Origin of the sequence: Kluyvera sp. STS39-E (assembly GCF_040932435.1) — a bacterium.
Taxonomy (GTDB): domain Bacteria; phylum Pseudomonadota; class Gammaproteobacteria; order Enterobacterales; family Enterobacteriaceae; genus Kluyvera.
On sequence record NZ_JBFQGA010000014.1, the window covers coordinates 1 to 91,264 of the forward strand.

The window sequence follows — 91,264 nt, forward strand, 5'->3', positions numbered from 1 at the left end:
GCGCGGTGGTCCCACCTGACCCCATGCCGAACTCAGAAGTGAAACGCCGTAGCGCCGATGGTAGTGTGGGGTCTCCCCATGCGAGAGTAGGGAACTGCCAGGCATCAAATTGCAGTAAACCGGGATGAAAATCCGGGTAGTGACAAAGAAATTCGGTGGAGCGGTAGTTCAGTCGGTTAGAATACCTGCCTGTCACGCAGGGGGTCGCGGGTTCGAGTCCCGTCCGTTCCGCCACTTATTCAAAATTAAGCCTGCTAAATTAGCAGGCTTAATGATAAGAAAAATTAAGCAGTATTTAGGGGCGTAGCTCAGTTGGTAGAGCACCGGTCTCCAAAACCGGGTGTCGCGAGTTCGAGTCTCTCCGCCCCTGCCATATATAATCCTTTGCTTCGGCAAAGGATTTTTTTTTGCCTAAAATCCGACGCCGACTTAAAGACCATGGTTTTCTCTAGGCCTGATAAGCGCAGCGCCATCAGGTACGCTCGGTGCAGATTGCCGGATGGCGGCTTTGCCTTATCCGGCCTACATATCTACTGGCCTTGGGCCATCGAACCCTTCTATTATTCGAAAACGTCACTTTTCAATATATCGCGGATCTGCGCCTGTTTGTCGCTATTTTGCAGCCAAATAGCGTATAAAGGGCGTAAAATCGTTGATCCGTCAGCGACTTGGTAGAGTCCACCTTGCTCTTGCGCCCAAGCTGTTGGCAACCAGGTACAGCCTTTTAACGGCAGAAGCTGACGACAGGCTAAACCGGCCGAACTGGTGGTTAAAAGCGGGATGTCATCACCCGAGATAAGCCCAGTCTCATGCTGCTGAAAATCAGCGCCCCATTCCAGACGAAGATAATTGAGCTCAGATTTAACCGCCATGGGCGCTGCACAGTATAGATCGAGAGAGAAATTCCCGAGCAGTTGGCTGCTGAACTCATCCATTTTTGGCGTTTCTGTGGTGATCAGCAGGTCGAGCTGGCGCTCATGCAGCTGTTTGACCAACGATTGTCGCTGAGCGATCCGCGCTTCGAACTGCAACGTATCATCGGCTTTGTAAAGCCTAGCCAGCCATTCATTGAGCATGCATTCCCACAGCGAAGCGCTTGCACCAATAGAAAATTCGTTGTGTCGCGAGGTGTTTGCCACCTCTTTGCGCGCAGCCTGCCATGTGCTCATGAGCATTTCGGCATAGGGAAGAAGTTTATCCCCCGCTGCAGTCAGCCGGATGTTATTACGGTGGCGGGTGAACAGGTTTACCCCAAGCTGATTTTCTAACTGGCGTATACGAAAGCTTACCGCCGATTGTGTTAGATAGAGCGCTTCCGCGGCTCGCCCGAAGTGGCGAGTTCTGCTCACTTCGAGGAAAGTTTTCAGCAATTCGGTATCCACAGCTTTCTCCGCAAAATTTTTTGTCGTAATGATTTAAATCTTTTGTTTTACACTCTGTCAAGCGTATCTAATACTCCGCGCCATAAATAGCTCGGCCAAAGAATTAGGAGCGTGTAGGATGGCGGAAAGCTTTACGACGACTAATCGTTTTTTCGATAATAAAAATTATCCGCGCGGGTTCTCTCGTCATGGTGATTTCACCATCAAAGAGGCTCAGTTGCTGGAGCGTTACGGCTTTGCCTATAACGAACTCGATCTCGGTAAACGTGAACCTGCAACCGAAGAGGAGCAGCAGTTCCTCGCGGTATGCCGTGGTGAACGTGAGCCGGCGACCGAAGCCGAACGCGTATGGCATAAGTATGTGACGCGCATTAAGCGTCCGAAACGTTTCCATACCCTGTCCGGCGGTAAGCCGCAGGTAGAAGGCGCTGAAGATTACACCGACAGCGACGATTAATAAAAAAGGGGCTTAGGCCCCTTTTTTATTGCAGTAAGGTTTGTAGATGCAGCAGCATTCTGTCAATGCCACGATAGCTTAGCGCCTCCTGCAAGTGACGCCGCTCAATAGACCCAACGTCCTCCATATCTGCCAGCGTACGTGAGACCTTTAACAAGCGCTGCCAGGCCCGAATTGAAAGCCCCAACCGCATTAAAGTTTGCTCGAGCCAGAGAGCATCATCATGACTTAGCGCGCAGTGCTGTTTTATCTCTCGGCTGCTCAAGTGAGCGTTGAGTTTATCCTGCCGGTTATATTGGCAACGCTGAGAAGCTATTACCCTATTCTGTACGGTCAAACTGCTCTCTCCGGGCTGGGCCGGTTGGCTAAGCAGTCCCGGCGGCGGCAGCGGGATCTCCAGCGATAGATCGAAGCGGTCGAGGAAGGGTCCCGATAAACGATTTAAGTAGCGTAATGTCTGCTCTGGCGTACAGCGATTGTGTTGGCCCTCATAATGCCCAGTAGGGCTTGGATTCATAGCAGCAACGAGTTGGAAGCGGGCAGGATAGGTAATTTTGGCCCGTGTGCGGGAAATGTGAATCTTGCCTGATTCAATGGGCTCTCGTAACGCATCCAGCACCCGCCGTTCAAACTCCGGAAGCTCGTCCAGAAACAAGATACCGTTATGGGCAAGCGAGATCTCTCCGGGAGCCGGTATTGACCCTCCACCGACCATGGCCGCCAATGAGGCGCTGTGGTGCGGGGCGCGGAAAGGACGACTGCGCCACCGGGAACGTACATTGCAGGTATTCTCCAGACTGATGATTGCTGCACTCTCGAGCGCTTCACTGTCGCTCAGCGGCGGCAGTAAACCGCGCAAACGGCTGGCGAGCATCGTTTTTCCGGTGCCGGGGGGGCCTATCAGCAGCAGATTATGGCCTCCCGCGGCGGTTATCTCTAAGGCCCGTTTGCCCTGCTGTTGCCCGATAACGTCGCTGAGATCCTCAACATTCTCCACGATTGGCGCAGCTTCGGGTGGCGGTAGGCGCAGCGTCTTCTTATCTTCCAGAAAGGCGCAGACCTCAAGAAGATGGCTGGCGATTAGGCAATCACTACCACCCAGTAGCCCAACCAACGACGCGTTCTCTTCGGCGAGCACTATTTTCCGTCCAGCGCTTATGGCCTCCATCGCTGCCGAAAGAGCCCCAGGAATACCGCGTAGCGCGCCCGTGAGCGCCAATTCTCCCACAAACTCATATTGACCCAGTTTATGGCCATTAAGTTGCTCAGAAGCCACTAGGAGCGCAATAGCAATAGGTAAATCATATCTCCCGCCCTCTTTAGGGAGGTCGGCTGGTGCGAGATTGATAGTGATTTTTTTGGCGGGATAGGTGTATCCACTATTGATGATGGCACTGCGTACACGGTCCCTCGACTCTTTGACGGTGGTCTCCGGCAAACCCACCATGACCAGGCCGGGAAGGCCCTGGCTAATATGAACTTCGATGGTAATGAGTGGGGCATTGACCCCCAGCGCGGCGCGCGTGTAGACAACGGATAGCGACATAACTCCTCCCTGAATGGCGGTATTATGCATAGCTTGATTGTTGCATTAACGCGATTTTTTACGTATTTACGCCGCGCATTCACGTTTTTTTAGTGTTTTTCGCCGCATTGCATAATTGCAGGGACAGCGATCGCAATTTTTTGCGTCTTCCTTCGCCACCTTCACCGTTTTTTGCACCGAACGATGAAAAGTTGAAATATTTTCATTCTAAGATTTTCCTATATAAAACAAATTGTTTTAACAATTTTCTTAGCATGATAAGTAATTGTGACGGAGAAAAAACTTGTGCGATTTGTGATGTCTGTGGTAACTCTGTAGGTATTCCTTCGAACAAGATGCCAGAATAAACAAAAATGAAAGCCCTTCTACGAGTGATTAGCCTAGTCGTGATTAGCGTGGTGGTGATTATTATCCCACCGTGCGGGGCTGCACTTGGACGAGGAAAGGCTTAGAAATCAAGCCTTAACGAACTAAGACCCCCGCACCGAAAGGTCCGGGGGTTTTTTTATGACTTAAAAACAATAGCGAGGAGCAGAAAATGATTACTAGCATAAAATTCTGTTTCTCACGATCTACGGCGGGGAACTAACTATGAATGGCGCACGGTGGGTGGTACATGCGTTGCGAGCGCAGGGAGTTGAAATGGTATTTGGCTATCCAGGTGGTGCCATTATGCCGGTTTACGACGCTCTGTATGATGGCGGCGTAGAGCATCTGCTGTGTCGGCACGAGCAGGGCGCGGCAATGGCGGCTATCGGCTATGCCCGTGCCACCGGTAAAACAGGCGTGTGCATTGCGACCTCTGGTCCGGGGGCAACCAACTTGATCACCGGTTTGGCGGACGCGCTGCTCGATTCTGTTCCCGTTGTCGCCATCACTGGCCAAGTTGCCGCACCACTTATCGGGACGGATGCCTTCCAGGAAGTGGACGTTCTCGGTTTGTCACTGGCCTGCACCAAACACAGTTTTCTGGTGCAATCCTTGGAAGAGTTGCCGCGCGTAATGGCAGAAGCGTTCCAGGTGGCAAACTCAGGCCGTCCTGGCCCGGTACTGGTTGATATCCCGAAAGACATTCAGATTGCACAAGGTGACTTAGAGCCTTACTTCTCCACCGTTGAAGGCGATGATGTTTTCCCTCATGACGATATGGCGCAGGCTCAGCAAATGTTGGCGCAGGCGCACAAGCCGATGCTGTATGTGGGCGGTGGCGTAGGGATGGCACAGGCGGTGACCGCGCTGCGTGAGTTTATGGCGGTGACGAATGTTCCGGCTACCTGCACGTTAAAAGGTCTGGGTGCGGTTCCGGCAGATTATCCGTATTACCTCGGCATGTTGGGTATGCACGGCACCAAAGCGGCGAACTTGGCGGTGCAGGAGTGCGATCTGCTGATCGCCGTTGGAGCACGCTTCGACGACCGTGTCACCGGAAAACTCAATACCTTCGCACCACATGCCAAAGTTATTCACATGGATATCGACCCGGCGGAGATGAACAAGCTGCGCGAGGTACATGTCGCGCTTCAGGGCGATTTGAATGCGTTGCTGCCTGCATTGCAGCAGCCGCTGGCGATTGACGCTTGGCGTGAGCATACCGCCGCCATGCGCGCTGAGCATGTATGGCGCTATGATCATCCGGGTGAAGCCATCTACGCCCCGCTGTTGCTCAAACAACTGTCCGACAAAAAACCTGCCGATAGCGTAGTCACCACCGACGTTGGTCAGCATCAAATGTGGTCGGCCCAGCACATGACCTACACTCGCCCGGAGAATTTCATCACCTCCAGCGGCTTGGGCACCATGGGCTTTGGGCTGCCGGCAGCGGTAGGTGCCCAAGTGGCGCGTCCGGAAGATACGGTTATCTGTATCTCCGGTGACGGCTCCTTCATGATGAATGTACAGGAGTTGGGCACCGTAAAACGCAAGCAGCTGCCGTTGAAGATTGTATTACTCGACAACCAGCGGTTAGGGATGGTTCGGCAGTGGCAGCAACTGTTCTTCCAAGAACGCTATAGCGAAACGACTCTGACCGATAACCCCGATTTCCTCATGCTGGCCAGCGCCTTCGGCATCCCCGGCCAGCACATCACCCGTAAAGACCAGGTTGAAGCAGCGCTCGACGCCATGCTGAATAGCGAAGGGCCTTATCTGCTTCATGTCTCAATCGACGAACTTGAGAATGTCTGGCCACTGGTGCCGCCTGGCGCCAGCAACTCACAAATGCTGGAGAAATTATCATGATGCAACATCAGCTCAACGTGCAGGCCCGCTTCAACCCGGAAACCTTAGAACGTGTGTTACGCGTGGTTCGCCATCGTGGCTTTCAGATTTGCGCGATGAATATGGAAACGGCCAGCGATGCACGGAATATAAATATCGAGTTGACCGTTGCCAGCCTGCGGTCAGTCGACTTACTGTTTAGTCAATTAAATAAACTGGTGGACGTGGCTTCGGTTGCCGTTCAGCAGTGTACAAGCACATCACAACAACAGATTCGCGCCTGAGCGCAATAGGAAGAGAAATGACGACGAAAAAAGCGGATTACATCTGGTTCAACGGTGAGATGGTACGTTGGGAAGACGCGAAGGTACACGTGATGTCCCACGCGCTGCATTACGGTACCTCCGTATTCGAGGGCATCCGTTGCTACGACTCCCACAAAGGCCCTGTTGTTTTCCGCCACCGTGAGCACATGCAGCGCCTGCGTGATTCCGCCAAAATCTACCGTTTCCCTGTTTCTCAGAGCGTTGATGAGCTTATGGAAGCCTGTCGCGCAGTGCTGCGTAAAAATAACCTGACCAGCGCCTATATCCGCCCGCTGGTATTCGTAGGTGACGTAGGTATGGGCGTTAACCCACCTGACGGCTACACCACTGACGTGATCATCGCGGCGTTCCCGTGGGGTGCCTATCTGGGCGCTGAAGCGCTGGATCAAGGGATCGATGCGATGGTCTCTTCTTGGAACCGTGCCGCGCCAAACACCATTCCAACCGCCGCAAAAGCGGGTGGCAACTACCTCTCCTCACTGCTCGTTGGCAGTGAAGCACGCCGCCATGGTTATCAGGAAGGGATTGCGTTGGATGTGAACGGCTATCTGTCTGAAGGCGCGGGTGAAAACCTATTCGAAGTGAAAGACGGTATTCTGTTTACGCCACCGTTCACCTCATCGGCCCTGCCGGGTATTACCCGCGATGCGATTATCAAGCTGGCGAAAGAGATTGGTATTGAAGTCCGTGAGCAGGTGCTGTCTCGCGAATCCCTGTACCTTGCTGATGAAGTCTTTATGTCCGGCACCGCTGCCGAAATCACGCCGGTACGCAGCGTCGATGGTATTCAGGTGGGCGAAGGCCGCTGTGGCCCAGTCACCAAACGTATTCAGCAAGCATTCTTTGGTCTCTTTACCGGTGAAACCGAAGATAAATGGGGCTGGTTGGATCAAGTTAATTCATAAGATAGTAATGGGACGGCACGCACCGTCCCATTAACGAGACAGATACTGGGAGTACAAAGCATGCCTAAATACCGTTCCGCCACCACCACTCACGGCCGCAATATGGCGGGCGCTCGCGCACTGTGGCGCGCCACCGGAATGACCGACGACGACTTCGGCAAACCAATTATCGCCGTCGTAAACTCGTTTACCCAGTTCGTGCCGGGCCACGTTCACCTGCGCGACCTGGGTAAACTGGTTGCCGAGCAGATTGAAGCCTCCGGCGGCGTAGCTAAAGAGTTCAACACCATTGCGGTGGATGACGGCATCGCGATGGGCCACGGAGGCATGCTCTATTCCCTGCCGTCCCGCGAACTGATTGCCGACTCTGTCGAATACATGGTGAACGCCCACTGCGCCGACGCCATGGTCTGTATCTCTAACTGCGACAAAATCACCCCGGGGATGTTAATGGCCTCTCTGCGCCTGAACATTCCAGTGATTTTTGTTTCCGGCGGCCCAATGGAAGCCGGGAAAACTAAGCTGTCTGACAAAATCATCAAGCTCGATCTGGTTGATGCCATGATTCAGGGCGCGGACCCGAAAGTGTCTGACTCGCAGAGCGATCAGATTGAGCGTTCCGCCTGTCCGACCTGCGGCTCCTGCTCCGGCATGTTTACCGCCAACTCGATGAACTGCCTGACCGAAGCGCTGGGTCTGTCACAGCCGGGCAACGGCTCGCTGCTGGCGACGCACGCCGATCGTAAAGAGCTGTTCCTCACCGCCGGTCAGCGTATCGTTGAACTGACCAAACGCTACTATGAGCAGGATGATGCCTCTGCGCTGCCGCGTAACATCGCCTGTAAAGAGGCGTTCGAGAACGCCATGACGCTGGATATCGCCATGGGCGGCTCCACCAACACCGTTCTGCACCTGCTGGCGGCGGCGCAGGAAGCGGAAATCGACTTCACCATGAGTGATATCGACAAGCTGTCTCGCAAAGTGCCGCAGCTGTGCAAAGTGGCGCCGAGTACCCAGAAATACCATATGGAAGATGTCCACCGTGCGGGCGGCGTGCTGGGGATTTTAGGCGAGCTGGACAGAGCTGAGTTGCTGAACCGCGATGTAAAAAACGTGCTGGGGCTGACGCTTCCACAAACGCTGGATCGCTACGATGTCATGCTGACTCAGGATGAGTCGGTGAAAAAAATGTTCCGTGCGGGGCCAGCCGGCATTCGCACCACGCAGGCGTTCTCACAGGATTGTCGCTGGGATACGCTGGATGATGACCGTGCCGAAGGCTGTATCCGCTCGCTGGAACACGCTTACAGCAAAGACGGCGGCCTGGCGGTGCTTTATGGCAACTTCGCGGAAAACGGCTGTATCGTCAAAACTGCCGGTGTGGATGACAGCATCTTGAAATTCACTGGTCCGGCGAAGGTGTATGAAAGCCAGGACGATGCCGTTGAAGCCATTCTCGGCGGCAAAGTGGTGGCGGGCGACGTTGTGGTTATCCGTTATGAAGGGCCAAAAGGCGGTCCTGGCATGCAGGAGATGCTCTACCCAACCACCTTCCTGAAATCGATGGGGCTGGGCAAGGCCTGTGCACTGATTACCGACGGTCGTTTCTCCGGCGGGACTTCGGGTCTGTCGATCGGCCACGTTTCTCCGGAAGCGGCAAGCGGCGGCAACATTGCGATCATTGAAGATGGCGATCTGATTGCCATCGATATTCCAAACCGTGGGATCCAGCTGCAGCTGAGCGATGCGGAAATTGCCGCACGCCGTGAGGCACAGGAAGCGCGCGGTGAAAATGCTTGGACGCCAAAAGATCGTGAGCGTCAGGTTTCATTTGCTCTTCGTGCTTATGCGAGCTTGGCAACCAGCGCTGACAAGGGCGCGGTGCGCGATAAATCCAAACTGGGGGGCTAAATTACGATGGCTGACTCACAACCCCTATCCGGCACTCCTGAGGGTGCCGAGTATTTAAGAGCGGTGCTACGTGCACCGGTCTACGAAGCGGTGCAGGTCACGCCGCTACAGAAAATGGACAAGCTGTCCTCACGCCTTGATAACGTGATTCTGGTGAAGCGTGAAGACCGCCAGCCGGTGCACAGCTTCAAGCTGCGCGGTGCTTACGCGATGATGGCAGGCTTAACGGCCGAGCAGAAATCACACGGGGTGATTACCGCCTCTGCAGGCAACCATGCGCAGGGCGTGGCGTTCTCGGCTTCTCGCTTAGGCGTGAAGGCGCTGATTGTCATGCCAACGGCAACTGCCGATATCAAAGTGGACGCCGTTCGTGGTTTCGGCGGTGAAGTCTTGCTGCATGGCGCGAACTTTGATGAAGCCAAAGCGAAAGCGATTGAACTGTCGCAGCAGCAGGGTTTCACCTGGGTTCCCCCGTTTGATCACCCGATGGTGATTGCCGGGCAGGGCACGCTGGCGCTGGAGCTTCTCCAGCAGGACGCGCACCTCGACCGCGTATTTGTGCCGGTCGGCGGCGGTGGTCTGGCGGCGGGCGTGGCGGTGCTGATAAAGCAACTGATGCCGCAGATCAAAGTGATTGCCGTCGAGGCAGAAGATTCCGCCTGTCTGAAAGCGGCGCTGGATGCGGGCCATCCGGTTGATCTGCCACGCGTCGGCCTCTTTGCCGAAGGCGTGGCGGTGAAACGCATTGGCGATGAAACCTTCCGTCTATGCCAGGAATACCTCGACGATATTATCACCGTCGATAGCGACGCTATCTGCGCGGCGATGAAAGATCTGTTCGAAGATGTTCGTGCGGTGGCTGAACCTTCAGGCGCACTGGCACTGGCGGGGATGAAGAAATACATCGCGCAACACGACATTCGCGGCGAACGCTTGGCTCATGTCCTTTCCGGCGCTAACGTCAACTTCCACGGTCTGCGCTACGTTTCTGAGCGCTGCGAGTTGGGAGAACAGCGTGAAGCGCTGCTGGCGGTGACCATTCCCGAAGAAAAGGGCAGCTTCCTGAAGTTTTGCCAGTTGCTCGGCGGGCGTTCGGTCACCGAGTTCAACTATCGCTTTGCCGATGCCAAAGACGCCTGCATTTTTGTCGGCGTACGTCTGAGCCGCGGTCTGGAAGAGCGCAAGGAAATCCTCCAACTGCTTAACGACGGTGGTTACAGCGTGGTGGATCTTTCCGACGACGAAATGGCGAAGCTGCATGTGCGCTATATGGTGGGTGGGCGTCCGTCTCATCCACTCAAAGAGCGGCTGTACAGCTTTGAATTCCCGGAATCACCGGGTGCGCTGCTCAAGTTTCTGCATACGCTGGGCACGCACTGGAATATTTCGCTGTTCCATTACCGTAGCCACGGTACCGACTACGGACGCGTGCTGGCCGCCTTTGAGCTGGGCGACAATGAGCCGGACTTTGAAACCCGCCTCAACGAACTGGGCTATGACTGCCACGACGAGACGAATAACCCGGCGTTCCGCTTCTTCTTAGCGGGCTAGCGGCAGCCATAAAAAAAGGGTTCATGTGAAAACATGAACCCTTTTTGCAACGGTATCAGCCGATTACAGCGTGATCACGTCGAATTCGACTTCGGTGTTCACATCCGCGTCGTAATCCACGCCGTCGAGGGCAAAACCGAACAGGTTGAGGAATTCCTGCTTATATCCTGCATAGTCGGTTTCTTGCGCTAGGTTTTCAGTGGTGATAAGCGGCCACAGATCGCGACAGGCCTGCTGAATGTCTTCACGCAGTTCCCAGTCATCCATGCGGATACGCTGGTTATCATCAAGCGCCACTTTATCGCCGTACAGGCTGGTGGTCATCAGACGGTTGATCTGCTCGATGCAACCTTCGTGAATCCCCTGTGCTTTCATCAGCTTGAAGACCATGGAGATGTACAGTGGCATCACCGGAATAGCAGAAGACGCTTGGGTGATAACGGACTTCAGTACCGCGACGTTGGCGGAACCGTGAAGCGGAGCCAGCTGGCTACGCAGTTCACCCGCCGCGCGGTCGAGGTCTTCTTTCGCTTTGCCCAGCGCGCCGTGCCAGTAGATTGGCCAGGTCAGGTCGGTACCGATGTAGGAGTAGGCCACGGTTTTCACGCCGTCAGCCAGCACGCCCGCCTCGTTCAGCGCACCCATCCACAGTTCCCAGTCTTCGCCGCCCATTACGGTAACGGTGTTCTGAACTTCTTCTTCAGTTGCCGGTTCAATGCTGGCGGTGATGATCTGGTCTTTGTTGGTATCAATCGCTTTAGAGGTATAAACCTCACCGATTGGTTTCAGCGCAGAACGCACGACTTCACCGGTTTTTGGCATTTTACGCACTGGGGAGGCCAGCGAGTAAACAACTAAGTCAATCTGACCTAGGTCTTCTTTGATCAGTTTGATAACTTCGTCGCGGCACTCATCGGAGAACGCGTCGCCGTTGATGCTTTTGGAATACAGGCCTTCACGTTTTGCGGCCTCATCGAAGGCGGCAGAGTTATACCAGCCCGCGGAACCCGGCTTGGTGTCCGTGCCTGGTTTTTCGAAGAATACGCCGATAGTGGCGGCACCGCTGCCAAACGCGGCGGAAATTCTGGAAGCAAGGCCGTAACCGGTGGAAGCACCGATGACCAGCACGCGGGAAGGGCCGTTAGCGATTTTCCCGTTTTTCTTCACATAATCGATCTGTTTTTCCACATTGACTTTGCAGCCAGTCGGATGGGTCGTTGTACAGATGAATCCACGAATTTTTGGTTTGATTATCATAATGATGGCTAATTAAGTTTGTATTTTCGCTGTCAAGTGCGCAATGACACCGTCTGTTCTGGCTTGCTTAACGCGATGGTTAACAAGCCCCCCACATCTATTATGGCACGGGACATTATACAGAAAAGGAGCGCCAATACTGAATTTACCACTGATTTTAGACATGATACTTGCTGACGCTAGGCACCTTTAAAGAGCATGATTTCAGGTTGCGCTTCGCGGGAATTGGCGAGAGTTATGAAAAGTGTCATGACAATCCTCAGCGAGGCAAGCAGATGGCGGGATGCTTTCAGGGATTTGCGCAAGAAGGGCTGAATTTCCTTCAACAGGTGCGGATTGAGAACGATAAGACGTGGTTTGAAGAGCACCGTTTCATTTACGATCGCAGCATACTCACGCCGTTTCGCGCGCTGGTCGAGGATTTACCGCCATTGGTGCTGGAGAGAGACCCACAGCTTGAGAAGCAGTTGGCCGATGGATTTCGCCAACTGGAGCCGTTATATCAGTGGTTGATGGCGGTGGAAACTATGAAGCAGGTAGATCCGGCTGATTTGTAATACCAGACTCGCTGTGCTGGCTATCGGATGATATCTATCAGAGCGACTTACGCGCCAGATAAGGGCTATCAACAAAAACCGTATTTTGATGCGTCTCGCCGTTAATGATATGCATCGCGCTCAGGCGACCTATTTCGTAGTGTGGCAATTGTACCGTCGATAATGGTGGAATAAACAGCTCACCGGTCCCGACCATATTGTCATATCCCAGTACGGCGATATCCTGCGGAATTCTTATCCCTTGTGTTAGCAGCGCCTGGTAGACCACAAAAGCAACACGATCGTTACCGCACACAATCGCGTCAAATGTCGGTTTTTCCGCTGCCAGATAGTGGTTAACGATATCCGCAGCATCAAGATAGTGCCTATCATCTCCCGGTAAATAATGATGAATCACTCTGCCAGGGTCGATAGAAAATGCCCGACATGCGCGCTCGATACCGGCCCGGCGGCGATGACTGGCAACCAATCCCTGGGGAAGGTTGATACACAGTAAGTTGCGGTATCCCGCCTGTAATAACGCTTTAACGCCTGCATACTGCCCGCTTTCATCGTCAGGAATATAGCTGGCCAGTTTGTCGGTGAGGCTTTCACAGTTCGCCAGCACACAAGGAAGGGAGCGTAATTTTTTAGGAACAGGTACCTGCCGTAAACCCATGGTTGTGTAGATGATGCCGTTGGGGCGATGCGCCATCAGCAGATCGACGATTTGCTCTGGATCGTCGTTGCTAAACATATTGACGAGAAAGCTGCTCCAGCCGTGAGCGCGCGCTGTTTCCTCAATGGACAATGTAATCTCAACGGAAAACGGGGTGGTCATGGTGTCAAGCGCGAGAACCCCAATCGTATTCATCGTTGATTTTGCACCACGGATCTTTCTCGCTGACAAATCAGAGACATAGTTAAGTTTCTTAACCGCTGTCATTACACGTTCGTAGGTCTCTTTTTTCAGCCGATCCGGTTCATTGAGGGCGCGGGATACCGTCATCATAGAAACGTTTGCCAGCTTCGCCACATCTTTTAATGACGCCATGTTGTATCGCTCCTCGTGTTACCCCAAAGAAGACCCCACCGTAAGAGTCATCCGCAAAAGAGAAATATCTTAAAGAAATGAGAGCACATTAACAACACATGAATGTTAACGTTAACCTTTGTGATTAACATCGCAAGCAGAAGATTGGGTTAATGATCTCTTAAAATGTTAACGTTATCATTTTTTTGCAACAACGGTGGTCAGCATAAGAGCGATAACATTATCCCCTTAATTGGATGAGTAGGCAGACGAATATGAGCAAACTACGGGAATCAGCAAATGCGTTTATTAAAGAAAGTCAAAAGTATGTTAATCCTCGCTGGTATCCATCCTATCATTTAGCGCCGCCGGTTGGCTGGATGAACGATCCTAACGGATTAACGTGGTTCAACGGGCAATTTCATGCTTTTTATCAGCACTATCCCCACGCGCCAGAATGGGGGCCAATGCACTGGGGGCATGCGCGTAGTCGCGATATGGTGCGCTGGGAGTCGTTGCCTGTCGCTCTGGCGCCGGAGGGGGAAGAGGATAAAGATGGCTGCTTTTCCGGTTCTGCGGTGGTATCAGACGGTAAGCTCTGCCTAATCTACACCGGGCATAAATTTGTGGGCGAGCCGATAGATGACAACCTCTATCAGGTGCAGTGTCTGGCAACCAGCCTTGATGGCGTTACGTTCTGCCGGGAAGGTCAAGTGCTGGATACGCCGCTGGGCCTACACCATTTTCGCGATCCGAAAGTCTGGCGCGAAGATGAGTACTGGTACATGGTAGTGGGCGCAAAAACGCAGGACGTGGGCGAAGTGCAGATTTACCGTTCGGACGATTTGCGTAGCTGGCAATTTGAAAGCACGATTACCAGCATGAATATCTGTGGCGGATATATGTGGGAATGCCCGGATCTTTTTCCGCTCGGTGAAAAACATATTCTGCTGTTTTCTCCGCAAGGTCTTGAGGCGCAAGGCTACCGCTACCGTAATCTTTATCAAAGCGGTTACGCCGTCGGCCACTGGAAAGCGGGTAAGCCTTTTATTGTGGAGCAGCCATTCCAGGAGCTGGATTACGGTCACGACTTCTATGCTCCCCAAAGTTTTACCACGCCGGACGGGCGTCGGGTGATTATGGGCTGGCTTGCAATGTGGGAGTCCGCAATGCCGGAAAAAGCGGATGGTTGGGCAGGCATGCTCACCATACCACGAGAACTGACGCTGACAGATTCCAATAAAATTTTGCAGCAACCCGTTAAAGAGATGGAAACGCTACGAGGAGAGCCTCTGTGCTGGCAGCCAGGAGAACTCCAAGACACGCCTTTCCTGTTAGCGGATAACGCTGAGGCGATGGAGGTCGTGCTGACGTGGGATACGTCACGCAGTACGGCGGAAAAGTATGGCCTTCGCCTTGGAGACGGTGCGCAAATTTATATTGATAGTCAATCGCAGCGTATTGTTCTAGATCGTCATTTTCCTGAATGGAATTTGAGTGGCTGTCGCAGTGTGCCGCTCCCTGAAGGGGAACAATTAACACTGCGTATTTTTATCGATAAGTCATCGCTGGAAGTCTTTGTCAATGCCGGGGAATATACTTTGAGCAGCCGTATTTACCCGCAGGATCATCATCGCTCTCTTTCTTTGTTCAGCCAGCATGGTGTCGCCACCGTTCGTGAATGCTGCGCATGGCCACTGTCTTGCGAATAAAGGGGAGGTGAAAATGAAAATATGGACACTGGGCGATGCTGTGGTGGATTTATTGCCACTGGATAATATGCATTTTGAAGCCTGTGTGGGAGGTGCGCCGGTTAATGTCGCTGTTGGCGTGGCGCGTTTAGGGCAACACAGCGGATTTATTGGCCGCGTCGGGAAAGATACTTTCGGTAATTTCCTCAGCGAGAGCATGCAGGCGAATGGCGTTAATACTGATTACATTCAGTTTGATGAAATACATCATACCAGTACGGTTTTAGTCTCCCTGAATGCGCGAGGGGAACGTCAGTTTAATTTCCTAGTTAAAGCGTCGGCCGATCAATTTTTAACGGCTGAATTATTGCCTGAATTGGGCAAAGACATTCTTCACTTTTGCTCTCTGGCGCTGGTGGAACCAACATGCCGAAATACGCTGGAGCATACAATACAGAAAATCCGCGATGCCGGTGGTGTGCTCAGCTTCGACATTAATTTACGTGAGCAAATGTGGGGCAATGCGCTTGTGATGCGAAAAGAAATTGAGGAAAAAGCATCTCAGGCCGATATCCTGAAAATGTCGGAAGAGGAGTGGTTATGGCTCATCCAGCATGATGATTTTACAACGGCATTAACCTGCTTGGAGGCCTATCCGGCTAGGCTAAAGGTGGTGACCTGCGGAGCACGGGGCGCGCTGGTTTTGTGGCAAAATCAGGTCTTCCATTTTTACGGCTATCGAGTGGAAAGTATCGATACTACCGGAGCTGGAGATGCGTTTATGGCTGGACTTTTGCACTACATAGCTAGCGAAGGATGGCCACGCCACGTCTCGGAATTAAATACGCTGATGACCCAGGCAAGCGCCTGCGGCGCATTAGCGACGACACAGAAAGGTGCGCTCAACGCGATACCCGATCGGCAACAGTTAATAGCATTTATTGCGGAACATTCTGCGCTGGAGGTGGAAGAAAAAAAATAATATCTCCTTATTTATATATCACTTTTATCAGGGGTGGCGGTATCTGGAATATTTTTACGTCGGATAGGCGCCCAGCGTTTTATAACGGAAAAGAGAGCGCAGATGTGATGGCGTACTTATAGTAGGATAAAAAATGAAGATAAATATGTTGTTCAGTAATAAAAATTATTGCTGTGCTTCCGGGTATTTGCTTTTTTTCTTCGGTGCCTGGTCGCTATGGTGGTCATTTTATGCCATCTGGTTAAAAACAAAAATTGGCCTAACGGGAACAGAGCTGGGATTGCTCTATTCGGTAAACCAGTTTTTCAGCATGCTATTTATGATTGGCTATGGCATTATTCAGGATAAACTAGGAATTAAAAAAACGTTGATCTGGTTAATGAGTATTGTCCTAGTGCTCAGTGGTCCATTTCTTATCTATGTTTATGAACCGCTTCTTATTGCTAACTTTAAGCTGGGTATGTTCCTAGGTGCCATATTTTTTGGCCTAGGTTTTCTGGCGGGTTGCGGGCTGGTGGAAAGCTTTGTTGAAAAATTCAGCCGCATGTTTAATTTTGAGTTTGGCACGGCGCGACTTTGGGGAAGCGTGGGATACGCGGTGGGCACCTTTGTCGGCGGAATCTTTTTCAGCATTAACCCGCACATTAATTTCTGGTGCGTGTCGGTAATGGGGATATGTTTTTTACTGACAAATGTGCTATCTAAAGCGCAGGTTACTCACCGGGAAATACAGCAGGAGAATGCGATTTCAGCCCAGGACTTCATGACCATTTTCAAAGATAAGCAGTTCTGGTTTTTTGTGATTTTCGTTGTTGGTACCTGGTCGTTTTATAACATTTACGACCAGCAGATGTTCCCTGTGTTTTATGCCGGGCTGTTTGATAACCCTGAAATGGGATCGCGCGTCTACGGTTACCTTAATTCACTACAGGTAATACTCGAAGGGGTGGGTATGGCGCTGGTTCCTTTCCTGATTAACCGGATTGGGCCTAAATCGGCGTTGATTCTCGGCGGCATTATCATGGCATGTCGCATATTGGGATCTGCGTTATTTAATGATATCTACTTGATATCTATTATAAAAATGCTGCATGCTATTGAGGTTCCGCTGTTTGTCATTTCTGTCTTTAAATTCAGCATTGCGAATTTTGATAAGCGCTTGTCCTCAACTATCTATTTAGTCGGTTTTAATATTGCAGGCTCGCTGGGGATTATCCTGCTCTCCTTACCGATTGGGCGGCTATTTGATAAACTTGGCTATCATTCCATTTTCTTTATCATTGCCGCCGCGGTTGTGGCGATCATTGTGTTCGGTAGCTTTACACTCAGTAAGAATACTCAGCGACAGGAAGATTCTCAGCCTCTCTACGAGCCATAATTGGGTGTTTACAATATTCTCCAAAATGCCTCAATAAGCGGCTCATGCAGCCGCTTTTTCTGCGCGCAGACGCCCAACTCGAACGGCGTTTTCTCATCGCTGCGCTCTAAAATCATCACGCGGTTGCGCACCGGCTCCGGGCTGTTTTCCAGCACGATTTCGGGAATCAGCGCTACGCCACAACCCAACGCAACCATTGAGACCATCGCTTCATGTCCGCCGACCGTCGCGTAAATCGACGGGTTGCTGATTTTATGGCGGCGGAACCACAGCTCGATGCGGCGGCGCACCGGCCCTTGGTCCGCCATAATAAACGGCACCGTTGACCAGTCGGGTTTGTCTGCCGACACTTGGTTGCGCACTGGGCACGGCAGTGCCGGAGCGATTAGCACCACCGCCAGATTCTCCAACATGGAAAACGCCACTGCGCCGGGCAGCGTTTCAGGTTTACCGGCAATCGCCAGATCGGCCTCGCCGGTAGCTACTTTGTCCATCGCGTCGGCGGCGTCACCGGTGGTGAGCTTAATTTCTACCGACGGATGCTCGGCGCGGAAGCGGTCAAGAATTGGCGGCAGGTGGCTGTAGGCGGCAGTTACCGAGCAGAAGATATGCAGTTCGCCGGACAGTGACGGCCCTTGCTGGTCAATGGTGTGACGCAGCTGCTGATACTGCAATAACGTTTGCTGGGCGAAAATGCGCAACTCTTCACCTGCTTCGGTCAGCGTCACCGTGCGGTTATCGCGTACAAACAGCGGCTGGCCGAGGTCCTCTTCCAATCGTTGGATCTGCCGGGAAAGCGTGGAGGGGCTGACATGCATCGCCCTGGCACTGCGGCCAAAGTGGCGGCTATCCGCCAGATGCAGGAACATTTTCAGATCGCGTAAATCCACAGATGACGCTCCGGTTTTTTACGTTGCAGAAATTGCAATGTGACGTTGTGAATATATCAATTTCCGCAATAAATTTCCTGTTGTAATGTGAGTCTATTCTCGCAAAAGCGAACCGAACAATAAGACACACAACATCACGGAGTACACCATCATGGCTAACTACTTTAATACACTGAACCTGCGCCAGCAGCTGGCCCAACTGGGCAAATGTCGCTTTATGGGCCGCGACGAATTCGCCGACGGCGCAAGCTACCTTCAGGGTAAAAAAGTGGTCATCGTCGGTTGTGGCGCGCAGGGTCTGAACCAGGGCCTGAACATGCGTGACTCTGGTCTGGATATCTCTTACGCCCTGCGTAAAGAAGCGATTGCTGAGAAACGTGCTTCTTGGCGTAAAGCGACTGAAAACGGCTTCAAAGTTGGGACCTACGAAGATCTGATCCCACAGGCCGACCTGGTGGTTAACCTGACTCCAGACAAACAGCACTCCGACGTTGTGCGTTCCGTACAACCAATGATGAAAGACGGCGCGGCGCTGGGCTATTCCCACGGTTTCAACATCGTTGAAGTGGGCGAGCAGATCCGTAAAGACATCACCGTTGTGATGGTGGCGCCGAAGTGCCCAGGCACCGAAGTACGTGAAGAGTACAAACGTGGTTTCGGTGTTCCGACGCTGATCGCTGTTCACCCGGAAAACGATCCAAAAGGCGAAGGCATGGCGATTGCTAAAGCCTGGGCTGCAGCAACCGGCGGTCACCGCGCGGGCGTTCTGGAGTCTTCCTTCGTGGCAGAAGTGAAATCTGACCTGATGGGTGAGCAGACTATCCTGTGCGGTATGCTGCAGGCCGGTTCTCTGCTGTGCTTCGATAAGCTGGTGGAAGAAGGCACCGATCCGGCATATGCAGAAAAACTGATTCAGTTCGGTTGGGAAACCATCACTGAAGCGCTGAAGCAGGGCGGCATTACCCTGATGATGGATCGCCTGTCTAACCCGGCAAAACTGCGTGCTTACGCGCTGTCCGAACAGCTGAAAGAAATCATGGCGCCGTTGTTCCAGAAACACATGGACGACATCATCTCCGGTGAATTCTCCTCCGGCATGATGGCTGACTGGGCCAATGACGATAAGAAACTGCTGACTTGGCGTGAAGAGACCGGCAAAACCGCATTCGAAACCGCTGCCCAGTTCGACGGCAAAATCGGTGAGCAGGAGTACTTCGATAAAGGCGTGCTGATGATTGCGATGGTGAAAGCGGGCGTTGAGCTGGCGTTCGAAACCATGGTGGATTCCGGCATCATCGAAGAGTCGGCTTACTACGAATCACTGCACGAGCTGCCGCTGATTGCGAACACCATCGCCCGTAAGCGTCTGTACGAAATGAACGTAGTTATCTCTGATACCGCAGAATACGGTAACTACCTGTTCTCTTACGCTTGTGTACCGCTGCTGAAAACGTTCATGACTGAAATTCAGCCGGGTGACCTGGGCAAAGCGATTGCCGAAGGTGCGGTAGACAACGCCCAGCTGCGCGATGTGAACGAAGCCGTTCGCGGCCACGCTATCGAGCAGGTAGGTAAGAAACTGCGCGGTTACATGACTGACATGAAACGCATCGCTGTCGCTGGCTAATAAAACCTCGTTATCATCCGGCCCGGTCAGCGCCTCGCTACCGGGCCGTTTTTTTATCCACGTCGCAGAGCCACCACCGAATCGGACACCTCATCCTGTTGCCCTTCAGGCCCGGTCATCACGCGTGAAAACTCCCCACAGAATTGCACCTCCCAGCCTTGCGGCAGAGGCATCAGTGGGGCCAGCACCTCGGCGGCAGGAATAAATGGATGACGGTGCTTAGACCAGCTCGGCACTTTGGCATGCGAGGTGATAAGCAACAGCCCTCCCGGGAGGAGATGATTAAAGGCGGTACGGAAGATCCGGGCTCTGTCGAAATCCAGCGGCGACTCGAGGAAGGAGGCGACAATCAAATTAAACTCCCCCTGTGGGAAACCCTGGGTCAGGTCACATTGCGTAAAGGTGATGCTTTCGCGCACGCCGGAGCGCTCGGCGTTGGCCGCCGCGTACTCAATCGCACGGTTTGAGAGATCGGCCGCTGTCACCCGCCAACCCTGGTTTGCCAGCCATACCGAATCATCTCCCCGGCCACAGCCGAGTTCCAGCGCGTGCCCCGGCGTTAATCCTTCGCTAAAGCGCACCAGCATTTTCCCCGGTATCCCGTTTGAGATGGGAGACATGGCATCGTAATGGGATTCCCAGAATGTTTCTGCGGTCTGTTGTTCGTCGTGCATAGCAACCTCATGGTTCACGATAAATTTCATGTAATATTCAAAGTAACATAAGATTGAATTTGATCAATGGATTGAGCAAAAAATATAAATACATTTAATTATCATCATGTTGTGAGTTTTTTTATTGAATTTCATTTTCGGGTATTGCTCCATATTACGTTTATGTAATATCGTAAATTACATGAAAACAAATAACTCATTCTCAGCCACGCTACACATCCTGCTTCATCTGCAGCAGATGGATAAACCCCTGACGTCGGAACAGATGGCCGCTTTTATCGAGGGCAATCCAGCATTTATCCGCAAACTGCTCGCCGGGCTGCGGGAAAAGAACATCGTCTGCTCCACTAAGGGGCATCACGGGGGCTGGCGGCTTGGCCGGCCGGTCGAAGAGATTACGCTTTACGATATCTATCAGGCGTTAGGTGAACCGGCGCTGTTTGCGTTGGGCAACCGCAGTGAAAACCCGCAGTGCCTGGTGGAGCAGGGGGTTAACCGGGTGATGTCAGCGACGCTTGCCGATGCGCAAACGCTGATCCTCGATCGCTTTAAAAGCCTGACGTTACGCGATATCGGCAGCGAATTTATCAGTTACTTCAATGACAAAGGCCACGAATAATGATTGCTACCTTAACGACTTGCCTGATGATTGCCATGGCAGCCAGCAGTATTTCGATGACGGTGACGCAAACGGAATTGTTTGCCGCGTTTCGCGAGTGGACGACGAAAAAGAATGCGCTGATGGGGCATTTGTTCCAGTGCTTCTACTGCCTGAGTCACTGGGTGGTTTTTGGTGGGATGGCGGTCTATCGCCCGGCGCTGCTGAACAGCGGCTTTGTGGTGATTGACTGGGTGATGACGGCGTTTATCACTATTACTATCACTACGCTGATTAATGGCCTGATGTTTAAGGTTTTCCAAGCGGCCATCAGCACGCACGTGATGAAACATAATGCCCAGCAGACATTGCAGGCGCATAAATAAAAAACCTCGGGCGGCGCTACGCCTGCCCTGTAGGCCGGATAAGGCTTAGCCGCCATCCGGCAAAAAAGCCCGACGCATTCAAGCATCGGGCTTTTTTATTAGTTACGGTACAACACTTTAATGATGTGGTAACCGAACTGGGTGTGCAGTGGGCCGGTTGGCTCCAGCACCGGGCAGGAGAAGACCACTTTATCAAACGCCGGAACCATCTGGCCCTGACGGAATTCACCGAGGTGACCGCCTTTTTTACCCGATGGACAGGTGGAGTGTTTCTTCGCCAGTTTTTCGAAATCGGCGCCGTTTTTGATTTGCTCCAGAAGATCCAATGCCAGTTGTTCTTCTTTTACAAGGATATGCAGTGCTGCTGCTGTTTTAGCCATGATTTTTTGCCTTCAAAGAGGGAGATGTCAGGCTGGCGATTTTAGCACGGCTTATCGGCGATACAGCACTTTGATGATGTGGTAGCCATATTTGGTTTTCACCGGCCCGAAGGGCTTGAGCAGCGGGCAGCTAAACACGGCGGCATCAAACGGCCCGACCATCATGCCCTGTTTAAACTCACCTAAATCCCCGCCGTTACGCCCAGAAGGGCAGCGCGAATAGCGTTTTGCCAAGTGATCGAAGCTGATGCCGCGCTCCAGCTTGCTCATGATCTCAAGGGCCAGTTTCTCTTCTTTTACCAGGATATGCAGGGCTGCCGCGCTCTTCGCCATGGGCTTACTCTCTCAAAGGATTTCTACCCAACACTTTACCATTTGCCGGGTAAATCTCAGCCTGACTTTCTGCTACAATCCACCTCCCCGTGTTTATAGATTGAGCAATACGTCATGCGTTTGAACCCCGGACAACAACAAGCCGTCGAATTCGTCACCGGACCCTGCCTGGTGTTGGCGGGAGCTGGATCCGGTAAGACCCGTGTTATCACCAATAAAATTGCGCACCTGATCCACGTATGTGGTTATCAGGCACGGCATATTGCGGCGGTTACCTTTACCAATAAGGCTGCGCGCGAGATGAAAGAGCGTGTCGCGCAAACATTGGGGCGAAAAGAAGCACGCGGGTTGATGATCTCCACCTTCCATACGCTGGGGCTGGATATCATCAAGCGTGAATACGCCGCGCTGGGCATGAAATCCAACTTCTCTTTGTTTGATGATACCGACCAAACGGCTCTGCTTAAAGACCTGACCGAAGGGCTTATCGAAGACGATAAGGTGTTATTCCAACAGCTGATCTCGACGATCTCGAATTGGAAAAACGATCTGATGACGCCATCACAGGCGGCGGCCAGCGCGAAAGGCGAGCGAGACCGTATTTTTTCCCACTGTTATGGTCTGTACGATGCGCATATGAAAGCCTGCAACGTGCTGGACTTTGATGACCTGATCCTGCTGCCAACCCTGCTACTGCAGCGCAATGAAGAAGTGCGCGAGCGCTGGCAGAACAAAATCCGTTACCTGCTGGTGGATGAATACCAGGACACCAACACCAGCCAGTATATGTTGGTGAAGCTTCTGGTGGGCAGTCGCGCGCGGTTTACCGTGGTCGGTGATGACGATCAGTCGATTTACTCGTGGCGCGGTGCGCGGCCGCAAAACCTGGTGCTGCTGAGCAAAGATTTCCCGGCGCTGCAGGTGATTAAGTTGGAGCAGAACTACCGTTCATCGGGGCGTATCTTGAAGGCCGCGAACATTCTGATTGCGAATAATCCGCACGTGTTTGAAAAACGTCTGTTTTCCGAGCTGGGCTATGGCGCCGAACTGAAAGTATTGAGCGCTAATAACGAAGAGCATGAGGCGGAACGTGTGACCGGCGAGCTTATCGCTCACCACTTCATCAATAAGACGGAGTATAAGGACTACGCGATCCTCTATCGCGGCAACCACCAGTCGCGGGTGTTTGAAAAATTCCTCATGCAAAACCGTATCCCATACAAAATTTCTGGCGGCACCTCATTTTTCTCCCGTCCGGAGATTAAAGATCTGTTGGCATACCTGCGCGTGCTGAGCAACCCGGATGATGACAGCGCATTTTTGCGTATCGTCAACACACCAAAACGTGAGATTGGGTCGGCGACGCTGCAAAAGCTCGGTGAGTGGGCAACGACCCGCAATAAGAGCCTGTTCGCTGCCAGCTTTGATATGGGGCTAACTCAGACGCTTACTGGCCGCGGCTACGAGTCGTTGACCCGTTTCACCCACTGGTTGGGCGAGATCCAACGTTTGGCTGAGCGTGAACCGATTGCCGCTGTTCGCGACCTGATCCACGGTATTGACTACGAATCTTGGCTGTTTGAAACCTCGCCTAGCCCGAAGGCAGCTGAAATGCGGATGAAAAACGTCAATATGTTATTTGGTTGGATGACGGAAATGCTCGAGGGCAGTGAGCTTGAAGAGCCGATGACGCTCACCCAGGTCGTCACCCGCTTTACGCTGCGTGACATGATGGAACGTGGTGAAAGTGAGGAGGATATGGATCAGGTGCAGCTCATGACCTTGCATGCCTCTAAAGGATTGGAATTCCCGTACGTCTTCCTTGTTGGGATGGAAGAGGGGCTCCTGCCGCATCAGAGCAGTATTGATGAAGATAACGTCGATGAAGAGCGCCGCCTAGCCTATGTTGGGATCACCCGTGCGCAAAAGGAACTTATCTTTACGCTGTGCAAAGAACGTCGCCAGTATGGTGAGTTGGTTCGCCCTGAGCCAAGCCGTTTCCTGTTGGAATTACCGCAGGATGACGTTAACTGGGAGCAGGAGCGTAAAGTTGTCAGCCCTGAAGAGCGGATGCATAAAGGGCAGGCAAATATCGCCAATATTCGTGCGATGATGGCGGCGAAAAAAGCCAAGCAGTAGGCCGGCGCCATCCGGCAAAACTCAACCCTTAGCGCACTTCCAAAGGCCAGTGGACATAGCTCTGCCACTGGCTTTCTTGCAAGATTGTCTCTTTACCCAATGGATGATGTTCAAGCCATCCTTCCGGCAGCGTGAGCGTCAGGCTTTCCTCTTTGACCTGCAATTTCATCTGAGGGACCAGATCGTCGCGGCGACGGCTGGCGAAAATAATCGCCAAACGCAGCAAACGGCAAAGATGCTCGGCGGCACGCGGAGGCACCGCATTTTGCTGATGCAATGAAGAGAGGTCGACCGGGTTGGTCTGATTTAATAGCAGGGTCGCTAACAGCTTCTTTTGCGCCGGGGTAAAGCCCGGCAGATCGAGATTACGTACCAGATAGGCTGCATGCTGTGGGGCTTGCTTAAAATCAACGCTGAGGCCGATTTCATGCAATGCACAGGCGCTAAGCAACAGTTCGCGGCTTAAAGGCTCCAGATCCCAAGAATTACCGACCTGATCGACGAAACTGGCGGCTAATTGGGCAACGCGACCAGCTTGCTCGGTATCGACCATAAAGCGGCGCTGAATATTACGCAATGTGCGGCTGCGAATGTCTTCATCTACCGCCAAATGCAGCATGCCATAGACCAACCCTTCACGCAGTGCGCCGCCTGCCAGCGTCATGCATTGGATATCCAGTTCAGTGAAGATGGCGATCAGGATCGCCAGACCACTTGGGAAGACCAGCGCGCGTTCTAGCGTCAGCCCTTCAATTTCTAACTCTTCCAGACGTCCGCATTGGATAGCGCGCTGTTTAAGCTGTTGAAGCTTGGCGAGGGTAATGCGTTCATCCATCCCCTGCGCCATCATGATTTCCTGCAGCGCCTGAACCGTTCCTGAAGCGCCGACACACACTTTCCACCCATGCTGACGCAGTTCGTCGGCAACCGGTTTGAGTACTTCACGTGCGGCACGTTCGGCTTCGTCGAAATGTTCCTGCGCGAGGTTACGATCGGTAAAGTAGCGCTCAAGCCAAGTGACGCAGCCCATCGAAAGACTGAACAGCGAGGTCGTTTGTGCACCGGTGCCGGTTACCAGCTCGGTGCTTGCGCCGCCGATATCAACCACTAAACGGCGATCGTCGCCGCCGGTAGTGTGTGCGACACCTTGATAAATCAGGCGCGCTTCTTCTTCGCCGCGGATAACCTGCACCGGGCAGCCGAGGATTTCTTGGGCTTTGGCGATAAAAACATCGGCATTGACGGCAAGACGCAGCGTGGCGGTTGCGACGATACGAATTTGAGTAGGGGGGATATCCTGCAAACGTTCGGCGAACAGGCGCAGGCATTGCCACCCACGCTCCATGGCTTCCGTGGACAGCATATTGTCACGGTTAAGCCCGCCTGCCAGACGCACTTTGCGTTTAATCCGCGTCAGCGTCTGGATACTTCCCGCCACCTCGCGAACCAGCAGCATATGAAAACTATTAGAACCGAGATCAATAGCTGCATAGAGCGAGGTGGAAGTGAGCATAACTTATTTAACCTGAACGACGACGGTTACGTGGCGCACCAGAACGGCGTGGGCCATTGCCCTGACGAACGCGCGTCAGACGTAATGGTTTTGGCAGTTCAGTTAACAACGCATCCGGATTGTACTTACTGACCGGGATGGAGTGACCGGTGTAGGTTTCAATCGCTGGCAGGTTCAGGGCGTACTCTTCACAGGCAAGGCTGATAGAGTGGCCGCTGGCGCCCGCGCGACCGGTACGGCCGATGCGGTGAACGTAATCTTCGCAGTCGTCCGGCAGGTCGTAGTTAAAGACGTGCGTCACGGCTGGGATATGCAGACCACGGGCAGCAACGTCGGTTGCGACGAGGATATCGATTTCACCGTTGGTGAAATCTTCCAGAATACGCAGGCGTTTCTTCTGCGCCACATCACCGGTCAACAAACCTACGCGATGACCATCGGCAGCCAGGTGGCCCCAGATGTCTTCACAGCGATGTTTGGTGTTGGCGAAGATGATTGCACGATCTGGCCACTCTTCTTCGATAAGCGTTTGCAGCAAACGCATTTTCTCTTCGTTAGAAGGGTAGAACAGCTCTTCTTTAATACGGTGGCCGGTTTTCTGCTCTGGCTCGACTTCCACGTATTCAGCGTTGTTCATTTGCTCGAACGCCAGCTCGCGGACGCGATAGGACAGCGTTGCCGAGAACAGCATGTTCAGACGCTGGTTGGTTGGTGGCATACGACGGAACAGCCAGCGGATATCTTTGATAAAGCCCAGATCGTACATGCGATCGGCTTCATCCAGCACCACCACCTGAATTGCGCCCAGGTTGATGTGGTTCTGTTTTGCATAATCAATAAGACGGCCAGTGGTGCCGATCAGAATATCGACGCCGCTCTCCAGCACTTTCAGCTGTTTGTCATAGCCGTCACCGCCATAAGCCAGGCCCAGTTTCAGACCGGTCGCTTGAGCCAGCGGCTCTGCGTCGGCGTGAATTTGTACTGCCAGCTCACGGGTTGGCGCCATAATTAAGGCGCGCGGTTGGTTCACCTGGCGGTCTGCACTCGCTGGGTGAGAAAGAAGATAATGAAACGTTGACGTCAGGAACGCCATCGTTTTCCCGGTACCGGTTTGCGCCTGTCCCGCGACATCACGTCCAGCAAGCGTCAGCGGCAAAGCCAGCGCCTGAATGGGCGTGCAATTATAAAACCCTTTGGTTTCAAGGGCTTCAACCACTTTCGGGTGCAGGGCGAAGTCGGAAAACTTCTGTTCTGTTAAATGTGTTTTGCTCATAGTGTGGTAGAATATCAGCTTACTATTGCATTAAGAAAGCGTATCCGGTGAAATAACGTCAACCTTTGTTGGCGAAGTCAACATCAACACCTCGTTGGTTAATGCTACACCAACACACCAGGCTTATTCCTGTGGAGTTAAATATGAGCGATAAAATTATTCACCTGACTGACGACAGTTTTGACACGGACGTACTCAAAGCTGACGGGCTGACACTCGTCGATTTCTGGGCAGAGTGGTGTGGTCCGTGCAAAATGATCGCCCCGATTCTGGATGAAATCGCCGAGGAGTATCAGGGTAAACTGACCGTTGCTAAACTGAACATCGATCAGAACCCAGGCACGGCTCCTAAGTATGGCATCCGCGGTATCCCTACGCTGCTGCTGTTCAAAAACGGCGAAGTTGCAGCAACCAAAGTTGGCGCGCTGTCTAAAGGCCAACTGAAAGAGTTCCTCGACGCTAACTTGGCGTAAGAAATTCGGTTTGGACGTTCAGTGTTCTTAAATTAAGCAGAACTCTGGACGTCCGGCTTCAGTCGTGCTAACTTAATTTTGACTTCGTTTTAAACATACCTTGTTTGAATCTTGTTTATCCAAACCTCCCGTTGTGTGTATGGCGTCAGAGGTGGAAAAATTCCAGGCTTATTACTCTTTCCGTCTTGTCGTTTCAGTTCTGCGTACTCTCCTGTGACCAGACAGCGAACAGACATGAGTGATGGCCGTAAACAGGCATGGATGACCCTGCCATACCATTCACAACATTAAGTTCGAGATTTCCCCCAAGTTTAAGAACTCACACCATTATGAATCTTACCGAATTAAAGAATACGCCGGTTTCTGAGCTGATTACTCTCGGCGAAAATATGGGTCTGGAAAACCAGGCACGTATGCGCAAGCAGGACATCATTTTTGCCATCCTGAAGCAGCACGCAAAGAGTGGCGAAGATATCTTTGGTGACGGTGTACTGGAGATACTACAGGATGGATTTGGTTTCCTCCGTTCTGGAGACAGCTCCTACCTCGCCGGTCCTGATGATATCTACGTTTCCCCTAGCCAAATCCGCCGTTTCAACCTCCGCACTGGTGACACCATTTCGGGTAAGATCCGTCCGCCGAAAGAGGGTGAGCGTTACTTTGCGCTGTTGAAAGTTAACGAAGTTAACTACGACAAGCCGGAAAACTCGCGCAACAAGATCCTGTTTGAGAACTTAACCCCGCTGCACGCAAACTCTCGTCTGCGTATGGAGCGTGGTAATGGTTCTACCGAAGATTTAACTGCTCGCGTACTGGATCTGGCCTCGCCGATCGGTCGCGGTCAGCGTGGTCTGATTGTGGCACCGCCGAAAGCCGGTAAAACCATGCTGCTGCAGAACATCGCGCAGAGCATTGCCTACAATCACCCAGACTGCGTACTGATGGTTCTGCTGATTGACGAACGTCCGGAAGAAGTGACCGAGATGCAGCGTCTGGTGAAAGGTGAAGTGATTGCTTCCACCTTTGACGAACCGGCATCCCGTCACGTGCAGGTCGCTGAAATGGTTATCGAGAAAGCGAAACGTCTGGTTGAACACAAGAAAGACGTTATCATCCTGCTCGACTCCATCACCCGTCTGGCTCGCGCCTACAACACCGTGGTCCCTGCATCCGGTAAAGTACTGACCGGTGGTGTTGACGCTAACGCCCTGCACCGTCCGAAGCGTTTCTTCGGTGCGGCACGTAACGTAGAAGAGGGCGGCAGCCTGACCATTATTGCCACCGCGTTGGTTGATACCGGCTCTAAAATGGATGAAGTTATCTATGAAGAGTTTAAAGGTACCGGCAACATGGAACTGCACCTTTCTCGTAAGATTGCTGAAAAACGCGTCTTCCCGGCTATCGATTACAACCGTTCCGGTACCCGTAAAGAAGAGCTGCTCACCACGCAAGAAGAGCTGCAGAAAATGTGGATCCTGCGCAAAATCATCCATCCAATGGGTGAGATCGACGCGATGGAATTCCTCATCAATAAGCTGGCAATGACCAAAACTAACGACGATTTCTTCGACATGATGAAACGCTCGTAAAAGCAGTTTTTTGCCGACAAACGCCACACTTTTGTGTGGCGTTTTTGTTTTTAGGAGTTTAGGCGATACGGCTGAGCATTTTTTTCACGGACAATTAGGGTTTACGGCTACAATAATAGTTAGTTTGTAAAATCGGTTATAAATCATGCGAGTTTCCCTAATAATCATCAGCCTTCCTCTTCTGATGAGCCGCTATCGTGGGTATACTTTCGCTATTAATATTCGCAGCGAGTATAAATTGTGAGTTTACTGACCGTCGGTACTGATCTGATCAGTATTTTTTTATTCACTACCGTATTCCTTTTTTTCGCCCGTAAAGCGGCAAAAAAGGTCGGTTTGGTGGATAGACCTAATTACCGTAAACGTCACCAGGGACTTATTCCACTAGTCGGTGGTATCTCGGTTTACGCCGGGATCTGCTTAACTTTTGCGATTGCAGATTACTACATCCCTCACGCCTTCTTGTACCTCGCCTGTGCCGGCGTTCTGGTCTTGGTTGGTGCACTTGACGACCGCTATGACATCAGTGTGAAAATCCGCGCAACTATTCAGGCGCTGATTGGCATCGTGATGATGACGGCAGGCAATCTGTATCTACGTAGCCTGGGCTATATTTTCGGTTCATGGGAGCTGGTACTTGGTCCGTTTGGCTTCTTCCTCACTCTATTTGCCGTTTGGGCGGTGATTAACGCCTTCAATATGGTTGATGGTATCGATGGCCTTCTCGGGGGGTTATCGAGCGTCAGCTTTGGCGCAATTGGTCTCATTCTGTGGTTTGATGGGCAGACCAGCCTTGCCATGTGGTGTTTTGCGATGATTGCCGCGATTTTACCGTACATCATGCTGAACCTCGGCGTGTTGGGACGTCGCTATAAAGTCTTTATGGGCGATGCGGGCAGTACGCTAATTGGCTTTACGGTTATCTGGATCCTGCTGGAAACCACGCAAGGAACACACCACCCGATAAGCCCGGTCACGGCGCTGTGGATCGTCGCTATTCCTTTGATGGATATGGTGGCCATCATGTATCGCCGTCTACGTAAGGGCATGAGCCCGTTCTCAGCAGACCGCCAGCATATTCACCATCTGATCATGCGTGCGGGTTTTACTTCTCGTCAGGCGCTGGTACTGATTACCGTTGCTGCTGCGCTGCTCGCCGGAATTGGTGTGGCGGCAGAGTATGCGCGCGTCGTGCCTGAATGGGTCATGTTACTGCTGTTCTTTGTGGCTTTTGGCCTCTATGGCTACTGCATCAAACGCGCCTGGAAAGTAGCGCGCTTTATTAAACGCATGAAGCGCAGAATGCGTCGAAACAACGGCAACAATCCAAAATTAACCAAGTGAAACTGGGGTAGTAATGACACAACCATTACCGGAAGCACAGTTAGCCAGCGCCGAGAATGAACTGGATATTCGAGGCCTGTTTCGCGCGTTGTGGTCGGGAAAACACTGGATTATCGGCTTTGCGGTGCTGTTTGCCGCCGTGGTGCTGATTTATACTTTTTTTGCCCGGCAGGAGTGGAGCACGACGGCGATAACTGACCGGCCGACCGTGAATATGCTCGGCGGTTACTATTCGCAGCAGCAGTTTCTGCGCAACCTTGATGTGAAGGTCAACCCAACCGAAGCCACGCCGCCTTTGGTGATGGATGAAGTGTATAAAGAGTTCGTTATGCAACTCGCTTCCTGGGACACCCGTCGTGATTTCTGGTCGCAAACGGACTACTACAAACAGCGGATGGTGGGGAACTCCCGCGCCGATGCCGCGCTGTTAGATGACTTGATTAACGATATTCAATTTATCCCCGGTGATGCGGCGAAAAGCGTGAGCGACAGCGTGAAGCTAAGCGCAGAAACGGCGCAGGACGCTAATAACCTGTTACGCCAGTATGTGGCGTTTGCCAGCCAGCGCGCCGCTGGGCATCTGAACGATGAACTGAAAGGGGCATGGGCTGCGCGGACCATTCAGGTTAAAGCGCAGGTGAAGCGTCAGGAAGAAGTCGCGCAGGTGATTTTCAACCGCCGCCTGCACAGCATCGAAGCGGCGCTGAAAATCGCGCAACAGCACAATATCAACCGCAGTGAGACGGACATTCCGGCAGATGAGTTACCAGACTCTGAACTCTCATTGTTGGGCCGCCCTATGTTGCAAGCTCGTTTGGAAAACCTGCAGGCGGTAGGACCGGCGTTTGACCTTGATTACGATCAGGGGAAGGCTATGCTAACGACCCTTAATGTAGGGCCAACGCTATCTGCAAGTTTTCAGACATATCGGTATTTGCGGACACCTGAAGAACCGGTAAAACGCACTAGCCCACGGCGCGTTTTCCTGATGGTTATGTGGGGCATTGTCGGGGCATTGGTGGGTGCTGGAGTGGCATTATCGCGTCGTCGCTCGTCGTAAAACACCATCAATGATATAGGGCGATTGCCCTGTTTCAGCTATAGAAGAGAATTGATGTGAAAGTACTCACTGTATTTGGCACGCGACCAGAAGCTATCAAAATGGCCCCTCTGGTTCATGCACTAGAAAAGGACCCTCATTTTGAGGCGAAAGTCTGTGTCACCGCACAGCATAGGGAAATGCTTGATCAGGTGCTAAACCTCTTCTCCATCGTTCCGGACTATGATCTTAACATTATGAGTCCAGGACAGGGTTTAACCGAAATAACCTGCCGCATTTTGCAGGGGCTAAAACCTGTTCTGGAGTCCTTCAAGCCAGACGTTGTGTTGGTGCATGGCGATACCACGACGACGACTGCGGCAAGCCTTGCAGCTTTCTACCAGCGTATTCCTGTGGGCCACGTTGAAGCGGGTCTGCGTACCGGTGATATCTATTCGCCGTGGCCAGAAGAAGCCAACCGTACGCTAACTGGGCACCTAGCAACCTACCACTTCGCGCCAACCGAAAACTCGCGGCAGAACCTGCTGCGGGAGAATCTGTCGGATAAACATATTTTTGTCACCGGCAATACGGTTATTGATGCCCTGTATTGGGTACGTGACCGGGTCATGAATGACGAAGCGCTGCGCGCTGATTTGTCGTCTCGCTATCCGTTCCTCGATAACGGTAAGAAAATGATCTTAGTGACGGGGCATCGTCGCGAAAGCTTTGGTCAGGGCTTTGAACACATTTGCCATGCGCTGGCGGAAATTGCTTCTAACAACCCGGACGTGCAGATTGTCTACCCGGTGCACCTGAACCCAAATGTGCGGGAGCCGGTTAATCGCATTCTTGATCATGTTGAAAATGTGATCCTTGTCGACCCGCAGGATTACCTACCGTTCTTCTGGTTGATGAACCACGCATGGCTGATTCTGACCGACTCAGGCGGAATTCAGGAAGAAGCGCCATCGCTCGGCAAACCGGTACTGGTTATGCGTGAAACCACTGAGCGCCCGGAAGCTATCGATGCAGGCACGGTTCGCCTCGTCGGAACGGACAGCCAACGCATTGTGGATGAAGTGACGCGTCTGCTGCGTGATGAAGATGAATACCAAAAAATGAGCCGGGCCCATAACCCATACGGGGATGGTCACGCGTGTGAACGTATTTTATTAGCATTAAAAAGTAATCAGGTAACGCTATGAGTTTTTCTACCCTCTCGGTGATCGGTCTGGGCTATATCGGCCTTCCGACTGCGGCTGCATTTGCCTCACGGCAGAAGACGGTCGTGGGTGTCGATATCAACCAACACACAGTGGATACTATCAACCGCGGTGAAATTCATATTGTCGAACCCGATCTCGACAGGGTCGTGAAAACGGCGGTGGCTGGTGGGTTCCTGCGCGCCACCACCACGCCGGAAGTGGCGGACGCTTATCTGATTGCCGTACCGACGCCGTTTAAGGGCGAGCATGAACCCGATATGGTTTACGTTGAAGCAGCGGCGCGTTCTATTGCGCCTGTGCTGAAGAAAGGGGCGCTGGTTATCCTCGAGTCGACCTCTCCGGTGGGCGCAACTGAGCAAATGGCCGCATGGTTCGCCGAGATGCGTCCTGATCTGACATTCCCACAGCAGGTGGGTGAGCAAGCGGACGTCAATGTTGCCTACTGCCCGGAGCGCGTGCTGCCGGGGCAAGTTATGGTTGAACTGATCAGGAACGACCGCGTGATTGGCGGTATGACCCCGACCTGTTCTGCGCGAGCGAGCGAACTGTACAAAATTTTCCTTGAAGGTGAATGCGTGATAACCAACGCGCGCACCGCCGAGATGTGCAAGCTCACTGAAAACAGTTTTCGCGATGTCAACATCGCCTTTGCCAACGAGCTGTCACTGATCTGCGCCGAGCGGGAGATTAACGTCTGGGAGCTGATTCGTCTGGCGAATCGCCACCCACGCGTCAATATCTTGCAGCCAGGCCCGGGCGTAGGCGGTCACTGTATCGCTGTCGATCCGTGGTTTATCGTGGCGCAGAACCCGCAGCAGTCGCGTCTTATCCGCACCGCTCGCGAAGTGAACGACCATAAACCGTTCTGGGTTATCGACAGGGTGAAAGCCCAGGTCGCCGACTGCCTAGCCGCCAGCAATAAACGTGCGACCGAGTTGAAAATCGCCTGCTTCGGCTTGGCATTTAAACCGAATATTGATGACCTACGCGAAAGCCCAGCGATGGAAATCGCGGAGCTGATTGCTCAGTGGCATAGCGGTGAAACGTTGGTGGTTGAGCCAAACATTCATCAACTGCCGAAGAAACTCGACGGCCTGTGTTCACTGGTGTCAGTGGAAGCCGCGCTGGAACAAGCGGATGTGATTGTCATGCTGGTCGATCATAGCCAGTTTAAAGCCATCAGCGGCGAAGTTATTGCTCAGCAGTATGTGGTAGATACAAAAGGAGTCTGGCGTTGAAACGTATTTTGGTTACCGGTGGTGCGGGCTTTATCGGTTCGGCCGTGGTTCGTCACATTATTACCCAAACGCCGGACAGCGTGGTCGTGGTTGATAAGCTCACCTATGCGGGCAATCTGACTTCACTGGCGCCTGTGGCACACGATGTGCGTTTTGCCTTTGAACAGGTTGATATTTGCGACCGCGCTGAGCTGGATCGCGTATTTGCCCAGTATCGCCCTGACGTGGTGATGCATTTGGCGGCAGAAAGTCATGTCGATCGTTCCATCGACGGACCTGCGGCGTTTATCGAAACCAATATTGTGGGCACCTACACGCTACTGGAGGCCACTCGCGCCTACTGGTCTGCGCTTGAAGAGAGTGCCAAAGCGGCGTTCCGCTTCCACCATATTTCAACCGATGAAGTGTACGGCGATCTGCACTCTCTGGATGATTTCTTTACCGAAACCACGCCGTACGCGCCAAGCAGCCCTTATTCCGCGTCCAAAGCCAGCAGCGACCACCTGGTCCGCGCGTGGCTGCGTACCTACGGGCTGCCGACGCTCATCACCAACTGCTCGAATAACTACGGTCCCTATCACTTCCCGGAAAAATTGATCCCGCTGACGATTCTCAACGCGTTGGTGGGTAAACCGCTGCCGGTGTACGGCAACGGGCAGCAAATCCGCGATTGGCTGTATGTTGACGATCACGCCCGTGCGCTGTATCTCGTGGCGACAGAAGGCGCGGTTGGGGAGACTTACAACATCGGCGGTCATAACGAACGTAAGAATCTCGATGTGGTGGAGACGATCTGCTCCCTGCTGGAAGAACTGGTTCCGCAAAAGCCGGCAGGGCTTGCGCACTATCATGATCTGATCACCTTTGTCGCCGATCGTCCCGGCCACGACTTACGCTACGCAATTGATGCGGCGAAAATCGCCCGTGACCTGGGATGGACGCCGGCAGAAACCTTTGAAAGCGGCATGCGTAAAACGGTGCAGTGGTACCTAGCCAACGAAAGCTGGTGGAAACAGGTGCAGGATGGCAGCTATCAGGGTGAACGTCTGGGTCTGAAAGGCTGATCCCCCTGAGGAGGAAAAGCATGAAAGGTATTATTCTTGCTGGCGGCTCTGGTACTCGTCTGCATCCAATCACCCGTGGTGTGTCAAAACAGCTGCTACCTATTTACGATAAACCGATGATCTATTACCCGCTGTCGGTACTGATGCTCGCGGGGATCAATGAGATTCTGATTATCACCACTCCGGAAGACAAAAGCAGCTTCCAGCGGCTTCTGGGTGACGGCAGCGAGTTTGGCATCTCGCTGCAGTATGCGGTGCAGCCAAGCCCTGATGGGTTGGCGCAGGCATTTATCATCGGTGAAACATTCCTGAATGGCGAGCCTTCGTGCTTAGTGCTGGGGGATAACATCTTCTTCGGCCAAGGCTTTAGCCCAAAACTGCGTCACGTTGCGTCACGTGCAGAAGGCGCTACGGTGTTTGGTTACCAGGTCATGGATCCGGAGCGCTTCGGCGTGGTGGAATTTGACGATAACTTTCATGCATTGTCGCTGGAAGAGAAACCAAAACATCCGAAATCAAATTGGGCAGTGACCGGGCTTTATTTCTACGATGGCGATGTTGTTGATTACGCCAAGCGCGTGAAGCCTTCGGAGCGTGGTGAGCTGGAGATCACTTCCCTTAACCAAATGTATCTCGATGATGGCAAACTGACCGTTGAACTACTGGGCCGTGGTTTTGCTTGGCTAGACACCGGCACACACGACAGCCTGATTGAAGCGAGTATGTTTGTGCAGACGGTAGAAAAGCGACAGGGCTTTAAAATTGCCTGTCTGGAAGAGATAGCTTGGCGTAATGGTTGGCTGGACGACGAAGGCGTGAAGCGCGCCGCCGCACGGCTCGCCAAAACGGGCTATGGCCAATATCTGCTGGAGCTTCTTCGTGCCCGTCCGCGCCAATATTGAACCCCTGACGTGGGAAAATCAGTTTTTTAACGTCAATAGTGCGATTGTCCGCCTGGCTGACGATGCGCCGCTGCTGACCTCTGAACGGTTGGCTGGCTGGTCGCGAGTGCAGGTTAAAATTGCCGCTCATCAGATGGCGGAGCTTGATGCTCTCCAACAGTTGGGTTTTCAGTTGGTTGAGGGGGAAGTGGATTTAGCGCTCCCAGTGACGCCGGTGGCGATGACCTCCGCTGAAGTTGCGGTAGCATCGGACATTCCCGCGCTGCGTCATTTTGCCGCGCAAGCATTTGCCTTAAGTCGCTTCCGCGCGCCGTGGTATGCCCCTGACGCTAGCGCGCGCTTTTATGCGCAATGGATTGAGAACGCGGTCAAAGGCACTTTTGATAATCAGTGCCTAGTTTTTCGCGATGCAAATCAGGCTATCTGCGCTTTTATTTCCCTACGAGAATTAAACGCCCGTGAAGCGCGCATCGGCCTGCTGGCCGGGCGCGGCTTGGGGGCCGAATTGATGCAGGCGGCGGTGCGCTGGGCGCATACTCGTGGCCTGTCGACGCTACGGGTGGCGACGCAAGCCGGCAATACCGCAGCACTTAAACGCTATATTCACAGCGGGGCTAACGTTGTCAGCACCGCTTATTGGCTATACAGGTGACATCATGATCCCATTTAATGCCCCACCGGTCGTGGGTACAGAGCTCGATTACATGCAATCCGCGATGGGCAGCGGCAAACTCTGCGGCGACGGCGGTTTTACCCGTCGCTGCCAGCAATGGATGGAGCAACGCTTCGGCAGTGCCAAAGTTTTGTTGACGCCTTCTTGCACCGCTTCGCTTGAGATGGCAGCCATTCTGCTGGACATCCAGCCGGGTGATGAAGTGATCATGCCAAGCTACACCTTTGTCTCTACCGCCAACGCCTTTGTCCTGCGCGGGGCGAAAATTGTGTTTGTCGATGTTCATAAAGAGACGATGAATATCGATGAAACGCTGATTGAAGCGGCGATTACCGATAAAACCCGCGCTATCGTGCCGGTGCATTACGCGGGCGTCGCCTGCGAGATGGACACCATCATGGCGTTGGCGAAGAAATATGACCTGTTCGTGGTGGAAGATGCCGCGCAGGGCGTGATGTCGACCTACAAAGGCCGCGCGTTGGGAACTATCGGTCATATCGGTTGCTTTAGCTTCCACGAAACCAAAAATTACACCGCCGGTGGTGAAGGCGGCGCGACGTTGATTAACGACAGGGCGCTGGTTGAGCGTGCCGAAATTATTCGTGAGAAAGGCACTAACCGCAGCCAGTTCTTCCGTGGGCTGGTGGACAAATATACCTGGCGCGATATTGGCTCCAGCTACCTGATGTCCGATCTGCAGGCTGCCTATCTGTGGGCGCAGTTGGAAGCCGCCGAGCGCATTAACAAACAGCGTTTGTCTCTGTGGCAGAGCTACTACGATGCACTGCTGCCGCTGGCAAACGCCGGGCGGATTGACCTGCCGGTGGTTCCAGAAGATTGCGGGCATAACGCGCATATGTTCTACATTAAGCTGCGCGATGTCGAAGACCGCAGCGCGCTGATTAGCTGGCTGAAAGAGGCCGAAATTATGGCCGTATTCCACTATATTCCGCTGCACTCTTGCCCGGCTGGTGAGAAGTTTGGTGAGTTCCGCGGCGAAGATCGTCACACCACGAAAGAAAGTGAGCGTTTACTTCGTCTGCCACTGTTCTACAATTTGTCGACGGTCGATCAGCGTACGGTTATCAATACGCTGCTGAGCTACTTCGCCTGATATGTCGTTGGCTAAAGCTTCGGTGTGGACCGCCGCGTCCACGCTGGTAAAAATTGGCGTTGGACTGCTGGTGGTCAAACTATTAGCGGTCTCCTTTGGCCCTTCGGGCGTCGGCCAGGCGGGGAATTTCCGTCAATTGGTGACGGTGCTCGGCGTTCTGGCTGGTGCGGGCATTTTTAACGGCGTGACGAAGTTCGTTGCTCAGCACCACGATGACCCGGCGCGTTTACGCCAAGTGGTGGGGACGTCATCAGCGATGGTGCTGGGGTTCTCGACGCTGCTGGCGGTGATTTTCCTGTTGGCGGCGGCGCCGATAAGCCAAGGCCTGTTTGGACATACTGATTATCAGGGACTGGTGCGGTTGGTAGCGCTGGTGCAGATGGGAATTGCGTGGGCGAACCTGCTGCTGGCGCTGATGAAAGGCTTCCGCGATGCTGCGGGCAATGCGCTGTCGCTGATTGCTGGTAGTCTGATTGGCGTGGTGGCCTATTACGCCTGCTATCGGCTTGGCGGATATGAAGGCGCACTGCTTGGGCTGGCATTGGTTCCTGCGCTTATCGTTATCCCGGCGGCGGTGATGCTGACCCGGCGTGGCACCATTCCGTGGGGTTATCTCAAACCACAGTGGGATGCACCGCTGGCGGGCCAACTGGGTAAATTCACGCTGATGGCGCTCATTACCTCGATCACCATGCCGGTGGCCTACGTGATGATGCGAAACCTGATGGCAGCGCATTACAGCTGGGATGAAGTGGGGATTTGGCAGGGCGTAAGCAGCATTTCAGATGCCTACCTCCAGTTTATTACCGCCTCGTTTAGCGTTTATCTGCTGCCGACGCTCTCGCGGCTGACGGCGAAGCAGGATATTTCACGTGAAATCGGCCGCTCGCTGAAGTTTGTTTTACCGGCGGTGGCGGCCGCCAGCCTGACCGTCTGGCTGTTGCGCGATTTTGCTATCTGGCTGCTGTTCTCGGCAAAGTTTGTCGCCATGCGCGACCTGTTTGCTTGGCAGCTGGTGGGCGATGTATTGAAAGTAGGTGCTTACGTCTTTGGCTATTTAGTGATTGCTAGGGCGTCACTACGTTTTTATATTCTGGCCGAACTGAGTCAGTTTACGTTGCTAACGGCATTTTCCCACTGGCTGATCCCCGCACATGGTGCGCTGGGAGCGGCACAGGCCTACATGGCAACCTATATTATTTATTTCACGCTGTGCTGCGGCGTATTTTTCATTTGGCGTAAACGGCAATGACCGAACTGATACATATCCTGGGATCGGATATCCCTCATCATAACCAGACGGTGCTTCGGTTTTTTGCCGATGAGCTTGCCGTTGAGCACGCGCACGCCCGTCAGTTTATGGTGGTCAGCAAAGATGAGAGTCTGTCAGCCGCATTCCCGGCGCTGACCATTGACCGCTATGACGATAAATCATCACTGGCAAAAGCCGTTATCGCGAAAGCGAAAGGAAACCGTCAGCAACGTTTCTTCTTCCATGGACAGTTTAATACTGGGATTTGGCTGGCACTACTCAGCGGCGGTCTGAAGCCGTCGCAGATGAGCTGGCATATCTGGGGAGCGGATCTGTATGAAGTCTCACGCGGCCTGAAGTTTCGCCTGTTTTATCCGCTACGCCGTATGGCGCAGGGGCGTGTTGGGCGGGTATTCGCCACCCGTGGTGACCTTAGCTATTTTGCCGCTATGCACCAGCAGGTGCCCGGTGAATTGCTCTATTTCCCTACGCGGATGGACCCGACGTTAAATACACTGGCAACGGCCATGCCGCGCGACGGAAAGCTAACGGTTCTGGTTGGCAACTCAGGCGATCGCAGCAACGAACACGTGGCCGCGTTAAAAGCGGTACATCAGCAGTTCGGTGACACCGTGAACGTGATTGTCCCGATGGGCTATCCGGCTAACAATGATGCTTATATTTCCGAGGTCAGCGAGGCTGCACAGGCGCTGTTTAGTCACGAAAATGTACAGATTTTGCGTGAAAAAATGGCGTTTGATGACTATCTCGCGCTACTGCGTCGCTGCGACCTAGGCTATTTTATTTTCGCCCGCCAGCAGGGGATTGGCACGCTTTGTTTATTGATTCAGGCGGGTATTCCCTGCGTGCTGAATCGGCAGAACCCGTTCTGGCAGGACATGGCCGAGCAGCACATTCCGGTCTTGCTCACTGATGATACGCTAACCGTATCGGTGGTGCGCGAAGCTCAGCGTCAGCTGGCGCTGGTCGATAAAAACGACATCGCCTTCTTCAAACCTAACTATCTGGCGCCATGGCATCGAGCGCTGAAACTGGCGGCGGGAGAGGCGGTATGAGCGAAATGCAATTCACCGGGCTGTTTGCCGTCTGGCTGTTATCGACGCTGTTTATTGGCACGCTGACGTGGTTTGAATTTCGTCGCGTGCGTTTTAACTTCAACGTTTTCTTCTCGCTACTGTTTTTGCTGACCTTCTTCTTCGGCTTCCCGCTGACCTGTACGTTGGTGTTCCGTTTCGGCGTGGGCGTGTCGCCTCCGGATGTGCTGCTACAAACGCTGTTGATTTCGGTCTGCTTCTACGCGGTGTACTACGTGACTTACAAAACGCGGTTACGTTCAGCAAGCGCCAATAGCACGCACCGCCCGTTATTCACCATGAATCGGGTGGAAACGCACATTACCTGGATTTTGCTGATGAGTCTGGCGCTGTTTACGGTCGGTACTTTCTTCCTGCACAACGGTTTTTTGCTGTTTAAGCTGCATTCGTACAGCCAGATTTTCTCGAGTGAAGTTTCCGGGGTCGCGCTTAAACGCTTCTTCTACTTCTTTATTCCGGCGATGCTGGTGGTCTATTTCCTAAAACCGAGCTGGAAGGCGTGGATTGGTTTCCTCATTGCGACCGTTGCTTTTGGCTTGCTGACCTACGCTATCGTTGGCGGGACGCGCGCCAATATTATTATCGCCTTCGCCATCTTCTTATTTATCGGCATTATTCGTGGATGGATTTCGCTGTGGATGTTAGTTGCTGCCGGCGTGATGGGCATTGTTGGGATGTTCTGGTTGGCGCTTAAGCGTTATGGCATGGACGTGAGTGGGGATGAGGCGTTTTACACGTTCCTTTATCTCACCCGCGACACTTTTTCGCCGTGGGAAAACCTAGCGCTGCTACTGCAACACTACGACAAGATAGAGTTTCAGGGTCTGGCACCGATGGTGCGTGATTTCTACGTCTTTATCCCCAGCTGGGTTTGGCCATCTCGTCCAAGCATCGTGCTCAATACCGCCAACTACTTTACTTGGGAAGTCTTGAATAACCACTCAGGATTGGCTATCTCCCCCACGCTGATTGGTTCGCTGGTGGTGATGGGTGGTATGTGGTTTGTGCCATTGGGTGCCGTGGTCGTCGGGCTGATTATTAAATGGTTTGACTGGCTGTATATGCTGGGCAACCAGGAGCCAAATCGCTATAAGGCAGCGATTCTGCACAGTTTCTGTTTTGGTGCGATCTTCAACATGATCGTGTTAGCCCGCGAAGGACTGGATTCCTTCGGCTCTCGCGTGGTCTTTTTTATGGTGATCTTTGGGGTGTGCTTGCTGGTGGCGAAATTGTTGTACTGGTTGTTTGAAAGCGCGGGGCTGATACATCAGCGGTTTAAACGCCCTTCGCACGTTGGAGAAGGATAAAATGGCTGATTCACTGACCGCGCCAACCTATACGTTACGCGGACTGCAGCTGATTGGCTGGCGCAATATGCAGCACGCGCTGGACTACCTGTATGCGGATGGCAATCTGAAGCAGGGGACGCTGGTGGCGATAAACGCCGAGAAAATGCTGACGCTGGAAGATAACGCCGAAGTGAGGACGTTGATCAACGCGGCGGAGTTTAAATACGCCGACGGCATCAGCGTCGTGCGCTCAGTGCGTAAAAAATACGCTGATGCCGATGTCTCACGCGTGGCGGGCGCCGATCTGTGGGAAGCGCTGATGGCCCGAGCGGGAGCGGAAGGCACACCGGTATTTCTGATCGGTGGAAAACCCGAAGTACTGGCTGAGACGGCTGAGAAGCTGCGTCAGCAGTGGAACGTTAATTTGGTGGGCATGCAGGACGGTTATTTTACACCGGAGGAGCGTCCGGCCTTGTTCGAACGTGTTCGCGCCAGCGGGGCGAAAATTGTGACCGTCGCAATGGGCTCGCCGAAGCAAGAAATCCTGATGCGCGACTGCCGCCAAGTGCACACTGATGCGCTTTATATGGGCGTAGGCGGGACCTACGACGTCTTTACCGGTCACGTAAAACGCTCGCCAAAGGTGTGGCAAAACTTAGGATTGGAATGGCTGTATCGTCTGCTGGCTCAGCCAAGCCGCATTAAGCGCCAGCTACGCCTGTTACGCTATTTACGCTGGCACTACACCAATAACCTCTGAATTTTCTGCGTATAACCGTGAATGTATCGCACATTTTCTGCGTGATACATTCACATCCTCGATACTTTATTCCTCATTTATATTTGCCATTTATTCGAATTTGTTAAACCATTCGCATGCCCTGACGGCCTCTACGTCGATTTACGTAGCGGCCCAAGTCCGACAGACATCTATTTTTAATATAAAAATAAAACCGGCATCGACCGGGCATATGCAAACACAAGAGGATTTATGGCAGAGAAAAAACCGGAGCTCCAGCGCGGTCTGGAAGCCCGACATATCGAACTAATTGCCCTCGGCGGCACCATAGGCGTCGGTCTGTTTATGGGGTCGGCAAGTACCCTGAAATGGGCTGGGCCGTCGGTGCTGCTGGCCTATATTCTGGCGGGGATTTTTGTCTTCTTCATTATGCGCTCGATGGGCGAGATGCTGTTTATCGAACCGGTGACCGGTTCGTTCGCCGTCTACGCGCACCGTTATATGAGCCCGTTTTTTGGCTATCTGACCGCGTGGTCATACTGGTTTATGTGGATGGCGGTAGGCATCTCGGAAATCACCGCCATTGGGGTATATGTGCAGTTCTGGTTCCCGGAAATGGTGCAGTGGATACCCGCCTTGATTGCCGTGGGGCTGGTGGCACTGGCAAACCTGGCGGCGGTACGCCTGTACGGTGAGATTGAGTTTTGGTTCGCCATGATTAAGGTCACCACGATTATTGTGATGATCGTTATCGGGCTTGGCGTGATCTTCTTTGGCTTTGGCAATGGCGGCACCGCGATTGGTTTTAGCAACCTGACGCAGCACGGCGGCTTCTTTGCCGGCGGTTGGAAGGGCTTCCTGACGGCGCTGTGTATTGTTGTGGCCTCTTATCAGGGCGTAGAGCTTATCGGTATGACCGCCGGTGAGGCGAAAAACCCACAGGTGACGTTGCGCAGCGCGGTCGGCAAAGTACTGTGGCGTATCCTGATTTTTTACGTGGGCGCGATTTTCGTCATCGTCACCATCTTCCCATGGAACGAAATTGGTACTAACGGCAGCCCGTTCGTCCTGACTTTTGCCAAAATTGGTATCACCGCCGCTGCCGGCATTATTAACTTTGTGGTGCTGACGGCGGCGCTGTCCGGCTGTAACAGCGGCATGTATAGCTGCGGGCGTATGCTCTACGCACTGGCGAAAAACCGTCAGTTGCCAGCGGCTGTGGCGAAGGTTACCAAAAACGGCGTACCAGCGGTCGGTGTCAGCGTGTCTATCGCGATTTTGTTGGTGGGGTCGTGCCTCAACTACATCATTCCAAATCCGCAGCGCGTGTTTGTCTATGTTTATAGCGCCAGCGTGTTGCCGGGGATGGTGCCGTGGTTTGTTATTCTGATAAGCCAGCTGCGCTTTCGTCAGGCACATAAAGAAGCGATTGCCAGCCATCCGTTCCGCTCCATTTTGTTCCCGTGGGCCAACTACTTGACCATGGCGTTCTTAGTTTGCGTGCTAATTGGCATGGGCATTAATGAAGATACGCGCATGTCGTTGTTTGTCGGTGCGCTATTTTTGGCCATCGTGACGTTGGTTTATAAGGTTTTTGGTATGAGCCAAGGCGCGGAAGTGCAAAAATTGCAGAAATAAGCGACAAAACGCGCAAAGCATAAGCAAACGGTAATTTTCTTTAAAAAGGCACTAGACAGCGGGGTAGGAAGTCCGTAATATCCGACCCCGCAACGGCGCTAAGCGCCCGTAGCTCAGCTGGATAGAGCGCTGCCCTCCGGAGGCAGAGGTCTCAGGTTCGAATCCTGTCGGGCGCACCATTTACCCGGTGCTGGAGCTGCGGTGGTTTTTATAACCGCGTGGAAGAGATTTGCAGTGGTGGCTATAGCTCAGTTGGTAGAGCCCTGGATTGTGATTCCAGTTGTCGTGGGTTCGAATCCCATTAGCCACCCCATTATTTGATTAGAGTTGTGAACATGCGATGGTGGCGGAATTGGTAGACGCGCTAGCTTCAGGTGTTAGTGTTCTTACGGACGTGAGGGTTCAAGTCCCTCCCTTCGCACCACGACTTTAACGAATTGAACGAAACGTTCAAAAGCAGTAAGCAAAATTTCGGCGAGTAGCGCAGCTTGGTAGCGCAACTGGTTTGGGACCAGTGGGTCGGAGGTTCGAATCCTCTCTCGCCGACCAATTTTGAATCCTGCTCAGGCAGGGTTTTTTGTTTACGGGACTTCCGTTTACAAAAAAACGAATTGAACTAAAAATTCAAAAAGCAGTATGCAGTATTTCGGCGAGTAGCGCAGCTTGGTAGCGCAACTGGTTTGGGACCAGTGGGTCGGAGGTTCGAATCCTCTCTCGCCGACCAATTTTGAACCCCGCTTCGGCGGGGTTTTTTGTTTTCTGTCTTTTGGCACACTCCACTTTTCCCACTTTGGTTCCCCTTCTTTTAGCGTCAAAAAAACAGTCATCTTTATGTAACTGAAGGTGTCATCCCTCTGGCTCCTGTGACATAATGCGCCGCGTAGATGCTCATTCCATCTCTTATGCTCGCCTTACGGCCTCATAAACCCAGGAATGATGCAGAGCCGTTTACGGTGCTTATCGTCCGCTGACAGATGTCGCTTTAGCCTCATCAGACACCATGGACATAACGTTGAGTGAAGCACCTATTATGTTGTCGAATTAAACCTGTTTAACGCCTGCTCTCAAAAAGAGCAGGCGTTTTTTTATGGTAAAAATTGGCTGGGTTAGGCGCATAAAAAAGGGGCCAGATGGCCCCTTTCGATAGACGTTAAACATTACGCCGGTGGGTTGTTTTGTAGCGTCAGCATCAGCCCATCGCGGCGCATTGTCGCGGCTTCTTCCGGCTGCTTCAGGCGGTCTAACACATCGGCAAGCCACGCGTAATCGAAGGCGTCTGGACGCTGCTTAAGCGCGGCGCGGAAGGCCAAGCTTGCTTCCTGCCACTCGCCGTGTTTCATCAGCGATTGGCCTAGCGTGCTCCACAACAATGGACGATCGCCGACCGTTTTGATCTGCTGGCGCAGCAGTTTTTCCATCTGCTCCGGATTGTTGGTGTGCAGACGCGGGATCAGCATGACGAGACGATCGTCATACTGTCGCTTCAGGCCATCAATGATGATCTGCTGAGCGGTGTCATGATCGTCACATTCAATCAAGTGATCGGCGATGGCAACTTGGAGCGGAACCTGATGACGTGTCTTGCGGCTCTGGTTTCTCCACCACTCGCGTAGCCCTTCGCTGCCCCGATCGGCGCGCGCTTGGTCCATCAGACCAATCCATGCCTGTTGTTCCAGCGCGGCACGGTGAGCATCGTCGCCGACCTGTGCTTTCGCCATTGACGGGATGATGTCCAGCAGCGAACTCCATGCGCCGGTTTGAATATAGGCCTGCTCGGCCAAACGTAGCACTTCCGGGTGACGTGGCGCTATTTCTAGCAGCTTATCGACGCCGTGGCGCGCCGCGTGGGTTTCGTTACGCGCAAGCTGCAAGCGAACGCGAGTGATTTCAACCGGGATAATATCGTTGCCAGCGCTTTCTGCCGCACGCTGCAGATGCTGATTCGCACGGGCTTCATCGCCACGCTGCTGCGCCGCTTCCGCAGCCAGCAGATAATTCACCACCGGCTGCGCCGCGTGGTCGGCATTTTTCGACATCAGTTTTTCAACTTGCTGATAATCACCTTCGGCCAGCTTCAGCAGCGCTTGCTCTGTTTGCTTGCGCGCGCGGCGGCTTTTACGCCCTACAAACCAGCCGCGGGTATGGGCACCGGTACGGAAAATGCGGCGTAGTATCCATTCCAGCGCGAACAGCACCACCATCACCAGAATCATGATGATGACCAGCCCGGTGACGCTGGTTTCAATGTTGTAGTTGTCCGTCTGGATCAGCACGTAGCCCTGATGTCCTGCGATCATTGGGCCTACGACGATGCCCGCAATCAGCAGTGCAAAGAGTAAGAGAACTTTCAGCATTGATTATTCTCCTTGCGGCGCGGCGGCGGCTGGCTGCTCTTGTGCAGGCTCCGTCACGGCTGGTTGTGCATCAACGGGCGCACTGGCGACAGGCTGAGCCATCAGGTTACGCACACGGGTTTGCATCAGCTTTTCCAGAATCGGCTGGCTTTGCAGTGTCTCTGGCACATCCATGCTGATACTTTGCTGGCTGAGTTTTTCGATATCATCGAGGAACGCCTTAGTCGCGGCATCTTCCGTATCGTAGTAAGCGCGAACCCAGGTCGATACGTTATCCAGCGCCTGTTTGTAGGTCTCATCCTGATGGCGAGGCACCGCTTGCACGGCGGCTAACAGCTGGGAACGAATATTTTCCCGCAGGTAGATATCCTGGTTTGGTGCCAACAGCGGTACGGCAGTCTCATCACGACGGCGGATGGTGATAAAGCTGTCCATAAAGCTCTGCCAGCTTTTTTGCAGGTTCACGCGCCATTCACCGAGCGATGCCGATAGCTCGCTATCGTCATTGTCCATCGGCGAATCATCGTTGTTGTTGTCCGCCAGACGCAGGTTATCCACTTGGTTTGCCAACTGGTTAACCTTGAGAATGATGCCGTCGTAATCTACCTGTGAAACCGCAGCGAGACTGGCGATATCTTCAGTTAATGCCCGGCGAGCGGTGATTAAGCTCGGATCGTTCATGTCGGCAAGGCTAGCGTCGGCGCTTTTTAGCAGCGCGGCGGCAGTGGTGACGTCCTGGTCGCTCCAAAGTTTGCGACCGGCCAGCTTGACGAGAAAATCGGACTGCGAGAGGAGCCAGGTTTTCGCGTCGGTACCGGAGATTGCCGCCACTTTTTGCTGCACTTCATCCAGCTGTTTGGCCATTTCATCCTGCTGGGATTTCGCCGCGTTCAGCTCTTGCGCCTGCTGTTTGATGGTCGTTTCCAGCGCCTCTTTCTGCGCATCTTGGGCTTTTTGCAGCGCGATGAGCTGATTCGCGAGGGTGTCGCTAGTCGAGGTTTGGTTGACGGCCTGCTGTTTACCCCAGCCGTACAGGCCAATGCCTGCCGCGAGCGCAATGGCGATAGCAACCGCGCTCAGCACGAGGCTGGTTTTTCCGCTGTTATTTTTTTTCTCAGCATTTTCTGGCTTATGAGATTCGGGCTGCGGCGTGACGTTCACGGCATCCACGGACTCTTCAACCACGGCGGAGTTCTCTTTTTGTTCCGTCATTATGGCTTCCAATTTTGAGAGTTATCTAGTGCGCGCAGCAGCGCATCGTTATCTGCGCTATCGGCAACCTGAATATCCTGCCAGCCCATCTCCTGGGCCTGTCTTGCAATGCGCTCACTCACCACCAGTAACCGGCATTTAAGTAGCCAGCGTTCCCGGTACCAAAGGGGAATGAGCGTCCAAAGTTGTTGCAGCATCTCGCCGCTGGTAACGACTAGCGTTGTGACTTCACGCGACTGCCAACGCATAGCTTCTTCCGCGCCGTCGTAGTGAACAGGGCTGCGTTGATAGCATTCACATACGGTTACCTGTGCGCCGCGCGCGATGAGCGTCTCGGCCAACAATTCCCTGCCGCCGTTACCGCGAAGGATGAGCGCTTTTTTACCCGCAATATTTTGCAATTCAGGTAATTGTAGCAACACTTCGCTAATTTCCCGATCTAATGGATAGCGAACGTCAAGACCGCTGACCTGATGCAGCGCCAGCGCCGTGGTGCGTCCGATGGCAAAGTACTGTGGTGATGCGGGCCAGTGAAGGCGCTGCTGCTGGAGCTGGGCGTGGGCGAAGCTAACTGCGTGCTGCGACAGGGCGAAGACGAGGTCTTCGCTGCCCAGTACGCTTAACGCTTGGCCGAGCGTATTGAGTTCACGGCCGGGAGTAAATTCAATAAGCGGGAAACTCCAAGCGACCTGCCCCAGCGCGCGCAAACGGCTGACTAACTCTTCACCTTGCGGGGAGGGGCGGGTCACCAGAATGGTCATACGGCGGCATCTCCGTCATAAACCGCAGCCAAGATTTCGCGGGCACCGTTGTCGAGCAGCTCATCGGCAAGCTCTACGCCCATTTTTTCCGCATCTTCTGGCTTGCCACGACGTTCGCCGCGTACCGTCTGGCTACCGTCCGGTGAGCCAACCAACGCACGCAGCCAAAGCTCGCCATCTTTCAGTTCAGCATAGCTACCAATAGGTACCTGGCAGCCGCCTTCCAGACGCATATTCATTGCCCGCTCGGCACAAACGCGAATGGCCGTTTCGTCATGATTTAGCGGAGCAAGCAGCGCGCGGGTTTGCTCATCGTCTAGGCGGCATTCAATGCCTACCGCGCCCTGGCCCACAGCTGGGAGAGACTCTTCCGGCGGCATTGGCTGGCGGATGCGGGCATCTAGCTCAAGGCGTTTTAGCCCGGCAACGGCCAAGATAATGGCATCATAATCGCCGTTATCGAGTTTACTGAGACGCGTACCAACGTTACCGCGCAGCGAGCGGATCACGAGATCCGGACGACGCTGAGCAATCTGGCACTGGCGGCGCAGGCTGGAAGTCCCCACGATGCTGCCCGCCGGGAGGTCGTCCATACAGGCGTAATGGTTAGACACGAAGGCGTCACGCGGATCTTCTCGTTCGCAGATGGTGACTAGGCCCAGCCCTTGTGGGAACTCGACGGGGACATCTTTCATGGAGTGCACGGCGATATCGGCACGACCTTCAAGCAGAGCCAGCTCCAGCTCTTTAACAAAAAGCCCTTTGCCGCCCACTTTAGCCAGCGGGGTATCAAGGATAATATCGCCGCGGGTCACCATCGGGACAAGCGTCACCGTAAGCCCAGGATGGCAGGCCATCAGGCGTTCTTGTACGTAGTGCGCTTGCCAGAGAGCGAGCGGACTTTGGCGTGTGGCAATTCTCAAAACTTTGTCTAACATGCTTGTTACCGTCATTATCGTCCTTTGTTCATCCTAACATTGTTGCCTTAATGATGTTAGTTTTCAGGGATTCATACCCTGAACAAATCGCAATGCAGGAAGCATGCCCGTAACGTAAATGATGGCAGGTATAAACGGGGTTGTGTTTACTGTTTATTACTGGCACTGTCTTGATCGTATACCGGGGTTTACAGCAGCATTCAATGCTACACTTGTTGTAGTGCAACATTCTTTACGGTCAACCGGCAAGGTGTTAAATTGATCACGTTTTAAACTGATTTTTGTCCGAATTTTGATAACCACAACGGCGGGCGAGAAACGGTAACGGTTCTTCTTGTTGAAATATTAAAAATCTCCGTGTCTGCACCATCTGATGATACGTCGAGGTTTTGAACATCAGGCGATATGTCTTGTACCTCTATATTGAGACGCTTAAACAGAGACTGGATGCCATCAACCAACTGCGTGTAGATCGCGCGCTTGCAGCCATGGGCCCTGCTTTCCAGCAGGTATACAGTCTACTGCCGACATTACTACATTATCATCATCCGCTGATGCCGGGTTACCTTGACGGTAACGTTCCCAAGGGCATCTGCCTCTACACGCCTGATGAAACCCAACGTCATTATCTTGACGAACTCGAACTGCATCGCGGCATGCCGCCGCAGACCTCCGCGCAGGGCGAACTGCCGATTACCGGCATCTACTCGATGGGCAGCACCTCGTCTGTCGGTCAGAGTTGTTCTTCCGATCTCGATATCTGGGTCTGCCACCAGGCGTGGCTCGATAATGATGAACGCCAATTATTGCAGCGTAAATGCAGCCTGCTGGAAAGCTGGGCGGCGTCGCTGGGCGTTGAAGTCAGCTTCTTCTTGATCGACGAAAACCGCTTCCGTCACAACGAAAGCGGCAGCCTCGGCGGTGAAGACTGTGGTTCAACGCAGCATATTTTACTGCTTGATGAGTTTTACCGTACGGCGGTGCGCCTAGCCGGCAAACGTATTCTGTGGAATATGGTGCCGTGCGAGGAAGAAGAGCATTACGACGATTACGTCATGACGCTCTACGCGCAGGGCGTACTGACGCCAAATGAATGGCTCGACCTCGGTGGATTGAGCTCGCTCTCTGCCGAAGAGTACTTTGGCGCTAGCCTGTGGCAGCTCTACAAGAGCATCGATTCACCGTATAAAGCGGTGTTGAAAACCCTGCTACTGGAAGCCTACTCGTGGGAATATCCCAACACCCATCTGCTGGCAAAAGACATTAAACAGCGCCTGCATGACGGCGAGATTGTTTCGTTCGGTCTTGATGCCTACTGCATGATGCTGGAGCGTGTAACCGAGTATCTGAAGGCGATTGATGACGAAACTCGCCTTGATCTTGTCCGTCGCTGCTTCTACCTGAAAGTGTGCGAAAAGCTCAGCCGTGAACGCGCTTGCGTGGGCTGGCGTCGCGAAGTGGTGGGGCAACTGGTGAAAGAGTGGGGCTGGAGCGAAGAGCGCCTAGCAATGCTCGACAACCGCGCTAACTGGAAAATCGACCAGGTGCGCGAAGCGCATAACGAGCTGCTCGATGCGATGATGCAGAGCTACCGTAACCTGATCCGTTTCGCCCGTCGCAATAACCTCAGCGTTTCTGCCAGCCCGCAGGATATCGGCGTGCTGACGCGTAAACTGTACGCGGCGTTTGAAGCATTGCCGGGAAAAGTCACGCTGGTTAACCCGCAAATATCACCGGATCTTTCCGAACCGAACCTGACTTTTATCTATGTTCCGCCGGGACGCGCCAACCGTACGGGTTGGTATCTTTACAACCGCGCACCGAACATGGAATCGATAATCAGCCATCAGCCGCTGGAATATAACCGCTATCTCAATAAGCTGGTGGCCTGGGCCTGGTTTAACGGCCTGCTGACTTCCCGTACGCGCCTGTTTATTAAGGGCAACGAGATTGTCGACCTCGCGAAATTGCAGGAGATGGTGGCTGACGTCTCGCACCACTTCCCGCTACGCCTGCCGGCACCAACGCCAAAAGCGCTGTACAGCCCGTGCGAAATTCGCCATCTGGCGATTATCGTCAACCTTGAATATGACCCGACAGCGGCCTTCCGCAATCAGGTGGTGCATTTCGATTTCCGTAAGCTCGACATCTTCAGCTTTGGCGAAGATCAGAAGTGCTTAGTCGGCAGCGTTGACCTGCTGTATCGCAACTCGTGGAACGAAGTTCGTACCCTGCACTTCAACGGCGAGCAGGCGATGATTGAAGCGCTGAAAACGATTCTTGGCAAAATGCACCAGGATGCTGCGCCGCCAGATAGCGTAGAAGTGTTCTGCTACAGCCAGCATCTGCGCGGGTTAATTCGTACCCGCGTACAGCAACTGGTGTCGGAATGTATTGAGCTGCGCCTTTCCAGTACTCGTCAGGAAACCGGGCGTTTCAAAGCGTTACGCGTCTCCGGGCAGACCTGGGGCTTGTTCTTCGAGCGCCTGAATGTGTCGGTGCAGAAGCTGGAAAACGCCATTGAATTCTATGGTGCGATTTCTCATAACAAGCTGCACGGACTCTCGGTGCAGGTTGAGACCAACCATGTGGAACTGCCGCAGGTGGTCGATGGCTTTGCCAGTGAAGGGATCATCCAGTTCTTCTTTGAAGAGTCGGGTGAAGAGCAGGGCTTTAATATTTATATTCTCGACGAGAGCAATCGCGCAGAGGTCTATCACCACTGTGAGGGCAGCAAAGAAGAGCTGGTGCGAGATGTCAGCCGCTTCTACTCGTCATCACACGATCGCTTCACCTACGGCTCCAGCTTTATCAACTTCAACCTGCCGCAGTTCTACCAGATTGTGAAGGTTGATGGCCGCACGCAGGTGATCCCGTTCCGCAGCCAGACGCTGACCCCGCCACCGTCCAATAAAGACAGCGACAATACTCCGCTGCTGCAACAGTATTTCTCATAAGCTTGATGCCGGATGGCGGCGTAAACGCCTTATCCGGCCAACAAACAGCGCGATACGGTAGGCCGGATAAGGCGAAGCCGCCATCCGGCAATCCACCTTAACGGAAGCTGACGTTTTCGCCTGCCTGCTGCGTCGCGGCCTGCTCAAGCAGATTCCAGAAGCTTTCGCCACTGCGATCGCAAATCCACTCGTCGCCTTTCAGGTCAAAATGGTAGCCGCCTTGTTTAGTCGCCAGCCAGACTTGGTGCAGCGGCTCTTGGCGATTAATAATAATCTTGCTGCCATTTTCAAAGCTGAGGGTCAGCACGCCGCCGTTGATCTCACAGTCGATATCGCTGTCGCCGTCCCAGTCGTCCAGGCGCTCTTCAATGGTGAGCCACAGGGTGTCGGCTAGGCGATGGAATTCACTGTCGTTCATTATCGTTTCCCGTTTTTTAGTGATGCGGCAGTATAGCGTGAAATAAATCACGTTGCAGTCAGGCGCTTAACGCTTGCTTTTGCGCCTTCTCCTGCGATGATAGAAAATAGAAAGAATTGAACTACAGGCATCCAAAGAATGAATAAGATTTTCCGACCGCTGGCGGTGTTACTCGCATTGTTTAGCCTTGCTGGCTGCGGCCTCAAAGGCCCACTCTATTTCCCACCGGCAGATAAAACGGCGGCCCCTCCGACTAAACCGGTGACGCCTCCGGTGCAAAGTGACGCACCTGACCGCAACGACCGCGGTGATAACGGTGGTCCGACGCAGGTTAATTACTAATTAATACGTTCTGTTCCGCGCAATTGGAGTAGATGATGCAGTTTTCTAAAATGCATGGCCTCGGCAACGATTTCATGGTTGTCGACGCGGTAACGCAGAATGTTTTTTTCTCGCCAGAGCTGATTCGTCGCCTGGCAGATAGGCATCATGGAGTGGGTTTCGACCAGCTGTTGGTCGTCGAGCCGCCTTATGATCCCGATTTGGATTTTCACTATCGTATTTTCAATGCCGATGGCAGCGAAGTTTCTCAGTGTGGTAATGGTGCGCGTTGTTTCGCCCGTTTTGTGCGCCTGAAAGGCCTGACCAATAAACGTGAGATCAACGTGAGTACGGCGAATGGTCGCATGGTATTAACCGTTACCGATGATGAGCTGGTCCGCGTGAACATGGGTGAGCCTAACTTTGAGCCGTCTCAGGTTCCGTTCCGCGCTAACAAAGCGGAAAAGACCTATATTATGCGTGTGGCCGAACAGACAGTATTGTGCGGCGTGGTTTCCATGGGCAACCCGCATTGCGTCATTCAGGTTGATAACGTTGACACGGCTGCGGTAGAAACGCTGGGGCCGTTGATGGAAAGCCATGAGCGTTTCCCTGAACGCGCAAACATCGGTTTTATGCAGATTGTGAAGCGCGAACATATTCGCCTGCGCGTCTATGAACGCGGCGCGGGTGAAACGCAGGCTTGCGGCAGCGGTGCATGTGCAGCGGTTGCCGTCGGTATTCAGCAAGGCCTGCTGGCAGAAGAAGTACGCGTAGAATTACCGGGCGGACGTCTTGATATCGCCTGGAAGGGCCCGGGCCAACCGTTGTTTATGACTGGCCCGGCGGCACATGTCTATGACGGATTTATTCACCTATGAAACACGTCGGGGAAGAACAACAGGATGCTGCCATCGCGCTGAATGACAGAGCGGTAGCGGACTATCTGTTGCAACATCCTGAATTCTTTATTCGTAATGCCGCCATTGTTGAGCAAATGCGCGTCCCGCATCCGGTGCGGGGCATGGTGTCGTTGGTTGAGTGGCATATGGCGCGTTCGCGCAACTATATCGCGATGCTCGAAGAGAATATGGATCAGCTGATGGATCAGGCCGCAGCCAACGAAGGGCTGTTTTATCGGCTGCTGCATCTGCAAAACCGGCTGGCCTGCGCGGAAAGTCTCGACGATCTGCTGCTGCGCTTTCACCGCTGGGCTCGCGAGTTAGGGCTAGCCGGCGCATCGTTACGCCTGTTCTCCGATCGTTGGCGGCTTGGCGCGCCCTCTAAATACACCCACCTTGTTCTCTCGCGGCAGGCGTTTGAGCCGCTGCGCATCCAGCGCCTGGGGCAGGAAAACCATTATCTCGGCACCCTGAATGGACCGGAACTGTTGCTACTGCTGCCAGAGGCGAAGGCGGTCGGTTCGGTAGCGGTGTCAATGATGGGCAATGATGGCTCGCTCGGCGTGATTCTGTTTAGCAGCCGCGACCCGCACCATTATCAACCCGGTCAGGGAACGCAGTTATTGCAGGAAATAGCCCTCATGCTGCCGGGGTTGCTGGAACGGTGGATTGAACGCGTATGACGGACACCTCGCTTACGCTCGCCGTGACGCGTTTTCTACGCTATCTGGGCGTGGAGCGGCAGCTTAGCCCGATAACCCTACTTAACTATCAGCGTCAGCTTGATGCCATTATTGAACTGGCCAGCACGATGGGCCTGCAGAATTGGCAACAATGTGATGCTGCGATGGTTCGAAGTATTGCCACCCGCAGCCGCCGTAAAGGGTTAGGTGCGGCAAGCCTGGCGCTTCGCCTGTCTGCGCTGCGCAGCTTTTTCGATTGGATGGTGAGTCAAGGCGAGCTACCGGCAAACCCGGCAAAAGGGATTGCGGCGCCTAAAGCCCCGCGTCATCTGCCGAAGAATATCGACGTTGATGACGTGAACCGTCTGTTAGATATTGACCTTAACGATCCGCTGGCAGTGCGTGACCGCGCGATGCTGGAGGTGATGTACGGGGCCGGGCTGCGTCTGTCTGAACTGGTTGGGCTTGATATCAAACATCTCGACCTTGATACCGGGGAAGTCTGGGTGATGGGTAAGGGCAGCAAAGAGCGCCGCTTGCCGATTGGCCGCAACGCCGTGGCATGGATTGAGCACTGGCTCGATCTGCGTGGGCTGTTCGGCGGTGATGACGAGGCGCTGTTTTTATCCAAACTGGGCAAACGCATTTCGGCGCGCAATGTCCAAAAGCGCTTTGCGGAGTGGGGCATCAAGCAGGGGCTCAACAGCCACGTTAATCCTCATAAGCTGCGCCACTCATTCGCGACCCATATGCTGGAATCGAGCGGCGATCTGCGCGGCGTGCAGGAACTTCTGGGCCACGCGAATCTATCGACAACCCAAATCTATACCCACCTTGATTTTCAACACCTTGCTACGGTGTACGATGCGGCGCATCCACGCGCCAAACGGGAGAAATAATGCGTTTTTATCGACCGCTGGGCACCATTGCCGCGTTGACGTTTGACCTTGACGATACCCTTTATGATAACCGCCCGGTGATTGACCGGACGATGCAGGAGTCGCTGATCTTCGTGCGCGGCTACCATCCGGCGCTGGCAAATTTTGATGCGCGCATGCTGCAAACCTGGCGCGATGAGCTGCTGAAAAACGAGCCTGAAATCTACCATGACGTCACGGAATGGCGTCGGCGTGCGCTGGAGTATGGCCTGCGTCAGGCGGGCCTGACGGCGCGAGAAGCGACCGAAGGCGCCGAAGCGGCGATGGAGAACTTTGCCCAGTGGCGCAGCCGAATTGATGTTCCACAGGAAACCCACGATACCCTGACAAAACTGGCGCAGAAATGGCCGCTGGTGGCCATCACCAACGGCAACGCTCAGCCGGAGCTGTTCGGCTTGAATCAGTACTTCCAGTTTGTGCTGCGTGCGGGTCCCGACGGGCGTTCGAAGCCTTACGCCGATATGTATCATCTGGCGGCCGAAAAACTGGGCGTGCCGCTCGGTGAGATCCTGCATGTGGGCGACGATTTGACCACTGACGTTGCCGGGGCGATTCGCTGTGGAATGCATGCCTGTTGGATCAAGCCAGAAAATGCAGACCTGATGCAGACCGCAGACAGCCGTTTGTTGCCACACGTTGAGATTTCCCGGTTGGCATCTCTGACCTCGCTGATATAATCGTCAATAACTCTGTATAAATTCCCAGGGGCCCATACACGTCGCACTTCAAGTTGCAGATGCGTTGGCTGCACTCGTTCACCCCAGTCACGTACTGATGTACGCTCCTGGGGATGAACTCCCTTGCCGCCTTCCTGCAACTCGAATTGCTTAGTGTATAACTGGGCCCTGTTGATTCCGGCGGTGCCAATGGACGTTTCTTACCTGCTCGACAGCCTCAATGATAAACAGCGCGAAGCCGTCGCGGCAAAGCGTACCAATATGCTGGTGCTCGCCGGGGCTGGTAGTGGTAAAACGCGCGTGCTGGTTCACCGTATCGCCTGGCTACAAAGCGTGGAAAACTGCTCACCGTACTCGATTATGGCGGTGACCTTTACCAACAAAGCGGCGGCAGAAATGCGCCACCGTATTGCCGAACTGATGGGGACGTCCCAGGGCGGCATGTGGGTCGGGACCTTCCACGGGCTGGCGCACCGTCTGCTGCGCGCCCATCACCTTGATGCCAATCTGCCGCAGGATTTTCAGATCCTCGACAGCGAAGATCAACTGCGCCTGCTAAAACGTCTGATCAAGGCGATGAACCTCGATGAAAAGCAGTGGCCGCCGCGTCAGGCCATGTGGTTTATCAACAGCCAGAAAGATGAGGGGCTACGCCCGCACCATCTCCAAAGCTATGGCAATCCGGTAGAGCAGACATGGCAGAAGGTTTATCAGGCCTATCAGGAAGCGTGTGACCGTGCGGGGCTGGTGGATTTCGCCGAGCTGCTGCTACGTGCCCATGAGCTGTGGCTCAATAAACCGCATATTCTGCAGCACTATCGCGAACGTTTTTCTAATATCCTGGTGGACGAATTCCAAGATACCAACAACATTCAATATGCTTGGATCCGCCTGCTGGCGGGTGATACCGGGAAGGTCATGATCGTCGGTGATGATGATCAGTCAATCTACGGCTGGCGCGGAGCGCAGGTGGAAAACATCCAGCGCTTCCTGAACGACTTCCCGGGTGCGCAAACCATTCGTCTGGAGCAGAACTACCGTTCGACCAGCAATATCCTGAGCGCAGCCAACGCCTTGATTGAGAACAACAATGGGCGCTTAGGCAAAAAGCTGTGGACCGATGGTGCCGATGGCGAACCGATCTCGCTCTACTGCGCCTTTAACGAGCTGGATGAAGCACGTTTTGTGGTTAACCGCATTAAATCCTGGCAGGACAACGGTGGCCAGCTGACACAGTGCGCTATTCTCTATCGCAGCAACGCCCAATCGCGTGTGCTGGAAGAGGCCCTGTTACAGGTCAGCATGCCGTACCGTATCTACGGTGGCATGCGCTTCTTCGAACGCCAAGAAATCAAAGATGCGCTCTCTTACCTGCGCCTTATCTCCAACCGCAACGACGATGCTGCCTTCGAACGCGTGGTGAATACGCCAACGCGCGGCATCGGCGACCGGACTCTGGACGTTGTGCGTCAGACATCACGTGACCGCCAACTAACGTTATGGCAGGCCTGCCGCGAGCTGCTGCAAGAAAAAGCACTCGCCGGGCGCGCTGCCAGCGCGCTGCAGCGCTTTATGGAGCTGATCGATGCTCTGGCCCAGGAAACCGCCGATATGCCGCTGCATGTGCAGACCGACCGGGTGGTGAAGGATTCCGGGTTGCGTATGATGTACGAGCAGGAGAAAGGCGAAAAAGGCCAGACGCGTATTGAAAACTTAGACGAACTGGTGACGGCAACGCGCCAGTTCAGCTACAACGAAGAAGAAGAAGATTTACTGCCGCTGCAGGCGTTTCTCTCCCATGCAGCGCTGGAAGCGGGTGAAGGTCAGGCCGATACTTGGCAGGATGCGGTACAGCTGATGACGCTGCACTCGGCGAAAGGTCTGGAGTTCCCGCAGGTGTTTATTGTGGGCATGGAAGAGGGGATGTTCCCAAGCCAGATGTCGCTGGATGAAGGCGGACGCTTGGAAGAGGAACGTCGTCTGGCCTATGTTGGCGTCACGCGCGCCATGCAGAAGCTGACGCTGACCTATGCGGAAACCCGCCGCCTGTATGGCAAAGAGGTTTACCACCGCCCATCACGCTTTATTGGCGAGCTGCCGGAAAACTGTGTGGAAGAGGTGCGCCTGCGCGCTACCGTCAGCCGCCCGGTAAATCATCAAAGAATGGGCACGCCGATGGCGGAAAACGATACCGGTTATAAGCTTGGCCAGCGCGTTCGCCACGCTAAGTTTGGCGAAGGCACTATCGTGAATCTGGAAGGCAGCGGCGAACACAGCCGTTTGCAAGTTGCGTTTCAGGGGCAAGGCATTAAATGGCTGGTGGCGGCCTACGCCAGACTGGAAACCGTATAACATTCAGAAAAATATAATTATTTTGTAACCTTCTGCTAGCCTTACTGAATCGAAGGTAATTAATGCCGGTTAGCGTTTCGTTGCGTGTTGACGCCGTTTTTTTGCTGGCGTAACATGCGCGCACGATTAAGCTAAGAGGACAAAGCCTTGGACACACCCAGTAGATGCTGGCTCACCTTCCTGTCATCCAGGAACAACTCCTAAGGCTATCCTCTTATGCTGATAGCCTTAGCGGTTGTCGGCGACTCGTACTTAATCCCGTCGCATTGAGTCAGGCTGTTTAATGGTCTGAAACCCCTGTAGTTTCTGTGTGCCCACCGGCTGTCCGATAATTTTTTGCATTGGGAGTCCCGGTCATGCTGAGCGCATTTCAACTGGAAAATAATCGTTTAACGCGTCTTGAAGCGGACGAGATTGAGCACCTGGCCAGTTCGGTCTGGGTTGACTTAGTTGAGCCGGATGACGATGAACGAAGCCGTGTGCAAAAGGATTTGGGCCAGAACCTGGCCACGCGCCCTGAGCTGGAAGACATCGAAGCATCCGCACGTTTTTTTGAAGACGAAGACGGCCTGCATATTCACTCCTTCTTCTTCTATGAAGATGCGGACGATCATGCCGGTAACTCAACCGTGGCGTTTACCATCCGCGAAGGGCGTCTGTTTACCCTGCGCGAACGTGAGCTTCCGGCATTTCGCCTCTATCGTATGCGCTCGCGTAGCCAGCTTATGGTGGACGGTAATGCCTACGAACTACTGCTCGATTTGTTCGAAACTAAAATCGAGCAGTTGGCGGATGAAATAGAAAACATCTACAGCGACTTGGAAAAACTCAGCCGCGTGATTATGGAAGGGCGTCAGGGCGATGAGTATGACGAAGCGCTCTCTACCCTGGCAGAGCTGGAAGATATCGGCTGGAAGGTTCGCCTGTGTCTGATGGATACCCAGCGTGCGCTGAACTTCCTCGTGCGCAAGGCGCGTTTACCGGCGAGCCAGCTTGAGCAGGCGCGCGAGATCCTACGAGATATCGAATCCCTGCTGCCGCACAACGAATCGCTGTTCCAGAAGGTGAACTTCCTGATGCAGGCGGCGATGGGCTTTATCAATATCGAACAGAACCGCATCATTAAAATCTTCTCGGTGGTATCCGTTGTCTTCCTGCCGCCGACGCTGGTCGCATCCAGCTACGGGATGAACTTCGAGTTTATGCCGGAGCTGCGCTGGAGCTTTGGTTATCCGGGGGCGATTATCTTTATGATCTTGGCGGGGCTTGCGCCGTATTTATACTTTAAGCGCAAGAACTGGTTGTAAGTTGTGTGCCGGATGGCGCTGCGCTTATCCGGCCTACGTTCACTCTTGATTGGTAGGCCGGATAAGGCGTAGCCGCCATCCGGCAAGGCCTTACCCGCGGCGGTTTCGCCTTTGCGTATACACCGCATCCATCACGAAAATCGCCAGCGCCACCCAGATAAAGGCGAAGGTGACCATCTTATCCGCACCCGGCACTTCGCCGTAGAACGTCACCGCCAGCAGGAACATCAGCGTTGGGCCGATATACTGGAAGAAACCGAGCGTCGACAGGCGCAGACGCGTCGCCGCGCCGGTGAAACACAGTAGCGGAATTGTCGTAACGACCCCCGCGGCTATCAGCAGCAGGTTCAGCGACCACGAGTTTTGCCCCATGTGGCTGGTGGCACTGTCGGCAATGCCGAAAAGATAAATCGCTGCCACCGGCAGTAGCCAAAGCGTTTCAAACAGCATACCGGTTTGGGCATCGACGGCGATTTTCTTACGTACTAGGCCGTAGAAGGCAAAGCTGAACGCCAGCCCCAGTGCAATGAGCGGCAGCGAACCAAATGTCCACAGCTGTACCAGCACGCCGCAAACCGCCAGAATCACCGCCAGCCATTGCATGCGACGAAAACGCTCGCCGAGGAAAATCATCCCCAGCACGATATTCACCAACGGGTTAACGAAGTACCCTAGGCTAGCTTCCAGCATGTGATGGTTATTGACCGACCAGATAAACAACAGCCAGTTACCGCCAATCAGCACCGCCGAAAGCGCCAGCAAAAAGACCTTCTTCGGCGTTTTTAGCAGCGTTCTGACCTTCGACCACTGACGACTGATGCTCACCAGCGCGACCATAAAGAAAAATGACCAAATGACACGGTGGGTCAGGATCTCATCGGCAGGTACGTAGTAGATAAGCTTAAAATAGGCTGGAGCGATGCCCCAGATAAAATAGGCGGCGAGGGCGAGAAGTACGCCCTGACGCGTCTGTTTGGGATCCATGAGAAACATCCATTTCGAAAAAGTAAGGCAATGTTACGCGATTATGGCCATTAGCCCACCATATAAGTCGCCGTGGCGCTGGCGATATGCGTTTGTTCTTCGTTGTGCAGTTCAACGCGGGCAACGGCCACCTTATTCCCGGCGCGCAGCAGTGTGCTGGTGGCGGTGAAACGTGTACCACGGCCTGGACGTAGGTAATCCACGCGTAAATCAATGGTGCCCATCCGGGATAGGCGCTGGCGCAGCTCGTCTTCATTGATGGTGTCATGGCGAGCCAGCGTACTGCCAACGCAGACCAGCCCGGCGGCAACGTCCAGCGCGGAGGCAATCACCCCGCCATGCAAAATGCTTTGCGCCCAATTGCCGACCATCATCGGCTGGTTGTTAAAGCTCAGCTGTGCGAAGGCCTTTTCATAGACCTCTAATTCTAGATTCAGCGCCCGGTTAAACGGCATGTGGTAGACAAAAATCTCGCCAACCAGCTTGAGAGCCGCTTCGGCAGTGAGTTGTGCGGACATAATGACCTTATTTGACATGTTAACGAAATGTTGATTTTATGCCGTTAGCGTGTTGATTTCTACTTTCAGAAAGGTTTGATGAGCAAGAACAGTGCAAACAGGTAGAATGAGTGTCATTTTGATATTCATTATTTATATATATTTCAGGGGAAAGTGACTGATGCGGTTCTCACGGAGTGGATTACTGGCGCTACTGCTGCCTGTCTCAGCATTCGCGCAGGAAGCAACGATTAAAGAAGTTCACGATGTGCCCGCAGTGCGCGGGAGTATTATCGCCAACCTGCTGCAAGAACATGATAATCCGTTCACGCTCTACCCCTATGAAAGTAACTACCTGCTGTACACTTGGACCAGCGATCTCAATAAAGAAGCGATTCGCTCCTATGATTGGGCGGAGAATGCGCGTAAAGACGAGGTCAAATTCCAGCTCAGCCTAGCATTCCCGCTGTGGCGTGGGATCCTTGGCGACAACTCAGTGCTGGCAGCGTCCTATACGCAGCGCTCTTGGTGGCAGCTTTCTAACAGCGGTGAGTCCGCGCCGTTTCGTGAAACCAACTATGAACCGCAGCTATTCCTCGGTTTTGCGACCGATTACCAGTTTGCCGGTTGGACGTTGCGCGACGTTGAAATGGGTTACAACCATGATTCCAACGGTCGCTCCGATCCCACCTCACGTAGCTGGAACCGTCTCTATGCCCGCCTAATGGCGCAAAATGGCAACTGGCTGGTAGAGGTGAAGCCTTGGTACGTGGTAGGTGAAACCAACGACAACCCGGATATCACCAAATATATGGGCTATTACCGGCTCAAAGTGGGCTACCAGCTTGGGGATGCGGTGCTGAGTGCGCAGGGACAATATAATTGGAACACCGGCTACGGCGGCGCGGAGCTGGGTGTCAGCTATCCGATAACCAAACACGTACGTGTTTACACTCAGGTTTACAGCGGGTACGGCGAATCGCTCATCGACTATAACTTTAACCAGACGCGCGTCGGCGTCGGGGTGATGCTTAACGATCTGTTTTAACAACGTATCCTTCGGTTTGTTGCGAGCATGACCGAAGGATTTCGTCTTAAACATTGCAGTTTGGCACGCGGGCGCTGAAAATAGCGCCTGTTTTTATTTAATGGTGAATGGGGTCAATGTGGCACAGGCGGAAGTTTTGAATCAGGGATCGCTGGCTAAACAGGTTTTGCAGGAGACCTTTGGCTATCAGCAATTCCGCCCGGGCCAAGAAACCATCATTGAAACCGCCCTAGAAGGACGCGACTGCTTAGTCGTGATGCCGACCGGTGGCGGAAAGTCGTTGTGTTATCAGGTGCCAGCCTTGGTGCTTGATGGTCTGACGGTGGTTGTCTCTCCGCTGATTTCGCTGATGAAGGACCAGGTCGATCAACTGCTGGCGAACGGCGTGGCGGCGGCCTGTATCAATTCTACGCAGACCCGTGAGCAGCAGCAAGAAGTCATGGCAGGGTGTCGTACCGGCCAGGTTCATCTGCTCTATATTGCCCCGGAGCGTCTGATGCTGGATAACTTCCTTGAGCATCTAGCGCACTGGAACCCGGTGATGCTGGCGGTCGATGAAGCACACTGTATTTCCCAGTGGGGCCACGATTTCCGCCCGGAGTATGCCGCCCTAGGTCAGTTGCGTCAGCGTTTCCCTACGCTGCCGTTTATGGCGTTGACCGCCACCGCCGATGACACCACCCGCAGTGATATCGTTCGCCTGCTGGGCCTGAATGACCCCTTCATCCAAATCAGCAGCTTTGATCGGCCCAACATTCGCTACATGCTGATGGAGAAGTTCAAGCCTCTCGATCAACTGATGCGCTACGTGCAGGAACAACGCGGAAAATCAGGCATTATTTACTGCAACAGCCGCTCGAAGGTAGAGGACACCGCAGCCCGTCTGCAAAGCCGTGGGATCAGCGCAGGTGCCTATCACGCAGGGCTTGAAAACAGCGTGCGTGCCGACGTGCAGGAGAAATTCCAGCGCGATGACCTGCAGATTGTGGTCGCCACCGTCGCCTTCGGCATGGGCATCAATAAACCTAACGTCCGCTTTGTGGTGCACTTCGACATTCCACGCAATATCGAATCTTATTACCAGGAAACCGGGCGTGCTGGGCGTGACGGTCTGCCGGCAGAAGCGATGCTGTTTTACGATCCGGCCGATATGGCGTGGCTCAGACGCTGCCTAGAAGAAAAACCTGCGGGTATGCTGCTGGATATTGAGCGGCATAAACTCAATGCGATGGGGGCTTTTGCTGAAGCGCAAACCTGCCGTCGCCTAGTGCTGCTCAACTACTTTGGTGAGGGACGTCAGGAGCCATGCGGCAACTGCGACATCTGCCTCGACCCGCCAAAACAGTATGATGGCGCACAGGACGCGCAGATTGCGCTGTCTACCATCGGGCGAGTGAATCAGCGTTTTGGCATGGGCTATGTGGTTGAAGTTATTCGCGGCGCGAATAGCCAACGTATTCGCGAGTTTGGCCATGACAAGCTAAAAGTCTACGGCATGGGGCGCGAGAAAAGCCATGAACACTGGGTTAGCGTGATCCGCCAACTGATCCACCTTGGATTTGTGACGCAGAATATCGCTCAGCATTCGGCCCTCCAACTGACCGATGCTTCCCGCCCGGTACTGCGTGGTGAAACGCCGCTGCAACTTGCCGTGCCGCGTATTGTGGCGTTGAAACCGCGGGTGATGCAAAAAGCGGCAGTAGGAAACTACGACCGCCAGCTGTTCTCCAAACTGCGTAAGCTGCGTAAAGCCATTGCTGATGAAGAGAATATCCCGCCGTATGTCGTTTTCAACGATGCGACACTGATTGAAATGGCCGAGCAGATGCCGGTTTCACCGAGCGATATGCTCAGCGTGAACGGTGTCGGGACACGTAAACTCGAGCGCTTCGGTCGTGAGTTCCTCGCGCTGATTCGCTCCCACGTTGACGGCGATGATGAAGAGTAGTCAGTTCGTGGAAAAAGTGTCAGGATAGTCACTCACTGTACTATTTTCCGCGAATTTATCGTCTCGTTTGGTAGGTCTATCATGATAACGCTGTTTCTTACCGTGGCGCTGGTGCACATCATTGCATTGATGAGCCCCGGTCCTGACTTCTTCTTTGTTTCTCAGACTGCCGTTAGCCGCTCGCGCAAAGAGGCGATGATGGGCGTATTGGGGATCACCTGCGGCGTCATGGTTTGGGCGGGCGTTGCGCTGCTCGGCCTGCATCTGATTATCGAAAAAATGGCCTGGCTGCATACCATTATCATGGTTGGCGGTGGCCTGTACCTGTGCTGGATGGGTTATCAGATGCTGCGCGGAGCGCTGAAAAAAGAAAAATCCACGCCGGAAGCTGAGCCGCAGGTTGAACTGGCCCAGGGCGGGCGTAGCTTTATGAAAGGGCTGCTGACCAATCTGGCAAACCCAAAAGCGATTATTTACTTCGGTTCGGTGTTCTCGCTGTTTGTCGGCGATAGCGTTGGCGCAGGGGCGCGCTGGGGAATTTTCGCGCTGATTATTGTTGAAACCTTGGCTTGGTTCACCATCGTAGCCAGCCTGTTCGCGCTGCCGACGATGCGTCGTGGTTATCAACGTGCGGCGAAGTGGATTGATGGTGTCGCCGGAACCCTGTTTGCGGGCTTTGGGATCCACCTGATTATATCGCGCTAAGCGTTTGGCCCACTCGACGATGGGTGGGCCTCATCACATCACTCTTTGTTCCTCACGCATGCCTTGCCGACGCCAGTAGCGCACCCACCAGCATAAACAGCGAACCAAATGCTTTATTCAACGCCTTCATCTGCTTCGGCCCTTTAATCCATGCGGAAATACGCTGGGCCAGCGTGGCATAGCCAATCATCACAATGATATCGACGACGATAGTGGTCACCCCAAGAATCAGGTACTGCATAATCTGCGGTTGATCCGGAGAGATAAACTGCGGGAAGAGGGCAGCGAGAAACACAATGCTTTTGGGGTTGGTCAAATTGACGAATACCGCCCGTTGAAACAGTTTGCCCCGGCTCTGGGTTTTAGCCAGCGTTTTTAGGTCGATAGCGCCTGCGGCACGCCACTGCTGGACACCAAGCCAAATAAGATAGGCAACGCCTGCCCATTTCAGAATTTCAAACGCCAGCACCGAACGGGAAAATAGCGTGCCCAGACCGACACCGACCAAAACGATATGAATGGCGAGCCCGGTTTGTAAACCTGCAATCGACGCTGCCGCACCGCGGTAGCCATGATTAATCGAGGTCGTCATGGTATTGATCGCCCCTGAGCCTGGCGACAGGCTGAGAATTATGGATGTCAGCAGGTAGGCGAACCACCATTCATAGGTCATGAGAAACTCCCTGATTGTCTATTTTTATGCCACAATACGCTATTGTATGGGCGCTGTGTTAGGCGTCACAAAAAAATGATTTTCAGCGGTTAACTGGGGTGGAAGCCCGATGTTTCAACAGCAAAAGGATTGGAATACAAGAGAAAACGCGTTCGCCGCGTTTACGACCGGCCCGTTAATGGATTTCTGGCACGGGCGCGAAGAAGCTGCATTTACCGGCGTCGATAACGTTCCGGTATGGTTTGTTCGTTTTAGTTCCCCTGCGCACGACCGCGTTATCGTCGTTTGCCCTGGGCGTATTGAAAGCTACGTGAAGTACGCCGAACTGGCGTACGATCTCTTCCACAGTGGTTTTGATGTGTTAATCATCGACCACCGAGGCCAAGGGCGTTCCGGGCGCATGCTTTCGGATTCCCATCGCGGCCATGTGGCGAAATTCAGTGACTATGTGGACGATCTTGACGCCTTTTGGCAGCAAGAGGTGCTCCCGGGCCGCTGGCGTCAGCGGTTTATTCTCGCCCATTCCATGGGCGGGGCGATCGCGACGCAGTTTTTACAACGCAAACCACAGGGGTGTGATGCCATTGCGCTTTGTGCGCCGATGTTCGGTATTATCATGCGCTTCCCGGAATGGGTTGTACGACCGCTTCTCGATTGGGCTGAGGGCCATCAGCGTCTTCGAGAAGGCTATGCTATGGGCACCGGGCGATGGCACGCGCTACCGTTCGGCGTTAACGTGCTGACTCACAGCCGCGAGCGTTATCGGCGTAATGTCCGCTTTTATGCTGATGAGCCTCAGCTTCGCGTGGGCGGTCCGACCTATCATTGGGTGCGAGAAGGTATTCTGGCTGGTGAGAGCATTCTCGCTAATGCCGCCAAAGATACTTTCCCCCTCCTGCTGATTCAGGCGGAAGAAGAGCGGGTTGTTGATAACCGCATGCACGACCGTTATTGTGTCATTCGCGCCGAAGCGGGCCATCCTTGTGATGGCGGTAAGCCGCTTGTCATACAGGGCGCCTATCATGAGATCCTTTTTGAAAAGGACGTTATGCGATCGGTCGCACTCACTGCCATTGTCGATTTTTTCCATCGACATCGTTAATTCGGCGCCAGCGCCGCACTGTTTAGAGGTTAAATTCGTTTATGTACCAGGTCGTTGCGTCTGATTTAGATGGCACCTTACTCTCCCCTGACCACCACTTAACGCCGTATGCAAAAGAGACGCTGAAGCTACTGACCGAGCGCGGTCTGAACTTTGTCTTTGCTACTGGGCGTCACTACATTGATGTTGGTCAGATCCGCGATAATCTCGGGATCAAATCCTATATGATCACCTCCAACGGCGCGCGCGTGCACGACGCCGAGGGCAAACAGGTTTTCGCCCACAACTTAGACCGTGACATCGCGACCGATCTCTTCGGCATCGTGCACACCAATCCGGATATCGTCACCAACGTCTACCGCGATGATGAGTGGTTCATGAACCGTCACCGTCCGGAAGAGATGCGTTTCTTTAAAGAGGCCGTCTTCAGCTACACGCTGTATGAGCCGGGTTTGCTGGAAGCAGAAGGCGTCAGCAAGGTGTTCTTCACCTGCAACGACCATGAAACCTTGCTGCCACTGGAGCAGGCAATTAACGCTCGCTGGGGCGATCGCGTTAACGTCAGCTTCTCCACCTTGACCTGCTTGGAAGTCATGGCGGGTGGCGTATCGAAAGGCCATGCGCTGGAAGCGGTTGCAAAAGCAATGGGTTACACGCTGAAAGACTGTATCGCCTTTGGCGATGGTATGAACGATGCTGAAATGCTGTCGATGGCGGGTAAAGGCTGCATCATGGAAGGGGCCCATCAGCGCCTGAAAGATTTGCATCCCGAGCTGGAAGTGATTGGCTCTAACGCCGACGACGCGGTACCGCACTATCTGCGTCGTCTGTATTTGGATTAAATATTGACGACTGGCTACTTAGTGGTCAGTTGTCAACTTACATCTCCGCTACAATGAATGCTCATCTTCCTATGAGACATTCATTGTGGCGCTCCTGATTATTACCACGATCCTGTGGGCCTTCTCTTTTAGCTTTTATGGCGAGTACCTTGCCGGGCATATCGACAGCTATTTTGCCGTGCTCGTGCGCGTCGGCTTAGCTGCACTGGTGTTCCTGCCGTTCTTGCGCACGCGCGGGCATAGCCTGAAAACTATCGGTCTGTATATGCTGGTGGGTGCGATGCAGCTTGGCGTTATGTATATGCTGAGTTTCCGCGCCTATATGTACCTCACCGTTTCTGAGTTGCTGCTGTTTACCGTACTGACGCCGCTCTACATCACCTTGATTTATGACCTGATGAGCGGACGCCGCCTGCGTTGGAGCTATGCTTTCAGCGCGCTGCTGGCGGTGATTGGCGCGGGGATCATTCGCTATGACCAAGTGACCAGTCATTTCTGGATGGGACTGTTGCTGGTGCAGCTTTCCAACATCACTTTTGCCATCGGCATGGTGGGCTACAAGCGTCTGATGGAAACCCGTCCTATGCCGCAGCACAATGCTTTTGCTTGGTTCTACCTTGGCGCGTTTGTGGTTGCGGTGGTGGCTTGGTCGCTGCTGGGCAATACGCAGAAAATGCCGGAGACGATGCCGCAGTGGGGCATTCTGGTATTCCTCGGCGTGGTCGCATCTGGGATTGGCTATTTTATGTGGAACTACGGTGCCACGCAGGTGGACGCGGGCACGTTAGGTATCATGAACAACATGCATGTGCCGGCGGGGCTGTTAGTTAATCTGGCAATCTGGCACCAACAACCCCACTGGCCGAGCTTCCTTACAGGGGCAGCGGTGATTCTGGCTTCGCTGTGGGTGCATCGTAAGTGGGTCGCTCCGCACTCTTCACAAACGGCAGATGATCGCAAGCGTGGTTCCGCGCTGAGCGAATAAACGCATCTGTCACCGGCTGACGCTGCTCGCCGTCGCGCACGGCAGCGTACAGCCGACTCCACAGTCCTTCGCCCAGGGTCTTGGTCACGATGAGATCCTGGCGCTCAAAGCTTTCCACCACCCAATGCGGCAGTGCGGCAATGCCCATACGTGCCGACACCATCTGAATCAGCAACAGCGTGTTATCCACACTTTTAAACTGTGGGCTGATACCTGCCGGCTGTAGGAAGTGACGCCAGATATCTAGGCGCTGACGCTGCACCGGGTAAATAAGCAATGTTTCTGCGGCTAAGTCCTCCGGCGTGATGCGCGCTTTGGCTGCCAGCGGATGATCCGGTGACAGCACCAGGCGCACCTCGAAATCGAACATTGGCGAGTAGTGCAAACCGCTGCGCGGCAGAATATCGGAGGTCAGCACGATATCCAGTTCGCTCTGCTGCAGGGCTGGCTGCGGGTCAAACGTCACGCCGGATTTAAAGTCCATCTCCACCTGAGGCCACTGCTTGTGGAAGTTTTCCAGCGCGGGCGTTAACCACTGAATACAGCTATGACATTCAATGGCGATGCGTAATGTCGCCTGCTGTGGCTCATTGCAGGACTGCAGCGCTTGGCTAATTTGCGGCAGCACTTGGTTTGCCAGCTGCAGCAAGATTTCTCCCTGCGGGGTAAAGCGTAACGGCTGGCTTTTACGCACAAATAGCCGAAAGCCAAGGCGCTGTTCCAGATCGCTGAACTGGTGAGAAAGGGCGGACTGGGTCTGATGCAGCGTCGCCGCAGCGGCTGCCAGTGAACCAGTATTCCGCAACGCCTGGAGCGTTTTCAGGTGTTTAATCTCGATCATGAAAGTCCTTCACTTCGGCATGAACATATTGCGCTTGAGGATTATACAGTACCTGTCGATTATGGATGTGTAAACATCTGGACGGCTAAATACTGAAAATTCCATGAGAGGCATATGATGACGATTCAAAACCACACCCTCGGTTTCCCTCGTGTTGGTCTGCGCCGCGAGCTGAAAAAAGCGCAAGAGAGCTATTGGGCAGGCAATGCCTCTCGTGAAGAATTACTTGCGACTGGGCGCGAACTGCGTGCTCGTCACTGGGAGCAGCAGAAACAAGCGGGCATTGATCTGCTGCCAGTGGGGGATTTTGCTTGGTACGATCATGTCCTCACCACCAGTCTTCTGCTGGGCAACGTCCCGGTGCGGCACCAGAATAAAGACGGCTCGGTTGATATCGACACCTTATTCCGTATTGGCCGCGGTCGCGCCCCGACCGGCGAACCTGCAGCGGCGGCGGAAATGACCAAATGGTTTAACACCAACTATCACTACATGGTGCCGGAGTTTGTCAAAGGCCAGCAGTTCAAACTGACTTGGACCCAACTGCTGGATGAAGTGGACGAAGCATTGGCGCTGGGCCATAAGGTGAAACCTGTTCTACTTGGCCCGGTAACCTACCTGTGGCTAGGCAAAGTGAAGGGCGAGCCGTTTGAGCGCCTTAGCCTGCTCAACGATATCCTGCCGGTCTACCAACAGGTGCTGAACGAGCTATCGAAGCGTGGCGTTGAATGGGTGCAGATCGATGAACCCGCACTGGTGCTGGAGCTGCCGCAGAAATGGCTGGATGCGTTCAAGCCGGCGTACGATGCGCTGACAGGACAGCTCAAGCTGCTGCTGACCACCTATTTTGAAGGTGTCACACCGAACCTTAATACCATTACCGCACTGCCAGTTCAGGGGCTGCATGTCGATTTCGTGCACGGGAAAGATGACGTGAACGAACTGCACAAGCGTCTTCCTGCCGACTGGCTGCTTTCCGCAGGCCTGATTAATGGCCGCAACGTCTGGCGTGCCGATCTCACGCAAAAATATGCACAAATTAAGGATATTGTCGGCAAACGCGCGCTCTGGGTGGCATCTTCATGCTCGCTACTGCATAGCCCAATCGATCTCAGCGTTGAGACACGCCTAGATGCAGAAGTGAAAAGCTGGTTTGCCTTCGCCCTGCAAAAATGCGGTGAGCTGGCGCTGCTGCGCGACGCGCTGAATAGCGGCAATACGGCTGAGCTTGTGGCGTGGAGCGCACCGATTCAAGCCCGTCGCCACTCTACTCGTGTTCATAACACCGCCGTTGAGCAGCGACTGGCGGCGGTCACCGCACAGGATAGTCAGCGTACCAGCGCATATTCACAGCGCGCCAAGGCGCAACGTGCGCGCTTTAATTTACCGGCCTGGCCGACCACCACCATCGGCTCGTTCCCGCAAACCACGGAAATTCGCGGCCTACGTCTGGACTTTAAAAAAGGCAACCTTGATGTGGGTAACTATCGCACCGGGATTGCTGAGCACATCAAACAGGCAATTATTGAGCAAGAACGCCTGGGCCTCGATGTGCTGGTGCACGGCGAAGCCGAACGCAACGACATGGTGGAGTATTTCGGTGAGCATCTCGATGGTTTTGTTTTTACCCAAAACGGTTGGGTGCAGAGTTATGGCTCTCGCTGCGTGAAGCCGCCGGTAGTGATTGGCGATGTCAGCCGCCCGGAAGCAATCACCGTTGAGTGGGCGAAGTACGCGCAGTCTCTGACTGACAAACCGGTGAAAGGCATGCTCACCGGCCCGGTGACCATTCTTTGCTGGTCCTTCCCGCGTGAGGATGTGACCCGCGAAACCATCGCCAAACAGATTGCGCTGGCGCTGCGTGATGAAGTTGCAGATTTGGAGGCGGCAGGCATTGGTATTATCCAGATTGATGAACCGGCGCTACGCGAAGGCCTGCCACTGCGTCGCAGCGATTGGGCGGCATATTTGGAATGGGGTGTGGAGGCCTTCCGTATCAACGCGGCGGTCGCGAAAGATGAAACGCAGATCCACACCCACATGTGTTACTGCGAGTTCAACGACATCATGGATTCCATTGCGGCGCTCGATGCAGATGTGATCACCATTGAAACCTCACGCTCTGACATGGAACTGCTGGAATCGTTTGAAGAGTTCGACTATCCAAACGAAATTGGACCGGGCGTATATGACATTCACTCGCCAAATGTGCCAAGCGTCGAGTGGATTGAAGCGTTGCTTAAGAAAGCCGAACTACGTATTCCGGCTGAACGCCTGTGGGTCAACCCGGACTGCGGACTGAAAACCCGCGGCTGGCCGGAAACTCGGGCAGCGTTGGCAAATATGGTGCAGGCAGCGCAGAATTTGCGCCAAGCGTAAAATGTAAAACGGAGGCGAAAGCCTCCGTTTAGATTATGGGCAATTCCCGTTTGTTGTAGGGCTATCCCTTCTTCCCTGCATGCTGGGCAAACCACGCCAGCATTCTCTGCCAGCCGTCTTTGGCCGATTCTTCATGATAGCTGGCACGATAGTCAGCATTAAAGGCATGACCGGCTTCCGGGTAGACCACAATGTCGGCTTTCGCATTCGCCGCACGCAGCGCTTGGCGCATGGTGTCTACGGACTCGAGAGATATCCCAGTATCCTGCCCGCCGTACAGCCCTAACACCGGAGCGCTAAGATCGACCGCAACGTCGACAGGATTTTTCGGTGAATTCAACGTTTTGTCACCGATCAAGCGACCATACCAGGCGACTGCGGCTTTAAGCTGTGGATTATGCGCGGCATACAGCCATGCAATGCGTCCACCCCAGCAGAAACCCGTCACCGACAGACGGTTGGCATCGCCGCCATGACGCGCCGCCCAGCTGGCGACGTGGTCGAGATCGCCCAGCACCTGAGCATCAGGCACTTTTGTGACTAAGCCGCTAAACAGTGAGGGGATATCGTCGTAGTCGTTCGGATCGCCCTGACGGAAATAGAGCTCTGGTGCAATCGCCAGATAGCCCTCCAGTGCTAGGCGGCGGCAGATATCACGAATGTGTTCGTGGACGCCAAAAATCTCCTGCACTACGATGATTACCGGGAGAGGCTCATCGCTATGTTTTGGCCGCGCGTGATAGGCCGGTAGCATATCCCCCTGTGAGGGGATAGAGGTTTCCCCCGCCGTGATGGCCTCTTCGGGCGTATGGACGGTGGTAGAGGCATGAGGTGAAGCAGCAGGTGCAAATCCAGGTTGTGTCTTGATTGTCATGGCATTCTCCGTACCCTTTGAATGAACTCATAGCCGAATCACAGTGCCTCAAGACGGCGTATTATTGTGCAGCAGACGATCACATTAACTTGTTAATGTGATGTAAATCACTATTTGCATGGAATTTAATGCAATATTTTTAATTCTTAGTGATAGCAATCACGAAAAAATGTTGTGGTCTTCTATAAAGTACATTTTTGCTTCTTCTGACAAAACTGAACCACAGAGGAGTTCTTTATGTCCAAGTCTGATGTTTTTCATCTCGGCCTCACCAAAAACGATTTACAAGGGGCTACGGTTGCTATCGTCCCCGGTGACCCGGAGCGTGTGGAAAAGATCGCCGCGCTGATGGAAAAGCCGGTAAAACTGGCATCTCATCGTGAATTTACCTCCTGGCGTGCTGAGCTTGATGGCAAGCCAGTGATCGTTTGCTCAACCGGTATCGGTGGTCCATCGACCTCCATTGCCGTAGAAGAGCTGGCACAGCTGGGCATTCGCACATTCCTGCGCGTGGGTACCACCGGTGCCATTCAGCCAAATATCAATGTGGGTGATGTACTGGTCACCACGGCGTCCGTCCGTCTTGACGGTGCGAGCCTGCACTTTGCCCCGATGGAATATCCAGCGGTGGCTGACTTTGCGTGTACGACCGCGCTGGTAGAAGCGGCGAAAGCCGTCGGTGCGACCACTCACGTGGGCGTTACTGCTTCCTCTGATACCTTCTATCCGGGTCAGGAACGCTATGACACCTTCTCAGGCCGCGTTGTACGCAACTTCAAAGGCTCTATGGAAGAGTGGCAGTCAATGGGTGTGATGAACTATGAAATGGAATCCGCCACCCTGCTGACCATGTGCTCAAGCCAGGGTCTGCGCGCGGGGATGGTTGCGGGCGTTATCGTTAACCGCACCCAACAGGAAATTCCTAACGCAGAGACCATGAAACAGACCGAAAGCCACGCGGTGAAAATCGTAGTGGAAGCGGCGCGTCGTCTGCTGTAGTTTTCCCTCCTTTGCGAAAAGGCCGACTTGTTCGGCCTTTTTCTTTTTGCGTCGCGGCTCGCAGGAAACTGCTTTAAAACTGGACGTTTATACAGCACAATTCTATTTTTGTGCAGATAACGGATTCAGGCAGGGGGCGTTGTGGATATTGCCGTGGTGATTTATGCATTAGTGGCACTGGCGGGCATCGCGATTGGCTGGCTGGCGGCAAGCTATCGTGTCGCGCAGCAGCGCGCTGAACAGTTGGCAGAAGAACGCGATGTATACGGCGAACTGAGCGCGGCGAAACAGCAAATCGCCCAGCATGCTCATTGGCGTGACGAGTGCGAACTGCTCAACAACGAGCTGCGCAGCCTGCGGGAGATTAACTCGTCGCTGGAGGTCGATCTCCGCGAGGTCACTACGCTGCTCGAGACCACGCGCCAGCACGGCGATGAAAAACACCGCCTGATGCTCAACAGCGAACAGCGTCTGAGTGAGCAGTTCGAAAATCTTGCCAACCGCATCTTTGAACAGAGCAACCGTCGGGTCGATGAACAAAACCGGCAAAGCCTGCACGGCCTGCTGACGCCGCTACGTGAACAGCTAGACGGTTTCCGTCGTCAGGTTCAGGACAGCTTTGGTCAGGAAGCGCGCGAGCGGCACACGTTGGCGCATGAAATTCGTAACCTTCAGCAGCTCAACGCCCAGATGGCGCAGGAAGCCGTCAACCTAACCCGGGCGCTGAAAGGCGATAATAAAACGCAGGGCAACTGGGGCGAAGTGGTGCTCAGCCGCGTACTGGAAGCCTCCGGCCTGCGGGAAGGGCACGAATATGAAACCCAGGTCAGCATCAACACGGACGCCAATTCGCGTATGCAGCCGGACGTTATTGTGCGCCTGCCTCACCGCAAAGACGTGGTGGTGGATGCCAAAATGACGCTGGTGGCTTACGAGCGCTACTTCAACGCCGAAGATGACTACACCCGAGAAACTGCGCTGCAGGAGCATATCGCGGCGGTGCGCAACCATATCCGTATGCTGGGCCGTAAAGATTACCAGCAGCTTCCGGGGCTGCGTTCGTTGGATTACGTCCTGATGTTTATCCCCGTAGAGCCAGCGTTTTTACTGGCGCTAGACCGGCAGCCCGAACTGATTAGCGAAGCGCTGAAAAATAATATTATGCTGGTCAGCCCAACCACATTGCTGGTGGCTCTGCGCACTATCTCCAACCTGTGGCGCTACGAGCACCAAAGCCGCAATGCGCAACATATTGCTGAACGTGCCAGCCGCTTATATGACAAAATGCGCCTGTTCGTTGACGATATGTCGTCTATTGGTCAAAGCCTCGATAAAGCACAGGACAACTACCGTCAGGCGATGAAAAAGCTGACTTCCGGTCGCGGTAATCTGTTGGTGCAGGCGGAAGCATTCCGTCATCTTGGCGTTGAGGTGAAACGCGAGATTAATCCAGACCTCGTCGAACAGGCCACATCACAGGATGATGAGTTCCGATTGCGCGACGATGAAGAGTTGAATGATGACAATCCGTTAGCGGCAGAACGCCGCTAATCCAGCGAAATGGCGGATTTCGTAACGGGGTGGAATCGTAGGGCAATCGTGCCCAATCTGTTACACTCCATGAACATTTTCTTGATAAGCAGGCATAGAGATGGTTGAGGATTCACAAGAAACGACGCACTTTGGCTTTCAAACAATTGCCAAAGATCAGAAGGTCGACATGGTGGCACATGTCTTCCATTCTGTGGCCGCAAAATACGATGTTATGAATGACCTGATGTCATTCGGTATTCATCGTCTTTGGAAGCGATTTACCATTGATTGCAGCGGCGTGCGCCGTGGACAGAAAGTTCTCGATCTGGCGGGCGGTACGGGCGATCTGACGGCGAAGTTCTCGCGCATGGTGGGTGAAACCGGGCGTGTGGTACTGGCTGATATCAACGACTCGATGTTGAAAATGGGTCGTGAAAAGCTGCGTAACATTGGCGTTGTGGGCAACGTGGAATACGTACAGGCTAACGCAGAAGCACTGCCTTTCCCGGATAATACCTTCGACTGCATTACCATCTCCTTTGGCCTACGTAACGTCACCGACAAAGAGAAAGCGCTGCGCTCCATGTACCGCGTGCTGAAGCCGGGTGGGCGCCTGCTGGTGCTTGAGTTCTCTAAACCGATTATTGAGCCATTGAGCAAAGCCTACGATGCCTATTCGTTCCACATTCTGCCGCGTATTGGCGAAATGGTGGCTAACGATGCGGACAGCTACCGTTATCTGGCGGAGTCCATCCGTATGCACCCGAATCAGGACACGCTGAAAGAGATGATGCAAGACGCCGGTTTGGAAAACGTTGACTACTTCAACCTGACCGCAGGGATCGTTGCGCTGCATCGCGGCTATAAATTCTGATTGAGGTGCGGCTATGCCTTTAAAACCCTTAGTGACTGGCAGCATTGAGACCGCCATTAATACGCTGCTTTGGCGTGAAAATGCCTTGAAGCCCGCTCGTCAGCGTCTTATTGGCAAAGTGTTGCGCATTGAACTTAAAGAGTTCTCCTCGCCGCTGGTGCTGGTATTTAGCGAGCGCCAGGTTGATGTGCTGGGCGCGTGGGAAGGCGAGGCAGACTGCACCGTTATCACGCGTGTCAGCGTATTGCCGCAGCTGCGTAACCGCCAACAGCTCACCGCGCTTATCCGCAATAACGATCTCGAAGTGCAGGGCGATCTACAGGTTGTGCAAAACCTCGTATCGTTGGCCGACCTCGCGGAATTCGACCCTGCTGAACTGCTTGCGCCCTATACCGGCGATATCGCCGCTGAAGGGGTGAGTAAGCTCCTGCGCGGGGGGGCGAAGTTTGTGCAACATGGTTTGGCGCGTCAGCAGCGCTACGTCTCTGAAGCGTTGACTGAAGAGTGGCGCTTGGCGCCTGGCGCATTGGAAATAGCGTGGTTCGCCGAAGAAACGATGGCCGTAGAGCGTGAGCTAGCTGCACTGACCCAACGGCTGGAAAAACTGGAGGAGAAATGACGCCAGGAGAATTACGGCGCCTGTACTTTATCATCCACACCTTTTTGAGCTACGGGCTTGATGAGCTGATTCCCAAGATGCGTATCACGCTGCCGCTGCGTATTGGGCGTCGGCTGTTATTCTGGATGCCAAACCGCCACAAAAATAAGCCATTAGGTGAGCGCCTGCGCCTGGCGCTACAAGAGCTTGGCCCTGTGTGGATCAAGTTCGGTCAGATGCTTTCCACCCGTCGCGACCTTTTCCCACCGCAGATTGCCGATCAGCTGGTTATGCTGCAGGATCGCGTTGCTCCTTTCGATGGCAAACTGGCAAAGCAGCAAATTGAAAAATCGATGGGTGATATCCCCGTCGAAAGCTGGTTTGATGATTTTGAGATTGAGCCGCTGGCTTCCGCATCGATTGCCCAGGTGCACACCGCGCGCCTAAAAGAGAATGGCAAAGAGGTGGTGATCAAGGTTATCCGTCCGGATATCCTTCCGGTTATCAAAGCCGACATGAAGCTTATCTATCGCCTGGCGCGCTGGGTGCCTCGTCTGCTGCCTGACGGTCGCCGCCTGCGTCCGCTGGAGGTGGTGCGTGATTACGAAAAAACGCTGCTTGATGAGCTGAACCTGCTGCGCGAAGCGGCTAACGCCATCCAGTTGCGGCGCAACTTCGAAAATAGCCCGATGCTGTACGTGCCGGAGATTTACTCCGATTACTGCCGCGTCGACATGCTGGTCATGGAGCGCATCTACGGTATTCCGGTGTCCGACATTGAGACGCTGGAAAAGCAAAATACCAACATGCAATTGTTGGCCGAACGCGGCGTTCAGGTGTTCTTTACCCAGGTATTCCGCGACAGCTTCTTCCATGCCGACATGCATCCAGGCAATATTTTTGTCAGCTATGAACATCCGGAAGATCCGCAGTATATCGGCATCGATTGCGGCATCGTCGGATCGCTAAACAAAGATGATAAGCGTTATTTAGCAGAAAACTTTATTGCCTTCTTCAACCGTGACTACCGCAAAGTGGCTGAGCTGCACGTGGACTCCGGCTGGGTGCCCGCGGATACCAACGTGGAAGATTTCGAGTTTGCTATCCGCACCGTGTGTGAACCTATCTTCGAAAAACCGCTGGCAGAGATCTCGTTTGGCCATGTCCTGCTAAACCTGTTTAACACCGCTCGCCGCTTTAATATGGAAGTGCAGCCACAGCTTGTGTTACTGCAAAAGACATTACTTTACGTAGAAGGAGTAGGACGCCAGCTCTATCCTCAGTTAGATTTATGGAAGACGGCGAAACCATTCCTCGAATCTTGGATTAAAGACCAAGTGGGGATACCCGCTCTGTTCCGCGCGTTGAAGGACAAAGCACCGTTCTGGATTGAAAAAATGCCGGAATTGCCTGAGTTGGTGTACGACAGCTTGCGACAGAGTAAGCAGATGGAGGCCAGTCTGGCGAAGATTTCGCAGGATATGGCAACGCATCATACTCGGCAGGGGCAGTCTCGCTATCTCTTTGGTATAGGCGCGGTTTTACTCCTGAGCGGTACAATGTTATTGGTATCTCGGCCGGAATGGGGGTTTGCACCCGCATGGCTTATGGCCGGAGGCATAGTGGTATGGTTCGCCGGCTGGCGTAAGACGCGCTGAATTTTGCGTCGCTAACAGGGCGCTGCATAACGTATAATGCGCGCTGATTATTTCATCATCTATCAGAGGAACATGTATGGGTGGTATTAGTATTTGGCAGTTGCTGATTATCGTCGTTATCGTGGTTCTGCTTTTTGGGACTAAAAAGCTGAGCTCACTTGGGTCGGATTTAGGCGCGTCTATCAAAGGCTTTAAAAAAGCCATGGGTGATGAAGACGACAAAAAAGATAAGCCGAGCCAGGATGCAGATTTCACTGCGCAATCAATTACTGATAAGCAGGAAAGTGCGAAGAAAGACGAAGCGAAACGCCACGACAACGAGCAGGTGTAATTCGTGTTTGATATTGGTTTCAGTGAACTGCTGCTGGTGTTTGTGATAGGCCTCGTGGTATTGGGGCCTAAACGCCTGCCAGTTGCAGTGAAGACGGTTGTTGGCTGGATCAGAGCGCTACGCTCGCTGGCGGCAACCGTACAAAATGAGCTGACGCAGGAGCTTAAACTCCAAGAATTTCAGGATAGCCTGAAGAAGGTGGAGAAGGCGAGTCTGGATAGTCTGACGCCTGAGCTGAAAGCTTCTATGGATGAGCTGCGCGACGCGGCGGAGTCGATGAAGCGTTCTTACTCGGCGCACGATCCTGAGAAGGCGAGTGACGAGGCCAATACTATCCATAACCCTGTGGTGAAGGATAAGGACGCCGTGCAACCGGCCACGGCAGAGCCGCAGGCGGTACATGCTGATGAACCGAGTGTGTCGGCTGAGGAGACCCCGGCGCCAGTGGCCGAAGCGGTTAACTCGGTAGAGAAAGAGAAAGTTTCTGCGGCTGCCGTTCCTGATTCATCCCCCGCATCGAGTGATAAACCGTAAACATGAGCGTAGAAGATACTCAACCGCTGATCGCTCATTTAATTGAGCTGCGCAAGCGTCTGCTCAACAGCATCATCGCGGTCATCGTTATTTTTCTGTCACTGGTCTATTTCGCCAACGACATTTACCAGCTGGTGTCAGCACCGTTGATTAAACAGTTGCCGCATGGGGCGACGATGATCGCCACCGACGTGGCATCACCATTTTTTACGCCGATCAAGCTGACCTTTATGGTGTCGCTGATCCTTTCCGCCCCGGTCATTTTGTATCAGGTATGGGCGTTTGTGGCCCCGGCGCTGTACAAGCATGAACGTCGTCTGGTGATGCCACTGCTGGTCTCCAGTACCCTGCTGTTTTATACCGGTATGGCGTTTGCCTACTTCGTGGTGTTCCCGCTGGCGTTTGGCTTCCTGACCCACGCGGCTCCGGCTGGAGTATTGGTTTCAACGGATATTAAAAGCTACCTCGATTTCGTCATGTCGTTGTTTATTGCGTTTGGCGTATCGTTTGAAGTGCCTGTGGCTATCGTGCTGCTCTGCTGGGTTGGCGTGACTACGCCGGAAGACCTGCGCAAGAAACGTCCGTACGTGCTAGTGGCCGCCTTTGTGATTGGTATGCTGCTGACGCCGCCGGATGTGTTCTCGCAAACGCTGTTGGCGATCCCGATGTATTGCCTATTCGAAGTGGGGCTGTTTTTCTCCCGCTTCTACGCCGGGAAGCGTGCGACGCGTGATGAAGACGCACAAGCAGAAGAAAATGAAGAATAACCAACCGCCCGTCAGGGCGGTTGTCATATGGGGGCCATGATGTTTGATATCGGTGTTAATTTAACCAGCTCGCAGTTTTCTCGTGACCGCGACGAGGTCGTCGCCCGAGCCCTTGCTGCGGGTGTACACGGTATGCTGCTGACCGGAACCAATCGTCATGAGAGCGAAGAAGCTCAGAGATTGGCGGAACGTTTTGAGGGCTGCTGGTCTACCGCTGGCGTCCATCCGCATGATAGCAGCAGCTGGTCTGCGGAAGTGGCAGACTCAATCTATACGCTGGTGAACAAGATTGAGGTAGTGGCTGTGGGCGAGTGCGGGTTGGACTTTAACCGTAATTTCTCCACGCCCGCTGAGCAGGAAACGGCTTTCAGCGCTCAGTTGGCGATAGCGGCTGAGCTGGGTATGCCAGTGTTCCTGCACTGCCGCGATGCGCATGATCGGTTCTTTGCGCTGCTTGAACCTTGGCTTGATCACCTGCCGGGCGCGGTGCTGCACTGTTTCACCGGCACTCGTGACGAACTGCAGGCCTGTCTAGATCATGGACTGTTCATTGGTATAACCGGATGGGTGTGCGATGAGCGACGGGGGCTGGAACTGCGCGAAATGCTGCCGATGATCCCTGCTAACCGCCTGCTCTTGGAGACCGATGCGCCGTATCTGCTGCCGCGTGACATGACGCCTAAACCGGCGTCACGACGCAATGAACCGGCATTTGTGCCGCATATTCTGTCCCGCGTCGCCGAATGGCGCGGCGAAGAGCCACAGTGGCTGGAAGCCGTTACCGACAACAATGCCAGACAATTGTTTAAAATAGAGTTTTAACTCAGGATTTGCGGAAGTCGGTGTTTTTAACGCTCTGCTTGATCTGCTTATTGAGCAGGTTAAGCAGCAGCATGGAACGCGCTTCACCGTCGGGCTCGGCAAAGATGGCCTGAAACCCTTCGAATGCGCCTTCGGTGATCACGACGCTGTCGCCAGGATACGGCGTTTCCGGATCGGTGACGTCATCCGGCTGGTAGATGGAAAGCTGGTGAATGACGGAAGACGGAACCGTTGCAGGGTGGATGCCAAAACGAACAAAATGGCTGACGCCACGGGTTGCGTTGATGGTCGTGGTGTGAATCACTTCCGGGTCAAATTCGACAAACAGGTAGTTTGGAAACAGCGGTTCGCTGACGGTTGTACGTTTACCGCGCACCATCTTTTCCAAGGTGATCATCGGCGTGAGGCAATTTACCGCCTGTCGTTCAAGATGTTCTTGAGCACGCTGAAGTTGTCCACGTTTGCAGTATAGTAAATACCAAGCTTGCATAATGACTCGTTTTCGCTATTTAACGCGAGAGCATACCAAAAGTGCGGTCAAATCGCGATGTTGATTATAGTGGCTTTAATTTACGCTAATTTAACAAAATTACAGCATCACGGAACCATTCGCCGTATAATGAGGCGCTTACCAGGAGGCCAATAATTACCCTATGAAATACCAAGACCTACGCGACTTTCTGACACAGCTTGAGCAGCAGGGTGAGCTTAAGCGTATTAGCCTCCCGGTTGATCCCCATCTGGAAATTACCGAAATTGCCGACCGCACTCTTCGTGCCGGTGGGCCTGCGTTACTGTTTGAAAATCCTATTGGTTATTCCATGCCAGTGCTGTGTAACCTGTTCGGAACACCTAAGCGTGTGGCGATGGGGATGGGCCAGGAAGATGTCAGCGCGTTGCGTGAAGTGGGTAAGTTATTAGCCTTTTTGAAAGAGCCTGAGCCGCCAAAGGGTTTTCGCGATCTGTTCGATAAGTTGCCGCAGTTCAAGCAAGTGTTGAACATGCCGACAAAACGTCTGCGTGGCGCGCCTTGTCAGCAAAAAATCATCTCCGGCGACGACGTTGATTTATCCCGTATCCCGGTCATGACCTGCTGGCCTGAGGATGCAGCTCCGCTGATTACCTGGGGGCTGACGGTGACCCGTGGACCGCATAAAGAGCGGCAGAATCTGGGGATTTATCGTCAGCAGGTGATTGGCAAAAACAAACTGATTATGCGTTGGCTGTCGCATCGCGGCGGCGCGCTTGATTTTCAGGAGTGGTGTGCGCTTCATCCAGGTGAACGTTTCCCGGTTGCGGTCGCGCTGGGTGCCGATCCTGCCACCATTCTTGGCGCGGTGACGCCGGTACCGGATACGCTTTCCGAATATGCTTTTGCCGGTTTGCTGCGCGGTACCAAAACCGAAGTGGTGAAGTGTCTTTCTAATGAATTAGAAGTGCCTGCCAGCGCTGAGATTGTGCTGGAAGGCTACATTGAGCCGGGCGAGATGGCACCGGAAGGCCCGTATGGCGATCACACCGGTTACTACAATGAAGTAGACAGTTTCCCGGTCTTTACTGTGACCCATATTACCCAGCGCGAAGATGCGATTTACCACTCCACCTACACCGGACGTCCGCCCGATGAACCGGCGGTGCTGGGCGTGGCGTTGAACGAAGTGTTCGTGCCGATTTTGCAAAAGCAGTTCCCGGAAATTGTTGATTTCTATCTGCCGCCGGAAGGGTGTTCGTATCGCCTCGCCGTTGTCACTATGAAAAAACAGTACGCGGGGCATGCAAAACGCGTAATGATGGGCGTATGGTCATTTTTACGGCAATTTATGTACACAAAGTTCGTGATTGTCTGCGATGATGACGTGAACGCACGTGACTGGAACGATGTGATATGGGCGATTACCACCCGTATGGATCCTGCAAGGGATACCGTGCTGGTAGAAAACACGCCGATTGATTATCTTGATTTCGCCTCGCCGGTTTCCGGATTGGGGTCGAAAATGGGGCTGGATGCTACCAATAAGTGGCCTGGGGAAACCCAGCGCGAGTGGGGCCGTCCGATTAAAAAAGATCCCGCCGTTACGGCGCGTATTGATGAAATCTGGGACGAGCTGGCCATTTTTTCCGACGATAAATAATAAATTTATCCCCTAAATAATGACGGGGAAAGACCCGACAGAGGGAGCGCATGACAACCTTAAGCTGTAAAGTGACCTCGGTGGATGCAATTACCGATACGGTATATCGCGTCCGTTTAGTACCCGAAGCTACCTTCTCATTTCGTGCCGGCCAGTATCTGATGGTGGTAATGGATGAGCGCGACAAACGCCCGTTCTCCATGGCCTCAACGCCGGACGAACAAGCGTTTATTGAGTTGCACATCGGTGCCTCTGAACTGAATCTGTACGCGATGGCCGTGATGGACAGAATTCTCAAAGAGCGTGAAGTGGTTGTCGATATTCCACACGGTGAAGCTTGGCTGCGCGATGAGGACGATCGTCCTCTGGTGCTGATTGCTGGCGGCACTGGCTTCTCCTATGTGCGTTCTATCCTGCTGACTGCGCTGGCGCGTAACCCAAATCGTGATGTTGCGATTTATTGGGGCGGCCGTGAAGAGAAGCACCTCTATGATCTCTCCGAGCTGGAAGCGTTGTCGGTGAACCATCCGAATCTGCGTGTTGAACCGGTAGTTGAGCAGCCGGAAGAAGGCTGGCGCGGACGCTCAGGTACCGTGCTGACAGCGGTGTTGCAGGATTATGGTACGCTGGCAGACCATGATATCTATATCGCTGGTCGCTTTGAAATGGCCAAGATTGCTCGTGACCTGTTCTGTAACGAACGCCAAGCGCGTGAAGATCGTCTGTTTGGCGATGCTTTTGCGTTTATCTGATTCGTGAATAAAAAGCCCGCCCCTGACAGGCGGGAAGAACGGCAACTAAACTTTATTGTTGTGTGTGATGCCGGGTGGTGGCGCTAGCGCGTCTTATCCGGCCTACGATGATATCCGCCCCGGCGCTGTTTTTACGGCGCCGGGGCGTGTTTTTATACGCGCTCGATAACGGTCGCGATCCCCTGACCTAACCCAATACACATAGTCGCCAGACCAAACTGGGCATCTTTGCTTTCCATCAGGTTCAGCAAGGTGGTGGTGATTCGCGTCCCGGAACACCCGAGCGGGTGGCCCAGAGCGATAGCGCCGCCGTTGAGGTTGATCTTCTCGTCGATCTGCTCCATCAGGCCCAGATCTTTAATGCACGGCAGGATCTGTGCGGCAAACGCTTCGTTCATTTCGAATAAATCAATATCGCCTGCGGTCAGGCCGGCTTTCTTCAGCGCCAGCTTAGAAGCCGGAACCGGGCCGTAACCCATAATCGACGGATCGCAGCCGACTACTGCCATCGAGCGAATACGTGCCCGTGGAGTTAACCCCAGCGCATGTGCCTGGCTTTCGCTCATCACCAACATGGCAGAGGCGCCGTCGGAGAGGGCTGAAGAGGTGCCCGCGGTGACCGTACCGGTGACCGGATCGAAAGCCGGTCGCAGCGCGGAGAGCGCTTCAATGGTGGTTTCCGGGCGGATCACTTCGTCGTAATTAAACTGCTTCAGCACGCCGTCCGCGTCATGACCGCCGGTCGGAATGATTTCGTTCTTAAAGGCTCCCGACTGGGTTGCAGCCCAAGCGCGTGCATGTGAACGAGCGGCGAAAGCGTCCTGCATTTCACGGCTAATGCCGTGCATGCGAGACAGCATTTCTGCCGTTAGGCCCATCATGCCTGCTGCTTTGGCAACGGTACGGCTCATGCCCGGGTGGAAATCTACGCCATGGCTCATTGGCACGTGGCCCATGTGCTCTACGCCGCCCACCAGACATACCTGCGCGTCGCCGGTCATAATCATGCGAGCTGCATCGTGTAATGCCTGCATTGAAGAACCACACAGACGGTTAACGGTGTTTGCCGGAACCGAGTGGGGGATTTCCGCCAGCAGCGAGGCGTTACGCGCAATGTTGAAACCCTGCTCTAGCGTCTGCTGTACGCAGCCCCAATAAATGTCGTCGATGGCCGCCGCTTCAAGCGCCGGGTTACGTGCCAGCAGGCTACGCATCAAATGGGCTGAGAGATCCTCTGCGCGCACGTTGCGGAACGCACCGCCCTTCGAACGGCCCATTGGGGTACGAATTGCATCAACAATAACAACCTGTTCCATCGTGACTCCTTAAGCCGTTTTCAGCTCACCAACCGGGCGGGCTGGCTCAACCGGGGGATAATACGCTTCGTTATGGCGTGCTTTGTCGCGCAGACCGGCCGGGACTTCATACAGTGGGCCAAGGTGCTGGTACTGCTGCGCCATATCGAGGTACTTCGCGCTGCCCAGCGTATCCAACCAGCGGAATGCGCCGCCGTGGAACGGAGGGAAGCCCAGACCGTACACCAGCGCCATGTCAGCTTCAGCAGGGCTTGCGATAATGCCTTCTTCCAAGCAGCGCACCACTTCGTTGACCATCGGGATCATCATACGGGCGATAATCTCTTCTTCGCTGAAGTCGCGTTTCGGCTGGCTAACTTCTGCCAGCAGGCTATCCACTGCAGGATCTTCTTCTTTCTTTGGCTTGCCTTTGCTGTCTTCTTTATAGCGCCAGAAACCGAGGCCATTTTTTTGCCCGTAGCGGCTAGCGTCGAACAGCGCGTCGATAGCATCACGATAATCTTTATGCATGCGCTGCGGGAATCCGGCAGCCATTACCGCCTGTGCGTGGTGCGCGGTATCAATGCCCACCACATCGAGCAGGTAGGCTGGGCCCATTGGCCAGCCGAATACTTTTTCCATTACCTTATCAACTTTGCGGAAGTCGGCGCCGTCGCGCAGCAGCTGGCTGAAACCAGCAAAGTACGGGAACAGTACGCGGTTGACGAAGAAGCCCGGGCAGTCGTTGACCACGATTGGCGTTTTGCCCATCTGGCTTGCCCATGCGACGACTTTGGCGATGGTGCTGTCTGACGTTTTCTTCCCACGGATGATTTCTACCAGCGGCATACGATGCACTGGGTTGAAGAAGTGCATTCCGCAGAAGTTTTCCGGGCGCTCCAACGCATCGGCCAGCTCGCCAATCGGGATTGTCGAGGTGTTGGATGCCAGTACGGTATCCGGGCGGACTTTTTGTTCCGTCTCTACCAGCACCGCTTTTTTCACTTTCGGGTTTTCGACGACCGCTTCAACGACGACATCAACACGGTCAAAGCCGGCGTAATCCAGCGTCGGCTGAATGGTTGAGATGATGCTCGCTAGCTTCAGGCCGTTGATCTTACCGCGCTCCAACTGCTTGTTGAGCAGTTTGCTGGCTTCGTTCATGCCAAGCGTCAGCGATTTCTCGTTAATATCCTTCATGATAACCGGCACGCCTTTCCAGGCGGACTGGTAGGCGATCCCACCACCCATAATGCCTGCACCCAGTACGGCAGCATGTTTTGGCGGTTCGGTATTCTTGGTCAGTTTCTTTGCCTGACCTTTTACGAATTGGTCGTTAAGGAAAATACCGACCAGCGCACGGGCTTCTTTAGAATGGGCCAGTGGGACAAAGCTTTTATTTTCGAGATTCAGCGCTTCTTCACGGCCAAAACGGGCCGCTGCTTCGATAGTTTTCACCGCCGTAATGGGCGCCGGATAGTGTTTACCTGCTGTCTGCATCACCATGCCTTTGGCGATGGTGAAACTCATGGTGGCCTCAATTTTGCTGAGTTTCAGCGGCTCCAGCTTGGGCTGACGCTTGGCTTTCCAGTCCAGATCGCCATTAATTGCCTGGCGCAGTATCGCCAGCGCACCATCAAACAGCTTCTCTGGTTTAACCACGCCGTCAACTAGGCCTAATTTTAACGCTTGTTCGGCGCTAACATCTTTGCCCGCAGCAATAATCTCTAGGGCGCTGTCCGCACCCAGCAGGCGTGGCAGACGGACGGAACCGCCAAAGCCTGGCATAATGCCCAGTTTGGTTTCCGGCAGACCGATGCGCAGATCTGGCGTTGCCAGACGATAGTCAGTGGCCAGTACGCATTCGCAACCGCCGCCCAGCGCGTAGCCATTAACAGCGGAAATGGTTGGGACCGGTAAATCTTCCAGACGGTTAAACACGCTATTGGCAAAATGCAGCCACTGGCTGAACTGTTCTTCTGGCACGAGGAATAACGAAAGGAATTCGGTGATATCCGCGCCGACAATAAAGGCTGCCTTTTCAGAGCGCAGCACCAGCCCTTTCAGCTCTTTTTGTTTTTCGAGGACGTCGAGCGCTTGGCCGAGGCTAGCCACGGTTGCGGTATCTAACTTGTTAACGGAGCCGGGGGCATCGAACACCAGTTCGGCAATGCCATCTTCCAGCCAGTTGAGGTATAGGGTGTCGCCTTTGTAGAGCATGTCAGTCTCCTGAATCCAGCAAAGTGATCTGGTCATACCAGATATTCTCGAGTGTGTATTTTGTGTTAAATAAATGCAAATGAGTCTTTAAATATTTGCTGGTCGGATCACGTCCGGTGGAAATCACGCAGGGTGAGTGAGGTGTGCTACTATGCGAGGACTTGAGGGCATAATATTCAGAAGGGTAAATAATGGAATCACTGGCCGCACTCTATAAAAATCATATTGTTACCTTACAAGAGCGGGCGCGTGACGCACTTGAGCGTTTTAAGCTTGATGCGCTGCTTATCCACTCTGGCGAGCTGATGAACGTTTTTCTGGATGACCACGCGTACCCGTTCAAGGTCAACCCACAGTTTAAGGCTTGGGTGCCGGTCACTCAGGTACCGAACTGCTGGTTACTGGTTGATGGTGTTAATAAACCGAAGCTGTGGTTCTACCTGCCGGTGGACTACTGGCACAACGTTGAACCACTGCCGACCTCATTCTGGACCGACGATGTTGAAGTGATCGCGCTGCCGAAGGCCGAAGGTATTAGCAGCCTGCTGCCCGCTGACCGTGGCAATATTGGTTATATCGGTCCGGTTCCGGAACGTGCGCTGGGCTTGGGCATCACGGCGACCAATATCAACCCGAAAGGGGTGATTGATTATCTGCACTACTATCGTGCCTATAAAACGGATTATGAGCTGGCGTGTATGCGCGAAGCGCAGAAGATGGCGGTTAATGGACACCGTGCGGCGGAAGAAGCATTCCGTTCCGGGATGAGCGAGTTTGATATCAACTTGGCTTACCTGACGGCGACCGGCCACCGTGATACCGATGTGCCTTACGGCAACATTGTGGCGCTGAACGAACATGCGTCGGTGCTGCACTATACCAAGCTCGATCACCGTGCTCCGTCAGAAATCCGCAGTTTCCTGCTTGATGCCGGTGCCGAGTACAACGGTTATGCTGCTGACCTGACGCGTACCTGGTCGGCGCACAGCGATAACGACTATGCGCATCTGGTTAAAGACGTCAACGCTGAGCAACTGGCGTTGATCGCCACGATGAAAGCGGGAACCAGCTATGTGGATTACCATATCCAGTTCCATCAGCGCATTGCCAAACTGCTGCGTAAGCATCAGATCGTGACAGACATGAGCGAAGAGGCGATGGTCGAAAACGATCTCACCGGGCCGTTTATGCCACACGGTATCGGTCACCCGCTGGGCCTGCAGGTTCACGATGTTGCCGGTTTTATGCAGGATGATACTGGCACGCACCTGGCTGCGCCGTCCAAGTACCCGTACCTGCGCTGCACTCGTATGTTGGAACCGCGGATGGTTTTGACTATCGAACCGGGCATCTACTTTATTGAGTCTCTGCTCGCGCCGTGGCGTGAAGGTCAATACAGCAAGCACTTCAACTGGCAGAAAATTGAAGCGCTGAAGCCGTTTGGCGGCATTCGTATTGAAGATAACGTGGTTATCCACGAGAACAATATCGAAAATATGACGCGTGACCTGAAACTGGCGTAATGGACAGTTGGCGAATACCGGCCGAGCCGGCCACCTTCGTTGAAGAGATCAAGAAAAGCCGCTTTATCACCCTGTTGGCGCATACTGACGGGGTGGAAGCGGCAAAAGCGTTTGTTGAGTCGGTTCGCGCTGAACACCCGGATGCCCGCCACCACTGCGTGGCGTGGGTGGCGGGTCGGCCTGACGATTCACAACAGCTGGGTTTCTCCGATGATGGTGAACCGGCGGGGACGGCCGGAAAGCCGATGCTTGCTCAGTTGATGGGGAGTGGCATCGGAGAAATCACCGCGGTAGTGGTGCGTTATTACGGCGGTATCCTGCTGGGGACCGGTGGTCTGGTAAAGGCCTACGGCGGTGGGGTGCAACAGGCGCTCAATCTGCTGACTACACAGGTTAAGACGCCGCTTACCGAATATACTCTGTCATGTGAATATGGGCAGTTGGCGGGCGTTGAGGCGCTGGTCGGGCAACATGCCGGGCAAATCGTCACCAGCGACTACCAAGCGACGGTGCAGCTCCGCGTGGCGCTTCCTCAGGCAAAAGTGCCTGATTTTTCCGCAAGACTGGCGGATTTTAGCCGTGGTTCATTGCATTTATTAGCGATTGACGAATAATCCCCCTCCAGACTTTTTTGAATATCATAGGACGCGCCGGAAATGCATTTTCGTGCCATTACTCGAATTGTTGGACTTCTGGTCATCTTATTCTCGGGGACAATGATCCTGCCGGGATTGGTGGCTTTGATTTACCGCGATGGCGCCGGGCGCGCATTCACCCAGACTTTTTTTGCCGCATTGGCGATTGGTTCGCTGCTGTGGTGGCCGAACCGTCGGGAAAAACGCGAACTGAAATCACGGGAAGGGTTTCTGATTGTTGTTCTGTTTTGGACCGTGCTGGGGAGCGTGGGTGCGCTGCCATTTATCTTTTCCGAGCAGCCGAACCTGACGGTAACCGATGCATTCTTTGAATCATTTTCGGGGTTAACCACCACCGGGGCGACGACGCTGGTGGGGCTGGACTCGTTACCGCATGCCATCCTCTTTTATAGACAAATGCTGCAGTGGTTTGGCGGGATGGGGATCATCGTGCTGGCCGTCGCTATTCTACCTATTCTTGGCGTCGGCGGGATGCAGCTTTATCGAGCCGAGATGCCCGGGCCTCTGAAAGACAACAAAATGCGGCCGCGTATTGCTGAAACGGCGAAAACGCTGTGGCTTATCTATGTGTTGCTGACGGTGGCGTGCGCACTGGCGCTCTGGTTTGCTGGGATGCCGGCATTTGACGCCATCGGTCATAGCTTTGCGACTATCGCGATCGGTGGTTTTTCGACGCATGATGCTAGCGTCGGCTTCTTTAATAGTCCGACCATCAACACCATTATTGCTATCTTCCTGCTGATCTCCGGTTGTAACTACGGTCTGCACTTCTCTTTATTGAGCGGACGGAGTCTGAAGGTTTACTGGCGCGATCCAGAATTTCGCATGTTTATTGGCGTGCAGCTCACGCTGGTGGTCATTTGCACGTTGGTCCTATGGTTCCATGATATCTACGCTTCGGCGGTGACGACGCTAAACCAAGCCTTCTTCCAAGTGGTTTCCATGGCGACGACGGCGGGTTTCACGACCGACAGTATCGCGCGCTGGCCATTATTCCTGCCGGTGTTGTTGCTGTGCTCGGCGTTTATCGGTGGCTGTGCGGGGTCAACGGGCGGTGGTCTGAAGGTGATTCGTATCCTGCTGCTGTTTAAGCAGGGTAACCGTGAACTGAAACGCCTTGTTCACCCGAATGCGGTCTACAGCATAAAGCTGGGTAACCGTGCGTTACCGGAACGTATTCTTGAAGCGGTGTGGGGATTCTTCTCCGCCTACGCGCTGGTCTTCATTATCAGTATGTTGGCAATCATCGCGACCGGGGTCGATGACTTCTCGGCATTTGCGTCAGTTGTGGCTACGCTGAACAACCTTGGCCCCGGGCTTGGTGTTGTCGCAGATAACTTTGCCAGTATGAATCCGGTGGCGAAATGGATCCTGATTGTGAATATGCTATTTGGTCGTCTTGAAGTCTTTACGCTGCTGGTGTTGTTCACCCCAACGTTCTGGCGCGAATAACAGGAGTTAGCGTTGAAAACATTAATGCTCTTTTCCACCCGTGATGGGCAGACGCGTGAAATTGCCGCCTACCTTTGCTCGCAGCTCCATGAGCTGGGGGGAGATACGGCGATGATTGATTTGAATCGTACGGATAATATTGAGTGGTCGCAGTACGACCGGGTCATTATTGGCGCGTCTATTCGTTACGGGCATTTCCATCCTGCGCTGGATCGCTTTGTGAAAAAGCATGCGGCAGCATTGCAGGCGGTACCCAGCGCCTTCTTCTCGGTGAACCTTGTCGCGCGTAAACCAGAAAAGCGTTCACCGCAGACTAACAGCTACACGCGCAAATTCCTGCTGCGTTCTCCATGGCAGCCAGATAGCTGTGCGGTATTTGCCGGGGCGTTGCGTTATCCACGCTACGGATGGTTCGATCGCTTTATGATTCGGTTGATTATGAAGATGACCGGCGGTGAAACGGATACGAGTAAAGAAGTGGTTTATACCGATTGGGAGCAGGTAGCGGATTTCGCGCGGGAAATCGCGCAACTTTCGCGCAAATAGGGCGGTAATTCGACGTATTGCCTGGAAAGTGAGCGAACGAAAACATTTTTGATATTTATGCTTGCGGGATCTCAATTTCCCCCTATAATGCGGCCCCACTGAGACGGAACAACGGCAAACAAGCCGCCGGGTCAGCGAGGTTCTCCTGAGAATCTCGGCAGAGAAAAGCGAAATTAAACGCTTGACTCTGA

The 91,264-nt window shown here is 53.7% G+C and carries 83 protein-coding genes, 7 tRNA genes, 1 rRNA gene and 2 pseudogenes; 70 read left to right on the forward strand and 23 right to left on the reverse strand.

The genetic code is table 11. From position 1 onward, the window contains the following. The 3 genes from rrf to AB4K05_RS22940 form a co-directional block, all read left to right on the forward strand. A 5S ribosomal RNA gene (rrf, locus tag AB4K05_RS22930) occupies positions 1-103 on the forward strand; the annotation flags it as partial. Between the two features lie 54 nt (positions 104-157). Beyond that, positions 158-234 (forward strand) — tRNA-Asp (locus AB4K05_RS22935). Positions 235-297: 63 nt separating this feature from the next. Further along, positions 298-373: transfer RNA gene (locus AB4K05_RS22940), tRNA-Trp, on the forward strand. Between the two features lie 187 nt (positions 374-560). Here the strand turns inward: AB4K05_RS22940 and hdfR are convergent. Then, on the reverse strand, positions 561-1,382 hold the full coding sequence (gene hdfR, locus AB4K05_RS22945; RefSeq protein ID WP_368482012.1) for an HTH-type transcriptional regulator HdfR: 822 nt from the start codon (positions 1,380-1,382) through the stop codon (positions 561-563). 118 nt (positions 1,383-1,500) lie between these two features. On the opposite strand from hdfR, the gene AB4K05_RS22950 reads away from it, so the two are divergent. Beyond that, positions 1,501-1,839, forward strand: a complete 339-nt coding sequence (locus AB4K05_RS22950) for a DUF413 domain-containing protein (protein WP_368482013.1) — start codon at positions 1,501-1,503, stop codon at positions 1,837-1,839. 25 nt (positions 1,840-1,864) lie between these two features. Here AB4K05_RS22950 and AB4K05_RS22955 read toward each other — a convergent pair whose 3' ends face one another. Next, the gene (locus AB4K05_RS22955) at positions 1,865-3,385 is read right to left on the reverse strand and encodes a YifB family Mg chelatase-like AAA ATPase (RefSeq protein WP_368482014.1); all 1,521 of its coding nucleotides are present in this window, start codon (positions 3,383-3,385) and stop codon (positions 1,865-1,867) included. 353 nt (positions 3,386-3,738) lie between these two features. Between AB4K05_RS22955 and ilvL the strand changes: the two genes are divergently transcribed. From ilvL to ilvA, 6 genes are all read left to right on the forward strand, one after another. Beyond that, positions 3,739-3,837 (forward strand): ilv operon leader peptide, encoded by a 99-nt coding sequence (gene ilvL, locus AB4K05_RS22960; RefSeq protein ID WP_015966468.1) that lies wholly within the window; start codon positions 3,739-3,741, stop codon positions 3,835-3,837. Positions 3,838-3,976: 139 nt separating this feature from the next. Then, a complete protein-coding gene (gene ilvG / locus AB4K05_RS22965; RefSeq protein WP_368482015.1) occupies positions 3,977-5,623 on the forward strand; it encodes an acetolactate synthase 2 catalytic subunit in 1,647 nt (548 codons plus the stop codon). Continuing rightward, positions 5,620-5,886, forward strand: a complete 267-nt coding sequence (ilvM, locus tag AB4K05_RS22970; RefSeq protein ID WP_368482016.1) for an acetolactate synthase 2 small subunit — start codon at positions 5,620-5,622, stop codon at positions 5,884-5,886. Before ilvG ends, ilvM begins: the two co-directional genes overlap by 4 nt. Before the next feature lie 17 nt (positions 5,887-5,903). Then, a complete protein-coding gene (locus tag AB4K05_RS22975) occupies positions 5,904-6,833 on the forward strand; it encodes a branched-chain amino acid transaminase (protein ID WP_368482017.1) in 930 nt (309 codons plus the stop codon). Between the two features lie 60 nt (positions 6,834-6,893). Beyond that, positions 6,894-8,744, forward strand: a complete 1,851-nt coding sequence (gene ilvD, locus AB4K05_RS22980) for a dihydroxy-acid dehydratase (protein ID WP_368482018.1) — start codon at positions 6,894-6,896, stop codon at positions 8,742-8,744. 6 nt (positions 8,745-8,750) lie between these two features. Next, positions 8,751-10,295, forward strand: a complete 1,545-nt coding sequence (gene ilvA / locus AB4K05_RS22985; RefSeq protein ID WP_368482019.1) for a threonine ammonia-lyase, biosynthetic — start codon at positions 8,751-8,753, stop codon at positions 10,293-10,295. Between the two features lie 63 nt (positions 10,296-10,358). Here the strand turns inward: ilvA and fabV are convergent, their stop codons facing one another. Continuing rightward, positions 10,359-11,552, reverse strand: a complete 1,194-nt coding sequence (gene fabV, locus AB4K05_RS22990) for an enoyl-ACP reductase FabV (RefSeq protein WP_368482020.1) — start codon at positions 11,550-11,552, stop codon at positions 10,359-10,361. A gap of 275 nt (positions 11,553-11,827) precedes the next feature. Here fabV and AB4K05_RS22995 point away from each other — a divergent pair. Continuing rightward, positions 11,828-12,031 (forward strand): annotated as a pseudogene (locus AB4K05_RS22995) (DUF2461 family protein); the annotation flags it as partial. 115 nt (positions 12,032-12,146) lie between these two features. Here the strand turns inward: AB4K05_RS22995 and AB4K05_RS23000 are convergent. Next, positions 12,147-13,142: a LacI family DNA-binding transcriptional regulator gene (locus AB4K05_RS23000; RefSeq protein ID WP_368482021.1), complete on the reverse strand. Its 996-nt coding sequence runs from the start codon at positions 13,140-13,142 to the stop codon at positions 12,147-12,149. A 254-nt stretch (positions 13,143-13,396) separates the two neighbouring features. Here AB4K05_RS23000 and AB4K05_RS23005 point away from each other — a divergent pair, with 254 nt between their 5' ends. The 3 genes from AB4K05_RS23005 (at position 13,397) to AB4K05_RS23015 (ending at position 17,172) form a co-directional block, all read left to right on the forward strand. Then, positions 13,397-14,833, forward strand: coding sequence for a glycoside hydrolase family 32 protein (locus AB4K05_RS23005; RefSeq protein ID WP_368482022.1), 1,437 nt, complete (start codon positions 13,397-13,399; stop codon positions 14,831-14,833). Between the two features lie 13 nt (positions 14,834-14,846). Beyond that, positions 14,847-15,794 carry an aminoimidazole riboside kinase gene (locus AB4K05_RS23010; protein ID WP_368482023.1) on the forward strand — a complete coding sequence of 316 codons (948 nt, stop codon included), beginning with the start codon at positions 14,847-14,849 and terminating at the stop codon, positions 15,792-15,794. Positions 15,795-15,927: 133 nt separating this feature from the next. Next, on the forward strand, positions 15,928-17,172 hold the full coding sequence (locus AB4K05_RS23015) for an oligosaccharide MFS transporter (RefSeq protein WP_368482024.1): 1,245 nt from the start codon (positions 15,928-15,930) through the stop codon (positions 17,170-17,172). 8 nt (positions 17,173-17,180) lie between these two features. Here AB4K05_RS23015 and ilvY read toward each other — a convergent pair whose 3' ends face one another. After that, positions 17,181-18,062, reverse strand: a complete 882-nt coding sequence (ilvY, locus tag AB4K05_RS23020) for an HTH-type transcriptional activator IlvY (protein ID WP_368482025.1) — start codon at positions 18,060-18,062, stop codon at positions 17,181-17,183. A 151-nt stretch (positions 18,063-18,213) separates the two neighbouring features. Between ilvY and ilvC the strand changes: the two genes are divergently transcribed. Continuing rightward, positions 18,214-19,689, forward strand: coding sequence for a ketol-acid reductoisomerase (gene ilvC, locus AB4K05_RS23025; protein ID WP_368482026.1), 1,476 nt, complete (start codon positions 18,214-18,216; stop codon positions 19,687-19,689). Between the two features lie 53 nt (positions 19,690-19,742). On the opposite strand, the gene AB4K05_RS23030 is transcribed toward ilvC, so the two are convergent. Further along, positions 19,743-20,393 carry a cyclopropane-fatty-acyl-phospholipid synthase family protein gene (locus tag AB4K05_RS23030; RefSeq protein ID WP_368482027.1) on the reverse strand — a complete coding sequence of 217 codons (651 nt, stop codon included), beginning with the start codon at positions 20,391-20,393 and terminating at the stop codon, positions 19,743-19,745. Positions 20,394-20,544: 151 nt separating this feature from the next. Here AB4K05_RS23030 and AB4K05_RS23035 point away from each other — a divergent pair, with 151 nt between their 5' ends. Together AB4K05_RS23035 and AB4K05_RS23040 are read left to right on the forward strand one after the other, a co-directional pair. Continuing rightward, a complete protein-coding gene (locus AB4K05_RS23035; RefSeq protein WP_368482028.1) occupies positions 20,545-20,982 on the forward strand; it encodes an Rrf2 family transcriptional regulator in 438 nt (145 codons plus the stop codon). Further along, positions 20,982-21,347, forward strand: a complete 366-nt coding sequence (locus AB4K05_RS23040) for a DUF1360 domain-containing protein (protein WP_368482029.1) — start codon at positions 20,982-20,984, stop codon at positions 21,345-21,347. The genes AB4K05_RS23035 and AB4K05_RS23040 overlap by 1 nt, the downstream gene beginning before the upstream one ends. A gap of 98 nt (positions 21,348-21,445) precedes the next feature. Here the strand turns inward: AB4K05_RS23040 and ppiC (AB4K05_RS23045) are convergent, their stop codons facing one another. Continuing rightward, the gene (gene ppiC / locus AB4K05_RS23045; RefSeq protein ID WP_052285532.1) at positions 21,446-21,727 is read right to left on the reverse strand and encodes a peptidylprolyl isomerase PpiC; all 282 of its coding nucleotides are present in this window, start codon (positions 21,725-21,727) and stop codon (positions 21,446-21,448) included. A gap of 51 nt (positions 21,728-21,778) precedes the next feature. Further along, the gene (ppiC, locus tag AB4K05_RS23050; protein ID WP_368482030.1) at positions 21,779-22,060 is read right to left on the reverse strand and encodes a peptidylprolyl isomerase PpiC; all 282 of its coding nucleotides are present in this window, start codon (positions 22,058-22,060) and stop codon (positions 21,779-21,781) included. A 114-nt stretch (positions 22,061-22,174) separates the two neighbouring features. Here ppiC (AB4K05_RS23050) and rep point away from each other — a divergent pair, with 114 nt between their 5' ends. Then, positions 22,175-24,199, forward strand: a complete 2,025-nt coding sequence (gene rep, locus AB4K05_RS23055) for a DNA helicase Rep (protein WP_368482031.1) — start codon at positions 22,175-22,177, stop codon at positions 24,197-24,199. Positions 24,200-24,227: 28 nt separating this feature from the next. On the opposite strand, the gene gppA is transcribed toward rep, so the two are convergent. Beyond that, positions 24,228-25,712, reverse strand: coding sequence for a guanosine-5'-triphosphate,3'-diphosphate diphosphatase (gene gppA / locus AB4K05_RS23060; protein ID WP_368482032.1), 1,485 nt, complete (start codon positions 25,710-25,712; stop codon positions 24,228-24,230). A 7-nt stretch (positions 25,713-25,719) separates the two neighbouring features. Next, positions 25,720-26,985, reverse strand: a complete 1,266-nt coding sequence (gene rhlB / locus AB4K05_RS23065) for an ATP-dependent RNA helicase RhlB (RefSeq protein WP_368482033.1) — start codon at positions 26,983-26,985, stop codon at positions 25,720-25,722. Positions 26,986-27,128: 143 nt separating this feature from the next. Here rhlB and trxA point away from each other — a divergent pair, with 143 nt between their 5' ends. From trxA to AB4K05_RS23170, 21 genes and pseudogenes are all read left to right on the forward strand, one after another. Beyond that, positions 27,129-27,458 (forward strand): thioredoxin TrxA, encoded by a 330-nt coding sequence (trxA, locus tag AB4K05_RS23070; RefSeq protein WP_002883224.1) that lies wholly within the window; start codon positions 27,129-27,131, stop codon positions 27,456-27,458. A gap of 135 nt (positions 27,459-27,593) precedes the next feature. After that, positions 27,594-27,698 (forward strand): annotated as a pseudogene (locus AB4K05_RS23075) (hypothetical protein); the annotation flags it as partial. A gap of 89 nt (positions 27,699-27,787) precedes the next feature. Beyond that, complete coding sequence (rho, locus tag AB4K05_RS23080) at positions 27,788-29,047, forward strand: transcription termination factor Rho (RefSeq protein WP_052285527.1); 1,260 nt, start codon at positions 27,788-27,790, stop codon at positions 29,045-29,047. Between the two features lie 240 nt (positions 29,048-29,287). Further along, positions 29,288-30,391, forward strand: coding sequence for a UDP-N-acetylglucosamine--undecaprenyl-phosphate N-acetylglucosaminephosphotransferase (gene wecA / locus AB4K05_RS23085; protein WP_368482034.1), 1,104 nt, complete (start codon positions 29,288-29,290; stop codon positions 30,389-30,391). A 13-nt stretch (positions 30,392-30,404) separates the two neighbouring features. Continuing rightward, positions 30,405-31,451 (forward strand): ECA polysaccharide chain length modulation protein, encoded by a 1,047-nt coding sequence (gene wzzE, locus AB4K05_RS23090; RefSeq protein WP_368482035.1) that lies wholly within the window; start codon positions 30,405-30,407, stop codon positions 31,449-31,451. A gap of 56 nt (positions 31,452-31,507) precedes the next feature. Beyond that, the gene (wecB, locus tag AB4K05_RS23095) at positions 31,508-32,638 is read left to right on the forward strand and encodes a non-hydrolyzing UDP-N-acetylglucosamine 2-epimerase (RefSeq protein WP_368482036.1); all 1,131 of its coding nucleotides are present in this window, start codon (positions 31,508-31,510) and stop codon (positions 32,636-32,638) included. Then, on the forward strand, positions 32,635-33,897 hold the full coding sequence (gene wecC, locus AB4K05_RS23100) for a UDP-N-acetyl-D-mannosamine dehydrogenase (RefSeq protein ID WP_368482037.1): 1,263 nt from the start codon (positions 32,635-32,637) through the stop codon (positions 33,895-33,897). Before wecB ends, wecC begins: the two co-directional genes overlap by 4 nt. Continuing rightward, complete coding sequence (rffG, locus tag AB4K05_RS23105; protein WP_368482038.1) at positions 33,894-34,961, forward strand: dTDP-glucose 4,6-dehydratase; 1,068 nt, start codon at positions 33,894-33,896, stop codon at positions 34,959-34,961. Before wecC ends, rffG begins: the two co-directional genes overlap by 4 nt. A 20-nt stretch (positions 34,962-34,981) precedes the next feature. Then, positions 34,982-35,863 carry a glucose-1-phosphate thymidylyltransferase RfbA gene (gene rfbA / locus AB4K05_RS23110; RefSeq protein WP_368482039.1) on the forward strand — a complete coding sequence of 294 codons (882 nt, stop codon included), beginning with the start codon at positions 34,982-34,984 and terminating at the stop codon, positions 35,861-35,863. Then, positions 35,841-36,515 carry a dTDP-4-amino-4,6-dideoxy-D-galactose acyltransferase gene (gene rffC / locus AB4K05_RS23115; protein WP_368482040.1) on the forward strand — a complete coding sequence of 225 codons (675 nt, stop codon included), beginning with the start codon at positions 35,841-35,843 and terminating at the stop codon, positions 36,513-36,515. The genes rfbA and rffC overlap by 23 nt, the downstream gene beginning before the upstream one ends. A 4-nt stretch (positions 36,516-36,519) precedes the next feature. After that, positions 36,520-37,650 (forward strand): dTDP-4-amino-4,6-dideoxygalactose transaminase, encoded by a 1,131-nt coding sequence (rffA, locus tag AB4K05_RS23120; protein ID WP_368482041.1) that lies wholly within the window; start codon positions 36,520-36,522, stop codon positions 37,648-37,650. A gap of 1 nt (position 37,651) precedes the next feature. After that, a complete protein-coding gene (gene wzxE / locus AB4K05_RS23125; RefSeq protein ID WP_368482042.1) occupies positions 37,652-38,902 on the forward strand; it encodes a lipid III flippase WzxE in 1,251 nt (416 codons plus the stop codon). After that, positions 38,899-39,978 (forward strand): TDP-N-acetylfucosamine:lipid II N-acetylfucosaminyltransferase, encoded by a 1,080-nt coding sequence (locus tag AB4K05_RS23130; protein WP_368482043.1) that lies wholly within the window; start codon positions 38,899-38,901, stop codon positions 39,976-39,978. The genes wzxE and AB4K05_RS23130 overlap by 4 nt, the downstream gene beginning before the upstream one ends. Beyond that, positions 39,975-41,324: an ECA oligosaccharide polymerase gene (gene wzyE / locus AB4K05_RS23135; RefSeq protein WP_368482044.1), complete on the forward strand. Its 1,350-nt coding sequence runs from the start codon at positions 39,975-39,977 to the stop codon at positions 41,322-41,324. The genes AB4K05_RS23130 and wzyE overlap by 4 nt, the downstream gene beginning before the upstream one ends. A gap of 1 nt (position 41,325) precedes the next feature. Beyond that, complete coding sequence (gene wecG, locus AB4K05_RS23140) at positions 41,326-42,066, forward strand: lipopolysaccharide N-acetylmannosaminouronosyltransferase (protein WP_368482045.1); 741 nt, start codon at positions 41,326-41,328, stop codon at positions 42,064-42,066. Between the two features lie 231 nt (positions 42,067-42,297). Further along, a complete protein-coding gene (locus AB4K05_RS23145) occupies positions 42,298-43,683 on the forward strand; it encodes an amino acid permease (RefSeq protein WP_368482046.1) in 1,386 nt (461 codons plus the stop codon). A 102-nt stretch (positions 43,684-43,785) separates the two neighbouring features. Continuing rightward, positions 43,786-43,862, forward strand: a tRNA-Arg gene (locus AB4K05_RS23150). 58 nt (positions 43,863-43,920) lie between these two features. Continuing rightward, positions 43,921-43,996: transfer RNA gene (locus AB4K05_RS23155), tRNA-His, on the forward strand. Between the two features lie 24 nt (positions 43,997-44,020). Further along, positions 44,021-44,107 (forward strand) — tRNA-Leu (locus AB4K05_RS23160). A gap of 48 nt (positions 44,108-44,155) precedes the next feature. Then, positions 44,156-44,232, forward strand: a tRNA-Pro gene (locus AB4K05_RS23165). Between the two features lie 98 nt (positions 44,233-44,330). Further along, positions 44,331-44,407 (forward strand) — tRNA-Pro (locus tag AB4K05_RS23170). Between the two features lie 433 nt (positions 44,408-44,840). On the opposite strand, the gene hemY is transcribed toward AB4K05_RS23170, so the two are convergent. From hemY to hemC, 4 genes are read right to left on the reverse strand one after another with little or no spacing between them, the layout of a single operon-like run. After that, positions 44,841-46,037 carry a protoheme IX biogenesis protein HemY gene (gene hemY, locus AB4K05_RS23175; protein WP_368482047.1) on the reverse strand — a complete coding sequence of 399 codons (1,197 nt, stop codon included), beginning with the start codon at positions 46,035-46,037 and terminating at the stop codon, positions 44,841-44,843. Between the two features lie 3 nt (positions 46,038-46,040). Continuing rightward, the gene (gene hemX, locus AB4K05_RS23180; protein ID WP_368482048.1) at positions 46,041-47,249 is read right to left on the reverse strand and encodes a uroporphyrinogen-III C-methyltransferase; all 1,209 of its coding nucleotides are present in this window, start codon (positions 47,247-47,249) and stop codon (positions 46,041-46,043) included. Next, positions 47,249-48,010, reverse strand: coding sequence for a uroporphyrinogen-III synthase (gene hemD, locus AB4K05_RS23185; protein ID WP_368482049.1), 762 nt, complete (start codon positions 48,008-48,010; stop codon positions 47,249-47,251). Before hemD ends, hemX begins: the two co-directional genes overlap by 1 nt. Further along, the gene (gene hemC / locus AB4K05_RS23190; RefSeq protein WP_368482050.1) at positions 48,007-48,948 is read right to left on the reverse strand and encodes a hydroxymethylbilane synthase; all 942 of its coding nucleotides are present in this window, start codon (positions 48,946-48,948) and stop codon (positions 48,007-48,009) included. The genes hemD and hemC overlap by 4 nt, the downstream gene beginning before the upstream one ends. A gap of 410 nt (positions 48,949-49,358) precedes the next feature. Here hemC and cyaA point away from each other — a divergent pair, with 410 nt between their 5' ends. Further along, positions 49,359-51,905 carry a class I adenylate cyclase gene (gene cyaA / locus AB4K05_RS23195; protein ID WP_368482051.1) on the forward strand — a complete coding sequence of 849 codons (2,547 nt, stop codon included), beginning with the start codon at positions 49,359-49,361 and terminating at the stop codon, positions 51,903-51,905. 97 nt (positions 51,906-52,002) lie between these two features. On the opposite strand, the gene cyaY is transcribed toward cyaA, so the two are convergent. Next, positions 52,003-52,323: an iron donor protein CyaY gene (gene cyaY / locus AB4K05_RS23200; protein ID WP_368482052.1), complete on the reverse strand. Its 321-nt coding sequence runs from the start codon at positions 52,321-52,323 to the stop codon at positions 52,003-52,005. Between the two features lie 138 nt (positions 52,324-52,461). Here cyaY and AB4K05_RS23205 point away from each other — a divergent pair, with 138 nt between their 5' ends. From AB4K05_RS23205 to corA, 8 genes are all read left to right on the forward strand, one after another. Then, positions 52,462-52,665, forward strand: coding sequence for a lipoprotein (locus tag AB4K05_RS23205; RefSeq protein ID WP_368482053.1), 204 nt, complete (start codon positions 52,462-52,464; stop codon positions 52,663-52,665). Positions 52,666-52,700: 35 nt separating this feature from the next. Next, positions 52,701-53,525 (forward strand): diaminopimelate epimerase, encoded by an 825-nt coding sequence (gene dapF / locus AB4K05_RS23210; RefSeq protein ID WP_368482087.1) that lies wholly within the window; start codon positions 52,701-52,703, stop codon positions 53,523-53,525. Beyond that, positions 53,522-54,229: a DUF484 domain-containing protein gene (locus tag AB4K05_RS23215; RefSeq protein WP_368482054.1), complete on the forward strand. Its 708-nt coding sequence runs from the start codon at positions 53,522-53,524 to the stop codon at positions 54,227-54,229. Before dapF ends, AB4K05_RS23215 begins: the two co-directional genes overlap by 4 nt. After that, positions 54,226-55,128 carry a tyrosine recombinase XerC gene (gene xerC / locus AB4K05_RS23220; protein WP_368482055.1) on the forward strand — a complete coding sequence of 301 codons (903 nt, stop codon included), beginning with the start codon at positions 54,226-54,228 and terminating at the stop codon, positions 55,126-55,128. The genes AB4K05_RS23215 and xerC overlap by 4 nt, the downstream gene beginning before the upstream one ends. Further along, positions 55,128-55,844: a 5-amino-6-(5-phospho-D-ribitylamino)uracil phosphatase YigB gene (gene yigB / locus AB4K05_RS23225; RefSeq protein ID WP_368482056.1), complete on the forward strand. Its 717-nt coding sequence runs from the start codon at positions 55,128-55,130 to the stop codon at positions 55,842-55,844. Before xerC ends, yigB begins: the two co-directional genes overlap by 1 nt. A gap of 189 nt (positions 55,845-56,033) precedes the next feature. Then, a complete protein-coding gene (uvrD, locus tag AB4K05_RS23230) occupies positions 56,034-58,196 on the forward strand; it encodes a DNA helicase II (protein ID WP_368482057.1) in 2,163 nt (720 codons plus the stop codon). Between the two features lie 147 nt (positions 58,197-58,343). Beyond that, positions 58,344-58,400, forward strand: coding sequence for a YsgD/CorL family protein (ysgD, locus tag AB4K05_RS23235; RefSeq protein WP_218007475.1), 57 nt, complete (start codon positions 58,344-58,346; stop codon positions 58,398-58,400). A 152-nt stretch (positions 58,401-58,552) separates the two neighbouring features. After that, a complete protein-coding gene (corA, locus tag AB4K05_RS23240) occupies positions 58,553-59,503 on the forward strand; it encodes a magnesium/cobalt transporter CorA (RefSeq protein ID WP_368482058.1) in 951 nt (316 codons plus the stop codon). A gap of 90 nt (positions 59,504-59,593) precedes the next feature. Here the strand turns inward: corA and rarD are convergent, their stop codons facing one another. Both rarD and yigI read right to left on the reverse strand, forming a co-directional pair. Next, entirely contained in the window at positions 59,594-60,487 is an 894-nt protein-coding gene (gene rarD, locus AB4K05_RS23245; protein WP_368482059.1) for an EamA family transporter RarD, read from the reverse strand. Between the two features lie 50 nt (positions 60,488-60,537). Then, positions 60,538-61,005 (reverse strand): acyl-CoA thioesterase YigI, encoded by a 468-nt coding sequence (gene yigI, locus AB4K05_RS23250; RefSeq protein WP_368482060.1) that lies wholly within the window; start codon positions 61,003-61,005, stop codon positions 60,538-60,540. A 160-nt stretch (positions 61,006-61,165) separates the two neighbouring features. On the opposite strand from yigI, the gene pldA reads away from it, so the two are divergent. The 3 genes from pldA (at position 61,166) to rhtC (ending at position 64,685) form a co-directional block, all read left to right on the forward strand. Further along, positions 61,166-62,032 carry a phospholipase A gene (gene pldA, locus AB4K05_RS23255; RefSeq protein ID WP_368482061.1) on the forward strand — a complete coding sequence of 289 codons (867 nt, stop codon included), beginning with the start codon at positions 61,166-61,168 and terminating at the stop codon, positions 62,030-62,032. Positions 62,033-62,150: 118 nt separating this feature from the next. Beyond that, a complete protein-coding gene (gene recQ / locus AB4K05_RS23260) occupies positions 62,151-63,980 on the forward strand; it encodes an ATP-dependent DNA helicase RecQ (RefSeq protein ID WP_368482062.1) in 1,830 nt (609 codons plus the stop codon). Between the two features lie 81 nt (positions 63,981-64,061). Beyond that, complete coding sequence (gene rhtC, locus AB4K05_RS23265; protein ID WP_368482063.1) at positions 64,062-64,685, forward strand: threonine export protein RhtC; 624 nt, start codon at positions 64,062-64,064, stop codon at positions 64,683-64,685. 52 nt (positions 64,686-64,737) lie between these two features. Here the strand turns inward: rhtC and rhtB are convergent, their stop codons facing one another. Next, positions 64,738-65,358: a homoserine/homoserine lactone efflux protein gene (gene rhtB / locus AB4K05_RS23270; RefSeq protein WP_368482064.1), complete on the reverse strand. Its 621-nt coding sequence runs from the start codon at positions 65,356-65,358 to the stop codon at positions 64,738-64,740. Positions 65,359-65,467: 109 nt separating this feature from the next. Here rhtB and pldB point away from each other — a divergent pair, with 109 nt between their 5' ends. The 3 genes from pldB (at position 65,468) to AB4K05_RS23285 (ending at position 68,287) form a co-directional block, all read left to right on the forward strand. Then, complete coding sequence (gene pldB, locus AB4K05_RS23275; RefSeq protein ID WP_368482065.1) at positions 65,468-66,460, forward strand: lysophospholipase L2; 993 nt, start codon at positions 65,468-65,470, stop codon at positions 66,458-66,460. Between the two features lie 41 nt (positions 66,461-66,501). After that, positions 66,502-67,302 carry a sugar/pyridoxal phosphate phosphatase YigL gene (gene yigL, locus AB4K05_RS23280; RefSeq protein ID WP_368482066.1) on the forward strand — a complete coding sequence of 267 codons (801 nt, stop codon included), beginning with the start codon at positions 66,502-66,504 and terminating at the stop codon, positions 67,300-67,302. Positions 67,303-67,387: 85 nt separating this feature from the next. Further along, positions 67,388-68,287, forward strand: a complete 900-nt coding sequence (locus tag AB4K05_RS23285; RefSeq protein WP_368482067.1) for a carboxylate/amino acid/amine transporter — start codon at positions 67,388-67,390, stop codon at positions 68,285-68,287. On the opposite strand, the gene metR is transcribed toward AB4K05_RS23285, so the two are convergent. Further along, on the reverse strand, positions 68,175-69,128 hold the full coding sequence (metR, locus tag AB4K05_RS23290; protein WP_368482068.1) for an HTH-type transcriptional regulator MetR: 954 nt from the start codon (positions 69,126-69,128) through the stop codon (positions 68,175-68,177). The two genes, AB4K05_RS23285 and metR, sit on opposite strands and share 113 nt — an antisense overlap. 117 nt (positions 69,129-69,245) lie before the next feature. Here metR and metE point away from each other — a divergent pair, with 117 nt between their 5' ends. Then, entirely contained in the window at positions 69,246-71,507 is a 2,262-nt protein-coding gene (gene metE, locus AB4K05_RS23295; protein ID WP_368482088.1) for a 5-methyltetrahydropteroyltriglutamate--homocysteine S-methyltransferase, read from the forward strand. Between the two features lie 61 nt (positions 71,508-71,568). On the opposite strand, the gene AB4K05_RS23300 is transcribed toward metE, so the two are convergent. Continuing rightward, entirely contained in the window at positions 71,569-72,381 is an 813-nt protein-coding gene (locus tag AB4K05_RS23300) for a dienelactone hydrolase family protein (protein ID WP_368482069.1), read from the reverse strand. 237 nt (positions 72,382-72,618) lie between these two features. Between AB4K05_RS23300 and udp the strand changes: the two genes are divergently transcribed. The 9 genes from udp (at position 72,619) to tatD (ending at position 80,497) form a co-directional block, all read left to right on the forward strand. Next, the gene (gene udp, locus AB4K05_RS23305; RefSeq protein WP_368482070.1) at positions 72,619-73,380 is read left to right on the forward strand and encodes a uridine phosphorylase; all 762 of its coding nucleotides are present in this window, start codon (positions 72,619-72,621) and stop codon (positions 73,378-73,380) included. A 141-nt stretch (positions 73,381-73,521) separates the two neighbouring features. Continuing rightward, on the forward strand, positions 73,522-74,931 hold the full coding sequence (gene rmuC / locus AB4K05_RS23310) for a DNA recombination protein RmuC (protein ID WP_368482071.1): 1,410 nt from the start codon (positions 73,522-73,524) through the stop codon (positions 74,929-74,931). 100 nt (positions 74,932-75,031) lie between these two features. Then, on the forward strand, positions 75,032-75,787 hold the full coding sequence (gene ubiE / locus AB4K05_RS23315) for a bifunctional demethylmenaquinone methyltransferase/2-methoxy-6-polyprenyl-1,4-benzoquinol methylase UbiE (RefSeq protein ID WP_368482072.1): 756 nt from the start codon (positions 75,032-75,034) through the stop codon (positions 75,785-75,787). A 13-nt stretch (positions 75,788-75,800) separates the two neighbouring features. Beyond that, positions 75,801-76,406 carry an SCP2 domain-containing protein gene (locus AB4K05_RS23320; RefSeq protein ID WP_368482073.1) on the forward strand — a complete coding sequence of 202 codons (606 nt, stop codon included), beginning with the start codon at positions 75,801-75,803 and terminating at the stop codon, positions 76,404-76,406. Continuing rightward, positions 76,403-78,043 (forward strand): ubiquinone biosynthesis regulatory protein kinase UbiB, encoded by a 1,641-nt coding sequence (gene ubiB, locus AB4K05_RS23325; protein WP_368482074.1) that lies wholly within the window; start codon positions 76,403-76,405, stop codon positions 78,041-78,043. Before AB4K05_RS23320 ends, ubiB begins: the two co-directional genes overlap by 4 nt. A gap of 76 nt (positions 78,044-78,119) precedes the next feature. Next, positions 78,120-78,374, forward strand: a complete 255-nt coding sequence (gene tatA, locus AB4K05_RS23330; RefSeq protein WP_062777444.1) for a Sec-independent protein translocase subunit TatA — start codon at positions 78,120-78,122, stop codon at positions 78,372-78,374. Positions 78,375-78,377: 3 nt separating this feature from the next. Continuing rightward, entirely contained in the window at positions 78,378-78,908 is a 531-nt protein-coding gene (tatB, locus tag AB4K05_RS23335) for a Sec-independent protein translocase protein TatB (RefSeq protein ID WP_368482075.1), read from the forward strand. Positions 78,909-78,910: 2 nt separating this feature from the next. After that, on the forward strand, positions 78,911-79,675 hold the full coding sequence (gene tatC / locus AB4K05_RS23340; protein ID WP_368482076.1) for a Sec-independent protein translocase subunit TatC: 765 nt from the start codon (positions 78,911-78,913) through the stop codon (positions 79,673-79,675). 27 nt (positions 79,676-79,702) lie between these two features. Then, complete coding sequence (tatD, locus tag AB4K05_RS23345; RefSeq protein WP_368482077.1) at positions 79,703-80,497, forward strand: 3'-5' ssDNA/RNA exonuclease TatD; 795 nt, start codon at positions 79,703-79,705, stop codon at positions 80,495-80,497. 1 nt (position 80,498) lies between these two features. Here tatD and rfaH read toward each other — a convergent pair whose 3' ends face one another. Further along, positions 80,499-80,987, reverse strand: a complete 489-nt coding sequence (rfaH, locus tag AB4K05_RS23350) for a transcription/translation regulatory transformer protein RfaH (protein ID WP_368482078.1) — start codon at positions 80,985-80,987, stop codon at positions 80,499-80,501. A 163-nt stretch (positions 80,988-81,150) separates the two neighbouring features. Between rfaH and ubiD the strand changes: the two genes are divergently transcribed. Both ubiD and fre read left to right on the forward strand, forming a co-directional pair. Continuing rightward, positions 81,151-82,629, forward strand: a complete 1,479-nt coding sequence (gene ubiD, locus AB4K05_RS23355) for a 4-hydroxy-3-polyprenylbenzoate decarboxylase (protein ID WP_368482079.1) — start codon at positions 81,151-81,153, stop codon at positions 82,627-82,629. A 50-nt stretch (positions 82,630-82,679) separates the two neighbouring features. Beyond that, positions 82,680-83,381: an NAD(P)H-flavin reductase gene (gene fre, locus AB4K05_RS23360; RefSeq protein WP_368482080.1), complete on the forward strand. Its 702-nt coding sequence runs from the start codon at positions 82,680-82,682 to the stop codon at positions 83,379-83,381. A 152-nt stretch (positions 83,382-83,533) separates the two neighbouring features. On the opposite strand, the gene fadA is transcribed toward fre, so the two are convergent. Together fadA and fadB are read right to left on the reverse strand one after the other, a co-directional pair. Further along, positions 83,534-84,697 carry an acetyl-CoA C-acyltransferase FadA gene (gene fadA, locus AB4K05_RS23365; RefSeq protein ID WP_368482081.1) on the reverse strand — a complete coding sequence of 388 codons (1,164 nt, stop codon included), beginning with the start codon at positions 84,695-84,697 and terminating at the stop codon, positions 83,534-83,536. Positions 84,698-84,706: 9 nt separating this feature from the next. Next, the gene (fadB, locus tag AB4K05_RS23370) at positions 84,707-86,896 is read right to left on the reverse strand and encodes a fatty acid oxidation complex subunit alpha FadB (protein WP_368482082.1); all 2,190 of its coding nucleotides are present in this window, start codon (positions 86,894-86,896) and stop codon (positions 84,707-84,709) included. A gap of 191 nt (positions 86,897-87,087) precedes the next feature. Between fadB and pepQ the strand changes: the two genes are divergently transcribed. From pepQ to hemG, 4 genes are read left to right on the forward strand one after another with little or no spacing between them, the layout of a single operon-like run. After that, positions 87,088-88,419, forward strand: coding sequence for a Xaa-Pro dipeptidase (gene pepQ, locus AB4K05_RS23375; RefSeq protein WP_368482083.1), 1,332 nt, complete (start codon positions 87,088-87,090; stop codon positions 88,417-88,419). Continuing rightward, positions 88,419-89,033 (forward strand): IMPACT family protein, encoded by a 615-nt coding sequence (locus tag AB4K05_RS23380; protein WP_368482084.1) that lies wholly within the window; start codon positions 88,419-88,421, stop codon positions 89,031-89,033. The genes pepQ and AB4K05_RS23380 overlap by 1 nt, the downstream gene beginning before the upstream one ends. Positions 89,034-89,075: 42 nt before the next feature. Further along, positions 89,076-90,527: a Trk system potassium transporter TrkH gene (gene trkH / locus AB4K05_RS23385; RefSeq protein ID WP_368482085.1), complete on the forward strand. Its 1,452-nt coding sequence runs from the start codon at positions 89,076-89,078 to the stop codon at positions 90,525-90,527. Positions 90,528-90,539: 12 nt separating this feature from the next. Beyond that, positions 90,540-91,073, forward strand: a complete 534-nt coding sequence (hemG, locus tag AB4K05_RS23390; RefSeq protein WP_368482086.1) for a menaquinone-dependent protoporphyrinogen IX dehydrogenase — start codon at positions 90,540-90,542, stop codon at positions 91,071-91,073. Positions 91,074-91,264: the final 191 nt, after the last annotated feature.

Coding starts and splice junctions, on each gene's coding strand:
- AB4K05_RS22950 (WP_368482013.1), top strand. CDS start 1,501: ATGGCGGAAAGCTTTACGACGACTAATCGTTTTTTCGATAATAAAAAT.
- AB4K05_RS22955 (WP_368482014.1), bottom strand. CDS start 3,385: ATGTCGCTATCCGTTGTCTACACGCGCGCCGCGCTGGGGGTCAATGCC.
- ilvL (WP_015966468.1), top strand. CDS start 3,739: ATGAAAGCCCTTCTACGAGTGATTAGCCTAGTCGTGATTAGCGTGGTG.
- ilvG (WP_368482015.1), top strand. CDS start 3,977: ATGAATGGCGCACGGTGGGTGGTACATGCGTTGCGAGCGCAGGGAGTT.
- ilvM (WP_368482016.1), top strand. CDS start 5,620: ATGATGCAACATCAGCTCAACGTGCAGGCCCGCTTCAACCCGGAAACC.
- AB4K05_RS22975 (WP_368482017.1), top strand. CDS start 5,904: ATGACGACGAAAAAAGCGGATTACATCTGGTTCAACGGTGAGATGGTA.
- ilvD (WP_368482018.1), top strand. CDS start 6,894: ATGCCTAAATACCGTTCCGCCACCACCACTCACGGCCGCAATATGGCG.
- ilvA (WP_368482019.1), top strand. CDS start 8,751: ATGGCTGACTCACAACCCCTATCCGGCACTCCTGAGGGTGCCGAGTAT.
- fabV (WP_368482020.1), bottom strand. CDS start 11,552: ATGATAATCAAACCAAAAATTCGTGGATTCATCTGTACAACGACCCAT.
- AB4K05_RS23000 (WP_368482021.1), bottom strand. CDS start 13,142: ATGGCGTCATTAAAAGATGTGGCGAAGCTGGCAAACGTTTCTATGATG.
- AB4K05_RS23005 (WP_368482022.1), top strand. CDS start 13,397: ATGAGCAAACTACGGGAATCAGCAAATGCGTTTATTAAAGAAAGTCAA.
- AB4K05_RS23010 (WP_368482023.1), top strand. CDS start 14,847: ATGAAAATATGGACACTGGGCGATGCTGTGGTGGATTTATTGCCACTG.
- AB4K05_RS23015 (WP_368482024.1), top strand. CDS start 15,928: ATGAAGATAAATATGTTGTTCAGTAATAAAAATTATTGCTGTGCTTCC.
- ilvC (WP_368482026.1), top strand. CDS start 18,214: ATGGCTAACTACTTTAATACACTGAACCTGCGCCAGCAGCTGGCCCAA.
- AB4K05_RS23030 (WP_368482027.1), bottom strand. CDS start 20,393: ATGAAATTTATCGTGAACCATGAGGTTGCTATGCACGACGAACAACAG.
- AB4K05_RS23035 (WP_368482028.1), top strand. CDS start 20,545: ATGAAAACAAATAACTCATTCTCAGCCACGCTACACATCCTGCTTCAT.
- AB4K05_RS23040 (WP_368482029.1), top strand. CDS start 20,982: ATGATTGCTACCTTAACGACTTGCCTGATGATTGCCATGGCAGCCAGC.
- ppiC (WP_052285532.1), bottom strand. CDS start 21,727: ATGGCTAAAACAGCAGCAGCACTGCATATCCTTGTAAAAGAAGAACAA.
- ppiC (WP_368482030.1), bottom strand. CDS start 22,060: ATGGCGAAGAGCGCGGCAGCCCTGCATATCCTGGTAAAAGAAGAGAAA.
- rep (WP_368482031.1), top strand. CDS start 22,175: ATGCGTTTGAACCCCGGACAACAACAAGCCGTCGAATTCGTCACCGGA.
- gppA (WP_368482032.1), bottom strand. CDS start 25,712: ATGCTCACTTCCACCTCGCTCTATGCAGCTATTGATCTCGGTTCTAAT.
- rhlB (WP_368482033.1), bottom strand. CDS start 26,985: ATGAGCAAAACACATTTAACAGAACAGAAGTTTTCCGACTTCGCCCTG.
- trxA (WP_002883224.1), top strand. CDS start 27,129: ATGAGCGATAAAATTATTCACCTGACTGACGACAGTTTTGACACGGAC.
- rho (WP_052285527.1), top strand. CDS start 27,788: ATGAATCTTACCGAATTAAAGAATACGCCGGTTTCTGAGCTGATTACT.
- wzzE (WP_368482035.1), top strand. CDS start 30,405: ATGACACAACCATTACCGGAAGCACAGTTAGCCAGCGCCGAGAATGAA.
- wecC (WP_368482037.1), top strand. CDS start 32,635: ATGAGTTTTTCTACCCTCTCGGTGATCGGTCTGGGCTATATCGGCCTT.
- rfbA (WP_368482039.1), top strand. CDS start 34,982: ATGAAAGGTATTATTCTTGCTGGCGGCTCTGGTACTCGTCTGCATCCA.
- rffA (WP_368482041.1), top strand. CDS start 36,520: ATGATCCCATTTAATGCCCCACCGGTCGTGGGTACAGAGCTCGATTAC.
- wzxE (WP_368482042.1), top strand. CDS start 37,652: ATGTCGTTGGCTAAAGCTTCGGTGTGGACCGCCGCGTCCACGCTGGTA.
- AB4K05_RS23130 (WP_368482043.1), top strand. CDS start 38,899: ATGACCGAACTGATACATATCCTGGGATCGGATATCCCTCATCATAAC.
- wzyE (WP_368482044.1), top strand. CDS start 39,975: ATGAGCGAAATGCAATTCACCGGGCTGTTTGCCGTCTGGCTGTTATCG.
- wecG (WP_368482045.1), top strand. CDS start 41,326: ATGGCTGATTCACTGACCGCGCCAACCTATACGTTACGCGGACTGCAG.
- AB4K05_RS23145 (WP_368482046.1), top strand. CDS start 42,298: ATGGCAGAGAAAAAACCGGAGCTCCAGCGCGGTCTGGAAGCCCGACAT.
- hemY (WP_368482047.1), bottom strand. CDS start 46,037: ATGCTGAAAGTTCTCTTACTCTTTGCACTGCTGATTGCGGGCATCGTC.
- hemX (WP_368482048.1), bottom strand. CDS start 47,249: ATGACGGAACAAAAAGAGAACTCCGCCGTGGTTGAAGAGTCCGTGGAT.
- hemD (WP_368482049.1), bottom strand. CDS start 48,010: ATGACCATTCTGGTGACCCGCCCCTCCCCGCAAGGTGAAGAGTTAGTC.
- hemC (WP_368482050.1), bottom strand. CDS start 48,948: ATGTTAGACAAAGTTTTGAGAATTGCCACACGCCAAAGTCCGCTCGCT.
- cyaY (WP_368482052.1), bottom strand. CDS start 52,323: ATGAACGACAGTGAATTCCATCGCCTAGCCGACACCCTGTGGCTCACC.
- AB4K05_RS23205 (WP_368482053.1), top strand. CDS start 52,462: ATGAATAAGATTTTCCGACCGCTGGCGGTGTTACTCGCATTGTTTAGC.
- dapF (WP_368482087.1), top strand. CDS start 52,701: ATGCAGTTTTCTAAAATGCATGGCCTCGGCAACGATTTCATGGTTGTC.
- AB4K05_RS23215 (WP_368482054.1), top strand. CDS start 53,522: ATGAAACACGTCGGGGAAGAACAACAGGATGCTGCCATCGCGCTGAAT.
- xerC (WP_368482055.1), top strand. CDS start 54,226: ATGACGGACACCTCGCTTACGCTCGCCGTGACGCGTTTTCTACGCTAT.
- yigB (WP_368482056.1), top strand. CDS start 55,128: ATGCGTTTTTATCGACCGCTGGGCACCATTGCCGCGTTGACGTTTGAC.
- uvrD (WP_368482057.1), top strand. CDS start 56,034: ATGGACGTTTCTTACCTGCTCGACAGCCTCAATGATAAACAGCGCGAA.
- corA (WP_368482058.1), top strand. CDS start 58,553: ATGCTGAGCGCATTTCAACTGGAAAATAATCGTTTAACGCGTCTTGAA.
- rarD (WP_368482059.1), bottom strand. CDS start 60,487: ATGGATCCCAAACAGACGCGTCAGGGCGTACTTCTCGCCCTCGCCGCC.
- yigI (WP_368482060.1), bottom strand. CDS start 61,005: ATGTCCGCACAACTCACTGCCGAAGCGGCTCTCAAGCTGGTTGGCGAG.
- pldA (WP_368482061.1), top strand. CDS start 61,166: ATGCGGTTCTCACGGAGTGGATTACTGGCGCTACTGCTGCCTGTCTCA.
- rhtC (WP_368482063.1), top strand. CDS start 64,062: ATGATAACGCTGTTTCTTACCGTGGCGCTGGTGCACATCATTGCATTG.
- rhtB (WP_368482064.1), bottom strand. CDS start 65,358: ATGACCTATGAATGGTGGTTCGCCTACCTGCTGACATCCATAATTCTC.
- pldB (WP_368482065.1), top strand. CDS start 65,468: ATGTTTCAACAGCAAAAGGATTGGAATACAAGAGAAAACGCGTTCGCC.
- yigL (WP_368482066.1), top strand. CDS start 66,502: ATGTACCAGGTCGTTGCGTCTGATTTAGATGGCACCTTACTCTCCCCT.
- metR (WP_368482068.1), bottom strand. CDS start 69,128: ATGATCGAGATTAAACACCTGAAAACGCTCCAGGCGTTGCGGAATACT.
- metE (WP_368482088.1), top strand. CDS start 69,246: ATGACGATTCAAAACCACACCCTCGGTTTCCCTCGTGTTGGTCTGCGC.
- AB4K05_RS23300 (WP_368482069.1), bottom strand. CDS start 72,381: ATGACAATCAAGACACAACCTGGATTTGCACCTGCTGCTTCACCTCAT.
- udp (WP_368482070.1), top strand. CDS start 72,619: ATGTCCAAGTCTGATGTTTTTCATCTCGGCCTCACCAAAAACGATTTA.
- ubiE (WP_368482072.1), top strand. CDS start 75,032: ATGGTTGAGGATTCACAAGAAACGACGCACTTTGGCTTTCAAACAATT.
- AB4K05_RS23320 (WP_368482073.1), top strand. CDS start 75,801: ATGCCTTTAAAACCCTTAGTGACTGGCAGCATTGAGACCGCCATTAAT.
- ubiB (WP_368482074.1), top strand. CDS start 76,403: ATGACGCCAGGAGAATTACGGCGCCTGTACTTTATCATCCACACCTTT.
- tatA (WP_062777444.1), top strand. CDS start 78,120: ATGGGTGGTATTAGTATTTGGCAGTTGCTGATTATCGTCGTTATCGTG.
- tatC (WP_368482076.1), top strand. CDS start 78,911: ATGAGCGTAGAAGATACTCAACCGCTGATCGCTCATTTAATTGAGCTG.
- tatD (WP_368482077.1), top strand. CDS start 79,703: ATGGGGGCCATGATGTTTGATATCGGTGTTAATTTAACCAGCTCGCAG.
- rfaH (WP_368482078.1), bottom strand. CDS start 80,987: ATGCAAGCTTGGTATTTACTATACTGCAAACGTGGACAACTTCAGCGT.
- ubiD (WP_368482079.1), top strand. CDS start 81,151: ATGAAATACCAAGACCTACGCGACTTTCTGACACAGCTTGAGCAGCAG.
- fre (WP_368482080.1), top strand. CDS start 82,680: ATGACAACCTTAAGCTGTAAAGTGACCTCGGTGGATGCAATTACCGAT.
- fadA (WP_368482081.1), bottom strand. CDS start 84,697: ATGGAACAGGTTGTTATTGTTGATGCAATTCGTACCCCAATGGGCCGT.
- fadB (WP_368482082.1), bottom strand. CDS start 86,896: ATGCTCTACAAAGGCGACACCCTATACCTCAACTGGCTGGAAGATGGC.
- pepQ (WP_368482083.1), top strand. CDS start 87,088: ATGGAATCACTGGCCGCACTCTATAAAAATCATATTGTTACCTTACAA.
- AB4K05_RS23380 (WP_368482084.1), top strand. CDS start 88,419: ATGGACAGTTGGCGAATACCGGCCGAGCCGGCCACCTTCGTTGAAGAG.
- trkH (WP_368482085.1), top strand. CDS start 89,076: ATGCATTTTCGTGCCATTACTCGAATTGTTGGACTTCTGGTCATCTTA.